Genomic DNA, 115,343 nt, shown 5'->3' on the forward strand with positions numbered 1-115,343 from the left:
ATAATGATGATATCATCCTTTTGTACTTTTCTTGCAGCCGGACCGTTCAAACAAACTTCACCAGATTTTCTTTTTCCTTTGATAACGTATGTATCAAAACGCTCTCCGTTATTTACATTTACGATATACACTCTTTCGCCCACTACCAATCCGGCAGCTTCTATAAGCTCTTCATCAATCGTAATACTTCCAATATAATTAAGGTCTGAAGCCGTAACTCTTACCCTGTGAATCTTAGACTTGAAAACTTCTATTAACATGGTGCAAATTTATTAATAAAAATTCAGAAAACAGCCTTTTAAAATGATTTTAAAACTAACAGATACACAGCAGTTTAATTTTAAAAAATATATTTTTTTTGAATTTTAATTAGCAAATATTCAAACATATTCTCAAAAACATTGAGAGTTTATCTTAAATTTAGGATTTAATAAATACATAAAATAAAATATCAATTTTGCTAAAGTCAATATACATAAGCAATTGGCATGATTTTAGTAACGGATAACGTAGATTTTTCGTGAAATGTTAAATTATGATATTTTAATCATTTTAATGGAAATTTGAAAAAATTACACAATATTTAATAAAAAAATTGCACAATTAGAAAATAGTATTATATTTGCTATAATAACGAACTAACTTTAATATTAAAAATTATGAACAAGTCTGAATTAATCGACGCAATCGCAAAAGATGCAGGAATTACTAAAGTTGCAGCAAAAGCTGCTTTAGAATCATTCATCGGTAATGTAACTTCTACTCTAAAGAAAAAAGACGGAAAAGTTTCTTTAGTAGGTTTCGGAACATTCTCTGTAGCTGAAAGAGCTGCTAGACAAGGTATCAACCCTGCAACTAAAAAACCAATCAAAATTGCGGCTAAAAAAGTTGCTAAGTTCAAAGCTGGAGCTGACTTATCTAACGCAGTTTCTGGTGCTAAGAAAAAATAATCATTCAGATTAAAAAATCAGAGGCTGTTTCTATTGAAACAGCCTTTCTTGTATGTATTGGGACGCTTCGCATTCGCTCAGCATGACATTGTTATATTAGTGTAATACTGAGCAAATGCGAAGCATCTTAATTATAATATTTACGGAGCCAGTCTTGCTATTTTCCAGTCCAAATCCTCCAAAGTATAAACAATCCTGTCGTGAAGTCGGTTGGGTCTTCCTTGCCAAAATTCTATTTCATAGGGTCTTGCAAGATATCCGCCCCAGTTTTCAGGTCTCGGAACTTCAGTATTTTCGTATTTTGCTTCTAAATCTTTCAATTTTTCTTCTAAAAACTCTCTATTTGGAATTTCCTGACTTTGTGGAGAAACTACAGCTCCAAGCTGGCTTCCCTTAGGTCTTGAATGAAAATATCCGTCACTTAGATTCTCGGCAATTTTTTCCAGTTCTGCTTTAATGATAATCTGTCTTTCCAACCCCGGCCAGAAAAAATGAAGACAAGCCTTATGAGTTCTTTCTATAGATTTTCCTTTTTTACTGTCGTAGTTCGTATAAAAAATGAATCCTTCATACGTATATGATTTAAGCAAAACCATTCTTGTACGAGGACATCCATCTTCTTCCACTGTAGAAATCGCCATAGCATTCGCTTCAGAAATAGTAGGAGTTTCACTTGCTTCCAAATACCAGTCTCTGAATTGCTCGATAGGATTTTGTTTAATCTCACTTTCAATAAGTTGGGATTTCTCGTATACTTTTCTCTTATGGTGCAGGTTTTCCATAAATATTTTTATTAAATTTGAGTATGAATTACTCTTACAAAGGTAAAATATTAATTTCCACACCCGATATTTCCGGCGACATTTTTTCAAGATCAGTAGTCCTTATTATTGACCATAACGAAAATGGGGCATTCGGTCTGATTCTGAACAAAAAGAACAGCCAGATGAGTGGTAAATTTAAAAATCTTTTTGATTTTCCGATTGAAGTTTATGACGGCGGTCCTGTTGAAAACGACAAAGTTTTCTTCATTGTAAAAGGAAAGAAAGTAACGGAGGCTTATTCTGAAATAACGGATGAATTTTATCTCACCGAAGATATTGAAAACATCATGACTGCCATCCTCAGCAATGAATTAAAGATAGAAGATATAAAAATATTTTCGGGATATTCGGGATGGACTGCTCAGCAATTAGATAATGAGGTTATTAAAAAACTTTGGACAGTAGTAGAGATTTATAACCTTGATTACACCCTGCCCAATGATCAAACGCTTTGGAAATCGATTATGCAAAATCTGGGAGGAGAATATCTTCTTTGGGCCAATTCGCCTGAAGACATCTCTTTAAATTAATCTTCTTTTTGTGATTTAACAATTAACAAACTTTAAGAATATTTTAACCAATTTTTAGGAAAGAATTGCCGTTATTTGATAAATCAAAAATCACAGTATGAAAGGAACCAAATTACTCATTGTATCTCTTTTTTCTACGGTATTTTTATCTTTTACTCCTGCCAATAAAAAATACATTGTTATAGATCCCGGGCACGGTGGAAATGATTTTGGATCAAATTTCAACGGACATTCTGAAAAAGACATCACCCTTGCTATTGCGAAGGAAATCAAAACTCTTGTTGATTCCCAGGATAAGTATGAGGTGGTTTTAACCAGAGACTCTGATACGGATAGCCAACTTAAGGAAAGAACTGATCTGATCAATAAGCTTCACCCTGAAATGGCTATTTCATTACATGTGAACAGCAGTCCTCAAAAAGAGTCTGCAAAATATGGACAGGAAATTTTTGTCCAAAACTCTGATTCTTCAAAAATATTAGCTGAGAGGATCTCTCAAAAATTCATTGATAGCAAAGTAATTGGAGAACGTGATCTTCACATTTTAAGAGAAAGCAAGTCTCCGACAGTATTGGTAGAGCTTGGATTCATTAATAACTCTAAAGACAGAGCTTATATAACCAGCAAAGAGGGACAAAAAGAAATCGCCCAAAAGTTTGTTGAGATCATCAACGAAAACTAGATAAAAAACAAATTCTGAGGTATTCAGAATAAAACCCGGTAAAGGACTTTGGAACTTTGTTGTTTACCGGGTTTGCCAATTTTTTAAAAACTTTCCTTCCAGCTTTCCACCCATTCTAAAAAACGGGAAACTTCAAAAGTCTTATTTCTTATTTTACCTACAGAAAATATGCCTTTTTCTTCGGAAATCATTAAAATTTCTTCTGCCTTCTGAGATTCAAACGCGATAATCTCGTGTTCCTGAATATCTGCAAGCTTATTTTTATGTAAAAATGTAACAAAATTTTCCATTAAAGGAGAAATGTAGGCACCTTCTGTCTGTTTCGGAACTTTAATAACATCACCCTCTAAAAACAAAAGATTTCCTGATGTAGTGCGCGCAATTCTTTTATTAGGATTTAGCAAAATGACATCATCCAGATCATTTTCCTGCGCATAAATTTCGCCATAGATATTTTCCGGAGAATGAACTCTGATATTGCTTAAAAGGTTATTATTAACATTAATTTCCTTAATTAAATCCAATTCAAGAGGTCTTTTATGAACCGCTAAGACATCATCTGTTTCTGTAACCTCGTAGAAGTACGATATGGTAGATTTAGAGAGTGTAAGTCCATCATTATTTCTGAACACCTGAAAGTTGATGATCCCGTTCTGTATTCCTTTCTGATCAATAATTTCTTTTTGAAAAAGAGACTGAAAAAACTCCAACGTATAGGTTAAAGGAATATTCATTCTCATCTTTCTCATGGATGCCATCAAGAAAAAATAACATTCTTCATCAATTATAAGTTTAGCATCTCTCACAAAGAAAGAAACCTTCACTGCATCTCCTGCAAGAAACGCTCTATTTTTCACCGGTACTTCTCCTGAAGTAAAATATTGATTTTCCAATTTTTATAGTGATTATGTTATAAAAAAATAATGAACGATAAATCGTTCATCAGTTTGTTATTTGGTTGAATGCTCCCTTACGCAGCACCCAATTTTATTCTTAGATTCTCTATTAGATTTTCCCAGTACATTGCGTTTTCATCTTCATCTCCATCTTCACAGAAGTCTGTAATATTTAGAGCCAGGTCTTCAGTAATATCATCAATTACGATCGTCATTTCAAAGAAGTTTTTGGTTCCTTCATCTTCTTCCCATCTGAAACGAACGAAACCTTCAGGCTTATATCTGATTAAAGTGGCTTTCTCAGCAGGACCTCCACCCCAGCTGAAAAAGAAATCATCACCCTTCTCTGTTACCTCATCCGCAAACCATTCAGATAATCCTTCTGCAGTTGCAAGATATTCATATAAAATCTCTGACAGACAATGCATTGGAAATTCATAATGGACTTTATGTTTCGCCATATAATCTTTGTTTTAATCGTCACGCAATATATAAATTAATTTTTTGATTACACAAAAATGTATTTACTTTTTTACATAATCTTCATGATATTTATCAGAGATTTTTAAATGGTTGTTTAAGTCTATTTTCATCAAAAAGCGCTTCAATTTTTGAAGCGTTTTTTATATTAATTTGTTTAAAATATTTGAAAATTTGGAATCTATTAAAACTTCTCCATAACACATCAATACTTGTTGTATAAAACGACTTGCAAATAAATTTTATTCTTACCAAATAAAAGTATCTTTTGAGTAAACTCATGATGTGAGGAAGCACACTATTTGTAAACCTAAAGTACACAAAAATCTACAAGAATCTTACAGGAACAAACCATAATAAAAGAGAAAATATAAATAAGATTCCAATAACAACTACAGCTCTCTTTTGAAGGTTATCTGAAAAAACGGTGTTTTTTTCTCTATCATAATAAAAATATTTATCATTACTGCTTCCAATTTTCAAATCATTTATTGGGAGAGAAATATTATTATAAATATGATTATTAAATTCTACTTTACATGAAGATCTACCTCTTCCACCATAAACATCGAGGATTTTGACCTTTATTGGTTTTTGTATGTTTATAATTTCCTGTTTTCTGCTTATGTCTTTATAGCCCATATATAGTAAATACAACAAGATACTATTAGAAACTATAAGCATCAGAATCTTAAACTGTTGTATTCCTTTATAGCCATTTATTAATCCCATTATTTTACTAATTAACATCTAAAATCCGCATATACAAAAAACTAAAATAGAAACTATGCTCTATTAATTTTCATTCAAAACATCTAAAATAATTTGGCATCCTTCTCTGATTTCATCCAGAGAAATCGTTAACGGTGGAGAAATTCTTAAATATTCGTTTCTGTACAACTGCCAGAAAACGATTAAACCTTTTTCCATACATTTCTTAGCAACATTTAGGGTATATTCCGGAGAGCCAAGATTTACCGCAAGCATTAGTCCTTTCCCGTTGATATTTTGAATTTTGGGATGAACCAACAATTCTCTGAATAGTTTTTCTTTTTCTTCTACTTCACTCATCAATCCACTTTCCAACACTTCTTTCAACGTGGCATAACTGGAAGCAGCGATCAAAGGATTCCCTCCAAACGTCGTAATATGTCCTAATTTTGGAGAATGAGCCAATGTTTCCATAATTTCTCTCGAACTCATAAACGCTCCTACAGGAACTCCTCCTCCCATTCCTTTTCCCATGACTAAAATATCAGGAACAATACCAAAATGTTCAAAAGAGAATAATTTTCCTGTTCTTCCGAATCCCGGCTGGATTTCATCGAGAATCAGTAAAGCTCCGACCTCTTCACATCTTTTTTTAAGTTTTCTTAAATAATTATCATTCGGAACCAAAAAACCAGCGGCTCCCTGAATAGTTTCCAAAATTACACAAGCCGTCTTCTCTGTAATTTTATCGAAATCATTTTCGTTATTAAACTCAATGAAAGAAACCATCGGTAACAAAGGACGAAATTCTCTCTTATGAGTTTCATTTCCTGAAACACTCAGCGCTCCATGTGTGTTTCCGTGATAGGAATTTTTAAAGGATACGATTTCCTCTCTTCCGGTATATCTTTTAGCAAGTTTAAGACTTCCGTCAATAGCTTCTGCTCCACTGTTGACCAAATAAGTAATCTCTAACGGATCAGGTGTTGCTTCTGCTAATAATTTACATAAAGCAACCGGCTTTTCCTGGGCATATTCTCCATATACCATCACATGAAGATATTTTTCAGCCTGTTCTTTGATCGCATCTACAACCTTCGGATGTGAATGGCCTAAAGTATTAGCCGAAACTCCTGCTACAAAGTCCAAATATTTTTTTCCGTCAGTACCATAAATATAGCTCCCTACTGCTTTTTCAACTTCAAAACCTGCCGCAAACCGTGTCGTCTGAGCCTGATATGTAAAAAACTCCTTTTGCATTTCCATTATAAGAAAAATTTTCAGCAAAGCTATAAAACATTCGTTAAACCCTGAAATTAATCCCATAAAAAAGACCAGCTTCTGTAAACTGGTCTTGATATTATTTTCTAACTCTTTTCGGCTTTTTAGCTTCTTCTTTTGCTCTTTCCGCATCTATAGCTTCCTGCGCCTTATTATAGAGCTCATTATCTGAAGTATATTTTATCTCTTCATAATTCGGAGTATCGACGAGAATATCCTGCCATTTCCTTATCCGGTCTTTTGTATTCCAGTTAAAGTCAGTAAATTTTCTCTTTGCAGGTTCTATTTTACTCATAGGATAGGTTTCCGAAGTCGCTCCGATACTACATGAAATAATCTGTAACTTGCTTTCTGAAAACAAAGTACTGATAATACCACAGGAGGACAAAGTAATTCCTATTCTTTCTGTTTTTTTAGTTTCCTTATTAGTATCGTCTGTATAAGCAATTGCCTGCGCATTACCTATTACCGAAGCTTCTTTAATCTCATTATTTTCATAATGAACCGTCATGAATTTTCCTTTCACCTGATTGAATTCATCTTTCAGAGTCAGAGAATCGACTTTACTGATCGCTAAAGCATTGCCTATTACTTTTAATGAATCAATATTTTCGTTCTGGGTATTAAAATAAGCTTCCACTTTATTTCCGGTTACCTGCTTCTCTCCACTCCAAAGGATAGGAGCTGTATACATATGCATCACACCGTCTGTCTCGTTAAAAGCGATAGAATCGGCTCTTCCTTGTGCATTTGATTTGTAAAATCTGGCTTTTTTAAATGCTCTTATAAAGCTTTTCTTTACTTTCGGATCTATGGAATCCGGCTTTTGATAAGAAATTATTTTTTCCGATGCGAAGTATAAAGAATCCTTTTGCATTGCTTTTACAGCATATGGATTTTTTGTCATCATTGCAGAATCTTTCTTCTCGAAAATTTCTCCGTATCCACCTTTTATCCATCTTCTTTCATTGGGATCATCCAATGTTACATTTCCGGTCGCTTTTCCAAAACCGGTAAGCTGATTGTAATACATTTCATCACCCGTAAGAATCTTATCATTATAATATACCCTTGAATTTTTCGTCAGAAAAGATTCTTTAGTATTCATATTATGAGTTCCTTTCTCAGTAATGATTCTGTTTTTAGGATTTTTATTATTGGTAATGGTAGTATACCCATTAATTGTAACAATATTGGTATTTTGATTCTGAACAACATTATCACCTTCCAATGTATAATCACGGTCTACGATCTTCACTCTCCCAGTAAGATCAATCGTACGAGTTGTTAAAAAGTAGGTTGCCGACTTGGAATAGGTTGTACTTTTACCGTCATTAATAGTACCTCCTGTATTATAATACGCCTGATTGGTCAGTCTGTCATAATACATGGTTTCCGTTTTGATAATAGTTCCTTTTGGATCTGTAAGCACAACATTTTGTTTGGCAACACCTTTCTGGGTGGTACCATTGTATTCCATTTCTTTTGCAGAAATGACGGAACCATCTGAATTAACAAGCTTTACATTTCCAAAAGCTTTTACAAGACTTTGCTCATTATAAAGAACTACTTCATCAGCAGTCAACACTGAACCCTGATGTTCAATCTGAACATGGCCAACCATATATTGATTTCCATCATATTTGGTATCTTTTTTAAATTCATCAGCATTGATAATCCTTACCTTGTCTTCAGGACGAACCGGTTGTTGTACAGTATTAGCTTTGGGCTGTATATAAGGATCCATTTGCACAGTTTTTTTTTCCTGCGCAAAAAAGAACGTAGAAACGAAAAGTAACAGAAAAAGAGTATATCTCATTGATTAGTCATTCTTTGTGCCATAAAAATATAGCGAATGAGAATCAATTTTTACGCCAAAAGCTTCTTCAATAGCTTCTTTAATTCCCTGAATTCTAGGATCGCAAAACTCGATAATTTCTTCAATCTCTTTATCCGAATCTTTCTTATAAATCACCAAATGATCATGTTGCTTATCAAAATAAGACTTTTCATAAGAAGAAGAAGTTAATGTCTTTTCACCAAACTGATGTTTACGAATCAGACCTGCATCAAGGAAAATCTCAATTGTATTGTAAATCGTTGCTTTAGATACATGATATTTTTTCTGAAGCATCAGTAAATACAGATCATCCACATTGAAATGGTGATCCATATTATAGATTTCTTCCAATATGGTATATCTTTCAGGCGTATTTCTGAAACCTTTCTCTAATAAATAGTTTCTTAAAACATCCTTAATTAAAGCTATATTTTTTTCTTTTTGTAAAGTATCCATCAAAAAAATTATCTACAAATTTATTGATTTTTATTTAATTAATATCAGAAGGAATTGTTAAAGAAGCCTAACCATTATGTCTCAAAAATCCAGCCTGTTCAATTTTATGATCGTACACTGTAAGTTCTGTAATCGGCGCAGATTCCACCACTACATTGTGCGAAGTGACTCCCCATGCTTTGAAATCATCACTTCCTATATACTTCACAAAGTTGTAAATATTCAGCGTAATCTTCTGTTTAACAGTCAAAAGTATATCGTTGATATAGGAGTTATCTATAATTACATATTTTAAATCCGGTGGGATATTATATGATCTTAAAGAAGGATGACTGCTTCGTGAAGGTATTGTTCCGTCTGCCATCAAATCTTTTAGAACCATACTAAAATAGTCATTGATTCTACGATCTACTTTAAATCCTAAAAGGAAATTGATTTTATAAATAGTACCCGGCAATATCTCGTCTACTGTATATTTAAAGGTAAACGGATCTTCCTGGTTCGTAATGGTCAGGATAAAATAATGATCTGCTCTCTTTGGCTGTTTTTTAATGATGGAATAAATAATTTTTGATTCTACTTCATCATTTCTTTTTGCACGGCTCAGATAAGCAAGATTGGTTGCATATTTAGGAATCGTTTCATCCAGCTTCATATCTTTGATAATCGGAGTATAATTTTCCAGTTTAACAAACTGAATAAACTGAGTCTTTATAGATCTTCCGTTGTACCATGCATACATACAAACACCAATAAAACCGCCTAAAACTACCGTGATCCAACCTCCTTCCAGGAATTTGATAACATTCGCACTGAAGAAACCTAGTTCGATAGACAGATAAACGATACCAAAAACAAGAATAAATAGCTTGTTCACTCTATGTTTCAGCAGCCAGAATCCCAGAAGTATTGTAGTCATCAACATCGTCACTGTAATAGAGAGACCATAAGCCGCTTCCATTTTTCCCGATTCTTTAAAGTGAAGTACTACAATTATACAGAATAATAAAAGTCCCCAATTGATTCTTGGAATATACATTTGTCCTTTTACTCCGGATGGATAGTCAATTTTTTGGTTAGGCCATAAATTAAGCGCCATCGCTTCGGAGAAAATTGTAAAAGATCCTGTAATCAATGCCTGACTGGCAATAATCGCTGCAGCTGTTGCTAAAATGACTCCCGGTAACACTGCCCATGGCGGCATAATTCCAAAGAAAGGATTTACTACAGAGAATCCCGGATTCTGATAATTTGATAATAACCAGGCACCTTGTCCAAGATAATTTAAAATCAACATGATTTTAACAAATCCCCAGCTTACTCTGATATTTTTCGCACCACAGTGTCCAAGATCCGAATATAGAGCTTCGGCTCCTGTTGTACACAGGAAAACCGCTCCCAAAATCACTATTGCACTCGGTGAGTTTACAATAAGTTTGTAAGCGTAATAAGGATTGAATGATCTTAGAATTTCAAAATTTTCTCTTAAATGAGATATTCCCAATCCTCCAAGCACCAGAAACCAAACTACCATAATGGGTCCGAAAAACTTACCGATAAAGCTGGTTCCGAATTGCTGTACGACAAATATGGCAATCAGAATTCCAATAGTGATAGGAACTACGGGAGTATGAGGATTATAAATCTCCAGACCTTCAATTGCAGACATTACCGTAAGGGAAGGAGTAATTACTCCATCTGCAATAAGTGCTGCTGCTCCAACAATAGCAATAAGATACAGCCAGCCTTTTTTAAGGTTTTTAACTAAAGAAAATAAAGCCAGAATTCCACCTTCCCCTTTGTTATCTGCACGAAGAGCAATGATAACGTATTTGATGGTCGTTTGTAGCGTTAAAGTCCAAATAATACACGAAAGTGCTCCTTCGATGTATTCGTTAAAAGGCATATTGCTTCCGCTATCTCTTGCGTTCACAATTGCTTTCATTACGTAAAGCGGTGAAGTACCAATATCTCCAAAAACAATTCCCAAAGAAACTAAAACTCCAATAAAGGAAAGCTTTTTAATGTCAAAATGATGACCGCCTTCTGTAACTTCTGTCATAGCAGATAATTTAATTTTAAACGCGCAAATTTAAACCAAAATTATAACCCCAAGAACTTTTCTTCATGAATATAATAAATGAAAAAACTTCCTTTCGGAAGTTTTTCTCTATTACTTAACGTACATTGCTTTTTTAATTTCCTCTTTTACTTTTTCAAGTTTCGGGAACCATTCTGCAAATAAAGCAGCTGAATATGGTGCTGGAGCATCAGGAGTCGTAATTCTCTTGATAGGAGCATCTAAATAATCAAATGCTTTTTGCTGTACCATATAGGTAATTTCTGAAGAAACGGATCCAAATGGCCAAGCTTCTTCCAAGATCACCAATCTATTGGTTTTCTTTACAGATTCTAAAACCGTATCAAAATCTAAAGGACGAACTGTTCTAAGATCTATAACTTCTACAGAAATTCCTTCTTTTTCCATATCTTCAGCAGCCTGAATAGCAAGCTTCATGATTTTTCCGAAAGAAACTAGGGTAACATCTGTACCTGCTTTTTTAATATCTGCTTTTCCGATCGGTAAGTAGTATTCTTCTTCAGGAATTTCCATTTTATCTCCGTACATCTGCTCAGATTCCATGAAAATTACCGGATCATTATCCTGAATAGCTGTTTTCAATAACCCTTTCGCATCATAAGGATTCGAAGGAACCACTACTTTAAGACCCGGAACGTTTGCAAACCAGTTTTCAAAAGCCTGAGAGTGTGTAGCTCCCAATTGTCCTGCAGACGCAGTAGGCCCTCTGAAAACGATAGGACAGTTCCACTGACCTCCGCTCATTTGACGGATCTTTGCCGCATTATTGATAATCTGATCAATACCTACCAATGAGAAATTGAATGTCATATACTCTACAATTGGTCTGTTACCATTCATCGCAGCACCTACAGCAATCCCTGTAAAACCAAGCTCAGCAATAGGTGTATCGATTACTCTCTTAGGACCAAATTCATCCAGCATTCCTTTTGAAGCCTTATATGCACCGTTATATTCTGCAACTTCCTCCCCCATTAAAAAGATGGATTCGTCTTTACGCATTTCCTCGCTCATTGCCTGTGCAATTACCTCACGAAAAGTATATTCTGCCATATCTATTTGAAAAATTTAGACTACAAAAGTAGTGTTTTTTTATTATACACCTCATAAAAAAGAGATCACATTCGCTAAGATTTTTGTATTAATTTTAATTTAAATTACATTTTCTTCTGCTTTATTTAATTCTTTATAATTTCTCAAAACAAAAGACGATATTCCTAAAGAAATACCGTCTTGCAATTCTATTTACACTTATTTTTAGTTCACTTTCTGCCAAGTTTGTGTTCTTCCGATTAAAGACAAACCGATATACCCTCTTACATTAAGCTGATCACCCTCTCTTGTAATGGTACATTTGTATGTTTTTCCGGTTTTAGGATCTGTAATGGTTCCTCCTGTGAATTCATTATCATCTTTTTTCAATCCTCGGATGATTTCCATTCCCAAAATGGGCTTCCCTTTTCTGTCGTCCTTACAGGCTGTACAATTTGGATCTGCAGGCTTAATTAATAGCTGAGAAACTTTGCCATAATATTTCCCGTCAGATTTTTTATAGATTTCTACAATGGATTTAGCCTGTTTTGTTTCATCATCTATTGTTTTCCACTTTCCTTCGATCTGCGCAAAAGACAATACTCCTAATAAGGAGAAAGCGGATGTTAATAATAATTTTTTCATATTTTTATAGTTTTAATTCTAATACGATAATTTAGTTGTCTATTTACTGTTAAAAATATAAATTAATTTCAAACAAACAAAAACTTTTATTATCCTAGGCATATATAACAAGAGATATACCAATTTTTAGAATTAAACATTTATTAAACGTTAGTCCATTTTTCTGTTGATCACCTTGTTCATATAATCCTGATACCATGCTTTGGCGATCAATTTTCCTTTTTCGACTTCGGGATTGTTTTTTAATTGGGTCATCAGATTTTTTTCTAATCCTAAATCCGATTTATCAAAAACCCCTACTATTTCTTTCCCATCAAATCGATAGATATAGTTCCCGATGATAAACTGCTCTACAGTACCATCGGAATTGGCTATAATCGGAGCATATTTTTTATCACTCACCAAGCTTCTTCCCCAGCTTCTTATTTTTTTGTCATAGCCTATTAAATCAGCCAAAGTAGGATAAATATCAATCTGTTGTGCGAATTCCTCGTTAACTCCTTTCAGATTATATTCCGGATTTGGGGAATAAAAAATCAGAGGAACTGCAAAACGGTTCATTATTTTTTCATATTCCGGATAATACACTTCATTGGTATGATCTCCTGTAAAGACAAAAATGGTATTATTATACCAAGGCTGTTTTTTGGCAGTTTCAAAATATTTTTTAATCGAATAGTCAGTATACTGTATGGGTTCATGCATCTGATTTTTCCCTTTTTTGAATTTACCGTTATATTTTTCAGGAATTTTGAAAGGATGATGAGAAGAAGCTGTAAAAACCGTCGCCATGAAAGGCTGTGTTTTCCCTACATTTTTAGCAAAATATTGAAGAAATGGCTCATCCCAGATTGCCCACATTCCATCGAAGTCACTATCGTTATTATATTCTGTTTTCCCATAATAATGTTTAAATCCAAGAATATTTCCAAAGCCTAAAAATCCCATCGAACCATTCGGTGCTCCATGATAAAAAGACGTGTCATAACCTAAGTCATTACAGATCGAAACAATAGACTGGATTTTCTGATTCGAGTAAGGCGAGCTTGTAAAAGCATCGGTTAAGCTCGGAATTCCAGCCAAAACCGAACTCATTCCATGAATAGACTGTCTTCCGTTCGCAAAAGTATTTGGAAATATTAAGCTTTGTCCCGCCAAACTATCTATAAACGGTGTATAAGAAACGTAATCTTTAATCTTTTTGTCTTTGTTGAATGCCCCGGAATATTCTCTCCCAAAAGATTCTACAATAAAAATAACAATATTAGGCTTATTAGCTACTTTTCTGTCGTACATTTTATAAGGTTGAATATTTTCATCAATAAATTTCTCATCTACAAAATGAACCTCTTTGAAATTATTCGTGTTCAATGTTCTGAAGAACGAAAATGTACTGTTCAGCACCATATTTCCCTGAGCAGGAAGCTTTACAAAACGATTCGCATCAACAAGGTTGATCGGTCTCGTACTGTGTTTAAAGTCTCCACGTATTCCTCCAACGGTTAAAACAGCAGTGATACAAAGCGTTAAAACCGATAAAATAAAATACGGAACCAGTTTCACAGGTTTACGTTCTGTAATTTTCACTTTCTTGTAAAGAAAAACCCAAAGCCACATTAAGGCTACAAACCATATTAAAATATAAGGATTCTGTGTAATGGAAGCCATGAATACTTTAAAAATATTATCCTCATGCTTCGCCACCTGAAAAGCAGCCGAAGTAAGCCTTGTCTGCGAGAATTTAAAATATACAATATCTCCGAAGTTCATGGCATAGGTAATTCCATTAGTGATAAAATATAACCAGAAAAGAATTTTCTGATACACTTTTTTAGTATTAATAACTATAGGAAGTAAGCTCAGCAAAATGAAAAGGGCATTTACATATAAAATAGCCGTGGTATCAAATGCAATTCCGTGAAATGACAGACTAAAATAATCTGAAACCGAATCTATTGTAATCAAACCTTTATTAAAATACCAAAATAAAAATCTGGCGATCTGATAGAAAAAATAAGCGAGAAAAATCCGGTACAACAATACCAGAACTTCCTGTTTTCTGAATTCTTTAAAAAATTTCATGACGCAAATTTACATCAAATTCAGATACAATGAATGGGACAATGTATCGCCGTTAAATTGATACAGCCTTACATTCATTTATTTGATATATTATTTTAATTTTGTGCCTATGAATTTTATTAAAAATAATCTTGCGAATGCGATCACTCTGGGAAATCTGTTTTCGGGGAGTGTCGGAGCTATCCATCTTATTCTTGGCGATTATCAGACAACAGCTATCTGCATCATTCTTTCTTTGGTTTTAGATTTTTTTGACGGTTTTGTTGCCCGGGCTTTAAAATCCAATTCCAACTTAGGGGTTCAGTTAGATTCTTTAGCGGATATGGTAAGTTTCGGACTGCTCCCGGGATTAGCAATGTTTAAAATGCTTGAACCTTTTGGAACTGATCTTTCGGGCTTTTCCTTACCTTTTGAAATCAAGTATTTTGGACTTCTGATTACTCTATTTTCATGTTTAAGGCTTGCCATTTTCAATTTAGATGAAGATCAGAAATATTATTTTAAAGGATTAAATACACCATCAAATACCATCTTGATTTTCGGATTATTTTACGCTAATAAAGAGGTGGGAAGCTTTGAATTTCTCTTTGAAAACCAAATATATCTTATTCTTCTTACAGCTATCTCATCCTGGCTTTTAATCAGTCCTATAAAAATGATTGCCATGAAATTCAAATCGATGAAACTACAGGATAATTATCCGAAAATAGCTTTATTAATAGGTTCAATTCTTATTTTAGCTATTTTTAAAACTGCCGGAATACCTTTGGTGATTATCTATTATATCTTTATTTCCATTATTTTTCAAAAACAACTTAATTAAGTCAGGAGTTTTGAGTGGTCAGTTCAAAAATACCGACTACATCTTAACTCATAATTCATAACTTTCAACTCATAACTTACAAAAAAATGAACTTAAAACTATATAAACCTCTTTGTATTTTTGATCTGGAAACTACAGGAACCAATATCGGGAAAGACCGGATTGTGGAAATCTGTATTTTAAAAGTAAATCCGGATGCATCACGAGAAAGCAAAACATGGAAGGTAAATCCTGAAATGCCTATTCCTGCAGAATCCAGCCAGATTCACGGAATATATGATGAAGACGTAAAAGATGCTCCTACTTTCAAACAAATTGCTTCAAAGGTTATGGAGATGATTTCCGGAGCCGATTTGGGTGGTTTTAATTCTAACAGATTTGATGTTCCTCTGTTGGCAGAAGAATTATTGAGAGCAGAAATAGATTTTGATCTTAATAAATTTAAATTGGTGGATGCACAGACTATTTTCCATAAAAAAGAGCCTAGAAATTTAGGTGCTGCTTATCAGTTCTATTGTGGAAAAACGTTGGAGAATGCCCATTCCGCAGAAGCTGACGTAATGGCAACATTTGAGGTTTTGGATGCACAGGTTGGGAAATATGAAGATGTTCCGAATGAAATTGCTGACCTGAGTGAATTTACTTTCCATAATAAAAATGCAGATTTAGCAGGATTTATCGGATACAACGAGAAAAACGAAGCGGTATTCAACTTCGGGAAATATAAAGGACAGGGAGTGAAAGCTGTTTTCCAGAAAGATCTGGGCTATTTCGGATGGCTTCAGAATGCTGATTTTCCTTTATATACAAAGAAAGTCTTCACGAAAATCCAGTTATCAAGTAAATTTTAACATATGAGCGGGCTGGTTAAATTCAAGTTTTACGAAAATGCTCTTCAGGCCAACAGAGACAAACAGATATTGGCTGAAAACGGCATTAACAGCTTTATTGCGAATGAACAGCTGATTCAGTCTGATTGGCTGCTTTCTCAGGCTGTTGGAGGAATCCAGCTACAGGTTTTTGAAGAAGATTTTGAAAAAGCAACCCAAACTTTACAGGATTACAATGACAATGAAGAATTTTCTTTGGAGGTGGAACACACTATTGAGAATCCTGAATTTGATTTTGTTTGTCCTAAATGTGGCTCCAATCATATTTACAGGGATGAAAAGCCGGGTGGTGTTTTTGGACTGAGCCTTTTATTTATAGGTATTCCCGTAAAAGTTCCTGCCAATTTATATCATTGTTATTATTGCGGAAACGAGTTTAGTCATTAAAAATCAATTGTCATTTTTTCATGAAAACGAAATGACAAAACTCAATAGATTTAAATTTAAAAATTATGAAAATAATCTGCATAGGAAGAAACTACAGCGAACACGCAAAAGAATTAGGAAACGAAATCCCTGAAAGACCTGTAATTTTCATGAAACCGGATACAGCCGTTTTAAAAGGAAATGATTTTTATATTCCTGAGTTTTCAGAGGATGTTCATTATGAACTGGAAGTGGTGGTTAAAATTTCAAAAGGAGGTAAGTATATCCAGAAAGAAACTGCTCACAAACACTATGAAGAAATTGGTTTGGGAATAGATTTTACGGCAAGAGATCTTCAGAGTGATCTTAAATCAAAAGGTTTACCCTGGGAACTGGCAAAAGGCTTTGATGGTTCGGCTGTAGTAAGTAATTTCTTCAAAAAAGAAAATTTCAATCTCGAATCGCTGAATTTTTCACTATTAAAAAACAAAGAAAAAGTACAGGATGGAGATACGAAAGATATGATGTTCAGCATTGATGATATTATCACTTTTGTTTCACAATACTTCACTTTAAGAGTCGGAGATCTTATTTTTACAGGAACACCAAAAGGAGTTGGAAAAGTAAACGAAAACGATATTCTTGAGGCTTATCTGGAAGGAGATAAAGTTTTAGATTTAAGAATATTGTAATTTTAAAATTTTTCATTTATCTAATTTTTTTATACCTTTAAGAGACAAAATATGAAAATATGATAAATATAGTATTACCCGTAGATTTTGGGGAAAAAACAGATCAGCTGATAGATGGAGCCGTAAAGTTTGCAAAACAGGTCAATGGAAAAATAAATCTGATACATGTTGCTCCTACTGATATAGGTTTTGCTATTGGCGATATGGGATACCAGTATTTTCCTGAGGTGGAAGAAAACGAAATCAGGGAAGAATTGGTACAGCTCAACAAACTTCATCAAAGGGTTCTTGCGCATGATATAGATTGTGAACATCTATTGAAACAAGGTATTGCAAAAGATATCATTTTAGATTATGCAAAAACCAAAAAAGCGGATTTTATCGTGATGGGATCCCATGGAAGAAGTGGGATTTATGACGTTTTTGTAGGAAGCTTAACGAAAGGGATTACCAAGAGCTCACCTATTCCGGTTTTGGTTTTGCCTATTCATGAATAAACATTTTAATCGTTAATAAAAAAACCGATCAAATAATATATTTGATCGGTTTTTTACTATATAACCAATTAATTAACCTTCTTTTTTGTAGATTTTTGGATCGTAATAAGGATGCTTTCCCTCTGTAGGAGAATAATATTCCTTGTCTTTATCTCCACCTAATTTTGCTACCAAAACGTAGCACCAGTAAGTAAACAAACTACAGCAAACGATAAATAGGATCCAGTTTAAAACGTTTCCAAACGCATCGTAAAAACCGAAAGACCATTTGAAAACTTTACTTAAGAATAGAAAGAAAGACGTCATTATTTTCCTTTTTTAAATTAACTTTGCACAAATTTATAAAAAATGTTTAAATTACTTTCAAAAGAAAGCAATATTTTTTCGATTCCGGTCTATATTGTTTTTCTTCTTTTTATAGTAATCATATTTAACATACTGAATTTCAATACTTATGAAGCAATTATTGCCGGAATTACATTCCTGGGAATTGCACTGGCTTATTTTTGTTTTCACTCGATCGCTCTTAATTACCAAACTCACCTTCCTTTATTTTTATATACATTTTTTATTTTCGGATTATATCCCGGTGGACTGGATATAGGAATTGCTGTAGCACTGCTTACGAATTCATTCCTTTTACTTCTTCTTACAAGCACGAATGAAGATGTAAGAAAAAAATCTTATGTACTGGTAGGTTCTATTGTAGCTCTTAATTTTATCTTTCTTCCCACCACTTGGCCTATGGCTATTTTTGTTCTGATACACGTTATCGCCACTTCAGAACGAGTGAGCTTAAATATTATCAGATTTTTTCTGGGAATCCTTCTTATCGTAATCAGTTATTTTTCTACGATGTACTTCTTAGATTTTACCACATGGAATCCTGATTATTTCCCTTTTGGAAAAATAAAGATCATTACCGATTATCATAATGTTTTTCCTTTGATCCCAATTGTATTGCTTCTCATTTATGCGATATATGACCATTTCAGCAATTACAATAAAAAAAGTCCGATAAGCAGATATAAATATACTTTTTTACTCGTTTTTTCATTAGCACAGCTGGTGACTATTATTCTTTATATGAATAAAAATTATGAGTATTTATTATTGTTGGCATTTCCATGCAGTATTATTTTAAGTAGAATGTTACGTTTCCTTCCGAAATACTGGATGCGGGAGGTGAGTTTGTGGCTTATTATTATAAGCCTGATTATGTTTAAAGCAGAAACATATTTTGATATATTTTAAAGATTATGATTCAGATAGACGATAAATTAATTTCAGAGGATATATTTTCCGAAGATTTTGTATGCAACCTTACCAAATGTAAGGGTGCCTGTTGTGTGGAGGGAGATGTAGGTGCTCCGCTAGATAAAGATGAGCTTGAAATATTAGACAGTATTTTTGATAAAATAAAACCTTATTTAACACAGGAAGGAATAAAAGCGCTAGAAGAACAGGGAACCTGGACCACAGATCCGTCTGACGGAATGTATGTAACTCCTATGGTTGAAGACCGTGAGTGTGCTTATGTAACCTTTGACGAAAAAGGAATTACCAAATGCGGGATTGAAAAAGCCTATGAAGACGGTGCCATAGATTGGCAAAAACCCATTTCATGTCACCTGTACCCGATCAGGATTACAGAATATTCTACATTCTCAGCTCTTAATTACCATGAATGGAGTGTATGCAGCGATGCCTGCGCCTTAGGAAAAGAATTGCAGGTTCCTGTTTATAAATTCTTAAAAACTCCGCTTACGAGAAAGTATGGTGAAGATTTCTACACGACTTTAAGTGAAGTTGCTGAAGAATGGAAGAACGAGTATGGCTCTTAATTGATTTTAAGAATTAAGTTAAAAAATAAAAACCGCAGAAAACTTCTGCGGTTTTTTATTAATGTATGTTTATTGTTTAGTTGGCTACGCTTGCTTTAATTGCTGCAGATTTTCCTTCTTCCTTTTTGGCATTTTCCCAACCGTCTTCCGGCATTAATGTAGCAATTACCCTGTTTTTCGTCAGATATTTTTTTGCAACATCCTGTAAATCTTTTACTGTAAGTGCTTTTACTTTTTCCTGATAGTTAAGGATGTCATATTTATCACTTCCATCCAGCTGATTTTTAGATAAAGCATTCACCCAATAATTATTGTCTTTTAAGTCCGTTTTGTAGTCATTCAGTTCTCCTTCTTTGTACTTATCCAGGTCTTTTTGTTCCGGGCCTTTATCAATAAGTTTCTGAACCTCTGCAATTGCACTTTTCGTCAGCTTATCGGCATTTTCAGGTCCACAAGGGAAGCTTACACTGAAGCTGTAATTGCTGTAAGGAACTTTATACATTCCGCCTCTTGCTCCACCACCGTAAATACCGCTCTCATCTTCTCTCAATTTTTCAATGACTTTAATAGTAGCCACTTCACCTAAAGCCGACAATGCCAAAGCTTCCTTCTCGTTGTAAGGAGTTTCTCCTGAATACACGATCTGAACCATACTCTTCGGATCTTTCCCTTTTTTATATACCTTTGTGTGATCTCCGGTAATGGATCTGTATCCTGTATCCTTGAAGTTTGTTGTTTTCCCTGTCGTCGGTAAACTTGCGATATATTGTAAAACTTCATTTTTAAATTTAGCTTCATCAATATTTCCTACAAAATAGAAATGGAAGTTTCCTGCGTTCGCAAATTTTTCTTTATAAATGTCATACGCTTTTTTATAATCTGTAGCTGCCCAGTCTTTTTCCAACGGAAGAATTCCTATGAATCTTGGATTTTTCTGGTTGGTAAATTTGGCATGTTCATTGGCAAAATAAGTCTGAGGATTAGACAACAGGTTATTCAGCATTGCAGACTGCTTCATCTTATAGGCATTAAATGCTTCAGGGCTGTAATTTAAACCTGTAAAATAAGCGTAGGTAAGTTCCATTGCCGTGCTTAAATCTTTTTGGTTTGTTCTACCATATATCCCTTCCAATGTACTGCTGATGTATGGAGTTACACTCACCTGCTTTCCGGCCAGATAATTCGTAAGATCCGCTTTAGATGCACCGTTTACTCCAGCTTCACTTAAAGCCTGATAAGCAAACTGTGTTTTATTGAAATCCGCATCAGGAATTAAAGAGTTTCCTCCCAAGCTTCTTGCCGAAAATATAATTTCATCATCTTTAAAATCTGTTTTCTTAAAGGTAACTTTTGCTCCGTTACTCAATGTCCAGGTTGTTGTTCCCAGCTTTGCATCGGTTTCAGTTTTTGCAATCTTACCTTCAGATTTAAATGGTTTTACCAGATTTTTAAGGGTTGCTTTTTCTTCATAAGGTTTAATATCTGCCATTTTTACAGATTCAAAAGCATTAAGAACCATAGCTTCCGTCGGCATTTTCACATTATCCTTTTTAGGACCGGTGATTACAATAACCCTGCTGTCATCTTTCACAAACTTCTTGATGATATCGTTGGTCTGTGCTAATGTAACACTTGGTAAAAACGATTTCGTATCTTCATATTCCCAGGTAATTCCCGGCATCGGTTCCTGCTCCAAAAAGTTTCTTACATACTCATCTACAAGCATATAACTCTCTGTCTTATCTCTGTTATTATAAGAATCTTCAACATTGGATAAAATCTGGGATTTTGCTCTATCAAGCTCAGATTGGGTAAATCCGAATTTCTTTGCTCTTTCCACTTCTGTCAAAAGCACTGTAAGTGCATTCAGCTGGTCTCCTTCTTTCGTCATAGCAAACCCCTGAAAAGCTTCTTTTGTTCTGGCATATGTTCCGCCGTGATAAACAGATCCAAACGTAAAAGGAGGATTATTCGAATTGATCAATTCTCTCAGTCTGTTATTCAGCATTGTCGTTGCAAGATTCTTAATCAGGCTCTGATTGTATTGTTCAATCGTTACATCCGGCGTATAAGCTTCCGAATCTTTCATGATAAACTGAACTCTGGAGCTTGTAGCATCCGGATCTGTTTCTACAGCTACTAATGTTTCTTTGTGATTTGGCAGATCAAAAACCTTTCTTTCTTTTGGTTTGGCCGGATTTTTATACTTGCTAAAATTATCTTTTATCTTTTTTTCAACTTCATCTACATTGATATCTCCTACCACTATAATCGCCATCAAATCCGGTCTGTACCAATCCTGATGGAATTTTCTGATCACATCCGGTTTAAAGTTTTCCAATACTTCTTTTTTTCCTATCGGAAGCCTGTTTGCATATTGGGAATTGTATAATAGTTTAGGCAAATATTTATCAGACATTCTTTTATCTGCGCCCAAACCTAATCTTAACTCTTCCAATACCACTCCTCTCTCTTTATTAATTTGTTCATCAGAAAGTGTAGCATTGAAAGCCCAGTCTTCCATCACTTTAAGACCAGAATCAAGATTACCCGGCTTATCTAAAGGAACAGGAAGCATATACACCGTTTCATCAAAACTTGTATAAGCATTAAGATGCTGTCCGAACTTCACTCCTATCGACTGTAAAAAATCAACCAGTTTATTATCCGGAAAGTTTTTAGTTCCATTAAAGTTCATGTGCTCCATAAAGTGCGCAAGACCTCTTTGATTTTCGTCTTCCAGGATAGATCCTGCGTTAATTGCCAGTCTGAAATCGACTTTCTTTTCCGGTAGATTATTTTTTTTGATGTAATACTTCATTCCGTTGGAAAGAGTTCCGATTCTCACAGAAGGATCTGCTGGAATATTCTGAGCAAAACCATTTGCAGATGCAAAAAAGATCACTGCAAATGAAAATAACATTTTCTTCATTGTATTAATTATTAATTTTTTTTTCGGGATAAAAATATCAATTATTCACAACGCGAGGAAATGTTTTATTCTTATTTAAAGTTAAAGTTGAGTTAAATAGAGTTAATTTTTAAGCCAACAAAAAAACCGGACAAACGCCCGGTTTTATTATGTTAAATAGAACTATTCTTATTTAAAATCAGCATCAGTAACTCCTGAATTCAGAACAACTTTCGTTGTTTTGATAGCTACTTTCTGACCTCCTCCTTCTGCTTCTATATCAGCAGGAAACTGAATTCCGTCAACAGTCATATAGCTTTTCACAAAAGCATTCCCTTCTTTGGTTTCAGACTTATACAATAAACCTGTAGCCGCATCAAAGTAAAATTTCCCTTTATCAGAGCTTAAAACATTATAATCCTTCCCGTCTATTTTCTCAACATTTACTGTTTTGAAATTGGAAGCATCATAAGCCAATGCATCAATTACTTTACTTTTTTTAAGCTCAGCAATTTTATCTGCCGGAATATCCATTTTCTGTCCCATCTGATCCATATATCCTTTCTCACCATCGAAAACCTGGATCATTTTTTGTCCCATCACCGACTGTTCAGATCTGAATTTATTCCCCATCTTTTTAGTGGTCATAGCAATTTCCATTCCTTGTACAGAAAGGGTATTGTCAGTAACCGAGCTTTTTACCGCTTCTAATTTCGCCTTTCCTCCTAAAGCTTTAATGTAATTATCAATCACCTGTTGAGAGCTCAATGAAGATTGTGTCGCAACTGCCGCCTTTACAGGAGCCGATTTTTGTTGAGCAGCTACTGAAGTAGAAAAAAGCACTGCACAGAAAAATGGAATTATAATCTTTTTCATATTTTAATTTTAAAGACGTAAATATAAGAATAATTGAATGAATACATTTATAATGATAGCAAATATTAAAAATGTTATTATTGTAATAACTTACAATAAAACATTCTTATCCCGAAAATGTCACAAAATCTTCAAATATGATAGCCATTTTCAATTATAGACATACATTGAGCACATGGTGGTTTACGGAAAACAGTAATGTCCTATTATTTTTTATTCGAATATTTGTAACGTTATAAAAAAATGATATATTTAACCTTGAAAAACACAATAGAATGAGGAACAAATTACTGGTGCGGCTTTGCCTGAACCTTATGGCAATTTTTATGATCTGCTCCTGCAGGACAGACCAGTTCTCCGAACATGAAACGTATAGCGACAGTCCCACATTTCATCTTACCACAAAAAGGATTTCATTAGATGCCAGTAAACACAAAACTAAGATCCTGCCAGAGCTGGAAAAGGCAAAGGCAGGAATCAGGGCTTTTTCTAAAGTAAATGTAAACGGAAAGATCATTAATTACGGAAACGGGGTTTCTATAGATACCGATGATGTCATCTATATTGAGAACGGCCCCAACTACCACACCTATACTTTCCACATCAAAAGAGATAATGCTCCCGAAGATGTTCCTTTGGAAAACCTTCTGTTGTCTCCGCTTCCTGATGGCAGCTACAGAGAATTGCTGATTACTTATACCCTTACTTCCACTGAAAAAGAACGGCTGAAAGCAGGTTTAATGGTTGATACAAAAGGAAAAACTCAGGTAACCGAACTGGCAAATGGAACATTTAACGGTAGCGGTCAACTGGCAAGACTGGTATGCACCACGAAAACAGAATCGTATTGGGCTCCCTGTAGCGGAACCCAGCAGCATAACGGTTCCAATTATGAAAGCTGCCCTATCTATAACGGGCTGGAACAAGGAACACCTCCTATATTGTATACCATTGTAACCACGACCTGCCTGGAACAAAATGATGATATCATTACTCCTATTGATCCGGGAACCGGAGGAGGCGGTGGAGGAAGCACGGGAGGAGGAGAAAATCCTCATGATCCGCCTTGTGATACTTCTATAATCCCAAGTAATCCGGAATCTGGTTTTACCGATGAAAACGGCTGTCCTATCGGGACACCTACCATCCCGAATTTGCCAGATCCTAAGACCGATCCCTGCAAAAGGACAAAAGCTGCTATGAGTAAAGCCAATGACATATTGAACAATGCTGAGGTAAAAACAAAAATGGATAATGTGTTGAAAGGAAAAATAACCGCACCGAATGAATGGGTTGTAGCCATTGGCCAAGCTCCTAACGGGTATGAAGTAACCCCTGCCGCAGAGCAAAATGCAACAAATGGAACTATCCCCAGTTCTCAACTTACAAATCCTTATATTGCAGACGGGCATTCGCATGCAGGATATTCCGGAGTACCATCGGGAGGAGATTTTTATAAAATGATAAAAGCTTTAACCGACAGCCCTGCTCTAAGATACCGTTACGTATATGGAAATTACGAAGGAACACCGGAAGTATATGCTCTAGTCATTGATGATCCTACATTGGCACAGGCTTTTATAGCCCAATTTCCGGAAAGTGAAAATTATGATCCATCTAACCGGTCTATAAAAGAGGAAAGTCCTTTAGGTAGAGAATTTTATAAAGCTCACAAGCATCATTTTGAAGGACGGAGTGATAATTCTTCTGGAGAAGTATATGACAGCCGTGCCATCGGATTTGCTTATATTTTTGAAAAACACAATGCAGGCATTAGTATTTCTAAAACAGATGCAAATGGCAATCTAAAAAAAATTAATGCCAATGTACAGGAAATCACAGTCCCAAATAGTGGTGGTATTGTGAAAGAAGGAGTTAAAGTTTCTAAATGTCCTTAAATTTTATATAAAAAAATATCAATTATGAAAAATATAATTTTAAAAATATGCCTGTCATTCACTTTGTTTTTATTATACAACTGCAAGGCACAGACTACAAGTGATTATATCACCTTTTATAATGGTGTCGTTCCTAAACTTAATACAATTGCAGCCAATAAAACCCAATATTATGGGCAAAATTTTTCTACTTTTTACAATGAATTATTAAATAAAAATATTCAGGTTGCAAGCCTATCTTGTGATTATAAAACTGATCCTGGTTCAAAATATTACGTTTTAAGATTATTTTTCGAAGATAATGATTTATGGTCTGTTGCGTCAGATCATGACTATCAATATCCTTGGGTATCCATAACCTTTGAAAATGAGATTCCCAAACAGATAGAGAATATGGTGAAGCAAACTTATGGAGTGTGGAACAATGATTTTGTTATTTATTTTTCTAATATGAAGATTGAGAAGATTAAGTTTGTTGGAGTAAACGGGTATAATAGTAACGACTGGTCGGGAAAGTAAAGGAGTGTTTTTAACAGAACAGATATGAAAAATATTATTTTTAAAATATGCCTGTCATTCAGCTTGTTTTTGTTATATAACTGCAAGGCACAGACTACAAGTGATTATATCACCTTTTATAATGGTGTACCTAAACTTAATACAATTGCCGCAAATAAAACACAATATTACGGGCAGAACTTTTCTAATTTTTACAATGAACTCCTATAAAAATATTACGGTTGCTAGCCTAACTTGCGGTTATAAAGAAGACCCAGCGTCAAAATACTATGTTTTAGATTTATTTCTTGAAGATGACGACTTATGGTCTGTTGCTACAGATCACAAGTATCAATATCTTAATATATCTATAACCTTCGAAAATGAGATTCCCAAGAAATAGAGAATATGGTGAAGCAAAGCTATGGAGTGTGGAACAATACTTTTATTCAGTTTTTTTCTAATATGAAGATTGAGAAGATTAAGTTTGTTGGAGTGAATGGGTATAATAGTAACGACTGGTCAGGCAAGTAAGATGATCTTTAAATATAAAAAATATAATTTTCAAAATATATGCTCATGCCTGATAATGAAAAACAAAGGTATATAATAATGATTTTTCAAATAAAAAGAAATATAATATCCCTCCAGAATCTCTCATGACGACCAAATAATAGAGTTTTTAAGTTTTTAAAAGATACGGAAGTAGAGCAGATCTATATGAAGGTGATTCTGAAACTATGGAGACTAGAAAAAACTTGAGTTAGTTGATAATGACAATGGAACATTTAATTATACACAATACTAAATTAAATAAACCACCAAGCAATTTTGGTGGTTTTAATTCTTTAAAGCATAATATGAAAAAACTATTTATATTAATATCAATACTTACCTTATTCACAAGTTGTAGTCTAATACAGAAGAAGAAAAGACATTATCTGGGAACTCTGGAAAATGTAAAAGTGATTATTTCTCATGAAGATTCCATAAAAATAGATAGTTCAAAAATAGCGTGGTCTAAACGTTATCACTGCACAGAAATGATAAACGGAGCTAACTTCAAAGGAAGCATTTCTACTTTTAGACAACTTATATATGATAAGTTTAAACCTTCAAAAAATGCCAAATCAGGTGAAAATCTCGTTCGTATTACAATAGGAAAATCCAACAATCTTGAAAAAGCGGAAATAATAAGTTACACTGATGAAGAAAGTAAAAGTTTGATTGAGAATATTTTTCGATCAGAAGAATTGGGTAAATGGACTTCGGCAAATCAATTTTTAATCCCTGTAAAACAACAATTTGAAATAAGTATTTTTATTGAGAAAAAATAATGATTATTTTATAAGCTGGTCTTTTTATTGAACTTTCCTGCATAAACATGTTTCTAAAACTTTATGATCTTATCTGTCAGATTATAAAAACATATTTTTCAACAATGCTCAAAACTTCAGTGTAGTAAGTAAAAATCCCCTCCAATAGAATGAAGGGGATTTAATTATTTATCTTAAAAAGAAATTATTTCTTAAGTTCTTCTAAAAACTCATCGTGAGAAATAGCAGTTTCTTTCTTTGTTGCTTTTTCAAGGATTACATCTTTCAACTTAGCCATTGCTACTTCAGAAGAAATTTGTCTTACCTGCTCCTGATCTTTCAACATCTCAACAGCATATTTCTGGATTTCCTCATCCCCTAAGTGGTGGATTCCGTAGATTGCTAATTGATTTCTTACCAATTGCTCTGCCTGTGCCAAAACATCAGCGTAGTCTAACTGAATTTCGTTATCTGTCATCAATTTTCCTTCGATGATTTGATATTTCAACTGGTTTTTCTCAGCTTCAAGGATTTCTTTAGCCTGCTCTTCAGACTGGATATTCTGATTAGAGAATTGTAACCATTTTACTAAGAACGTTTCAGGAAGTTTTACTTCTTCTTTTTCAGAAACCTGCTCCAATACTTTATTCACAAAGTGAACATCAGCATTTTGCTGGAAGTATTCATCCAATTCAGATTTTACTTTTTCTTTTAGTTCTTCTTCAGACTTGATGTTTCCTTCTCCGTATACTTTGTCAAAAAGTTCCTGGTTTAGTTCAGCTAAGTTAAGACCGTAGAAATCTTTTACTTTTACCTCAACTTCAGCATGGTGTAAGTGCTCAACTTCTTCTTTAGAGAATCCTAATTCTTTAGCCAATTCTTCATTTTCAGCAAGAGTTTCTTTAGAAACTTTTACTGAACCATCCATTTTCAAAGACTTTACCAATTTGAAAGCTTCTTTGTTTTCAGCGGTAATGGTAACGTTCTTTGGATGGTGGTGGTGTTCTCCTTCTGCATCTTCCTCAACAACCTGAGAAATTTCTAAAGCGATGTAAGAATCTTTATTGATTTTGTCTTGAGGAGCCTGCTCAGCAAAACGCTTCTGCATGTTCTCAATACTCTTGTTGATTTCTTTTTCAGAAGCTTCTACTTTGTAGTGAGGAGCTTCATATTTAGATAAGTCGATCGTGAATTCTGGCTCATATCCTACTTCAAAAGCAACTTCTAACTGATCAGCATTGTAATCGAATTCGTTTACTGGCTGAGGAACAGGCTGACCAACTAATCTTAGTTTGTTTTCGTTCACATACCCGTTCAAAGCATCAGAAACCTGCTTGTTGATTTCTTCAAAAGCAATCCCTGCTTCATATTGTTTTCTAACCATACTCAAAGGCACTTTTCCTTTTCTGAATCCAGGAACTTGTGCATTTTTAGCATAATTAATCAATTGTTTCTCAACTTTTTCCTTATAGTCAGATTTTTCCAATGTCACTGTAAGCAATGCACTTACATCATCATGGTTTTTTGCAGTAACCTTCATTATTGATTAAAATTTTAGGTTGCAAAAATATGAAAATTTTATGAAAATCACTCATTTAAAATCAACTTAAAAAGCCAAATAGTGTTAAATAAAAAACCACCGAAAAAATTCAGTGGTTTTCATAACAAGATTAAAGGATATATTAAAATAAAATTTTAATTCGTAATTGTATAGTTTGCCTGAGCATCTGTTTCTCCTCCCGTCTGCTTTCCGAAAATGATTCCATTTCCACTTGCTTCAGAATCTTCAGAAACTGTTGCTGGCTCATGATAAAGTGTAAAAATCAGCTGGCTTGTTGCAGATGGATTTTTAATCGCTTTGTTAACTACCCATTCGGTTTTTAGCCCTACACGTTTTCCGTCACCTCTTGTAGATTCAGGTCCATCTATACGAGTTAAAGCAATATCAGAATTAGGAAAATTAAAAACTAAAAAATGTTCATCTTTCGCATCTTCTATTTCTTTTGTAGCATCCTCATTTCCGTTTTTAAATGTAGCAGTCACTTCATAAGTTTTTCCATCAGTTAGTTGGATAGGTTGTGCCCCTCCTGCTCCCATGCTGTAATTATAGGTTTTCACATCACCTGTAGCTTTATCCTTAATATTCAAAATGATGTTTGTAAGATCCTCCTGCGGAAGGTCATCTTCAGCCGCCGAGCCGTTTCTCTGACAAGAAACAACAGTTACCGCAATAAGTAAAACAGCTAATAATTTGATTATATTTTTAGTATTGAATACTTTCATTTTTTTAAATTTTAAAATTGTAAATTTTGTTTAAGATAATTTGAGTCCTTTAGAACCTGTATCTAAAGTTTAAAATAAAATTTCGTCCGGCCTCATCGGCAAAGAATCTCATGCGATTCAGATAATCTCTGTACGAAACATTGAAAAGATTATTCACAATAAGACCTGCAGAAAGATTTTTACTGATATTGATTCCCGTTTGGATATTCCAAAGAGAATAACCACTTGGCGGAGTACTCAGATCAACTTCTTTCTGCACTTCTTCCCCGTTGATATAAATGGGAATAGTTGCATTATAAACAGGAAATCTATTTTGTGTCAGAAAGGTTTGATTTTCTAAATTAAAATAGAAATGATTCCAGCTTTCTTTATGAAACTGCAATGCATTGGAAAAATTCGGAGGCATCATCAAAATCAGCGGAACATGATGTGTATCGTCCTGTCCGTAAACATAACTTCCTTTTCCCACATAGGCGAGATTATCTGTAAGCTTGAAATTAACATCTAAATCTATCCCATACATTTTCGCATCGATTTGCTGATAAGACCACACGGGAAATACTCCTCTGATCGTATTTTGCACCCCGGTCGGAACTTCATTGATGAAATTTTTGGTAATAAAGAAGTAAGGATTCACGGAAATATTTAACCCTTTCAATACATTGAATTTAGAATCAACAGTAAGATTAAACTGATGTCCCTGCTCATTTTTTAATCCCATATCACCGATTTCGATCACGGAAGCAGAATGATGCAAACCGTCTGAAAATAATTCAGCGATATTCGGCGTTCTTCCCACTTTTGCATAATTAAATTTCAAATCGAAATTACCATTCGGACGGTATTCCAGCCCCGCATTGAACGAAAAATTCTGATAATTCAACTGAGGTCTCGTCAAAATTCTGTTTTGATCCGTTTTTACATAAAACTGCGGATAAGAATCTGCGTATCGATTTTCCCAATCGCTTTTATCATACCATTTCGTAACGTCATAACGGGTAAAATCATATCTCGCACCTGCTTCCATATTGAAATCATGCGAAATTTTATATTTAAAAACTGAATAAATTCCGGCAGCATATTTATCATAATTCGGAATTAAACGTCTCGCTTTGGTCGCAGGATCAGAATAATTGTTCTGAAAACTAGCATCAATCCCTGTTTCCAAAGAGAATTTACCTCTTTCCAATAGATCATTAAGATTAAATTGGTGCGTCATTAACTCCAGATCAAGCGAAGGCGTATCTTTCAGTTCTCCTCTTCTAATGTCATATTCCTGCCTGTGATTATACTGATAACTGTATGTTGCAGAAACTTTCCCGATATTTCCAAATCTTTTGAATGCAGAAACTTTCGCAATATGATGTTCAATCACCTGTCTCGGGTTATCAATATTATAACTGAAATTTCCTGTATAGACCGGAATTTTAGAAGTGATTGCATTATAAAAATCCTCATTATTCCCCACGTGAGAACCTCTGTAGATTCCGATATTCTGGTTGGTTAAATAATAATCAAATGAAATTCCTCTTTCATAGGTATTATTCTGAACTGTAAAATTAAAGGAAGAAAAATCCATTCCCGTATTCATCAAATTATAGTCAGGAGCGTGCTGATCTCCTAATTTTTTGATGCTTCCACCTGTTTTTACAGCCCAACCGTTTTTCCAGACTTTTGCAATATCTGCATCAACGCCGAGACCTTTTCCGTTAGAAATTCCGGAAAGGTTTACAGAACCTTTTATCGTATCTTTTTTAGGAAAAATTTCAGGTTCCATTACCACAACTCCACCAATGGCATCACTTCCGTACTTCAGTGCAGAAGCTCCCTTGATTACATCAATATGCTGAAAATTATTGATATCAACATTCGGAGCGTGCTCTACTCCCCACTCCTGTTCGGCAAGTTTTACCCCATTATTCAGAATAGAGATTCTGCTTCCGTAAAGCCCGTGGATAATAGGTTTTGAAATATTATTTCCCGTTTTTAAAGCACTTACTCCTGAAATTTTTGTCAGTAGATTCCCCAGGTTATCTGTAGAATTCCTTTCGATTTCAGATTTATCAAGTGTTTTTACGACCAAAGAACCATTGCTTTTGTGACTTCCATGAATGGTTACCGTTTCAATATCCTGAATATGGTGCTCAAGAGTAATTGTTAAATGCAGATCCTGAGTAAGTCCTATATTTTCAGTATAATCATTACAATCAGGATGTTTAGCAATGAGTATATATTTTCCTGCAGGAATTTTATTAAAAGAAAACCTGCCGTTTTTATCTGTTTGTGTAGAGAAGTTCCCGATTTTTACCACTGCATTTTCCAGCATTGTTTTATCATGAAAATCCTGAATGTTTCCTTCTACCTTATAATAAGTTTGTGCGTTTGCAATTGCAAATCCACAAAGGATCAGCATAAAGCTATAGATCAATTTCATTGTTAAATAGATTGATTACGTACGTTTTAAGTTGCTCATTATGAGTAATGATTAACTTAAAAATACATTTCGTTAAAATTTGAATTGGATTTTGTTAACTTAAAACTGTAAATCTATACGCTCAATTTTGAACCATTAAGATTTTTATTTAAGCATTTTAGAGTAATTAAGCTTTGCTTTGCTTTTAAGAGATACTAAAAAAATCTATATGATTTTTCTTAACAAACTTAACTCCTAAATTCACCTTAATGGTTTAAAAGCACTAAGTTAGTTTCATTAAAACACCTTATTTAAAGCAAATAAATCCGAAAAAGAATTTAAAAACTAAGAAATTGAGGGCGGACCGCGAAGCTGAAAAGTGAATTTGGTCTGAGACCATACTTTCTCCTGAATAGCAATGATCTGCTTTACCTCATGGGTATAATTTTCAAAAGAAAAACTGAAGTCTTCAGGAACCAGAGTATGTCCTGTAGCTAAGAAATGACAAGCCAAACAGTCTGCTGCTTTTTCCTTTGCTATATTTTTTGTAATTGTATTTTCTGACTTTTTGAAATTGAAGCTTTTAAAAACCTCTTCAGAGCTGTGATTGTGAAAGTTCTGAGAAAACAGTGCAAGAAAATAGATTCCAAACAACAATTTGGAAATAAAATTCTTTAGATTTCTGCTTTCTTTAAAAATCATATGCCAAAATTATAAAAATAATTTAAGTTTTTAGATTAAAGTTTTATTAAAATACTTTGAGTAATGAGTAGAAGACAGTGAAGTTTTGTTACAAACTTTGTTATTAATTTATTAGAGATGCTTCGACAGGCTCAGCATGACAACAATATATTTTTAATTCTTCGAGAATCTCAGCATGACATCACTACAAATTGACCGCTAATAAAACAGTTAGTATTAGAGAAATGTCATGCTGAGCGAAGCCGAAGCATCTTTATAATATGATGATTAATTCAAAAATTAATCCAGCTGAGTTCCCAAGTATTCCCATTCCTGCAAAGCAAGCTCAAGTTCTTCTTTAGTTTTGTTATATTTTTCTAAAGTTTCATCAGACGGGTTTTCCTTGGTAAAAGAAGCTTCAAATTCCTCTACTTTTGTTTCAAGATCAGAAATTTTTTCTTCTACTTTTTTAATTTTATTCTGGATATTCTTCTGCTCTTTGCTTAGAATCACATTCGACTGGCTGGCTGCAACAGGTTTTTCCTCCACCTTTTTTTCCTCAACCTTTGGTACTTCATTGTGAAGTTTTGCTTTTTCTGCAGAAATTTCTCTGATAGATTCTTTTTGTCTGAATTCAAGATATTCGTTAATGTCTCCTAAGAATTCTTTCATTTTACCATCGCGGAATTCGTAGATCTTATCACAAAGCCCCTGTAAGAATTCCCTGTCGTGCGAAATCACAATTAATGTACCTTCAAATTTCTGAAGAGCCAATTTGATAATTTCCTTAGACTGAATATCCAGGTGGTTTGTAGGTTCGTCCATGATCAGTGTGTTGAACGGACGTAACAACAATTTACAAAGTGCTAAACGGTTTCTTTCCCCTCCGGAAAGTACTTTCGTCTTTTTGTTTACAGCTTCACCCTGGAAAAGGAAAGATCCTAACAAATCCCTAACTCTCGGTCTTGTTTCTTCTGTTGCGGCATCTTCCGCCTCTTCCTGAACCGTTTTATTCGGTGTTAAAACTTCCTCCTGATTTTGAGCGAAGTAACCAATGTTTACATTATGTCCGAGATTCCAGGTTCCTGAATAATCTTTGATATCTCCTGCAAGAATTTTCGCCAAGGTCGTTTTTCCTTGTCCGTTTTGTCCAAGAAGCGCGATTCTGTCGCCTCTCTGAACAATAAAGTCAACGTCATCGAAGATTTGCTTTTCACCGTACGCTTTTCCTAAGTTTTCAGCTTCGAAAATAATTTTTCCTGGAACCTGTGACTGAACGAAACGAATATTGAATTTAGAAACGTCTTCATTATCTACTTCAATACGTTCAATTTTATCTAATTTTTTAATAAGCGACTGTGCAAAAGAAGCTTTGGTAGCACTTGCACGGAACTTATTAATATTATCTTCCATCTGCTTGATTTCCGCATCCTGATTCTTTTTAGCTTGAATCAGTTTTTCACGGCGGTCTTCACGCATGATCAGATATTTGGAATAATTGGCTTTATAATCATCCACTTTTCTGTTGTTCACATCAAAAGTTCGGTTACAGACTGCCGTCATAAACTGTTTATCGTGACTTACCAATAAGATAGCTCCGGGATAGTCTTTCAGGAAATTTTCAAGCCAGATGATGGATTCCATATCAAGGTGATTGGTGGGCTCATCGAGAAGCATTAAATCATTCTTTTGAAGAAGTAATTTTGCCAATTCAATTCTCATTCTCCAACCTCCGGAAAATTCGTCTGTAATTTTATGAAAATCGTCTGCTTTAAAACCTAAACCGAATAAAACTTTTTCGATATCACCTTCCAAATTGTAGGCATCGTGATGCATCAAAAGATCATTCAGATCGGTCATCCTATTAATCAAATCTGTGTAAGAATCACTTTCATAATCGGTTCTCACAGTCATTTGATGATTGATTTCTTCTAATTCTTCTTTCCATGCATTGATCTGTTCAAAAGCTTGCATGGTTTCATTCCAAACGGTTCTTCCTTTCACAAAATCCAAATCCTGTTTCAAAAATCCGATGGTGACATTTCCTTCTGGAATAACGTTCCCTTCGTAGAAAGTAATTTCTCCGGAAAGCATTTTCAATAAAGTGGATTTCCCCGCCCCATTTTTACCAACCAAACCAATTTTATCATCCTTTTTAATCGTGAAATTCACGTTTTGAAACAAATAGTTTCCTGAATGATGTAATCCTAGACCTTGAACCGAAAGCATGTTAAATAATGATTAATAGTGAATAATGAATTTTCGCGTGCAAAAATACGGAAAAAGAAATGAATTTAATGAATAGAAAATTTTAACGGAAATTTGCGCCGTCATTACCCATCATCAATAGTTTCTTACGGTAACATGAAAACAGCTTTGCTGCCTTTCTTTGATGTAATAGATCCTCCCCAAATCGTAATAATATTTCAAAACCTTTTCTAACGCCAATTCCATTTTAGGATTATATTTCAAAACATTATTAAATCGCACATAAGAAATATCGAAAGAATTACCGTAATTATGGGAACTGATTCCTAATGCAGCATTAGAATTCACTCTTCTCAGACGACACTGATCCTCTAATGTTCGTGTAATGGATGAAACCGTAAATGTATGCCCTTTTGTTTCTTTGCTAAAACGGGTTCCGATTTTTTCGAGCATTAATTTACCTTTTGAAACCATCCAGGCTCTGCTGTAATCTAATTTTTGCACTGTATATCCCTTTCCCGTCTTTTTTATTTTGTGAAATTTACCGTTATTGATATATTTCTGAACATCCTTAGAATCCTGAAGAAGTTTTATTCCAAAACTTTTAGAAGCATCCAAGTGTGGCTTATATAGAAATGTAGGTTCTACTTTCATTACCTGGCTCAAATCGTAACATGGTAGTGCTTTTTTTAAAGACTGAGCATGATAAGTATACCAATTAAAAGACAAAAAAAACAGACATACACATTTTTTCATTCAACTGATTTTTGAATTTATAAACAAAAATTACTACTTAATTTTACAGCATTCAAATTCCGTGCTACCATTCTTACAGCTTACTTTTAACGATTTTATTAAATTAAAAACATTATTTCAAATTACCTACAAATATTTTCTATAATTTATCTTAAAGTTTAATATTTTAATTATAAATTTGAGATAACATACAAAATTAACATATATGATAAAAAAACTTTTTGCTGAATTTTTCGGCACATTCTGGCTTGTTTTCGGAGGTTGTGGAAGTGCAATTTTCGCTTCTCAAATTGCTCCGGCATCTACTGGGCAAATGGGTATACTTCTTATAGGAGTTGCTTTAGCATTTGGACTTACTGTACTTACTATGGCCTATGCCGTAGGACACATTTCCGGAGGACATTTCAATCCCGCTGTTTCATTCGGTCTTCTAGCCGGAGGAAGGTTCCCTGCAAAAGATCTTATTTCTTACGTTGTTGCACAATGTTTAGGCGCTATCGCTGCAGCAGGAGCATTATATACTATTTTAAACGGTTCAGGAACCCCTGATTTTTCCGGTCCGGGAGCTTTTGCTACCAACTTTTACGGGGAAGCCGTCTATTTCGGAAAAAGCTATTCTATGGGAGCCGCTTTCCTGACAGAGTTTCTCTTAACTGCATTTTTCCTGATCATTATTATGGGAGCAACGGATAAGTATGCCAATGGAAAATTTGCAGGTATTGCTATTGGGTTGGCGTTGACGTTAATCCACTTGATTTCAATTCCTATCACGAATACTTCTGTAAACCCTGCAAGATCTCTTTCTCAGGCTGTATTTGTAGGAGGTAACGCATTATCCCAATTATGGTTATTCTGGGTTGCACCTATTTTAGGCGGTGTTGTTGGAGGATTGATTTATAAATTCCTGCTTCAGAATAATCAGGAGGAAGAACTTGCCCATTAAGAGATATAGCACAATCTATAAGATATTTATAAATAAAAATCCTGTTATTACTAACAGGATTTTTATTTTATTTTTTTATTTTCTAGGAAACAAGAAGGCTGCATCCGCGAATATCCGAGTGGTCAATCCTTCCCAATACCTGAAATTTATTTCCGATTATTTTACCCAAATCCTGTGTTGCAATAAATGAACACGAATGGATATTGGCTAAATCAATAATATTAATCGCGCCGGTTCTTCCTTCTTTTTCATAAGCAAAGGGGTCTTCGGCATTTCTAATCATCACTTTCATCCAATTAGGGCAATCATATTCGTTATTTCCTAAAGAATAAGCCTGGGAAAGAAGCTCTGTCATAGAATATTCTGAATAAATTTTATCTGTTCTAAAACCGTTTTTTAAGATTTCCAGCAGTTCATCTTTGGTCATTTCTTCTTTTCGTCCTTTCATTCCTCCGGTTTCAATAACAATGAGATTTTCAAGAATATTCAGAGATTCATCGCTGCGCTCGGAATGACAGTAGTCTAGGAAATCCAGTAAAGCAAAGGAAACTCCAAAAAGTATTACTTTTTTATCTTGCAGTGTATTTAATAATTCAAATAAGTCCGAGTGATTGTAAAGGAAATACCCGTTTTCAGGTTTGGCGGATTTCTTCATTAAATAATCTACCATATAAATCAATGAAGAATTTTGTCTTTCAAGATAACTTGGCAGCAATCCCAAAAATATGAAGTCTTCAGGTTTTCCGATAAACTGTTCGAAGCTTCTATAAATACTTTCCTGATAAATGTTTTCATCCGCGATGAAATGTTTTGACAAATTCATCTGAGTGGTTCCTGAACTCTGAAAAAAGAGATCTGTTGCTATATTGCTGTCAACAACTTTATGATTTTTAAACATTTCTATGGGAAGAAACGGAATTTTCTCAAGTGTTGTCACCTCATCAGGCTTTATATTAAGATAGCTGACAAAATTTCTATACACCTCTATATGATCATATTGGTAACGGAAAACTTTTAATGATTCAGCCAAAAAGTCTTGTTCTGTCTGTATGTCAAATATTGTACGCAATTTTCTAAAATTTATTATTAACTCAAAATGAGACACTTACATTTAAAAATGAAAAATTTTAATCATTTATTAATATTGAAAGTAAATTTTGGTAAAATTCTTGCAATTAATTCACCGGAATATGGATTAAAAACAGGATGAATTAATTTTCTATCCGAAGATTACCTCAGTATGAGGTAATTTTTTTTATTTTTTTTCGAAAGTTTTCAGTTCAAAATCTTTTTCAAAAACACCGTAAGTGAAATATGAAATCCAATCTCCCAAATTGATATACTTCGCCTTTCCTTGCAGATCCAAAACCATCGGAAGGTGGCGATGACCATAGATGAAGTAATCTATTTTTTCGGTTTCCAGCTTCTTTTTAGAATAGATAATTAAAAACTCTTTGTCTTCTCCCAGAAATTCCTTGTCTTCATCTCCTGAAATCATTTTGTTTTTCTGTGACATATACAATGCTATTTTCATTGCAATATCAGGATGAAGCCATTTGAAAAACCATTGAGCAACAGGATTGGTAAAGACTTTTTTCATTCTTTTATATCCTTTATCTCCCGGTCCCAAACCATCTCCATGGGCTAAAAGAAACTGCTTTCCACCCATTTCAAAGTATTGCTTTTTATAAAAAACCGTACATCCGATTTCTTCTTCCAGATAATCTTTCATCCACAGATCATGATTGCCAACAAAGAAATAAATATGAATTCCCTTATCTTTTAACTCTGCTATTTTTCCTAAAACACGCACATAGCCTTTTGGAATTACATGTTTCCATTCGTGCCAGAAATCAAAGAGATCTCCCATTAAAAATAAAACCTGAGCATCATGTTTAATTTCATCCATCCAACGGATAAAACGCTCTTCACGCACTTTGCTTTCCTTGGGATTAGGCGCACCAAAATGCTGATCTGAAGCGAAATATACTTTTTTTCCAGGTTCTAAATTGATGGTTGTTTTTAACACCGTTTTCGTTTTAAATTACTGATTATCTTCTGCAAACCACTCTCCGTAAGAGTTTTCCGTTTCATGAAGTTTAAGATAAGCCAGAGAAATTCCTTCCGGAAGTCTCGACTTTATTTTCGCGGCAATAGCGTATAACATATTTTCGCAGGTCGGCTGAAATGAACAATAAATCACTTTATGCCCCTGGTTTTCAAGACCTTCTCCTAATTCTTTATGAGGAGAAAGCGCATTGATCATCACTGCATGATCCCACACATCTACAATTTCAGATTTCACAATCGTTTTAATATCGCCAAAATCTACCACCATTCCATTTTTAGGGTTCTCCAAATCATTTATCGGTCTTCCTTTCACCGTTACGAATAGTTTATAGGAATGCCCATGCATATTTTTACATTTTCCGTCATAATTATACAGCACATGAGCTGTTTCGAATGTAAAAATTTTTGTAATACGTATCATGGTGCAAAGATAAGGAAATTCAATGTTTAAAAGAATGACCTTGTTCTGACTTTATATGTAGGAATCTATCTTGAAAATACAATAATCAGTAGCAAGATTGGAACTACTATAATCAGTATGGGCAAAATTAAATTCAGGATTGCTTTCCCAATAGAAAATTTTTGCACCACAGAAAGGCCAATGACTGTAAAAATTAACGTTACAATCGACAAGCTAAATTCACAAAATGCAGAAGTCCAAAAAACAACATTAACTAAAATTCCTTCAGAAGCATAGTCAATATCTTTAAATAGATTTCCTCCGTAAACAGCAATTTGCGGAATTAGAAAAACCAGAGAAACAACAGATGGAATCGTTGCATATACTATTATCCTGAATATTGATGATGTATCGCCCGAACCATTTAACCACTTTCCTGTCCAACTCAGTAATGCCGCATATATATAATAGGAAATCCAACCTAAAAGCCCACCCATTATAATACAAATGAGGACTATAGAAACAAGAGAAGAATTTTCTCCCATGTTTTTTGAAGAAGCACGATCAAAAGCACTTGATATACCGGCGAGAAACATTATAACATACAAATATTTCTCATATTTTGCCTCGTTAATAAATGTAAAAATTCGTTTGGGTTCTGTCCAAATTTTCGTGAAAATATCCTGATCTGAAAGAACATCATATTTTTCAAATTCGGCAAACTGATCTTCTGTGTTTTTTATTTCCATGGAGTTTTATTAAGTCACGAAAATAATCATATTTCCTAAAAAATCACAATTTATCCAGCCAATCACTTTCCAATCTTTTAATTCTCTGCGTTTCCACATCTACCAACACCCAAAGCGTACTTGAATCCACGACCAACTGATCATTGCAGTAAAATTCAACTTTTCTCGGCTGTCGAATTCCTTCAGGTGCCTTCGGATAAGTTTTTATGGTAATAACATCATTAAGATAGACCTGTTTTTTATATTGAATATGATGATCGAGAAGCATCCATGCGAATTCTGAAAACTCGGTTTTATGTTTTACAAAATCCCAATGCTCCCCGGCAATTTCTTCTACCCAATGAACATACTGTACATTGTTGACATGATTATTTCCATCAATATGTTCTTCCGTAACCTGTATCTGTTTTTCAAAAATCAAACTCATCTTCTCCAAATATTTACTCAAAAATAGAATATAAAAAGCAAAACCTCCCTAAAACAGAGAGGCTTTAACAACTAGAATTTATTTTAAAAATGGACTTTCTAATGAAATTGTGCCGTTTCTGTAGAATCTTTCATTGCCACCGTTGCAGAAGAACCATTGGTCACAATATTCTGTACCTCATCAAAATATCCGGTCCCAACAAAAGACTGGTGTTTCACTGCTCTGAAACCCTGTTTCTGTAAAGCAAATTCACGTTCCTGTAATTCAGAATAACCAGCCATTCCTTTTTCTTTATAAGCTAAAGCCAGTTCAAACATTGCTGTATTTAATGCATGGAAACCTGCCAATGTGATAAACTGGAATTTGTAACCCATTTTCGCCAATTCTTCCCGGAAGTTTAACATCTCATCAACACTTAATCTTGCTGCCCAGTTAAAAGATGGTGAACAATTATAAGCCAACATTTTACCCGGAAATTTAGCATGAATTCCTTCTGCAAAACGTCTTGCCTGCTCCAGATCGGGGTTTGAAGTTTCCATCCAGATCAGATCTGCGTACGGAGCGTAGGACAATCCTCTGTCGATTCCCTGCTCCACTCCATTTTTCACAACATAAAATCCTTCCGAAGTTCTTTCTCCCGTAACAAATTTTTTATCTCTGTCATCAATATCCGAAGTAAGCAGATCCGCTGCATCAGCATCCGTTCTTGCAATAATTAAAGTCGGAACCCCTAAAACATCTGCAGCCAAACGAGCTGAAATCAGTTTATTCACAGCTTCCTGAGTGGGAACCAAGACTTTCCCGCCTAAATGACCACATTTTTTCGCTGAAGACAGCTGATCTTCAAAATGTACCGCAGCTGCTCCTGCTTCAATCATCTGCTTCATGAGTTCATAAGCATTTAAATTACCACCAAAACCCGCTTCCGCATCTGCAATGATCGGAACCAGATATTCTTTTTCTCCACCACCGTTTACGGATTGGATCTGATCCGCTCTCAGCAAAGCATTATTTATTTTTTTCACTACAGAAGGTACTGAGTTTGCCGGATACAACGACTGATCAGGATACATTTCTCCAGATAAGTTTGCATCCGCAGCAACCTGCCATCCTGAAAGGTATATTGCTTCTAAACCAGCATCTACTTCCTGTACCGCCTGGTTTCCGGTTAAAGCACCTAATCCGGCAACAAAATCCTGAGTAGTTAGTTTGTTCCAGAATTTCTTGGACATTTCTGCTGCAATCGTGTATTCCAATTTATAAGAACCACGAAGTTTCAGCACATCTTCAGCTGTATACGGTCTTTTCACACCGTTCCATCTTGGATTTTCAAGCCAGTCTTTTTCTATTTCCTGGATTTGTTCCTGTGTTGTTTTCATATTATTTTGGGTTTAAAGTTTAAGATTGTTAGGTTCGAGCTACGAGGTTCAGGTTTTACCAATTCGTCAGTTCGAGTAAAAATTATTTGTAATGCAATGAAGAGTGATTTTGTATTGAGAACCTTTATTTTTAAGTCTTTTTAAATTTTTTATTAAAAACTTCTCGATACGATTTTTTCAAAATCTACTCGAAGTGACGTTGTGTAAAATATTTCGTCTTACCAACCTATATAAAAGGATAAGCTTTCAGAGTCAGAAATTCCGCAAAGTTTTCACAGAAAATCAGTTCATTAAAAAGTTCTTTTGCCAGACTGAATTTCCCGTTTTTAAATCGCTCTGAACCAACATATTTTTCAATACGTTCCAGTTCTTCGAATTCCCACTGAAGAATCATTTCTCTGGTTAAGGTTCTGTCATCATTCAGCACCGCTTCATTCTTCAGCCATTGCCATACCTGAGTTCTCGATATTTCTGCTGTTGCCGCATCTTCCATTAAATTATAAATTGCAGCTGCACCTACTCCCATTAACCAGGATTCGATGTAAAGAATTCCTACATTGATATTTTTCCGAACTCCTTTTTCCGTAATTTCTCCTTTTGGAATCTCAAGCAAATCACTTTCTGTGATGTGATAATCAAACTTTTTATCAATCTGATTTGGAGAAGGCATAAACTGATCGAAAATGCTTTTTGCTACCGAAACCAGCGCAGGATGTGCAACCCAGGTTCCGTCGTGTCCGTTTTTTACTTCTCTTTCCTTATCGCTTCTCACTTTTCCGAAAGCAATACTATTGGCTTCATAGTCGTTTTTTATCGGAATTTGTGCCGCCATTCCCCCAATTGCGTGAACATTTCTTTTATGACAAACCTCGATCACCCTTTTTGAATACGCACTCATGAAAGACGAAGTCATTGTCACCTGATCTCTATCCGGAACGATAAATTCAGGAAGGTTTCTGAATTTTTTGATGAATGAAAAAATATAATCCCAACGTCCGCAATTCAAACCAGAACTGTGTTCTTTTAATTCAAATAAAATTTCATCAATTTGAAACGAAGCGGTAATGGTTTCTATCAGAACTGTTGCTTTAATGGTCCCTTGTGGAATTCCCAGATAATTTTGAGAAAAGGCGAAAACGTCATTCCACCAACGGGCTTCTTTGTAATGCTCTAGTTTGGGAAGATAAAAATAAGGACCACTCCCATTTTGCAAAAGTTTTTCTGCGTTTCTGAAAAAATAGATTCCAAAATCAATTAACGACGCTGAAACCTGTTCACCATTAATTTCAATATGCTTTTCATTTAAATGCAGTCCACGTGGACGAACTAATAAAACCGCTGTTCTCTCATTCAAATGATATGATTTTCCCTGCTCATTTGTAAAATCAATTTTTCTACTGATTGCATCGGAAAGATTAAGCTGTCCTTCCATACAGTTTTTCCATGTGGGAGAATTACTGTCTTCAAAATCAGCCATAAAAGTTGAAGCTCCCGAATTCAGGGCGTTGATAATCATTTTACGATCAACAGGTCCTGTAATTTCCACTCGCCTGTCCAATAAATCTTCGGGAAGAGGAGCACAAACCCAATTTCCTGTTCGGATTTCTCTGGTTTCAGGTAAAAATCCAGGAAGAATTCTTTGATCAAATTCCTGCTGTGTCTTTTTTCTGTCTTCTAAAAGCTCCAATCTTTTCGGATTAAAATTCTGATGAAGCTCTACTAAAAAATCGATTAAATCATTGGTAAAAATTTCTTCAAACTGTTTCTCTGACTTTATTTTCAATTGAGTTTTAGTTTCCATAACGTACTGATTTTGTGATTTAACATTACAAACATAAATAAAAATTTTCACAAATAGCGAACGTTCGCTAAATTTATTTAAAAAATTATTATGCGAAAAATCGCTTTTAACTCTTATCTTTGAGTTATGAATTCAGACAGCGACTTTATTAAAACGGTTTTCGGGTTAAAACTCAAACAACAGAGACAGAAGAAAAACTGGTCTTTGCAGGGCCTTGCATTGAAAACAGGATTATCAAAATCCTATCTGAATGAAATTGAAAACGGAAAAAAATACCCGAAGCATGATAAAATCATCCAGCTTTCCGAAGCATTAAACTGTACTTTTGATGATCTGGTTTCTACAAAGCTTGATAAAAGCCTTGCCCCGTTTAATGAAATTCTGCAGTCTGATTTTTTTAAAGAAATTCCTTTGGAACTTTTCGGGATCAATAAAAACAATCTGATCAGCATTATCAGTGATGCGCCCAAAAAAGTGACCGCTTTCATCAATGCTTTAATTGAAATTTCACAGAATTATAATTTAGGAAAAGAAAGATTTTACTTTGCCGTATTACGGTCGTTTCAGGAATTATATGACAATTATTTTCCGGAAATTGAAGAAAAGGCATTGCTTTTTGCGGAAGAAAACCAATTAGAAATCAGTAAAAATTTACAGCCAGATATTTTAGAAAACATTTTGATTGAGAGATTTAATTACAGTATTCAATCTGAAAATTTCGAGCAATATGAAACTTTGGATAAACTCCGTTCTTTGTTTGTTCCTGAAAAGAAATTACTACTTTTAAACAGAAAATTAGAACAGGATCAGAAAACTTTTATTCTTGCTAAGGAAATAGGCTTCAATGTATTGGAACTTAAAATTCGCCCAAACACCTATTCATGGCTGGATTTTGGAAGTTTTGAAGAAATATTGAATAATTTTTACGCTTCTTATTTTGCAGGAGCATTATTGATTTCAAAAGAAGAAACTATCGAGAAAACTTCTGAATTCTTCCTGCAAAACGATTGGAATCCCTGTAATTTTGAAAATCTGATTGAAAGTTTCACCCATTCCCCTGAAACATTCTATTATCGGTTAACCAACGTACTTTCTTCCGGATTGGGAATTAAGGATCTGTTTTATTTATGTCTGGTCAAAAAGAAAAATTCAGATAAAATTCAGATTTTAAAAGAACTCCACTTAAATCACCAGCAAGCTCCACATGCGAATGCGACCAATGAACATTATTGCAGAAGATGGATTGCCGTAAAAAATCTTCATCATTTAAAGGAAAATGAAACATTAACAGATGCCCAGATTTCACATTACAAAGATCAGGGTTTCAGTTACCTGGTAATTTCCACTTCCCAGAAAAACCCTTTCTCCGACGGGAGCAACCGAAGCTATTGTTTAGGGATTTTATTGAATTCTCAAACCATTAAAAAAATTAATTTCATCAAATCTCCTACTTTGAAAACCATTAATGTGGGAGTAACCTGTGAATCCTGCAGTATCGCCGATTGTGAAGTAAGGCAAGCTCCACCAATCCGTTTAGAAAAGGAACACTTCAATTCCAGCATGAAGAATTCCATTGAAAAATTGAGGAAAGATATTTTGTAAATCTTTGTTCTGATGTTCTATCTAAAATTTATATTTTAGTGTATTAAAACACACAAATGATTTTAGATCTCTTATTCCCAAATCGTTGCATCCATTGCAACCGGATTATTGACGGCAATGTATTTGTCTGCAATCTTTGTTTTGAGCAAATCCACTTCACTCATTTTAATTATTTTGAAAACAATTACCTGAAGGAAAGATGCAAATTACTATTTCCTGTTGAGAACGCTTTTGCTTTGATGCAGTTTGAAAAAGAGAACTTAAGCAGAAAAATTGTGCATGAGCTGAAATATAAAAACAGAGAAAAGATCGGAAAAATTCTTGCAGACTGGACCGCTGAACGATTAGATTTTAACAATAAAAAACCCGATTTACTGATTTCCGTTCCGCTGCATTCCAAAAAACTGAAAGAGAGAGGGTATAATCAATTGCATTTATTTACCGAAACTTTATCTAAGTTTTATGAAATTCCTTTCAGTCATGATCTGATTAAAAGAAATCATTATTCAAAAGCTCAGGCTTTGAAAAATAAGCAACACCGCCTGGAAACTGAAAACACTTTTTCCATCACGCAAAATATTACAGGGAAACATATAGTATTAATTGATGATGTTTTCACCACAGGAAATACGTTATCAACCATTGCCTGGGAAATATTAAATGCAGGAGATAACCAAGTAAGCGTTCTTGTTATGGCGATTGATGCTTAAACCATGAGGTTCGGGTTTCGAGATTCGTGATCCGTGATTTGAGATTTGAGATTTGAGATTTGAGATTTGAGATTCTGGTTTAATTTGTGAGATATAAAATTTCAACTCTATTTTCTGAAATCTTTTTCTTAATTTTCCGGCAAACTAATGATAATGTCCAATCTTATTTTACTGCACGGAGCTTTAGGCCACACTGAAGTTTTTGAATCTTTTAAAGAAGAGCTTTCAAAATATTTTACTGTTTACACTCCTTTATTTTCAGGACACGGAGATGTTCAACTTCCCCAAAACGGGATCAGTATTGAAAAGTACACTCAGGAATTAAAGGAATTTATTGCTCAGAAAAATCTGAATGATGTCTATATTTTCGGACATAGTATGGGCGGTTACGTTGCACTTTGTTATGCAATGGAGAATTCTGCCTCAGTCAACTCCATTATGACATTGGGTACAAAATTCGACTGGACAGAAGAGCAGGCCTTGAAAGAAAGCAAAATGCTCAATCCTGAAGTCATTGCAGAAAAAATTCCAAAATATGCAGAATCATTAGAAAAACAACACGGTCCAAAATGGAAACAGTTACTTCCAGCTATTGCAGACATGATGGTTTCCTTAGGAAAAAATCCACCGTTGAAAAATAAGCTGTCAACCATTAATATCCCTGTTCAGATCATGGTTGGAGACAAAGACAATATGGTAACGTTGGAAGAAAGTATGGAAGTTTACAGAAGTCTTCCGAATGCAAAATTGGCCGTACTTCCCGACACAAAGCATCCGATGGATAAAGTAAGACCAAATTTATTATTAGATTTAATGAAAGATTTCTGGAGTCTTTCTTAAATTACCTTTGAAGTTTTTCTCCATAACTTAAATCTCCGGCATCTCCTAATCCCGGTGTGATATAGCCTTTTGAAGTTAAATTTTCATCAATTGCTCCTACCCATATTTTTGCATTAGGATATGCTTTTTCTATGGTTTCAACCCCTTGTCTTGAAGCAATAGCCGCAACAATATGAAGCTCGGTCGGATTTCCGTTGGTTAATAAATCTTTGATCGCTTCAATTAAAGATGCTCCAGTTGCCAACATCGGATCTGCTACAATTAAAGGTCTGCCTTCGATATTCGGACAGGTTAAATAATCCTGTTTAATAGAAAAATAATCATTAGCATCATGTTTCCTATAGGCCGCTACAAAACCGCAATCCGCTTTATCAAGATAATTTAAAATCCCTTCAAATAAAGGAACTCCTGCTCTTAATATGGTTGTAATGACTGGCTGAACTGCTATTTCTTTTACCTTTATTGTATCTAAAGGGGTCTGAATTTCAATTTCTTTCTGTTCTAAACTTTTACTGATTTCAAAAGCCGCAATTTCCCCGATTCTTTCCATATTTCTACGGAATCGCATTCGATCGTGCTGGATTTCAATATTTCTAAGTTCATTAATCCAGGAATTTACCAGAGAAAAATTTTGCGACAAAATAGTAAGCATGAATATTTAATTTTATTTTAAGGGAAATAATTACTTTAAATCACTGCAAAATTACAAATTTGATATTGAAATTTATCAGAAATAATTATATTTATAGGAGTTCCAGAACCATAGAAAACAAAATATTTAACAAAGATGAAAAGCCTTATCACGGGCAAAATAGTGCCTGAATTCATTAAAGATGAAACGCTTCCCCTACTTTTAACCCCTACTTTTAATCAGTATAAAGATAAAACTGCCTTCATTTTTGGGGGCAGAAAACTCACCTATCACGAATTGGATAACTGGAGCAACTCGATTGCCTTACAACTTCAGAATGCAGGCATAAAGCCTGGTGACTGTGTAGGAATATGGTATCCAAGAAGTCTTGAGCTTCCGGTTGCCATTCTCGGTATTTTAAAAGCCGGAGCCGCGTATGTTCCGCTTGACAGAGAAATGCCGGAAGATAGAATTAAAAAAGTTTTTACAGATATTAATGTTAAAACCTATTTTTCAGATACTGATGCCCATATCCACTGTCATCCTTTATCCATTGCACCTCAACCGGAGGCTCTTGTTGAAGCACCGTTAATAAGCAATTCACCGGACAATTGGGCTTATGTTTTATTTACTTCCGGAAGTACAGGAAACCCCAAAGGAATCCCTATTTCCCATCGAAATATATGTCACTTAATAAGATCTGAGGAAGATTTTATTCAAATAAAAGATACCGATATTGTATATCAAGGGTTTTCAGTTTCTTTTGACATGTGGTGTGAAGAAGTCTGGATCAGCCTTTTTTCAGGAGCAACGATCTGGATTGCCGATGCATTTACGGTGAAAGCCATTGATGAATTGAGTGATGTTTTAACTAAAAATAAAATCACGATTCTTCATGCTGTTCCGAGTATTTTGGCGATTATTGATGAAGTTCCATCCATTCGGTTGATCAATACCGGCGGAGAAGCCTGTACAAAACAGGTTCAGGAAAAATGGGCAAAACCCTACAGAACATTTATCAACAGCTATGGTCCGACGGAAACTACGGTTTCTTCCAACATGGCTATTTTAAACAGTCAGGAAGAATTAACAATTGGCGGACCTTTGCCCAATTATCACCTCGCTGTAGTGGATGAACAGATGAACATTGTACCGCGTGGTGAACGTGGTGAAATGATCATTTCCGGACCGGGAGTAAGTAAAGGATATTTCAATCTCCCTGAACTTACCGCACAAAAATTCTTACCCAATCCTTTTGAAGAGCTTCCCGGAGACACTATTTATAAGACCGGTGATGCTGTCATCATTCGGGAAAATGGCTTTATTGATTTCCAGGGGAGAATTGATGACCAGATCAAACTGAGAGGTTACAGAATTGAATTGGGAGAAATTGAATCAAGACTGAATCAACTGCCCAATGTTTCTTCTGCTGCCGTAGCTGTAAAAGAAGATTCGAACGGACAGGGTCAATTAGTTGGTTACACCGTAATGAATAATGAAAATTCTTTCAATGAAAGTGAAATGCGAAAAGAACTGGCAAAATTTTTAGCGCCTTATATGGTCCCAATCTCGATAGTAAAATTGAGAGAAATGCCAAGAATGCCGAGCGGAAAAATCGACAAAAAAAGACTTCCGATTCCGGAAAGCTTTATCGCTCATGAAAACAATGAAGAAATTACATTTGATAGTAATGCGTCTGTTGAGAACAAGCTTTTACAGGTATTACAATGGGTTTTCCCCGGTAAAGAAATCAATTTAAATCAGGATTTTTTTACAGATCTTGGCGGACATTCTTTGTTGGCAGCAACATTGGTTTCTCATTTAAGACAAAAAGCAGGCATTCCTTACGCTTCTTTGAAAGATATTTATGAAAACCGCCCAATTTCAGCCTATGCAGACTGTTTAAAAAACAGACATGAGCAAACGAAAGAGCAGGAACCTTTTCAAAGGGTTTCAACCTTACAGTATTATTTGTGTAACATTGCTCAGACAGTAAGTTTATTAGTTGTTTTTTCACTATTGAGTTTACAGATTTTCTTTCCTTATTTAAGTTATTATTATTTTCAGGATAACGGATACGGAACTTCTTTTGCTTTATTGAGTGCCATTCTTTTATATACTTTAATTCCACCAGTTTATTCAATCATTATTTTACTAACAAAATGGCTGGTAATCGGAAAAATCAAAGAAGGAGATTATCCGCTTTGGGGTTGGTATTATTTCAGATGGTGGCTTTGGAAAACGGTTAAAAGACTGATGCCGTCAGAATTTATTGTAGAAACGCCTTTGTATCCGAAATACCTAAAGTTACTGGGAGTAAAAGTTCACCCGAGTGCACAACTGAGCTTATTACCTATCGCTGCAGAAGATCTGGTAACCATCGATGAAAATGTAAATACAAGTTCAGGTTGCAGTATCGATAATGCTTCGGTGGAAAACGGAATTTTAAGAATAAGAAAAGTTCATATCAAAGCGCATGCTTATTTAGGTTCCTCTGCAATTGTCTGTGGTGATACGGTAATTGAGGAATTTGGAGAATTACAGGATTTAAGCTGTCTCAATGAAGGACAGAAAATTGGTTATGGAGAGATCTGGAACGGCAGTCCTGCTGAAAGGCTTAGAATGAAAGAAGGGAAAGAGCTCGAAGTTCCGAAACTAAGCTCTGCTTCAAAGAGAAATAGATACTCACTGATTTACCTTTGCTCACTTTTCTTTTTTCCTTTGCTGATCGTTTTACCATTAGCTCCGACTTTATATACTTTATATTATCTGGACGAACGTGCTTCGGACTATAATTTCTCGTATTTATGGCAGGCTCCGATTCTTGCAACGATATATATTTTATTATTTATTTTAATTGTAAGTATGATCTCCAGAGTTTTGCAATATAAAATGAAACCTGGAATTTATCCTGTTTACAGCTTCACTTACTATCGAAAATGGATGAAAGATCAGATTTTCAACCTTTCGCTAATTGTTGTCCATCCTCTTTTTGCCTCTATTTATATCAGTAAATTCTATAGAATGATGGGCTCCAAAGTGGGAAAAAACTCAGAAATATCAACAGCCAGCGATGTTTCACATCATTTACTGGAAATCGGAGAAGGATCTTTTATTGCGGATGCCGTGATTTTAGGAGAGCATGATGTAAGAAATGAAAAATTAATTTTAGCCAAAACCAAAATCGGCAACAACAGCTTCGTAGGAAACAGCGGACTGATTCCTCAAGGTTATGAATTGGGTGACAATATGCTGATTGGTGTTTTAAGTAAAGCTCCTACTGAAGAACAGCTTGAAAATTCAACAGAAAAAGACTGGTTCGGTTCTCCGCCTATCGGACTTCCGATAAGACAGAAATCTGATGTTTTTAAAGACAATTTAACCTTTAATCCATCCTTAAAATTGAGAATTGCGAGAGGTTTGGTTGAAGGGATCAGAATTATTCTTCCACAAACAGTAGTCATTATTTGCAGCGTCATCTACATTGCTTATACAAGTAATTACATGGAAGGAAGAATTCATCATTTGCTTTTATTTTCCCCATTTTATTATCTGGGAATTGTGGCGCTTCCTTCATTTTTCTTCACTGTTGTATTGAAATGGATTTTTATCGGAAAGTATAAAAAAACAGAAATGCCGATGTACAGCTTACAAGTCTGGCTAAGCGAAGGAATTACAACACTTTACGAAGCACTCCCTGTTCAGTTTTTTCTGGATTTTTTAAGAGGAACTATGTGGCTGCCTTTCTTTATGAGATTTTTAGGAGTGAAAATCGGTAAAAAAGTATGGCTAAATACTACAGATATTACGGAATTCGATATGGTAACCATTGGCGACGAATCCATGCTGAATGAAGATTGTGGCCCTCAAACGCATCTTTTTGAAGACAGAATTATGAAAATCGGAAGCGTTAAAATTGGGAAACAAACGACTATTAATTCAAGAACGATTATTTTATATGATACTGAAATTGGAGACCACGTGAATATTGACCCTCTTTCTCTGGTGATGAAAGGTGAAGTTTTATCTGATGAGACATCATGGCATGGAAGTCCAATCCGGGGAAAGTAGCTTACTATTAGATCCTTCGTGAATTTCGTTCGCAGATTTACAATCTGTGCTCAGGATGACATCGCTAATACTAACTTTTTAATTTTGAATAATTTGATATTAAGAATATACAGAATAATTGGCCGGTGTCATCGTGAGCTTGTCGAAGGATCTCATATTAACTATCAAATTATACATTTTAACTAAATAAACTTCGTCATGAATTACAATATTAGAAAAATAAAAATCTCAGAAAACCTCGCTATTGTCGATGAACTGGTAGGAGAACTTCATATTTCAGAAAAAGAAATGAATGAAAAAACTGCAGACTGGAGCTTAATTCGTGAAAATTATCTGCGTTTTATGTCTGATTGTGAAGAAGAAAACGACGGAACATTCCTTATCGCTGAAATCGAAGGAAAGGCAATCGGATTTATTTTTGGATATATTGATGAAAAAGATGACAGTAATTTTGAACTTGGCGATGCCAATGATTTGTATGTTTCGGAAGGTTACGTGAAGAAGGAATACAGGAAACATGGAATTTACTCCGCACTCAATCAGGCTTTTGAGGAAACTTACAAAGATTATAATATCCGGAAAATTTACCGTTATACTCTATGCAATAACCATACGATGCAAAGCTGGCTGGATAAGCAGGGATATCGACCGGTGAGAATTGTATATGAAAAATGGCTGTAACTAAAAAACGATTTCTTCTCTATTTAATTGGGTAATTTCCTGATCCGTTGCGATATAGGTGATTGAATTTTCGGAAATATCTAATTCTTTAGTAAAATATTTTCCATCATTAATCTGAACAACATTTTTGTGCGCATCAATCAATTGTAATTCGTAAGAAATTCCTAACCCCAAAGCTTTTAAAACAGCTTCTTTTTTAGTCCATATCTCATAAAAAGCAGTATGGGGACTTAGCTGCTGATTAATAAACTCCTTTTCATTTGCATGAAGAAAATCGTCATAAATATTGACATCTAAAGGCTTTATTAATTCAGAATCAATACCGCATTGTTTTTTTCTTGCAGCACAAACAATGGAAAAACTTTCATGGTGAGAAGAACTGAAATTAATTTCCAATCCTTTAAAATAAGGTCTAGAAAAAGAATCTTTCTGGTATAAATTCCAAAAAAAATTCTGGTCAGGAAGCATTTTCCTAACCAGAATTTCTAATAATAATTTTGAAATCATTCTTGATGATCTGTCATTCGTATCCTGATACTTATTGACGGATTTCACAAGATTTTCGGGAAGTTGTGAAAATAATTCTTCCAGTCTTTCTGAATTATTTTTATTCAGGAAACTGTAGGCTACCCAAACTTCCATGAATGATTTATTTTTGTCTGAAATACACCTCAATCGGAACTCCGGTAAACCCGAATTCTTTTCTCAATTGGTTTTCAGTAAATCTTTTATAAGGTTCTTTTACATACTGCGGAAGGTTACAGAAAAATACAAACTGCGGCGACGGCGTTGGAAGCTGTACACAATATTTGATTTTAATATATTTTCCTTTGTTTGCAGGAGGCGGAGTAGCCTCGAAAATCGGAAGCATTACCTCATTTAATTTTGAAGTTTTAATCTTCTTCTTACGATCTTCATAAACTTCCATTGCCAATTCTACTGCTTTCAAAATTCTCTGCTTCGTTAAAGCCGAAACGAATAAAATTGGAATATCTGAAAACTGACCGATTTTATCTCTGATTGATTTTTCAAAATCTCTGATGGTATTGGTATGCTTATCTTCAATAAGATCCCATTTGTTTACCAAAATTACAATTCCTTTTCTATTTTTCTGAGCCAGACCGAAGATATTCATATCCTGAGATTCCCATCCCTGCGTTGCATCAACCATGATGATCACCACATCAGAATATTCGATAGAACGAATCGAACGCATTACAGAATAGAATTCCAAATCTTCGCTAACCTTAGATTTCCTTCTCATTCCGGCAGTATCTACCAATACGAACTCATGCCCGAATTTATTGTAAAGGGTTTGAATACTGTCTCTCGTCGTTCCTGCAACATCAGTTACAATATTTCTTTCTGTATCAAGCAAAGCATTTGTAAGCGTAGACTTCCCTACATTCGGACGACCTGCAATCGTGATTTTCGGCAAACCTTCGAACGGATCTTTATATTCTGTAGTCGGAAAATCTTTTACAATATCATCCAGAATCTCTCCTGTCCCTGAACCAGTTGCTGAAGAAATAGTATAATATTTTTCAATTCCTAATTGGTAAAATTCTGTTGCATCAATCTCCTCTTTCGCAGAATCAACTTTATTGATAACAATATAAGTAGGCTTATTCGATCTTCTCAGCATTTCGTGGATTTCATAATCTGTATCTGTAAGACCTTCTTCTACATTCAACATAAAGATGATGGATGTAGCTTCATCAATAGCCAGCTGAACTTGTTTAGAAATTTCTCCCTGGAAAACATCATCATTATTTACATCATACCCTCCGGTATCAATTACTGTAAAGTCTACACCGTTCCAGTCAGATTTTCCGTAATGACGGTCTCTGGTAACTCCTGCAGTAGAATCTACAATAGCTTCTCTTCTTTCTAATAAACGGTTAAATAACGTGGATTTTCCTACGTTGGGACGCCCAACGATTGCGACAATATTCGACATAAAAATGTTTAATAATTTAATTATTAATGGGTTTCTCCAACTTTTGGAGCCCAATTTTTTTGCAAAGATAAGGTTTTTATTTTACTCGGTTGATTGAGTTCAGAAAGCAGAAATGGTAAATGTGCTAATTTGTTAATATATCAATCGTAATATTCATTTCTATCTTTAAAAATTTTTCTTAAAAATAATTCTTTGAATATCAATAAATAAAAACCTTTGTAAACATTTCCCATCAATTAATCTTTCAATATCATTTTTATTTTTGAAATAATTTCTATAATTTCGCGACATAGAAATACAGACCCATGGTGTAGCGGTAACACTACTGATTTTGGTTCAGTCATCTGGGGTTCGAATCCCTGTGGGTCTACTTGTTGGGACAAATCTTTCTTTTTTAGATTTGTCCCTTTTTTATTTCCTCGAATTTCCCTCTCTTTAGAATATATCAGCTGAACTGCCGAATTACCCTGCGGTGTTCGATGCCTTTCTCCGTCAAACACCAGATTTTCAGTAAACATCGAACTAGCAATATGCCTTTTTGCTCCATATCACCTTCTATATAGTATTTGTAAAGATTTATAATCTTTATAAGCTCACTTTTTAATAATCTACTAATCTCAGCATTCTGATCTGATAAATAGCCCAGATCAAACTCCAATCTTTTCAATTTTAGCGTTAATATTTTTTAAAGAGATCTTCAATATAATTGTCATTATAAATTTGTGACTTTTGAAATAATTTCTTTGATGTAATCTTTGTGCATATTATATAAACCTGATAGCTTGAAGATTGTAATATTTCTAATTGCTGCTTTTATTTTTTTATCATTCCAAGTACTCAATTCGTTTTTCTTAAATTTAACCCCATAAGCACTATTTTTACAATTCACGAAATCAATATTTTTTGGAGCTATAGAAAAAAGTATGTCTTCTGAAAACCCTTCTATCAATGGATGAATGTTATCATCCAACTTAAATATATTTGATCCTTTTAGATTTAAATTACATATATGGCAACTAGGTATTAAATTATAAAAACTTAGAGCCAGGTAAGGATAGGTGGCTTTATCAAAAAAATGATCAAACTCAAATCTGGTTCCTTATTTCAAATCACTTCCCAATAAAAATATATCGCTGCGATTACAATATTCACAAGTCCATTGATGGTCTCATATAAAACATTGATGAATTGATTATTAGTTCACATCGTCCCATTTCGGTTAAAATACTTGTTACTGCAATTACAGGATAGCGAGGTTAAAAAACTTTTATAAGGACCAAAAAACAATGAAATTTGCACTTTGAAGAATGTGAATAATCAATTGGAGTCAAAAAAATATACCAAGAAAATAGTATAGAAAAATGTAGTTGATTTAAAATAAAATTACAAAAAAACATTGCGAAAATATATGTTTTCTAAGCTGTAATCCTATTAATAATTCACTAATTGATACTTCGATAAAGAGGGCAGAAATCAATAATTGCTCAAAAAATAGAATTCTATTTAACTACAATAAGCCTATCAAGAATAGACTTTTCCCTCAAATTATCAATTTTATAAAAATTAATTTTCAATAATAATGAAAGTACCATTAAAAACAATATTTAGCTGGTTTCAAAAGGGTGAAATGCCCACAGAACATCAGTTTCAGCAGACCTTTTCTTCATTCCGTCATTTAGATGAAAATATCAAGATGGATGAGGTAACGGGTTTAAATGAAACTTTTCAAAAAACGGTATCCAGCACCACTTTTACAAATCATCTGCAAGATGAAAGCGCCCACGATTTAGTGCTCGCACGACTTAATGCATCTAATCTTACTGCTAGAAATGTAGAAGAGTGGAAAGAAAAATTAAAGATCAAATTAGCAGCCACTATAGATGATGGTGAAGAGACCGGAAATGTCTTTACAAAGGAGCAAATAGAGGAAATTGTAAATATACTTCAGGAGCAGATAGAATTGCTTAAAGGTTCAGGAGCAAATTCTTCCTTTGGAGGAATTTTAAGGCCTACTGATCATATTATTGTTAAACCTGGATCAGCAAAATGGTTTTGGGCAGGGAGTGGAGTTTACGAAAATGCCTCAGGAGTTAAGATTAAAAATTTCGGAATAATTTCCTTTGACGGTTTTGCTTGGTCTGTTCTGGAGGTTAATATGCCTGGAGGTGGAACAGATGGTTTTATTGATTTAACACAAGAAGATTAAAATGAGATATACAGGAAGAATTTATTTTACAAATTATGAAAGATCAGATAAAGAAGTTGCAGATAACTTCATTTATCCCGTGATGTTCTTCATTAAAAATGAAGAAGGAAAAATCATTAAACAGATTGCATATTCAGCTTTAGGAGAAAAGTCAGAAAGTGAATACGGAACTGGTGGGGGAACCGGAGGAGCCAATGGAATTGTTTTCCGTGCAAAATCTGAAATACCGGCATCGTTCGTAAAATCATTTGGAAGTGAAGTTAGATTAGTTTTTTCGTGGTCATCCATCGACAGCGTTGATGGTAGTGAGACTGGCGGAGGAACTGCGAGTATTTTAAAAGGAAACACAATCCTATTTAATAAAAACATTAATCAGGGAGCCAATGAAATAGATATTACGTCATATATTTTGGCAGGAGATAATACAATTACGCTTAGTATCACCGATAGTTATGGAAATAATAGGAAATTAAAATATGATATTCAAACAATAGCACTTGCTTTGAGTACTACATACGACAAGACCACTATTAATTCGGGGCCAATCATTTTCCGATATATTCCAACCGGAAATGTAGAGAAGACGATTCATTTCAAATTAAATGGATCAGATCTTCCCCCGGTAGTTACTTCAATTAATAACAAAGAGCTTCTTTATGAAATTCCTGCACAGCCGCACGGAGTTCATATTTTAGAGGTGTATATAACCGCTGATTTGTCAGGAGAGATCATTGAAAGCAATCACTTATTTACAGATATTATCAGTGTTGTTGCTGGTAATTTAACGCCTCTAGTTTCTTCAGCAAATAATGTTGTTGCTAATCAATATGCTCCAGCTTCGATTGAATATCTGGTGTATTCACCATCGTCAAATTATAGCGATGTTGAGATTTTGGTCGATGGAGTGAAGGTTTCTGAATTACTTGTAAATAGAAGTTTGCAGAAGTTCACCTATACATTTACGGACTCAGGTACGCATACTGTAACTTTTAAATGTAGCAATGTCACGAAGAATACTTCAGTAGTTGTAACTGCTTTCGATATTCAGGTTGAAGCCGAAACGTTAGGCTTGGAATTATTTTTAAGCAGTCGAAACAGAAGCAATTCAGAGATTAACAAAAATGAGTGGAAATACAAAAACCTGTCATGTACTCTTACGGATTTTGATTTCAGCACCAATGGATGGATTCAGGATTCAAAGGGTTCTGTGGCGCTTAAAGTGAGCGGAAATGCAAGGATTGAGATTCCTTTCAAGATTTTTGATAACGATTTTAAAACAGGTGGTAAAACATTAGAATTTGAATTTTCAACTTCAGATATAAAAAACAGTGACAGTACTATTTTTTCTTGTAAAAATGGAAATGTTGGATTTGTTGCTACCTCAAATTCATTTTCGTTCAGTTCTGAGCAGGACAGTACGTCCATATTTTTTAAGGAAGAGGAAAGGATTCGTGTAAGTGTAGTCGTTACAAAGGTTGCAGATCAAAGATTGGTATTTGTGTATATCAATGGAATTATATCTTCATTATATCAGTATAATTCATTAGACAGCTTTTTACAGCAAGCTCCTCAAAACATTAGCATTGGAAGCAGTGATTGTACTATTAATCTATATAATATCAGGGTTTATAATAATAATTTAAACGCCGATCAGATGTTGTCAAATTACATCGCTGACATGGATAACCTGGTTGAAAAAGTCAACATTTATGAGAGAAATAAATTGTACGATGCATTCGGAAATTTGTCCTACGATAAATGTTTACAATCAATTCCATGCTTAACCATTGTTGGAGAACTGCCAACTTATAAAGGCGATAAAAAAACGATTGTGGGAGAGTATGAAAATGCTCAAGATCCTACAAAATCGTTTTCTTATGTGAATGCGAGTATTGATGTTCAGGGTACTTCATCACAATATTATCCCCGAAAAAACTTTAAAATAAAATTTAATGGAGGTTTTAAAAATGGGGAAATAAATTCTTCAAAATACAAGCTTCGTGATAATTCATTGGCGGAAAAAACATTTACATTTAAAGCTGACTTCATGGAATCTTCAGGTTCTCACAACATTGGTTTGGCAAGGCTTGCACAGGATTCTTTGAATCAATTAGGTTATTTAGTTCCGCCGCAATTAATTGATCCTAATATCCGTACAACGATGGATGGCTTTCCAATGCTTATATTTCACAGAGCGACACCAGATTCGGAGCGTATTTTTCTCGGAAAATATAATTTCAATAATGATAAGTCGAATGAAGCAACGACAGGTTTTACAGGGGGACAGGAATGCTGGGAATTTTTAAACAATACGTCAGATAATACATTATTTATTGCTACAGATTTTCATAGTGTAGACGGAAATGGTAAGCATTTATGGAAAAATGATTTTGAGGGACGATACCCGGAAAATAATGAAGATACTTCAAATCTTGAAGCCTTGCATGCTTGGATCGTAAGCTGCAAAGGCAATCCAACTAAATTTAAAGCTGAAGCTAAAGATCATTTTAATATTCAGTTTTTACTGTTTTATTATGTATTTACTGAGTTTTTTGCAATGGTCGATCAGCGCGCTAAAAATCAAATGTTTGCGATGTATCCAGATGCGCAGGGAAACAAACGTTGGTATCTTATTTTTTATGATAATGACACTGTTTTAGGTCTTAATAACGAAGGACACAATGTGTATGATTATTGGGTGGAAGCTCATGACCAAGTAGGAAGTGGCTTTGTCTGGAATGGCGCGCTTTCAGAGCTTTGGAAATTGGTTGAAGTGGCTTTTGATACTGAAATTACAGCTTTGTATCAGAAAATGAGAACTTCAGGAATTCTGACTTATGATAAGTGCAACACTTACTTTAACACGTTAGAATCTGACAAATGGGCGGAAAGTATTTTCAATGAAGATGCAAAATATAAATATATAGATCCTTTGGTTATTGCCGGGAACGGAAGTTATTTATACACCGCACAAGGTTCAAGAAAATCGCACAGGAATTATTGGCTATTAAACAGATTCAGATATATGGATGGAAAGTATGATACATCTACTTTCTCATCTGATTATATCACGATGAGACTTTATACCCCTTCGGGCACGCCTGTAGTTGCTCCCAATGCTAATTTTTTACTAACTGCTCAAAAAGACGGATACACTAAAATTAAGTTTGGTTCTTATATCAACCGTGCGAGGCTTAGAAAAAATGTTGCATCTTTAGTTCAAGCTCCGGCTATTACTTTTAACGATACAGAAACCATTATCTATGGTGCATCTGCAATTAAAGATCTTGGAGATTTGTCAGGAAAGTATCTTGGTACTTTAGATGTTTCAAAAGCGACGAATTTGTCAAAATTACGAATAGGAAGTCAAGTGGTAGGGTATTCTAATCAAAATTTGAGAAACCTTTTTGTGGGAAATAATACGTTGTTGGAAGAGTTGGATATTTCGAATTGTCCTAATCTCAAGCAGGCTGTTGATTTATCAGGTTGTACAGCTATAAAGAACGTCTATGCGTCAGGAACAGGAATAACCTCTGTATTGTTACCTAAAGGCGGGTTGCTCTATTCTTTAATTTTGCCAAATACAGCAAATACTTTGATTTTGGATAATCAAAAATTTATTAAAAATTCTAATTTAACTTTTACGGCAAGTTCTATAACAACTCTTGTAATTAAGGATTGCCCTTTGATGAATGTTTATGATATTGCCACTTCGTTGAAAAATTTGGCTAGATTGAGAATTAATAATTTAAACGGGACTAGTACTTCTAGTGAAAATTTTTTCCCCCTTATCAATGCTAAAGGAATTGATGATTCGGGTAATACAACCCCACATTCTATCGTTGAAGGAAAATGGACTTTTACAAACATTTATGCAGAGGATAAAACTTTTATGGAAGCTAATTGGCCAGACTTTAAATTTACATTTTCAAATGTTGCCACTTTCATTCAAATTTCGAGTGCGACCAGAAAAGCTACATTATTAAATGTCTTTGATACCAACGGTGATGGAGAACTCAGTTTTGCGGAAGCAAGAGCTGTTATCAATATTCCTGCTGACACTTTCAACACAGATGTTAATACCTTGAGAAAGCTTTCTTACAGTTTTGATGAGTTTAGATTTTTCACGAATGTGGAGACAATTGGAGATAGAGCATTCAATTCATATGAAAATGAATTGGAAAGCATTATTTTTCCTCCCAATATAAAGAAGATAGGTTCTAATGCATTTTACTTTAAGTATAATGCTGTTGTAGTCGGAAATTTTGATAAACTAGAAGAACTTGGCGAAACTCCATTTAATGGAAAATACTTAGATATTAATTTATTTAAGAATGTTAAGATTTATACAACAAATTCATTTCAGTTCATGTATCCGAGAGCGGGGAAATATAACCTTCCTTATATCACGAGAATTTTCAAGAATATGCTTACTAATAATGTAAATAATTATCCTGTTGAAGAGCTTGTTTCCAATCTTGTTGATTTATCCGGGTGTACGAGCTTAGAAAGAATGGATTCGTATGGTTTGTATTTAAGACCTCTTAGGGGAGAGAATGAAGTTACTATTATTCTTCCGGCTTCCATTAACTACCTGGAAAACTACTGCATGCCTATGTACCCAGCTGCAGGCCAATTTGGCGTTACAAGAGTAATAATTAAAGTATTGGCAACGACACCTCCTATTTTGGTGGGACCTAACTTTGTTGCTGACGGGATAATAATAGATACAGTAGAAATTCATGTACCCGCAGCAAGCGTTTCTGCCTATAAAACGGCAACCAATTGGAGCTATTTTGCCGCAAAAATTTATCCGATAACATAATAATAAAAATATGACACAGACAGACAATATAATTAAAGCAGATCCTGGGAAATGCTTTAAAAGAAAAATAGATGGAGTTGTTTTTGGCGATGAAATCTATTTGGGAACAACTTATTATCTTGATGGAATAAGACTTCAAGAACCCATTCAGGAAAGCCCTGATGATTTTGAAGAAATTAATATTGAGGTTCAAACAGAAGAAATTAATTAAAAGATGATAAATTTTATTACTTATTTCCCGAACGGAAATTGATAACGAGTCCTGACAATATAATAAAGATCTGAGGACAAAAATAAATAATTAAAACGGAGCAGAAACTTTTTTGCTCCGGCTTTTGTTTTTATAGCTTTTGAATTTTATAACATCCCGTTTAATAATCAAAAATGCTAAAAGTATTCAATTCTTTTCATCAAGATTAGCTTCCATGAAAATGATTTTAGGGTCAAAAAAATCAAATAATATTTCAATTTTAATAAGAAAATACAGTAATCCCATAAAGAAAATTTTAGCTCTGATTTCTACTATACTCTCATTCATGTTATTCGCATTAGGTATTATTCTTTTATTGATATGCTTTTCAGAATATCCTTATTAAATATACGTCTATAAAAAACCATCCTCTATATAAGGATGGTTTTCATTTATATTGAGTCAGATATTATTAATTACACTAAATCAAATCGGTCCGCATTCATTACTTTCACCCAGGCAGAAACAAAATCATTCACAAATTTTTCTTTTGCATCAGAACTTGCATACACTTCAGCAATAGCTCTCAATTCAGAATTTGAACCGAAAACAAGATCTGCACGGGTAGCTGTCCATTTTTTCTCTCCGGTTTTACGATCCACCCCTTCATACAGCTCATTATCATTGGAAGCTGATTTCCACTGTGTATTCATATCCAAAAGATTTACGAAGAAATCATTATTTAAAACACCTGGATTTTGAGTTAAAATTCCATGAGAAGAACCGTCGAAGTTTGTATTCAAAGCTCTCATTCCTCCTACCAATACTGTTAATTCCGGAGCGGTAAGATTTAATAACTGTGCTTTATCAATCAATAATGATTCTGTAGAAACGGAGAATTTTTTCTTTAAATAATTTCTGAAACCGTCTGCTGCAGGTTCAAGGTATCCCATAGATTCCACATCGGTCTGTTCCTGAGAAGCATCCATTCTTCCCGGCGCAAAAGGTACAATCACATTGTGGCCTGCATTTTTAGCTGCTTTTTCAATTCCGGCACTTCCTGCAAGAACGATCAGATCTGCCAGGGAAACTTTTTTACCTCCTGTCTGATTTTCATTAAACTCCTTCCGAATATTTTCCAGAACTGACAAAACTTTCTGAAGCTGTGTTGGATTATTCACCGCCCAATATCTTTGCGGAGCCAAACGGATTCTCGCTCCATTTGCCCCTCCCCTTTTATCACTTCCTCTAAAGGTCGAAGCTGAAGCCCAGGCTGTAGAAACCAGTTCAGAAATACTTAATTCTGAATCTAAAATCTTTGATTTCAGTGCTTCAATATCAGAATTGTTAATTAACACATGGTCTACTTCCGGAATAGGATCCTGCCATATTAATTCCTCCGCCGGTACTTCCGGACCTAAATAACGAGCTTTTGGTCCCATGTCTCTATGAGTTAGTTTGAACCAGGCTCTGGCAAATGCATCTGCAAAAGCATCCGGATTTTCAAAGAATTTTCTTGAAATTTTCTCATAAACAGGATCAAACCTCAATGACAAATCCGTGGTAAGCATGGTTGGCCTGTGCTTTTTAGAAGGATCGAATGCATCAGGAATAATTTCTTCACCATTCTTGGCCACCCATTGATGAGCTCCTGCAGGACTTTTGGTTAGTTCCCATTCATTTTCAAAAAGATTTTTGAAGAAATAATTGCTCCATTGTGTCGGAGTTTCTGTCCAGGTGACTTCCAATCCGCTTGAAATGGCATCGGTACCTTTTCCAGATTTATAAGAACTGCTCCATCCTAATCCCTGAAGTTCAATTCCGGCCGCCTCAGGTTCTTTTCCTACATGATCTGCAGGTCCGGCTCCGTGGGTTTTTCCAAAAGTATGTCCTCCCGCAATCAAAGCTACGGTTTCTTCATCATTCATCGCCATTCTTCCGAAAGTATCTCTAATGTCTTTTGCAGCCGCAATAGGATCCGGATTTCCGTCCGGTCCTTCAGGATTTACATAAATCAACCCCATTTGTACCGCCGCTAAAGGTTTTTCTAAATTTCTTGAATGAATGTCTCCATCCGCATCATCATCTGTAGGCAGGACTCCGTGTTTTTCACCGACCCCTTCCGAACCATGAGCATAACGTAAATCTCCTCCTAACCAAGTTTTTTCTGACCCCCAGTATACATCCATATCCGGTTCCCAAACATCTTCACGACCTCCTGCAAAACCAAAGGTTTTAAAGCCCATAGATTCCAATGCCACATTTCCTGTAAGGATCATCAAATCTGCCCAGGAAATTTTATTTCCATATTTTTGTTTGATCGGCCATAGCAATCTTCTCGCTTTATCCAGGCTTACATTATCCGGCCAGCTATTAAGAGGAGCAAAACGTTGTTGCCCGGCTCCCGCACCGCCTCTACCATCACCCACACGGTAAGTTCCTGCACTGTGCCAAGCCATACGGATAAATAAAGGACCATAATGTCCAAAATCTGCCGGCCACCAATCTTGAGAATCAGTCATTAAAGCATGAAGATCCTTTTTTACCTCATCTAGATTGAGACTTTTAAATGCTTCGGCGTAATCAAAATCTTTATCCATTGGATTTGATAAAGATGAATGCTGACGAAGAATATCTACTCTTAACTGATCCGGCCACCAATCCAGATTTTTAGTACCTCCGCCTGCTACACTTTGTTTTTTCATTGTTCCGTTATGAAACGGACATTTACTGATGTCATTCAAATCGTTTTCCATTATCGTTTAATTTTTTATGTTGATTACCTTTAATTTTTCACTAATGAACAGAGCAAACTTACAATAGTTTTTAAAATAAATACAATCTATTGAAAATATTTACATGATAGTTAAAAACTATATATCATTTAAATTATTTTACATGAAATAGTATCCAGATAAATTATATTATCCTGCAATTAAGTTAGAAAAATTATGTCTTATTTTATTAATAAATGAAGTTTAATAAATCAATTTAGAATCATTCAAATTATTAAAAATGAAATCATTAGCCACGTATTAGAATTAATTTAAAATTCACTACCTTTATTCGTTAGAATTTTTTTAAACTGGATTATGCAAGAGGATATGCAACATAAACACATAGTTTTTTTCGACGGAGAGTGCGGAGTCTGTAATTTCTGGGTTCAGTGGATTTTGGAAAAGGATAAAAACGATGAATTTTTGTTTGCCTCACTTCAATCTGATTTTGGACAGAGATTTCTTACAGAACGTGGTCTTGAAAATAAACAATTCAACACCCTTTATCTCTGGAAACCTCAGCAGTATTATCTTATAAAGTCTAAAGCCGTCTTGAAGATTTCTGATATTTTAGGCGGGTTTTATAAATTAGTAAGTCTATTGGGTAAAGTATTTCCCACGTCTTTCAGTAATGCTATTTACGATATGGTTTCTAAAAACAGGATGAAACTTTCGTCTCAAAAGTGTTTTTTACCTGATGCCCATCAGAAGAAGAAATTCATAGAAGTATAAAAAACAGCTTCAAGATTTTTTTATTAAATAATCATAAAGAATTAAGTTTTTCGAAACCATTTTTCTTTTAATGCATATATTTGCAAACTATGGAATATAACACCCAAAAAACACAGCTTCATTTACCGGAATACGGTAGAATCATACAACAGTTGGTTGAGCGTTGCAAAGAGCTTCCTACAAAAGAGGAAAGAAGTGAAATGGCAATGGCAATCATCGATTTTATGGGTCAGAGAAACCCGCAGCTTCGCGACGAAGAAAACTATAAGCATAAACTTTGGGATCATCTTTTTATTCTAGCAAATTATGATTTGGATGTTGATTCTCCTTATCCGTTCCCTACAAGAGAACAGCTTGCCGAAAAACCTAAAAGGATGGAATATCCTAAACTGCAGGGAGACTTCAAATTTTACGGAAAGAGTATCCTTCAACTGATAGAAAAAGCAATTGAACTTGAAGCAGGAGACGAAAAAGAAGCTCTGATTGAAGTGATTGCCAACAATATGAAAAAGTCTTACAATGTTTACAATAAAGAGCATGTGACTGATGATGTTATTTTCCGCCATTTGAAAGAACTTTCTGAAAACAGATTAGACCTTACCGGAATTGAAACACTGGAGAAAAGTAAGATTTATTATACCGGAAACAACCGTAATAATAAAAGCGGCAACAACAATAACAACAATAATAAAAACCAGCCCAACAAGAGAAGACATAACAATAATCACAAGAACAGAAAATAATGAGTGGAACATTTCAAATAAGAGGAGGGAAAAGATTACAGGGTGAAATTACCCCACAAGGAGCAAAAAATGAAGCTTTACAAATTTTATGTGCTGTTCTGTTAACAGATGAAGAAGTAAGAATAAAAAATATTCCGGACATTCATGATGTCAACAGACTGATAGAAATTTTAGCTGATTTTGGTGTAAAAGTGACGAAAAACGGCCACGGTGATTACACGTTTAAGGCTGATTCTGTGAATTTTGATTATGTAAAATCTGAAGAATTTAAAAAAGACGGTGCTAAACTAAGAGGATCTATCATGCTGATGGGACCGATGCTTGCAAGATACGGAGAAGCCTATATGCCAACTCCGGGAGGAGACAAGATCGGAAGAAGAAGACTTGATACTCACTTCCAGGGATTGGTAGAACTGGGTGCAGAATTCAACTACGATGAAGAACAATATTTTTATTCTTTAAAAGCTAAAGAACTTAACGGAAAATTTATTCTTCTGGAAGAGGCTTCTGTAACCGGAACAGCCAATATTGTAATGGCAGCTGTTTTAGCCAAAGGAAAAACAAGAATTTATAACGCTGCATGTGAACCTTACCTGCAACAGCTTTGCAAAATGCTGAACAGAATGGGGGCAAATATTTCAGGAATTGGTTCCAATCTTTTAACTATTGAAGGGGTAACTCATCTTAGAGGTACAGAACACACCATGCTTCCAGATATGGTGGAAATCGGATCTTGGATCGGACTTGCTGCCATGACAAAATCTGAAATCACGATTAAAAATGTAAACTGGAATCAACTTGGAGTCATTCCCAATACTTTCAGAAAACTAGGAATCCAATTGGAGCAAAGCGGTGATGACATCTATATTCCATCTCAGGAAAATTATAAGATCCAGAAATTTATAGACGGTTCTATTCTTACGATTTCAGATGCTCCATGGCCTGGATTTACTCCGGATTTGCTTTCTATCATTTTAGTGGTTGCCACTCAGGCTAAAGGAAGTATTCTGGTACATCAGAAAATGTTTGAATCAAGATTATTCTTCGTTGATAAATTAATCGATATGGGTGCACAGATCATCTTATGTGATCCACACAGAGCAACTGTAATCGGTTTAAATCAGGAAACTCCGTTAAGAGGAACAACAATGGTTTCTCCAGACATTAGAGCCGGAAACGCGCTTCTTATTGCAGCGCTTTCTGCTGAAGGAAAATCAATCATCCATAATATCGAGCAGATCGACAGAGGATATGAGAACATTGATGGCAGGCTAAAAGCTATTGGTGCTGATATTGAAAGAATTTAATTGATTCTCATTAACCATATAAAAAAAGCGTTCAGAAATTCTGAACGCTTTTTTTATTAAGACATTGGAGCAATTTACCAACCGCCTCCACCTCCACCTCCGCCGCCTCCGCCGGAGAAACCACCACCTCCTGAACCAGAACCACTGCTGGAATTATTGGAAGGTTGTGTTGACGAAGACTGTATTGAACTTGTAAGACTCGAATTAAGTGAGCTTGCAAAGGCATACCGATTTAGAGTGGAACCAACATACCAGTTATTCTGATATTCGGTTGACATTTTCGAAAGCATTGCATCAAATTTTTGCCCCCAAATCTCGTCCACTCCTAATACCATTGCAAAAGGAAGGTATTTTTCAAAAACCTCGGGAGTCATTTCAGGTGGGTTATGAAATTTAAGCTGTTCATTTTCCGCTGCTCCCATATACATCTGAAAACCTTCAATAAGAGATTTTATCTTTAATTTCTCTTCCGAAGGCCTCTTGATTAAAAAAGCATAGATGATAAGTGAGGTAAACCCTAATACAATAAAAATATAACAGATATTAAAATTATTATCAATGGTAAAATCACTGCTTTTATGAATAAATACTCCGATAAGAATAAAAACAAAAACCGGAAATCCTAAAAATAATTTAAAGAGAGCCGGAAAATATTTGAATAATAATCCCGCAATAAAGAATGCAATAAACAGCCCTCCATATAAAAACATTCCCATTACAATTTTTTCAAATTCAGGGAACATTCTGAAGCTTAAAAATAAGCCTGCAAAATACACAAAGCTAATCAGCAAAAATGGCAGAATCAGTTTTTTTGTATTGTTTCCTTCATTTAAAAAAGCATCATGCTGAAATTTCAATGCTTCTTTACAATTTAAAACAGCCTGTTCTATTTTAGAATCATATTTCCCATCAAAATCAATGGTATCGCGATAGCTTGAAAAGAGATAATCCATCAGTTTTTTTTCTTCTTTAGGGAGATCTTCATCAGCTATTTTCAGTTTTTTAACAGTATAATATTTTGATTTAAAAAGTCCCAAAAGACCAGAACTATCTTTTTCAATAATCTGAACATAGCCTTTGATGGCAAGGTTGACCAATGCCGCCGTTACGTATTTATTCTTGAAACTTTCTGCTTTCAAATACCCTAAAGATGCCGGTGAAAGATTATCAGGAACGTTAAATTGAGGATAGACAATAGGTTTTTCAGGATCTACTCCATATTTTCTCCATGTTGAATAATAGTAATACAACAATCCTAAAAACACAAGAAAACCTCCGATCAATATCCCAAATCGCTCCAGAAAACTTGGAGGCGGAGGTGGAATCATGATTCCTTTTTTAAAACCTACAGCCACCGTAAGCCCATAATTAGCCTGAAAACCGGAAGCACGCCATTCTATGGAATGACCCGAAAGTAGCTTTGAGGCGCAATTCTGTTCCCGACTCCCAGCAATACCAGTATAACAGGAATTCTGTAAAATATTCGCTCCTATCGGAAGATGCACCACCGCAGAAATTGTATCTATGGGAAAATCCCAATAATTTCCATTAACGTTCCAGTACAGCTCATCATATTTGTCAAAAAAGCCAATTTGATTTTCTGTTTTATACTGAATCTCGTACTCGTAATTTCCAGGTTCGAGAATTACATCTTTGCTTCCAATATATATTTTAAGGAAACCGTCTTCTATTTCTTCATGGTAATCCTCCTCTATTCCGTTTTTCTTAATGGAAATAATATCATACTTTACCTTCTGCGTTCTGTTATTCAGATTTCTCGACAAAGGCAGTGTACGAAAAATCCCTCTTTGAATTTTATCTCCGAGACTATGAACCTTGATGTTCTCAGTAATATGAAGAGATGAGTGCGTATCTACATTGATATCCGAATGAAAAAGCAGAATTCTTTCTGTTCCGGACAAATTTTCGTTTAATGAGTTGTCGTCCTGGGCAAAACCAAGAATAAAGAACAGAAAAAATATAAATTTCAGAAATTTCTGCATTGTTAAAACTTTACCGTTGGAACTTCTCGCTCTGCAATATTATCCAGCTCGAAATAGGAAACCTTTTCAAACTTATACATATTGGCCACGATATTACTTGGAAAAGATTCTACCAGTGTATTGTTTTCACGAGCCGTTCCGTTATAGTATCTTCTCGACTTTTCAATATCATTTTCAATAGAAGTAAGTTCCGCCTGTAATTGTTGAAAATTAGCATTAGCTTTCAGATCGGGATACTGCTCTGCAACTGCAAAAAGATTCATCATTGCCTGGTTCAGTTTTTTTTCAGCAGCTTCTTTGGCTTCTAAAGAATTAGCTCCCACTGCCTGATTTCTTGCTCTCGTAACGCTTTCAAGAGTTTCTCTTTCGTGAGTGGCATATCCTTTTACCGTCTCTACAAGGTTAGGAATAAGATCATGACGTTTTTTCAGCATCACATCAATGCTGCTCCAAGCTTCCTGAACTAAATTTTTAAGTTTTACCAAGCGATTATAAATAGAAACCGCATACAGAAGAAAAATTGCTATGATACCGATAATAATAAGTGCAACCATAATTTTGTGATTTTTTTATTTGGATAAAAATAGTCTTTTTAACGGAAAGGAAATAAAAAAAGCGCTCAATAAATGAACGCTCCTCAAACTATATGGATCTACACAACTAAGAGTACTTTCTGCAGATATATTCTACAGTAGTATTCAAAAGTTTATTTTTATTCAGGAAAAATTCAAGCTGCTGAAAATCTTCTGAAGTGGCATTAAGATATAATTGAAATGATCCGAAATCATTTCCGTTGATATATTCCACATCTGCATTCAAAAGCTTATAACACATTCCCATTTGCTGATAGATAATATTGAGTAAATGATCAAATTTCATTTTCCCGTTCAATTCTATTTCTAGAATCAGCTCTTTCTTAATTAGGTTTACGTTATTAGGCCGTGATTGCAAATTTGTTATCATAACATCTCGTTTTTTAGTTAAAAAGTTATTTTCTGAAATACATACAATTATTTGTTATTAAATACAGGACAAAAATATAAAAAAATATTAGTCTACCAAATTTATAGACTAATATTTTTTAATTTATTTTCAAAATAAAAAAAGAAGCTATAATGCTTCTTTAGTGTATTATTTAAGTTGTTGTATTCTTTCTATTTTGGGCGATCCTGCTAAACCATTTGGATTACACCCTAATTCTCCTTCAGGAACTTTAAGATTTTTCTTCTGATAAAATTTTTCCCAGAACTCATTGGTTTTACCGGTTTGGGGATCAATAAAAGTCATGGGCTCTAAGGTGAAAATGTGATCTTTCCTGAAAATCCGCTCTATAAAATCCGAACAGTAATAGGAATCTTCATTTAATATATAGTTAAAATTATAGGGTTTTCCCAACATTGAATTTGCTTTAGCAATAGCATCAGGAATCGCATTTTGATATTCAGGTTTTAATCTATAAACAAAAATATCCTGTCCGTCTTTTTTTTGATCTTCTACAAAATCTTTAAGTTTCTGTTTGTCTGAACCTCTTTTTGGAGATGCATGAAGTACAAAATAATGGCCATCAACTTTTTCCAGAATCCCGATATGATCAAAAGAAGCATTTTTTTCCTTTTGCGTTACATTATTAATTGCTCCGGATAATCCCGAATCTTTTGCTGTAACAAAAAGCAAGTCCCCGTTTTTTAGTCCCAAAGTTTTAATTCCTGCGCATCCAGCAGCAATGAACAGAAGTATAAAAAAAGATAAAGCTGGGGTAAGAAATTTATTTTTTATAATTCTTTTCATAGGTCTCGATCCATTCATCTACAGTTATTTTCTTACTCAACTCTGCAATAAGCTCAATGGGAATATCATCAACTTTTTTAAAGCGGATACAAGATTTACCCATATCCAGGTTTCTTTTTGAATGTTTGGGAAATTCTTCCACGAACCAATTCAACAATTCGGGTTTTGCATATATTCCCATATGATACAATGCAATAAAATTTTTCTGAGAAGCTAAACTCATAAAAGGAAGTGGCGTATCAGGAGTGCAATGATAGCCAGGAGGATAAGTTTCCAGCGGAACTGCCCAGCCAATCATTCCGTAACTGATATTTTCTGAAAAACCTTTGGGCAGATTATTATTTACTGCATCAAAAATCTTCTTAAAAACTTCCTGCCTTTCTTCAGGAATCTTTGAGATATAATCATCTATTGAAATTGCAGGAATTTGCATCTTAGTATAATTTAATGGCTTAAAATTAACAAATTTAATATAAAACAAAAGCGACCTTACCAAAAGTAAGACCGCTCATAATATTTAATAATAATATAAGATGTTATTTTTTAATTGCTTTTATAGTCTGTTTAGAACCATCATTCATATTTAGAACCACCAAGTACACCCCTTGTTTCAAGTCTCCTAAGTGAAGAGTAGAAGAAGGACTTTCAATATTCTTAATTAATCTTCCTGCAATATCAACAATAGAAACAGATTTCACATTTTTGATATCAGAAATAGTCAATACATCTGTAAATGGATTTGGATACGCCTGAATGTCATTTTTATTTGCCACAACTTCAGATGTCGCCAAATTCGCATTGTTAATACTAATATCATCAACATATAAATAGTATTGATCTGCAGCCGAATAAGCATTAAACCCAAAATAATAAATTCCTGTTGTAGGTACTGTAAAATTAACAGTCACCGCATGAGCCGTTTTATCATTAATACTTGGATAGTCAGCTATAGCATTAACCATAGCAGCTGCGGTTGCCGAAGTACCAAAGGCTACTTTTAGCTTTTCTACAAATACAGTCGAATTATTCCCATACTTATAAGAAATTGCATACTGGGTTCCAGCTGTTAAATTCAATCCTTGAGTAAAGAACCAAGTATTAGCAGCATTTGAACTGTTATAAACATATCTTAATACTTTAGTCGATAATCCTGGACAATCCGTAGGAGGATCCGCTGTTGTCCAGCTATTTCCTGTTCCTGCATTCAAATTATATGTGCAGCTAGGAAGTGCAGGTGTTGTTACACTTTCAAAATCTAAAAGATAAGGAGCGCCTGTGCTTGTACATGCTGTAGTAAAATTATTTTCTGTACAAGATGATGAGGTCTGCCCTCCAGCATAAGCATTAACTGTATAATAATACTTTGTATTAAATGCTAAAGAAGTAGTAAACGGATAAGTAGTAACATTTCCTACATCTACATTATTCAAAATATTTGTTCCTCCTGACGTGGTGCCTACCGTCAATTTATATCCCGCAGCTCCAGCAACTGCATTCCAGGTAATTGATGGTGTTACAGAAACCCCTGTTGCTCCAGCTACAGGAGCTGTTATTGTTGGGCAAAATGATGGAGTGGTAAAAGAAATTGGACCTGTCCAAGTACTTTTACTTGTCGTACTACAACTTGATCTCACCCAAACATAATAAGTTGCATTAGACGCTAATGTTGTTAATTGAGCAGAAGTCGTAGTAGAAGCTGTAGAATTTGTACTATTTAAAACCGTACTTGAAGTAGGAGCGACATTAGATGTACTATAATATACATCATATCCACTTGCTGGTGCTGTTGCCGGAGCTGTCCAGCCTATTGTAGCCGAAAACGAAGCTACATTTGATGATGTAATAACTGTTGGCGCAAAGCAAGAAGGCAATGGCTCCCAATAAACATCATCCCAGTAATATGACTTACCATCTGCTGTATTCTGGATCGCTAACCTTGCATTAGCAGGAACGGTATTAGGAACTGTTACTGTATATTCAGAATTGGTGTAGGTTGTATTAGTTAAACTTAGAGACTGTAACAAAACAAAGGTAGAGGCATCTGTAGGGTTAGTTACATATCCCACTTTTAAAGTTCCGGTAGCCGTACTTACTCTCGCTTTTAATCTCAACCAATTCGTTCCGGCATTTATATTGGAAAACTCCGGCAATACAACTGTACTTGGAGTTCCCGTTGAGGCAACATATTGATAAATATTTCTTGTTCCGGAAGCTGGAGTAGTTGAAGAAATGGTCATACTTCCCGTACCTGCATTTCTTACCCAACAATCGGGAACAATATTTCCAGTAGCATAAGAATCAAAATTTTCAGCCATAGAAGTCACAGCACCGCAAGCTGTTTTAAATGTACCGCCAAAAGACCATGCACTCTGGCTTGTTCCCGTACTGCAATTCGATCTTACCCAATAATAATAAACCGTATTTGGGTTCAAGCCAGGAATAACTTTAGAAGTTCCTGTTTCTCCCGGAAAATTCGGAGTAGCAGTACTTGATGGAATTGTACTCGAGGTGCTATAGTAAATATCATAACTTGCCGGAGTAGATCCCGTAGGAGCCGTCCATGAAATTGCAGCAGAATTAGCCGTAATTGTACCAACTGCCTGCAATGTTGGAGGTGCACAGGTTGAATATGCATCTGCTGAAAAAGCAAAAATATTTGGCAGTCCAGTACCTGCTGTTTTTGTCACAGCAACACTTTGAATAAGCTTCGTTTGATTAGCAGTATTTATAACAAACTCATTCTGATATAATCTGGGATTAGTCCCGCCTTCTGGTGACGGAACATCATCACCTGCAACAGGAGTTCCAACAGGTTTTTTAATTCTGCCAAAACCTTGAACAGCAAAATTAGTTCCATTATACCAGTCGGCAATGCTGATGCCGGTAAACTGCTGATTTGTGCCATCTGAAAAATTTACAGTAACAGAAACAGTTGACGCCCCACTTCCACTCGTAGAAAGCATATACAACTTAGTAGCCGCTTTTGGTGTTGTAAACGTTAAAGTTCCGGTGTCGTTTACCGCAGCTAATCTCAAGGAATTGTTCGCACTTAAGCTTGCTAATTGATAGCTCAATCCAGGTGTTGTCGTCACTATTGAATTAATAATACCATCAACAGGAAGACCGTAAGTAATCGGTGTACTTGTTGATGTTAACAGAAAATCTTTAGCTACAAAAGCATAAGAAACTCCGTCTACATCATTATTGGTAGTCACAGCTGAGGAGCCTGTTCCATTTGCAACTACATCCGCCGTAAAACCTGATTGGACAGGCATTTGCTGATAGTTTTGTGCCAAAGCAAAAGAACTGGCAAATAGTCCTAATGCACCAAGCACAAGAGCTGGTTGATTTTTTCTCATAAAAATTTTTATTAGTCTGACGTAAAACTATGAATTAAATCTAAATCCGCAATAATTAATTTAAATATTTTTCAACATTTACATCAAAACTAGATAAATTAAACAATAAACAAACGTTTAATTTCAAAAAAAATACATGAAATAAAACAAATAACAAAATATATCATAATTATTATTCAAAACATAGGATATTGGATTTAATGCACTACATACCGTCCTTAGAAAAAATATTTTGCTATTTTTGTGCAATCAATTTTAGATAAAAAATAATGCCTAATATTTCAAACAGAGCACAACAGATGCCAGCTTCACCGGTAAGAAAACTGGTACCTTTTGCATTGAAAGCAAAACAAAAAGGAACTAAAGTATACCACCTCAATATCGGGCAACCGGATATTGAAACCCCAGAAACAGCACTGAATGCTTTAAAAAACATTGATTTAAAAGTATTGGAATATGCCCTTTCCGAAGGAAACATAGAATACAGAAAAGCTCTTACTGAATATTACCATTCTTTAGACTTCACAGATCTTACCCCTGATAATTTTATTGTGACTAACGGAGGCTCAGAAGCTTTAAATTTTGCCATTTCAACATTATGTGATGATGGAGACGAGGTAATCATTCCTGAGCCATACTATGCAAACTACAACGGATTTACAAGCACTTTTAATGTGCATGTAGTAGCAGTTCCGTCAACTATTGATACGGGATTTGCCCTTCCTCCGATTGAAGAATTTGAAAAGAAAATCACAGAAAAAACAAGAGCAATCGTTATCTGTAATCCGGGAAATCCGACAGGATACCTTTACACCCGTGAAGAATTGCAGAAATTGGCAGAAATTGCTTTAAAATATGATATTGTTGTTATTTCAGATGAAGTATACAGAGAATATGTATATGATGGAAAGCAACAGATTTCAATGCTTGCCTTCCCTGAACTAAGCGAAAACTGTATTATTATCGATTCAGAATCTAAGCGTTACTCTATGTGTGGCGTAAGAATTGGTTGTATGATCACCCGTTCTAAAAAAATTCACGATGCAGCCATGCTTTTTGCACAGGCAAGACTAAGCCCTGTTTTATTGGGACAAATTGCTGCAACTGCCGCTCACCAAAACGACGGAGCTTATATCAGAGCTGTAAGAGAAGAATATACTCACAGAAGAAATGTATTGGTAGATTTACTGAATGCCATTCCCGGAGTTATTTGCCCAAAACCAAAAGGAGCTTTCTATTGTGTCGCTGAACTTCCCGTGGATGACAGTGAAAAGTTTGCACAATGGCTATTAGAGAAATACTCCAATAACAACGAAACCATCATGGTTGCCCCTGCAGGAGGATTCTACAGCGATCCGGAATTGGGTAAAAAACAGGTCAGAATAGCTTATGTTCTTAAAGAACAGGATTTAAGAAGAAGCGCAGAAATCCTGAAAGACGCACTACAACAGTATAAATTAGAGTTCAAACTTTAATACAATACCATGTCAGCAATAAAATTCTTAGGTTTGAAAATATTCTTTTCAATAGTTTTATTGCTGACTTTTTTTTCCTGCAGCTCAAAAACAGAAAAAACAATCCCTAAAAATAACGAAATCACATTTATCAGTGTTTCTAATGTAAGTGGGAATTTAGACAATTACAGACTTATTAAAATTACCAGGGACTCTATTGTATCTGAGCAGGGAAATACTGCTAAACAAATTCATAAACAACGGGCTTTCGCTATACAGACCAAAACATGGAAAGAACTTACCCAGACTTTCAATCTGAAAACTCTGGATCACATTAAAAGTTCAGAAAGCATACAGGCTAAAGGCGGAACCGATGAAGTCTTCCAGATCAGAACTTCAAAAAAATCTCATGTTTATGTAAATTCTTATCATGATACCATTCATTATAAGCAATTCCAAAGATTCAAAACACAATTAGAAAAAATTCTATCAGAACATCCATAAACTTATGCAGGAAAATTTTTCATTAAAAGCTTACAATACTTTCGGAGTAGAAGCTAAAGCAAAATATTTCGTTGAAGTCACGACTGTAGAGGAATTAAAAGAAGCCATTATCTTCTCAAATTCTCAAACACCCAAAATTCCCATCCTGTTTCTTGGAGGCGGGAGCAATATTTTATTCACCAAAGACTTTGACGGACTTGCCATTAAGCTAAATCTGACAGGTATTTCAGAAGAAGTTATTAATGAAAATGAAGTATGGGTAACTGCTAAAGCAGGCGAAAACTGGCATAATTTCGTCATGTATTGTCTGGATAAAAACTATGGCGGCCTGGAAAACCTTTCTCTTATCCCCGGAAATGTAGGAACCTCTCCCATGCAAAATATCGGAGCCTACGGAACTGAAATAAAAGACGTTTTTGTAAACTGTAAAGTTTTGGATCTAGAGCGTCTGGAGCTTACAACATTCAATCTTGAAGAATGCAGATTTGGGTATAGAGATTCCATTTTTAAACAGGAGGGAAAAGGCAGATATGTGATTCTGGAAGTTACCTTTAAACTTACCACCAAAAATCATATCATTAAAACAGAATACGGAGCCATCAAATCTGAATTGGAAAATTTAGGCATTGAAAATCCGACAATCCAAGATGTTTCGAAAGCGGTGATCAATATCAGACAAAGTAAACTTCCGGACCCAAAAGAAACCGGAAATGCAGGAAGCTTTTTCAAAAACCCAACAATTCCTTTAGCCCAATTTGAAGCATTAAAAGAAAGGTTTGAAAATATCCAAGGTTATCCCAGTGGAAACTCCGTTAAAGTTCCGGCCGGATGGCTGATTGAGCAATCCGGATGGAAAGGAAAACAGATTGGCAATGTGGCATCTCACAAGCTTCAGGCATTAGTGATCATCAATGCAAAAGGAAATGCGACAGGGAAAGAAGTGTTTGATTTTTCTACCGAAATCATCAATTCTGTTAAAGAAAAATATGGAATTGAGCTGGAAAGAGAAGTGAATATTATTTAGAAAAAATTAATAAATATAGATGCTTCGACAGGCTCAGCATGACAACTCTAATACTAATCATATTATTAGTAATGAATTTGTAGCGGTGTCATGCTGAGCCTGTCGAAGCATCTCTAAACAATCAAACAAAAAAACATACAAATATGAAAATCGCCATTCTCGGAGCTGGAAACATGGGTTTATCTTTTTCAAAATCATTTCTGAAATATGAATTGATAAAGCCCGAAAACCTGCATTTAATTACAAGAAACGAATCCAAATTTTCTAAAATATCGGAAGAATTTCCAAAATCAAAAATCTCGACTTTTGATGAAGTGAAAGAATTGGATGCGGATTTAATTATCATCGCTGTAAAACCCCAGGATTTTCGACATGTAGCTGAAAATTTCAAGTTTCAGTTGAAAGAAAACCAGATGGTTTTATCGATCATGGCGGGAATCAAAATTGAAAAAATTCAAAAACTATTACATCACCCATTAGTAGTCAGAGCCATGCCGAACTCTCCTACTCTTTTAGGAATGGGGATTACGGGATATACAGCAGCAGAAGGAATTTCTTTCAGCCAATTAATCAATATCGAAAGATTATTAAACTCTACCGGAAGATCGGTTTATCTGGAAAATGAAGAATTACTGGATGGCGTTACAGCACTTTCGGGAAGCGGACCTGCCTATTTTTATTACATCGTTGATGCCATGATAAAAGCCGGAGTTGAAATGGGAATTGAGGAAAATCTTTCCAAGCTTTTTGTAAAACAAACCATGTTGGGAGCTTATCACCTGATGAATAATTCCGAAAAAAGTCTCGAAGAACTGATTCAGGATGTTGCCTCAAAAGGAGGAACCACAGAAGCGGCTTTAAAAACTTTCAACGAAAACAATTGTAAAGAAATTCTGAAAAAAGGAATTCTGAATGCAGAAAAGCGAGCCAAGGAACTGAACGGATGATTTTAAAGTAGTTAAACTTATACAAATTCTACCACTTACAACTCACGTAACCCAATATGTATATTTCTTTTCCATCAACCTTCTCATTAAGAAACCTAGAAACACTCCAAACGTATTCAAAATAATATCATCTACTTCAAAAATACCCATTCTTGTAAAATACTGAGTGGCCTCAACAATCGTAATAGCCGAAATAAAAGTAAAAAGAAGACTTTTTAATTCTGTAAGCTGTGGAAAAATCCAGCCAAGAAAGCCGAAAGGAATAAACATTACAACATTTCCGACAACGATGATTACTATATCTTTCCAGGAGATACAGCCTTTAATAAAATTTATCGTAGAAAATATCGGCTCGATGGTCAGTAAATTATCCTCCATCTAAGTTCTGCCCATCCCGAAAAACATCAGATAGAGTAAAAATAAAGTATAAGGAACAATAATAATTTTATAAAATTTCTTTAACATCGATTGCAAATTTATTCATTTCAAAAACATTAAATTTGTGTGTTAAATTAATTTAATGAAATACGTTTTACTTACGCTCATTTCAGCGATGCTTTTGTCCATTTCGTGGCCGACTTATGGAGTTCCGTTTTTTATATTTTTTGCACTGGTTCCTCTTTTAATGATGGAACACGGTGTTTCTAAATTTTCAGATTACCAAAGAAAAAGCTGGGTTGTTTTCGGACTTTCCTACTTATGCTTTATCATTTGGAATATTGTGACGACAGGCTGGTTGTATGGATCAAAAAATCCTGACGGAAGCCATTCTTTAATGGCGGTTGTATTTCCGGTTTTAGTTAATTCATTACTGTATTCATTAGTCTTCCAATGTTATCACTGGTACAAAAACGCACAAGGAACGTATTGGGGATTGGCATTTTTTGTAGCCATCTGGATGAGCTTTGAAAAATTCCATTTGAACTGGGAATTAACCTGGCCTTGGCTGAATCTTGGAAATTCATTTTCAGAATATCCGAAATTAGTACAATGGTATGATACACTAGGCGCTACAGGCGGAAGTTTCTGGATCTTACTGGTCAATGTTTTATTGTTTTATACCATAAGAACCTGGGAAGCCGGAAGAAAGAGAAAAGATCTGATTAAAAACTCTTTTATTGTTGCTGCTTTAATCATCATCCCGATGATTATTTCACTAATAAAATACAATAGCTTTAATGAAAAGCCAATCGGAACCGTTAATGTTCTAATGCTTCAGCCAGATCTTGATCCGTACGCAGAGAAATATTCAAAAGACAGTTTAACAATCGAACAGGATCTTTTAAATCTAGCCGAGAAAAATACAAAAGGAAAAATTGATTATTATATTGCTCCCGAAACCGCACTTCCCGGGAGAGGTTCCATTTCCGAAACTGCCTTTGAAAAAAGCATTATTTTAAATAATCTTAAAGAATTCCTTGCCAAACATCCCGGTTCTGTTTTTTCAACCGGAATTTCATCTCATAAATTTTACACCAGTTCCAAAGACCTTCCTACTGAAGCCTACCAAATCAATCAGGGACTTTGGGTGGAAAGTTTTAACTCAGCAATACAGGTTATACCCAATCATAAGGTAGAAGTTTACCACAAAGGCAAATTAGTTCCCGGAGTGGAAATTTTCCCTTATATGAACTATTTAAAGCCCCTTCTTGGCGATGCCATGATTAATCTGGGAGGAACTGTTGCTTCTTTAGGTTCGGATAAAGAAAGAGTTGCCTTTTCCAACCCTTACAACAAAGGTAAAATCGCTCCTATCATTTGCTACGAAAGCATCTATGGAGAATTTGTAACAGATTATGTAAAAAAAGGAGCCAACTTTCTGGGTATCATGACCAATGATTCCTGGTGGGGAGTTTCAGAAGGACATAAACAACTTCTTTCCTATGCTAAATTAAGAGCGATAGAAACCCGAAGAGAAATTGCACGCGCAGCAAACAGTGGGATTTCGGCTCATATCAATGCCAAAGGTGAAATTGTAGAAGATACTTTTTATGGAGACCAAACAGCTTTATTTGCCAAAATAAACTTATATGACCAACAAACGTTTTATATAAAAGCTGGAGATCTGTTAACAAGGTTCTCTATCTTTGCTTTAGGATTTTTATTATTTTATTTCCTGATAAAAAGGTTTCAGAAAAAGATCAATAAACAACAGGCTTAATGGTCGTATTTCTGAAAAAATATTATAACTAATTGAAAAATAAATTTTAAAACATTTGTCTATCTAAAAAATTCTTCGTTATTTTGCAACCTCAAATATTATACAAATAAGAACATCGAGATATGTCAAGAATTTGCCAAATAACAGGAAAGCGTGCAATGGTTGGTAACAACGTTTCTCACGCTAATAACAAAACGAAGCGTCGTTTTGAAATTAACTTATTGGAGAAGAAGTTTTACCTTCCGGAGCAAGATAAGCACGTAACACTGAAAGTATCAGCTCATGGATTGAGAGTGATTAACAAGATTGGAATCGAGGAAGCTATTGAAAGAGCTACTAGAAACGGATTGATTAAAAAGAATTAATAAATCATGGCAAAAAAGGGAAATAGAGTTCAAGTAATCCTTGAATGTACAGAGCATAAAGAAAGCGGAGTAGCAGGAATGTCTAGATACATCACTACTAAAAACAAAAAGAACACTACAGAAAGATTGGAGCTTAAGAAGTACAATCCGGTTCTTAAGAAAGTTACCGTTCACAAAGAAATTAAGTAATTTAGAAAATATAATTTACCATGGCAAAGAAAGTAGTAGCAACCCTACAAACTGGGTCTAAAAAAATGACTAAAGTTGTGAAAATGGTTAAGTCATCTAAGTCAGGTGCTTACGTTTTCGAAGAAAAAGTAATGAATGCAGACGAGGTAGACGGTTATTTGAAAAAATAATCTACACTTTATTTACAATATAAAAAACTACTCAGCTTTTGGGTAGTTTTTTTGTTATCTTTGCTCTAAAGACAGATAACACAACATCTTATATTATAAAATTCTATGAGTTGGTTTAAAAATATTTTTAAAAAAGAAGAAAAAGAAACTTTAGATAAAGGATTGGAAAAATCCAGCCAGGGATTCTTTGAAAAAATGACGAAAGCCGTAGTCGGCAAAAGCAAAGTAGACGATGAAGTCCTGGATGATCTTGAAGAAGTACTTATCGCATCCGATGTGGGTGCCTCTACAACCATCAAAATCATAGAAAGAATCGAAGAACGTGTTGCCCGCGACAAATACGTTAGCGTAAATGAACTGGATAAAATTCTTCGTGAAGAAATCTCTGGTCTTTTGCTTGAAAACCCTCATGCAGGAACAGGAAATATCGACGCTTCTAAAAAGCCATATGTTATTATGGTTGTGGGAGTAAACGGAGTCGGAAAAACGACAACAATCGGAAAACTAGCCCATCAGTTTACTACTGAAGGAAAAAAAGTAGTTCTAGGAGCTGCAGATACCTTCAGAGCAGCCGCTGTAGATCAGCTAGTGATCTGGAGCCAGAGAGTCGGAGTTCCTATCGTAAAACAGGAAATGGGATCAGACCCTGCTTCTGTAGCTTTCGATACTGTACAAAGTGCCGTTGCTCAAAATGCAGATGTTGTCATCATTGATACAGCAGGAAGGCTTCATAATAAAATCAATTTAATGAATGAGCTTTCCAAAATCAAAAGGGTAATGCAAAAGGTTATTCCCGATGCTCCTCACGAGATTTTATTGGTTCTTGACGGATCTACCGGACAAAATGCTTTTGAACAGGCTAAACAATTTACCGCTGCAACAGAAGTGAACGCCTTAGCTGTAACAAAGCTTGACGGCACCGCAAAAGGCGGAGTTGTGATTGGTATTTCCGATCAATTCCAAATTCCGGTAAAATATATTGGAGTGGGCGAGAAAATGCAGGACCTCCAATTATTCAATGGTACGGAATTTGTTGATTCGTTCTTCAAGAAAAGATGATATTTATCATGTTTTCCCTTAAATTAGCAAAATTCAATTTCATAAATATTAACAATTAAAAAATTTGCAACTATGGGAATTTTAACATGGATTTTATTCGGACTTATTGCTGGAGCAATCGCAAAAATGATCATGCCGGGAACTCAAGGAGGAGGATGGCTGATTACAATTATTTTAGGAATAGTAGGAGCTTTCGTGGGAGGAGCTATTGGAGTGTATATTTTACATTGGGGTGATGTCACTTCTTTCTGGAATCCAAGAAGCTGGATTTTAGCAATCGGAGGAGCACTCATCGTACTCTGGATATACGGAATGGCAACGAAGAAAAGCAGCTGAAAAAATTAGTATAAAAAAAATAAAGCGGCGGATTTGAAATTCAAATCCGCCGCTTCTGTACAATATATAATTTAGTTAATTTTAATCTGATAGGGCATCTCCATTTTCACTTCAGACTTCAGCTTTTCGTTAGTAATCTGCTCAAGAATTTCATAATTGGCCTTCCCTATTTTATTTTTAATCAATCTTGCAGAAATATCATCTTCATTCATATCATCAAAAATCTGCTCAAATGTTGTTTTTTTCTTCGGATAAGATATTACTCCATAAGATTTCAATCCGGCCTTTTGCGCCGCAAATTTCACCGCATCATCCAATGTCCCTAAATCATCTACCAAACCAATTTGTTTAGCTCGTACTCCACTCCAAACTCTTCCTCCTCCTACATTATCAATCTGCTCAAAAGTCTGCTTTCTGTTTTGTGTCACAAAATGAACAAATCTTTTATAAGTTCCTTCAACACTTCTGGTAACCTGTGCAACACCATAAGGTGTCAATCCATTCAAAGCAGAGTAATAAGCAGAATTCGCATTCGTAGCTACAATATCGGAACGTATCCCATTTTTATTTGCGATCTCTTTATAGTAAGGCATTACTCCAAAAACACCAATCGAGCCCGTAAGCGTATTTGGTTCAGAATAAATTTTATCAGCAGACATAGCAATGTAATATCCTCCCGAAGCTGCATAATCTCCAAATGATACTACTACCGGTTTTACTTTTTTAAGTTGTTGAAGTTCATGTAAAATTTCATCTGAAGCATTTGCACTTCCTCCCGGAGAATTAATTCTGAAAACGACAGCTTTTACCTTATCATCATTTTTAAGCTCCTGGATATATTTTACATATTTTTCCGAATAAATATCCCCGTATTTATCTCCATTATTGATAGAACCCGAAGCGTAAAGTATAGCGACTCCATCACCTGATTTGTCTTTGTCAGAATATGAATTAATGTAGTTGGTAATAGACACTTTATTCAGCTTATCCTCTTTGGAAGAGCCAATCTTGGATTTGATAAAATCATCATATTCTGATTTCTGAATTAATTTATCTACCAATTTATATTTTAAACTCTGCTCCGGGATCATTCCGTAAAGACTATCCACTGCAGTTTTAAACTGATTAGCATCTATTTTTCTGGAAGCCGATATTTTGGCAGCTGTATTGCTCCAAATATCATTAAGCAAAGTACTTAACTGTTCTCTGTTTTCATCGGAAATATCATTTCTAATAAAAGGTTCTACAGCAGATTTAAATTTACCATGTCTGATTACCTCTATTCCGATCCCGTACTTATCAGCAAACTCTTTAAAGAAAGTAACCTCAGTAGAAAGACCTTTCAAATCGATCATTCCCGAAGGATTTAGAAAATACTGATCCGCCACAGATCCTAAATAATAGGTAGATTGAGAAACTCCATTTCCATAAGCGTATACAAATTTTCCGCTTTTCTTAAAATCCTCTATGGCAGCTCTGATATCATCAAGCTGAGTAATTCCTGCATGTAAGTTATCTGTCTCAATACTGATCCCTTTAATATTATCATCAGTTTTAGCTTTCTTAATAGCCTCTAAAACATCATACAACAATATACTTTTATTCTTATCTCCTACATTAAATATACTGGTTTGCTCTTCTGTAGGACTATCTAAAATATCTGTTTTTAAATTAATTGTTAAAACTGAATTCTTTTTTACCACTACAGATTTTTCTCCACTCATCGCACTGAAGAAAACAACGACTATAAAAAAGAAAAAAAACACGGCACATAGTATTACAAATGCAACTATATTTGCCAATACATTTTTAAAGAAACTCTTCATAAAATTTATATTTAAACAATATGTCGCAACATACTGCCATTTTGTTACTCGGAAGTAATCTTGGTGATACAAAAAAAAATATTGAGCATGCTATTGATAAACTCAATCAGGAAGTTGGAAATGTAACAAATTTAAGCGAATTTTTAATTACTGAACCCGTAGAATTTGTTAGTTCTAATATTTTTTGTAATATTGCATTAGTAATATGCACACATTTTTCACCAATTCAATTACTTAAACATATCAAAAGGATTGAAAATGAGATGGGAAGAGTACATGATTCTAGCACTCTTGGAATATATACAGACAGAGTAATAGATATTGATATCGTAAAGTTTGACAACCTGAAATTTGTGTCAGAAAAGCTAGAAATCCCTCATCAGAAACATCTTTTTGAAAGGGAATTCTCTAAGATAATCTTAAAAGACTTTATCTAAAACATAAAACATATTGTATGAAATTAGGTTTATTATTATTGGCTGCATTGCCTATTGCAACATATGCACAGGACAGTATTGCTGTTAGTTCCTACGATCAATACCCTAATACGTTCTCTTCTGGTTCTGCCAATGTACAGCCTTTCAACAACAAAGCAAGAAAATTCAACGACTGGTCTATTTCAGTCGGTGGAGGTGCTGCTTTCATGGTTCACGCTGATTTGAAATCTTTTTATGATAAAAAGGTGAACTGGGGATATAATTCTTATGTGAGTATCGACAAACAGATTACTCATGTTGTAGGAGTTAGCCTTATTTATCAGCGAGGTGAAACAAAACAGAAAGCTCAGCTAGAAGGAGCTACTGGTATTGCCGCAGGAGTTGCGGAAGCTAATACAAAATTTAATCAGATTGCCTTAATGGGAGATGTTAACTTTTCAAATCTTTTGAGAAGAGTTGACAACCTTTCTCCTTACAGATGGGCTTTCCATGGTTATGCCGGTATTGGATTGATGAGTTATAATACATCTTTACATGATAATAATGAATTCAGATGGAGCACCACTCCAGCTAGAGTTCCTTTGTTCATTAAGCAGAAAATGGATCTTAATTCAATCTATTACCAGATGGGTATCGGATTGAAATATAACGTTTCTAAGCTTATTGATATAGAGGCAAGAACAATGTATATTATCAGTGGGGATGATGAATTTGATGGTGGAGGAAACGCAGGACCAGCCGATTACGATCCAACGTCTAAAGTTTCCAAATACAACATGATCAACAAAAGAAGATCTGATAATGCTTGGACTGTTAACTTAGGAGTATCTTTCAAACTAGGAAAACATCTGACTCATTTAGCTTGGTACGATCCGTTGCAAGACACCTATTCTAGAATTCACACTTTAGAAAATACCAATGTAGACTTTGTTGTTTGTGAAAAAGGAGACAAAGACAATGACGGAGTTTGTGATGATTGGGACAGACAGCTCGACACTCCTGCAGGAGCAAGAGTTGACGGAGCCGGAGTTGCTCTTGATATGGATCTTGACGGTGTGATTGATCTTTACGATAAATGCGTAACTGTACCAGGACCGGTTGAAAATGCTGGTTGCCCTAAATAAATAATCATTTAATTAACTAAATAATAAAAATACACTATGAAAATAAGTTTAGCAATTGTAGCATTAGCACTGGCTGTTCCTGCCATAAGCTTTGCACAAGATTCAACAGCAGTTTCGGGTGCAGAAAAATATCCTAATACTTTTTCATCAGGCTCAGCAAATGTTTCCCCCTTCACAAATAAATCTAAAAGATTTAATGATTGGGCTATTTCAGCAGGGGTCGGTGTACCATTAGTTCAATCGGCAGATTTAACATCAATAAAAAATGGTAATGGTAAAAACCTTTTCGGATATTCTGCATATGTAAGTATTGATAAAGCTATTACCCATGCTTTTGGTATTAACTTACAATACGACAGAGGAGAAACTAGACAAGGATGGTTCAATACTAAAAATGCTGCGCCTGCAAATGCATCTGCTTATCAGCAGGTGGGAGCAAGAACTCAATATGATGCAATCTCTTTATTGGGAGATGTTAATATTTCAAACCTATTAAGAAGAGTTGATAACAAATCTCCATACAGATGGGCTTTACATGCTTATGGAGGTGTTGGTACATTAGCCTACAGAGCTTATCAGAAAGATGAGACCGGACAGAGATTGATGACAGAAATTAAACCTTTTAAATTAGGTTCGTTATTTGCCCAAGCTGGTGCCGGTGTTAAATTCAAAGTTAACAGAAGAATTGATATTGAAGGTAGAGTAATGTATGTTATCACTGGTGATGATGCATTTGATGGAGGAGGTGCACCATACAGCGCTATCAACCAACGTGAAGAGCAAGTTTCTGACAACTTCTTTAACGCTACTTTAGGGGTAAGCTTAAAATTAGGGAAACATGAATCTCACTTAATGTGGCATGACCCTCTTCAGGAAGTATACTACAAATTAGATGTTTTGGCTAATAGAAATCAAGATATTGAAGTTTGTAAAAAAGGTGATTTAGATAACGATGGTGTTTGTGACGATTGGGACAGACAGCTTGACACTCCTGCTGGTGCAAGAGTTGACGGAGCCGGAGTTGCACTGGATACAGACTTAGACGGAGTAATTGACCTTTACGATAAGTGTGTGACTGTACCTGGACCTGTTGAAAATGCTGGTTGCCCAGTGGCTCCTGCAACAACCGGACCTGTAACAGATGATACAAGAACTCTGGAAGGAATTGAATTTGATCTGAACTCAGACAGAATCTTACCATCTAACACGCCTATTCTTAACAACGCTGTAAATTATATCAACTCATCAACTGGTACTTATACAGTGGTAGGAGCTACGGATACAAGAGGTACTGATGCTTACAACCAGAAATTATCCGAAAGAAGAGCAAATAATGTGAAAAATTATTTAATCAAAAACGGAGTTGAGTCTGGAAAATTAAATGCAATTGGTAAGGGTAAAAAAGATCTGAAATATCCTGAATGTGACCCTGCTACAAAATGTCCTGAATGGAAAAACAGAGCCAACAGAAGAGTATATTTCGAAGCTAAATAGTAAACTTTCTATTATATTTAAAAGTCACGCATAACGCGTGACTTTTTTTGTTTCAATACTTTCCTTATTTTTACCTTATGATTTCTCCACAAGACCTACAAAAATTAAAATTTGATACTCTGAAATATTTTTGGAGCTATGATACTTTCAGGGATTCTCAGGAAGAAATTATAGACTCCATACTTCATTCAAAAGATACATTGGCCTTATTGCCTACAGGTGCCGGAAAATCGCTGTGCTATCAATTACCCGCCCTTCTACGTGAAGGAGTTTGTCTGGTTATTTCACCGTTACTTGCTCTTATGAAGGATCAGGTCAATCAACTGAAAAGCCGGCAGATTGAAGCAGAATACTTATCTTCCGAGCTCGATGAATTTGATGCAGAAGTTATTTATAACAGATGTAAGGATGGCCTCACAAAGTTATTATATGTCTCTCCCGAAAGATTGACGAATACTCAGTTTTTACAACACATTGAAGAAATACAGCTGTCATTCATTGCTGTTGATGAAGCACACTGTATTTCGGAATGGGGACAAGATTTCAGACCAAGTTATCAAAACATCAAAGAATTTCGAAGAAACAATCCCGAAATTGCCTGTCTAGCTTTAACAGCAACAGCGACACCAAAAGTTTTGGATGAAATTAAATCTAAACTTGAATTAAAAAATCCTACTGTATTTCAAAAAAGCTTCAGAAGAGATAATATCAAAATATTTTCAGAAGAGGTTTCAGATAAATATCAAAGAGTTTTGGACATCTTAAAATATGCTACAAAGTCAGGGATTGTATATGTAAGAACAAGAAAAGATGCGGAACAGCTTACTGAATTCCTCCATAAAAACCAGTTGAAAAATGTTGATTTTTTCCATGCAGGACTTACAACAAAAGAAAAAAATACTAGACAGAACATTTGGAATAACAGCGACCAGCATGTTTTAATATCAACTAATGCCTTCGGAATGGGAATTGACAAAGATAATGTCCGTTTCGTCATTCACTTCTCCCCTTCTCCTTCTATTGAAAATTATTATCAGGAAATAGGAAGAACGGGAAGAGATGGTAAAAAAAGTTTTGCCTTCTTGCTTTGGGATAAGCAGGAACTTTCAAATTTTGATCAGATTTTAAAAAATCAGATACCCAATAAAGCTGAATTTTTAAAAATAATCTCTTATCTCTACTCCATATTTCAGGTGGCTGAATATGAGCTCCCAGAAAAAGTATTTCAATTGAACACGGCCGGAATTCAGAATTTCACAAGATTATCAAAGGCAAAAATTAATAATGTATTAGGTTTTCTTCATAATCAGGAAATTATATATTTTAACAATAATAAAAGTCTTTCCTCACTGGAATTGCTGATGAAGCCCGATGAAATTGATCAGCTCCCTCAAAAAGACGCTTATTTTATTGAACTGTTGCTAAGAACCGTTTCAGGAATTGCCACGCACAAAGTCATGTTCAGTGAGCAGCAGGTAAGCAATAAAATTAATGTAAGCGTTCATTTAATAAAGGAAAGATTAAAAGAACTTCAACAAAAAAATTATATTGAATATGTTGACGGTGCTCTTTCCAGCATTAAATTTTTAAAACCAAGAGACGAAAGAGTTATCAACAGCTCCTACTGGAAGCTTTTTGAACACATTCAAAAAAATAAAATTCAGAAATGGGAGGAAATGAAGTTCTATCTTGAAGACAGTCAATACTGCAAAATGAAGCTGATTCTTTCCTATTTTGGAGAAAAGGATGCTAAAAACTGTAGTAACTGCTCCGTCTGCGAAAAAAAGAAACGTTCAGTTTTCGGACAGAATATTTCTCTGGAAATTATTAATATTTTAGCTAAAAAACCAGCCACGATAGAAGAACTATCCATACAACTGACCTATCATCCCAAAGATAATCTTCTGGAAAATCTTATTTATCTTTTAGATTCCGGAAAGGTAAAGATGCTGAATTTCAGAACATATATGTTAGCTTAAAAATTTTTTCTCATCTGATAGAGTAAAAAAATCTTTTCTATTTAAATTGAATTCTTCACTCACCACGTTTCAATCGAAATGGCAGAAGTAATTTTTAATTTTTAAATCTTTTAATCCTTTAATAAAGAACTTATCTTTGCAATATGAAATCATTGAAAGTAGTTTTTTTAGGCACTCCGGAATTTGCAAAGACTTCCTTAGAAGCCATTCATCAATCCCATCATGAAGTTGTAGGTGTTGTAACAGTTGCAGATAAAGCCAGCGGACGCGGACAGAAAATCAATCAATCTCCTGTAAAAGTTTATGCTGTAGAAAATAATCTTCCTGTTTTTCAGCCTGAAAAATTAAGAAATCCTGAATTTTTAGAGGAACTGAGAAAACTTGATGCAGATGTTTTTGTGGTAGTAGCCTTCAGAATGATGCCAAAAGTTCTTTTTGAAATGCCAAAAATGGGAACTTTCAACCTTCATGCTTCCCTTCTGCCCGATTACAGAGGCGCTGCCCCGATCAATTACGCGGTTATTAACGGTGAAGAAAAAACCGGAGCAACTACATTTTTTATCAATGAAAAAATTGATGAAGGAAATATATTATTACAGGAAGAATTAGCTATTTTACCTGATGAAACTGCAGGAAGTCTTCATGACCGATTAATGGAAATGGGTTCAAAATTAGTGGTGAAGACATTGGATGGATTAGCAGAAAATTCAATTATAGAAAAACCTCAACCTAATGTAGAGCATCCCAAAAATGCTTATAAAATCTTCAAGGAAAACACTAAAATCGACTGGACAAAAACATCAAAAGAAGTTCATCAGTTTATTTTGGGAATGTCACCTTATCCGGCTGCTTTTACAACATTGAAAATCGGAGAGGAAGAAAAAGGACTAAAAGTATTCAGCGGAAAATTCGAACTTTCCAATCATAATAAAACTGCAGGAAGTTTAGATATTTCGAAAAACGAATTTAAAATCTATACAAGTGACGGTATATATTTCCCTTTAGAATTACAACTGGAAGGAAAGAAAAGAATGAACGTGAAAGATTTTCTGAACGGTTTCAGAAACTTCGACGAAATAAAAATGGCTTGATTTTATCAAGCCACTTTCTTTTTTATAATTGAACCATCTCCGTTACCTCAACATCATATCCTCCAACCTGAGGCTTGATATTAGGATTCTGAGTGATTACTTTAAACTTGTTAATTCCAAGATTCTTTAAAATCTGAGTTCCAATTCCGTAATCTCTGTAATTGTAAGCTAGCGTAGGATGCTGTTCCTGACCATCCTGATAATTTAAGAACTGTTGTAGCTTTCTTAATGTATTTTCAGAATTCGAAACATTATTAATGAAAATAATAGCTCCTTTCCCTGCTTCATTTACCATATTGGTTACTTTTTCCAATAAAGGTTTTTCACCGTTATTCAATCTTGTCAGTACATCAAAATAAGAATCGGAAGACTGAACTCTTACCAAAACAGGTTCATCAACAGTCCAAGAACCTTTCGTCAAAGCAAAATGAATCTGATCATTTGAAGTTTCTCTAAAAGCAAAGAAATCAAAGTCTCCGTAAGCTGTTTTCACTTTTCTTTCTTCCAATCTCTCGATCAGGTTTCCTTTTTTAAGCTGATAATGAATTAAATCTTCAATAGAAATGATCTTCATATCATGCTTTTGAGCAAAAACGTGCAAATCAGGTAAACGAGACATAGATCCGTCTTCATTCATAATCTCACAGATTACACCACCCTCTTTTAATCCGGCTAAATGCGTAAGATCGATTGCTGCTTCTGTATGCCCTGCTCTCTTCAGAACTCCTCCTTTTCTTGCACGAAGCGGGAAAATATGGCCGGGTCTCATGAAATCTGTCGGCTTAGATTTTTCATCCATTAAAGCTAAAATAGTTTTCGCTCTATCACCTGCAGAAATTCCTGTAGAAGTTCCATTTCCAAGAAGGTCAACTGATACGGTAAAAGCTGTTTCTTTAGGATCGCTGCTTCTGCTTACCATTACTTCTAATCCTAGTTCATCACATCTTTTTTCAGGAAGCGGCATACAAATTAATCCTCTTCCATGAAGTGCCATGAAATTTATGATTTCCGGTGTTGTTAATTCAGCTGCACAAAGAAAATCACCTTCGTTTTCTCTGTCTTCATCATCTACTACTATGATTATTTTACCATTTTTAAGGTCTTCAATAGCCTCTGGAATAGTATTTAATTTAATATCAGACATTTTTACTTTTTAAATTTATGCAAAGATACTCATAAAAAAAGGCATCTTGCAATTAATCTTATGCTTTGAATATTGAGTTTTTAGCATTTCTAAAAATATGATAAGACTCCAATCTTTTCTGATGATCGTAAATATGAGAATTGATCATTAATTCATCCACATTGAACTTTTCCTGAAAGCTTTTCAGCTTTTCTTCGATCTCATCCTGATCTCCGATTAAAGTATATTTTAACTTCTGCAACACCATTGTTTTTTCCATAGATGACCAAATTTCATCCATATCTTCAACAGGCGGAGCAAAAGGCTTTCTGTCATTTCTTATAATATTAATAAAAGCCTGAAATAAAGTAGTAGAAATCTTGTGTGCTTCCTCGGAAGTTTCAGCTGCAATTCCATTGACACAGGCAATGATGTAAGGCTGATCTAAATAGTTTGACGGTTCAAAATTCTGCTTGTAAATATTAAATGCCATTTCCATTTGTTCAGGAGCAAAATGTCCTGCAAATGCATACGGAAGTCCTAATTCTGCAGCCAGGAAAGCACTGTCTGTACTTGATCCTAAAATATACAACGGAATGTCCAATCCTTCTCCCGGAATTGCACGAACTAAGGCATCCCGATTTTCCTTTGAAAAATATTTTTGTAGCTCCAGAATTTGTCTCGGAAACTGCTGGTTGATAATTGCAGGGTTTCTTCCCAATGCCTGAGCAGTCAATCCGTCTGTTCCGGGAGCTCTTCCCAGTCCCAGATCAATTCTTCCCGGAAAAAGTGACTCTAATGTTCCGAACTGTTCTGCAATCACTAATGAACTATGGTTCGGAAGCATGATTCCACCCGATCCAACTCTTATTTTTTTGGTTCCGTTCGCAATAAAACCAATGAGAACAGAAGTGGCAGAACTGGCAATGCTTTCCATATTGTGATGTTCGGCAAGCCAGAATCTTTTATAATCTAAATTTTCAGTATAATTGGCTAAAGACAAACTGTCCTGAAAGGTATCGTGAATACTTTTCTCCTGCTTCACGGGTGCAAGATCAAGTACCGATATTTCAAAATTTTTCATATTGAGATATTTATTTTTAAAGGAAACATGGAATTTCCTTCGTCGATTTTCATATTTTAAATTTTAGGTATAAAACCAAGCAAATTTAAAACTAATAAATTGCATTAGTTACTTTTTGTAATTGATAGGATGGATTGGTCTGTTCAGGAAAAAACTATTGGAAATTAATATCTATATCAAACTTTTAGTTATAATTTTTTAATTTTAGTCAGTGTTAATTTTCGTATTTATTTTTAATTATGAATTTTTTCTCTAAAAAGACTATTGCTGTTATTCTCTGTGTCGGAATTTTTTCAAATTTCACAGATGATAAAACCTCATCTCAAAATACGACGATCGAGATTTATTCCTTGACGGAAAATATTAATTTAAAAAAATGGAAAAATACAGAATTTCAATACCATTTAGTTTTTGGACTTACAAATCATAATGAAATTAATGAGGAATTTATTCCTAAATTAAAAAAAGCCGGATACAAAATATCTCATATTTCTGATCAGAAAAGTTCAGCAATAGATAGTTTTTTAGCTTCCAAAAAAATGGCTACAATAAATACGAAACTGGATGCAAAAAAATTTTTAGAAACATTATTGTTTTTAAATATCAAAATGAAATAATTAAGATAATTAAACTTGATACAAGTTGCTATGCAAATTCTATAATAAGTAAAAATTCAGAAACAGAAATATTATTGAGTTTTGAAGAGTATGACCAACTTAACCAGCAATTAAAAGAATAAAATGATAATCTGTTTCTTCCAATTTTATTTATTAATATTGCTCTACTAATTTTCAAATCCATGAAATTAAAAATAGCTTATTTATTGATCACATCATTTCTTCTACTAAGCTGTAATTTTAATCAGATTTATAAAGATCGAGAATCTGACAAAGCAGACGGAGAAAAAATTCCGCAAAAATTTTACTGTGAACTTCAATATGGAACCAATCAGGATAATACCTACAAATTATTTGGCGAAAAATTTTTTGAGGTAACAGATAAAGAGAAACTTGATGAGCTACTTAGCGTTGTTACTAAAATCGGACCTGTAGAGACCTATAATCTTTCAAAATGGGAAACTTTGGTTGTAAAAGGAACCAATCCTAAAAGCGAATATCTTTTCACTTATGATGTAAAAAGAGGGAATGAAACAACGCATGAAACTTTTACTTTACAAAAAGACAAAGAAGGTAACATTAAAATTGTAGGATACCACATCAACCAGGATTTATTAAATAAATAGACATAAAAAGGTTTTAATAATCAATGAATTATTAAAACCTTTTTATTTATTTTCCTTTCTCCTTCAAATAAGTAAAATGATTGATCAGAATCCTGATTTCATTAAACTCAAAATCACTTGGTAATGCATTCTTCCACTCGGTTAAGGTTTCTTTTGGATCTTTATAGAAAACATTTTCAAAAGCCTTTATTTTGTCTGATGTAATCACTCTTGAAATATCCAATAAGCCCTGTTCTGCAAACTTCGCCAGATGACCGATCACTGTTTCTTTCACCAATCCTCTTTCCAGCGCGATTTCTGAAATTGTTTTCCCTTGCTCAAATAATTGGAAAGTAAGAACCTGAGACGGAACTTTAGCAATTTTCATACTGATTTCCTTATCATTTTTTTCATCCAGCAATTTCGTCTCCAACAAATGGATCTCTTTTAAACTGTTCAGATATTCTTCCACATCTTCCAGCCAGTTTTTAAATTCCTCATTGTATTGTTTTAACCCTTTTACCCCTTTTATTTCGGCATAGAATTCTTTTAGAGGATTAAAAACTTTATCTCTGATCTCTGTAAAGAAGAAATTAACCGCACCTTTTGTTTTATTTTCAATTTCAGACCATTCCTCCTTCTGTTCAATAAAATTATTGACCTTCTGAGAAATCACTCTTTCTAATTTTTCGAAGATCTTTCCAAGGTTGACAATCTCATGTTTGAGCTGAAGGTACAGCCGATTTGTCTTCACTTTATCAATACTTTTTGCTGTGATGGATAATTTATTCCATTCTTCAACTTCATTCAGCAGCCATTGAGAATCTACCGTACGAAGAACTTTCCTGATACTGTAATCATATTTTTCCTGATTGAGAATGGCTTCTACATTATCATTGGCATGCGTTTCACCCTGAAATTTCAGAATCCTGTTATCCTTAAAAATAACTTCAGGGGTAATTTTCGATTTTAAAACAATTCCTTCCAACGTTCGGCAACGTGACAATGCCACATACACCTGTCCTGCCGTAAAACTTTTCCCTGCGTCAATAATTACTTTATCAAACGTCAAGCCCTGACTTTTATGGATCGTAACTGCCCAAGCGAGCTTTATTGGAAACTGCTCGAAGCTTCCCAAAACTTCTTCTTTGATATTCTTATCGGTGTCCAGGAAATATTTTTTCTGTTCCCAAACTTCTCTTTTTACGGTAATTTCTCTTTCACTTCCTTCTAAAACAACTTTAATTTCGTTTTCATCCAATCCGGAAATCTCACCTAATTTTCCGTTGAAATATTTCTTTTCTCCCGAAATATCATTACGGATAAACATGATCTGAGCTCCTATTTTTAGTTCTAAAAACTGTTCATTAGGAAACTGATTTTCTTTGAATTCTCCAAAAAGTTTAGCTTCATAGGTTTTAGTATCAACTTTTATTTCCGTCAGTTTTTCCTGATTGATTTCATCCGCCATTTTATTGTGTGAACACAGGTAAACGTAGGATTCTTTTCCCATATCAAAATCAGGATCGTATCTTTCATTCAAATGACCAAAATCGATATTGGCAACATCTCCATCACGGATTGCATTTAAGATCGCCAAAAATTCTTCGTCGGATTGACGGTAAACTTTTGTTAATTCAATGGTAATTAATGGAATTTCTTTGATGGCTAAACTGTCAAAAAAGAAAGGAGAATTGTAATATAATTTTAAGATATGCTCATCTCTCACTACCGGCGGAAGCTGATACAAATCTCCGATGAACAGCATCTGAACTCCACCAAAACGTTGATTATTTCTTCGGATAAACCGTAATGAAAAATCCATCATATCCATCACATCCGCACGAAGCATTGACACTTCATCAATAATAATAACCTCAACTTCTCTTAGCAATTTAAGTTTATCTTTACGGTATTTAAAATGAGGCATCAGATCGGCAATATTATTTGCCAGGCTTGTATCAATCCTTTCGGTGGTTGGTAAAAAAGTCCTCAGTGGCAGTCCGAACATCGAATGAATGGTAACTCCACCTGCATTAATTGCAGCAATTCCCGTAGGAGCCACTACAATATGCTTTTTACGTGTACGCCTCACAAAATCATTAAGGAAAGTCGTCTTTCCTGTTCCCGCCTTCCCTGTTAAAAATACACTTCGGTTGGTATGCTCTATTAAGTCAAAAAAATGATTGTTCATCGCTGTCAAAATTACGGAAAATGTCGTTAAGGCATAAACTTTGATTCTTGTTAAAAAAAATTTATGAAAAATAAGCTGCTAAAAATATCTTCCGTCTTGTTTTGCCTATCTCTTTTTGCTGTATCATGCAAAACAGTGGTTAAGGATGATTCTACTTTACCAAAAGACATTTCTGAAAGACCTGTTGACGAAAACAGCCAAAAATACGATCAGGCCAGATTAGAAAAAATAAAATCGACTATTGAAGAAGAAATCGCAAAAGAAGAATGCACAAATGCTGCAGACTGGGCGTTTTCACCCCTCGGATCAAAAGCCTGTGGCGGACCTGTTTCCTACATTGCCTATCCTAAAAAAATGGAAAGTGACATCCTTCCTAAAATTAAAAGCTACACCAACATCATGTCTGAATACAATAAAAAATACAATATTACTTCAGATTGTATGATGCCTGCAGAACCTACCGGAGTGAAATGTGAAAACGGAAAAGCAGTTTTAATCTATCAATAAAGTATCACTTAAAATAAAAAAACTCTCCCGATTTAGTAACCCGGGAGAGTTTTTTTATTATTTTTTTAATTCATTGTAATTATCCCTCAACGTGCTTCACATTTTCTTTATACCATGAAGAGTATTTTACATAATTATCAGCAATTCTGTTGACTTCTCCTTCCAGCAGCTGCGCATTAATATCCTTGATTTTTCTAGCAGGAACACCACCCCAGACTTCTCCGGATTTAATATGAGTTCCCTGCGTTACCACAGAACCCGCCCCCACAATAGAATTCTCTTCTACCAGGCAGTCATCCATTACAATCGCTCCCATTCCAATCAAAACGTTATCATGAATCGTACATCCATGAACAATTGCATTATGACCAATCGAAACATTGTTTCCTATATTTAAGGGATGTTTTTGATAGGTACAATGTAACATTGCATTATCCTGAACATTTACCTTATTTCCCATTTTAATGTAATGAACATCACCTCGAATTACTGCATTATACCAGATACTACAGTCTTGTCCCATCGTAACATCACCAATAATAGTAGCCGTTTCCGCCAAAAAAGTATTTTCTCCTATTTGTGGTGCTTTGCCTAAAAGTTCTTTTATAAGTGCCATATTTTTAATTTGATAATTTGATAATGAGCTGATTTGAAAATTAAATTTGATCTCTCATCAATTTAAAATGATAGCGATAGCGAAAATCTAACTTCCAGCTTCTGACTTCTAATTTCTAATTCCGTATTTTTGTATCTCAAATTTAACGAAAAAATGCATACTATCCTTATAGAACCAACCGAAAACCCGAAAGTGATTAAATTTGTAGCGGATTACAATTTGATTCCCGGATCTTTAGAGTTGGACAGAGATTCAGATATTTCAGAAATTCCTTTAGCTCAGGAGCTTTTCAACTATCCGTTTGTAGAAAGAATTTTCATTACAGCTAATTTCGTAGCGGTAGCAAAACAAGACACCGTAGAATGGGAGCACGTAGCTGAAAGCCTTAAAAACGTAGTAGAAGACGAATTGTTAGCTAACCCGAGAATTTACCTTCAGAAGAAAAAAGAAATGTATCAGATCTATGCTGAAATGACACCGAATCCGAATGTAATGAAGTTTGTTTCTAATAAACTTTTACTTGAAGGTTTTGTAGAAGTAAAATCAAGAGATCAGGCAGAAGGAGTTCCTTTGGCTCAGGGAATTTTCACAGAGTTCGATTTTGCTACAGAAGTTTTTATTTCTGACAATTTCGTTGCAGTAACGAGAGACAATTCTGTAGAATGGCATCAGGTGATGATGGCTGTCCGCGGTTTCATTGCTGAATATCTTCAAAGCGGAGGTGAGATTGCTACTATTGAAGCCCAGAAACACGAAAATCCTGTAGAAAAAATCATCAACAGAGAATATACAGATGATGAGCAGAAAATTTCTGATATTTTAAATGAATATGTTGCCCCTGCAGTAGAAAATGATGGTGGAAAAATTTCTTTGATGGAATACGATAAAGAACATAAAACAGCCAAAATGCTTCTACAAGGTGCTTGTTCTGGTTGTCCAAGTTCAACAGCTACATTAAAAGGTGGAATTGAAAATATCTTAAAACAATTCGTTCCTGATTTGGTAGAAAGAGTGGAAGCTGTAAACGGATAATTTTCTGTAAAAATGTCTGACAGAAAGAAGATAATCATCATTATTGGAAGCGCTACAAAAAATTCCAGCAATTTAAAATTAATGGAAAAAGCATTGGAAACAAAAACCAATGTTGATTTCATAATATATGATGACCTTTCTATTCTCCCGCATTTTGATACAAAACTTACATATAATAATACACCTGCTGAAGTATTGAAAATCCGTGAAGATATCGATACTTCGGCAGGTGTACTTTTTTCTACGCCGGAATATATTTTCAGTATTCCGAGTAGGGTAAAAAATTTATTGGAATGGTGTGTTTCCACTACTATTTTTAGTGAAAAACTTGTCGGAGTTGTTACCGCTTCTGCGAATGGAGAAAAAGGACACGAAGAATTATTATTAATTCTGAAAACTCTTGGCGCAAAAGTTGATGACCACCAACTGCTGATAAAAGGTATAAAGGGCAGATTTGATAAAAACGGCTCGATAGAAAACGATACCTTTACCGAAATTTCAAAGTTTATGACAAATTTTGAAAAGTCTATTGATAATTAAAATTAAAAATTTTGGCTAAAAAAGGAATTTTACTCGTAAATCTTGGTTCACCAAAATCTACAGCGGTAAATGACGTAAAAGAATATCTGGATGAATTCCTGATGGATGAAAGAGTGATTGACTATCGATGGATTTTCCGCGCACTTTTGGTTCGTGGAATTATCTTAAATACCAGACCTGCAAAATCTGCAGAAGCTTACAAAACAGTCTGGACGGATGAAGGATCACCTTTGATTGTCATCACCGAAAAAATTCAGAAAAAACTTCAAAAGCTTGTAGATGTTCCGGTAGAAATAGGAATGCGATATGCTGAACCAAGCATTGAAACAGGAATCAGAAAATTAACCGAGCAGGGCGTTTCCGAAATCGTTCTTTTCCCTTTGTACCCGCAATATGCAATGAGTACGACGGAAACTGTAATCGAAAAAGCAGAAGAAGTAAGAAAAGCTAAATTTCCGAATGTAAAGATTAATTATATTCAGCCTTTTTACGACAGAGATATCTATATAAATTGTCTGGCAGAAAGCATCAAGGAGAAACTTCCTCAAAACTTCGATGCTCTTCAGTTTTCCTATCATGGGGTTCCGGAAAGACATATTTATAAAACCGATCCCACAAAAACATGTAATCTAAATGATTGTTGCTCAAGAGAAAGTAATCCGAGTCATAAATTCTGCTACCGTCACCAATGTTTTACAACTACGAATCTGGTGATTGAAAAGCTCAATTTACCAAAGGAGAAAACAATCGTCTCTTTCCAGTCCAGACTAGGGAAAGATAAATGGATCGAGCCTTATACAGATGAAACACTTGAAACTATTCCGAAAAAAGGAGTAAAAAACCTGGCCATTGTTTGTCCGGCTTTCGTTTCAGACTGCCTGGAAACATTAGAAGAAATTTCTGTAGAAGGCAAAGAACAATTTCTACACGGTGGAGGAGAAAATTTCCATTATATCCCATGTCTGAATGATGAAGACCGGTGGATTGAAGTGGTAAAAACACTGTGTGAGGAAAAGCTCAATGAATTTTATTTAGTTTAAAATAGTAACCTTCGGAAACGGAGGTTATTTTTTTACAAAAACTAATTCTCCAAACAATACCCCCTCATTTTTAAGTGAAATTTCAAAATAAACACAATTTCAACACAAACACCCCTATTATTTTAAAATAAAATTATAATATTTAATTATTTTTACTACCTTTACCCCATCAAAAGAACATCATTAACCTTAAAAATTAAAAATGATGAATGCAACTGCCGAAATTTTAAAAACAAAGATCGAAAACTTCAGTCCGGAAACCCTGGAAGCATTTGCTAAGCTGGTAGAAAATTTTGAAATAAACAACAGACCTGCAATCCCACAATTTCAATTGGATGAAGTCCTGTATAGAATTCAGTTTCATAACGAGAATCCCACTACAAAATTAGATTTTTACGAAAATATTTCTGAGCTGAAAAAGAATTGTGCATAAAATGAACGTTCTCCTCTCCTCCATTGCAAAAAATGACATAAGACTTCTTATGCGGGTATTTAATGCAGAAAAAGAAAATAAAGGAATGGACTTTCTTGAAGATTTGAAAGTAACTATTGGCGAGATCCTACAAAAAAACAAAAACCATGAAACAAGACATAAGGAAATCACCGTGAATGCCATGCAGAACTTCCCTGTGAATATTCATTATATATTTGAAGATCATGAAAATCTACTGGTAACTGCTATTTTTAAAATATAAAAAGAATTTCCTAAACTATTATTATATGTAAACCCTTACAGAAATATCTATAAGGGTTTTTATTTTACACATTATGTATATACATCTATCGTATCGGTGTTCTAAATTCTCCATACCCCATCAAACCGTCATAATTTCTGCCAAAAGGAGCATAATATAAGAAACCCTGATAAAGATTTTCTGTCTGCCAGAAATTACCATTAATCTCTCCTAAATTTAAAATTCCATTAGCATCTTTCGTTGCCAGGATATAATTGTAAAAACCTTGCTTCAGATATATTTTTGCCACATATTTTTTAGTAGCTTCATCGTATTGCATCTGATATTCTTTAGAAGGTTTAAAATCATTAAAACCGCCTAAAACATATAATTCCTTATCCATAGGATCCGAATCTATTGAAAAATATACCCACGAATAATCTGCTTCTCGCTCTGCATTTCTTTCAATTCCCAAATCACTTCTCCTGTAATACCATGCTCCGTTTACATCAGGTTGATATTGGTAATTCAAAGGATAGGCCCATACCGAATGAAGATAAGTATTATTTACGCCATCTTTCAATTCCGTTGCGCGAACCATATCTGCCGCCATATTCATATTCTTATTATCAAAATAATAAAATTCATTATTCCCGGGAAAAGCAAGACCTAACTGTTGAAAAAGCAGTTTATTACCCAATGTTGTACTGGGTTTTAAATTCTTAATAACCATATTAGGATTATTATTCTGCATCACATTCAGGCTCATTGAATTGACATTGGAAGTAAGATCTCCTCCTTTTGAAACCACCTGCACCTCTACCCTTTGGTTGAGATTCGGATTTTTATCTACAAATCTTGAAACATCCAAAGCTACACTGGCATTATCTTCCACCATATAAAACCTTCTTTTGAAAAGAGGTTTGTCAGCAGAATCCTTGTAAACGATTAATTCAAAATTACCTGAAATTTTAGGCTGAATTTTATCATTGGGAAATACTAATTTGTAATGAGTATAGGCCTGTAACGTATTAAATGAATATTGAAAATTATCCAAAAGCCCATTTAAACTTCCATTCGCAAATTCAGTAAAGAAAAGATTGTCATCTTCCCAGTTTCTGTCATAATGTTTAATAGTGTATCTGTAAATCTGATTGCTATTGGAAAGATCATCAAAACTTAAAACCAGCGTCTCATTCATTTTGATTACAGGTGTCTCATCGTTGGTTTGAGGATTAAAAAGCTGAATACTCTGGATATTTTGTCCAAACATCAGTCCGCTCAAAGAAAATAAAAGTAATTGCAAAGTTTTCATTATGACGAAGATAACGAAAAATACCCATTTTCTACATAATATCGTATTTTTGAAAAAAATTTCAATTATGCTTCATATTCAGAGATTCGTATTCAATTTTGCCAGCGAAAATACTTATATCCTTTATAACGATAATAAAAATGCATGGATTATTGATCCTGGAAATATGAATGAGCAGGAGACTTATGTCATTAGTAACTTTATCGCTGAAAATAATTTAAACATTCAAAAAATTCTTTTAACGCATGCTCATATTGACCATGTTTTAGGATTACAATGGGCTTTCGACACTTATAAAGTTCCTGTTACTTTACACCAGGATGATCAGGAAGTATTGGATATGCTTTCTGCAAGCGGTGCAAGATTCGGGTTTCAGGTTTCCCCGGTTAAAGTAGAAACCACTTATATCAATGAAGGTGATGAACTTGATCTTGATGGAGAAAAATTCAAAATATACCATGTTCCGGGACATTCTCCGGGAAGTGTAGTTTACCACAATGATGAAAGAAAATTCATGATTTCCGGTGATGTTCTTTTTGAAGGAAGCATTGGAAGAACAGATCTATATAAAGGAAATTACGATCAGTTAATTAATGGCATCAAAACGAAACTTTTCATTCTTGATAATGAAACTCAGGTTTTTTCCGGCCACGGAAATTCCACAACAATCGGATTTGAAAAACAATACAATCCTTTTTTAAAGTAAGGTCTAGATTTTATAGAAATATTGAGATGCTTCGGCTTTGCTCAGCATGACAATTCTAGAGACTAGTTTGTTTATTTTAAAAATGATTACTTGCAATGCCATACTGAGCGAAGCAAAGTATCTATAATAAAAAAGCTGTCTTAAAAGACAGCTTTGTATTTTGAAAATGGATAAAAATTATTTCCATTTAATATTACATCCCATACTTGGTCTCTGAATTTCTTCCTGAGATTCGCCCAATAAAAGATTTTCAAAAGCAATAATTAAATCTTCACCCGTTACATCCTTATGATTTCCCGGTCTTGAATCATCCATTTGCCCTCTGTAGATAAGATCCAGTTTTTCATCAAAGAAAAAGAAATCTGGTGTACAAGCTGCATCATAAGCTTTTGCAATCGCCTGGCTTTCGTCATATAAATAAGGGAAATCAAATTTTCTCTCGATCTGGAATTCGATCATTTTTTCCGGAGAATCAGCAGGATATTTTTCTACATCATTAGAGTTAATCGCGATAAACTCAATCCCTCTCTCATTATAGTCTTCATACAATTCATTTAATTTATCAATCACATGAAGAACAAACGGGCAATGGTTGCACATAAAGATCACCAACGTCCCTTTTTCTCCTTTCAGATCATCCAGCGATTGGATTTCGTTACTTTTTGAAGGGTTCGGAAGCTCAAAAAAAGGTGCTTTTGTACCCAAAGCGATCATATTTGAAGGCGTATTCATAACTTTTTTATTTGATCACAAAGATAAAAATTTCTTTTAGTATACAGCCAAAACATGCTATAATTGAATGAGGCTATTGAATTCATTAATTTTTACAATAATTCCAAATTTAAAGTATAGAAACTATCTCCCAGCTCCCATGTTTCCAAGATTCAATTAATTTTTAAAATCTCTTTTAAAGCTTTCAAAAAAATTAAATTTAAAAATTTGTTTGGAAGATATATTCAAAAGTTAGTAGTTTTGCTAACACTGTTAGTAATAAAAAATCATGGGTCTACATGAACGTCGACAAAGAGAAAAAGAAAACATACGTACCAGCATTTTGGACGCGGCTTTCTCTTTGGCTAAAACCGAAGGTTGGGCTTCACTTTCCATGAGAAAAATTGCCGATGCCATAGAATACAGTGCACCGGTGGTTTATGATTATTTTGAAAACAAAGAGGCTATTCTGTACGAAATCTCGTTGAATGGTTTCAATTGTTTGCACATAGAATTGTTAAAAGCCCAGAGAGAACACGACACTCCGGATGAACAATTGAAAGCTATTGTAGATGCTTACTGGAAGTTTGCATTTAAGAACAAAGAGTACTATCAATTGATGTTCGGATTGGGGATGCAGTGCAGCGGAAGGGGAATGATGAAAGAAGAATTTTCATCTTTTCAGGACATGCTTTACGACTGCACCTATGAAATTATCAAGAAAAACGGATCAAAAATTGAAAATGCCTGCCACATGTCTCACGCCCTTTTTTCGGCAGTGCACGGATTGATCTCTATCATGATGATGAGAAATGATGATATTCCTTCTACGATGAACAAGACTACATTGGATGAAACAGTTTCTGCTTTCATTAAGTCTTTGTAAATTTTTTTTGAATTAAAAATTAACACCGTTAGGAAAAGTATCATCAATAATTTTTTTTCACATTTATAACTTAAAATTTTTTAAAATGAAATATGATTTTATAACCATGCTTATGGCAATTTTTTTTCCTTACCATTAACACTGTTAGGTAATTTAACAGGTGATTTTAGTAATCTTTAGTCTTAAAAACCAATAGTGCCATGTAAATACAAGCTTAACTTTCAATTTTTAATTAAATAAAATGTTAGCAAAATAGCACCCATTGACACCTCATCTTTATTATACTTAAAACAACATTAAAACCATTTTTCAATTATGAAAACAACGATTTAACCATCGAGTATTAAGAATTCTGTAATTTTTTTTGAACTAAAAATTAACACCGTTAGTAAAAATAACAGAATTCAACTTTAAAACATTATTATTTAATCTAACACTTCATTAAAAACTTAAACTCAAAATGAAAATACCTGGAAAAATAAGGTTCATCGTACTTATCTCAAGTATTATCCTTTTACAAAACTGCACCAAAGCTGCTGAAGGATCAAATGCTGCTCCTCCAGCTCCCGAACTGCCTGTTTATACTGTCATTACGTCACCTGCTACTACCTATCAGGAATTCCCAACCGCTCTGGAAGGAAAAAACAATGTGGAAATCAGATCGCAGGTAGACGGTTATTTAGATAAAATTTATGTGGAAGAAGGCGCTTATGTAAGAGCCGGACAGCCTTTATTCAAAATAGATTCAAGAGCATACGGAGAACAAATGAATATGGCTTCTGCTAATCTTCAGGTTGCCAATGCCAACATTCAAAAAGCAAAAGTGGAAGTTGATCGACTTGAACCTCTTGTTGCCGCAAAAGTAGTTTCTGATGTACAATTGAGAACGGCAAAAGCAAATTACGCAGCCGCTGTTGCAGCCGCTTCACAGGCGAAAGCTTCTGTTGGTGGTGCAAAAATCAACATTGGATTTACAACCATTACAGCGCCGGTAAGCGGATATATCGGAAGAATTCCTTACAAAAAAGGAAGTCTGATTTCAAGAACAGACCCAAATCCATTGACTTTATTATCAGATATCAGTGAGATTTACGCGTACTTCTCTTTAAGCGAACTTGATTTCATTGCTTTCCAAAATAAATATGAAGGAGCAACTTTAGAGCAAAAGCTAAAAAATATGCCGATGGTAGATTTAGTGATTGCAGACAACACCATTTATCCACAAAAAGGAAAAATGAGCATTGTTGACGGACAATTCGATAAAACAACCGGGGCCATCAGCGTTCGTGCTGTATTCCCAAATGCTAACGGAGCTTTGAGAACCGGAAACACAGGACGTGTTCGTATGCCGCAATTATTTTCGAATGCAGTAGTCATTCCACAGGAGTCTACTTTTGAAATTCAGGACAAAACATATGTTTACGTAGTTGGAAAAGACCAGAAAGTAACCAGCAAGCCTGTAAAGATCTCAGGAAAAACAGAAAACTATTACTTTATTTCTGAAGGAATACAGCCTGGAGAAAAAATCGTATTCACAGGAATCGGAATGTTAAAAGATGGTGTTTCTATCAAGCCGAAAGCTATTTCTTCTGATAGCTTGTTGAAAGCAAAACCATTGTAACAGTTTAAACTTAAATTTTTATCGCGGCTATTCATTAAAAAGTGCTTCAAAAATTTACAAGAACAAGTTTAAACACCATTAAAAAATAAACTTCTTATGTTAAAACAATTTATAGAAAGACCGGTACTCTCTACCGTGATCTCCATAATACTTTTATTATTGGGGGCTCTGTCCCTCTTTAATTTACCCATTGCCCTCTTTCCGGATATCGCTCCTCCAAGCGTTCAGGTGACGGCATTTTATCCGGGAGCAAACGCGGAGGTGGTAGCACGTTCTGTGGCAACACCTATCGAAGAAGCCGTGAACGGGGTGGAAAACATGACCTACATGACTTCCAACTCCAGTAACGACGGTACCATGACATTGAACGTCTTCTTCAAGCAGGGTTCTGACGCGGACAATGCTGCGGTAAACGTACAAAACCGTGTATCCAAAGCGATGAGCCAGCTTCCTCAAGAGGTTGTTCAGGCAGGGGTTTCTACTCAGAAAGTACAGAACAGTATGATCATGTTCATGGGATTAACAAGTAATGATCCTAAACAATACGACGAACTGTTTTTACAGAATTATTTAAAAATCAATATTATTCCGCAAATTCAACGTATTCCAGGGGTTGCTCAGGCACAAGTTTTCGGAACGAGAGATTATTCCATGAGACTTTGGCTGAAACCGGACAGATTAGCCGCAAACGGACTTTCGCCTCAGGAAGTTTTGAATGCAGTGAAAGATCACAACTTAGAAGCCGCTCCGGGTCGTTTGGGACAGGGAAGTAAGGAAACTTACGAATATATCTTAAAATATAAGGGTAAATTAAACAAGAACGAAGACTACGAAAATATTGCCATCAAAGCGAACAGCGACGGTTCATTCCTAAGATTGAAAGATGTTGCAAGAGTAGAATTCGGATCTTATACCTATACAGCAGCTAACAGAGTTGACGGGAAACCAGTAGCCGGATTTGCCATCATGCAGACTGCCGGTTCGAACGCCAACGAGATCTTAACAGAAATTGAAAAACAGGTTGACCAGTTCAAAACAACCCTTCCAAAAGGCGTAGAACCGATCATCATGTACAACTCTAAAGATTTTTTAGACGCGTCTATTCATCAGGTTGTTGAGACATTGGTAATTGCATTTATTCTGGTATTTATTGTAGTATATATTTTCCTTCAGGATTTCAGATCTACATTAATTCCTGCAATTGCCGTTCCGGTTGCGATTATCGGTACCTTCTTCTTCTTGCAGTTATTTGGTTTCAGTATCAACATGTTGACGTTGTTTGCATTGGTACTCGCCATTGGTATTGTGGTAGATGACGCAATCGTTGTGGTAGAAGCCATTCACTCCAAGATGGAACATACAGGAATGCCTGTGGAACAAGCCACAACAAGTTCGATGAGTGAAATTTCCGGAGCGATTATTTCCATTACATTGGTGATGTGTGCCGTGTTTATTCCGGTTGGTTTCATGCAGGGTCCTGCGGGAGTTTTCTACAGACAGTTTGCCTTTACATTGGCGATTGCGATTTTAATTTCTGCGGTGAATGCCTTAACATTAAGTCCGGCTCTTTGTGCTTTATTATTAAATGATCCTCAAGGTGAGCACGGTGAACATGGCAAAAAAACTGGTTTCGGCGCGAAATTTTTCAATGCTTTCAATACAAGCTTTAATAATTTAACTAAAAAATACATTTACAGCCTTAAATTTTTAATTAAAAACAAATGGGTTGCGGTTGGCGGATTAGTTCTTATTACTGCGGTAAGTGTTTTCTTAATTAAAAAAGCACCATCAGGATTTATTCCTACAGAAGATCAGGGGTTCATCTTGTATGCGGTAAACACGCCTCCGGGAAGTTCATTGGACAGAACGCACAATGCAACCGAACAAATCGATAAAATCATAGACGGTGAAAAAGCGAAAAACCACCTTTGGGTTGCAGACGGTCTGAACTTCATCAGTAATGCGAATGCTTCTCCATACTCTGCAGGTTTTATCAAATTAAAAGATCATGATCAGCGAGGTGAAATCACCGATCCGGATCAGATTGCAGCAGGATTAACAGGGAAAGTTTCCCAGGTGAAAGATGCAAGTGCATTCTTCTTCAACTTCCCTACAGTTCAGGGATTTGGTAACGTTTCCGGTTTTGAATTTATGCTTCAGGACAGAACGAACGGTTCTTTAGAACAATTGGGAACAAATACTCAGGCTTTCATTGGAGAATTGATGAAACGTCCGGAAATTGCATTCGCTTTCACAACGTATGCAGCAGGAAATCCACAATTCACCATTGAGGTTGATAATGATAAAGCCAATCAGCTTGGCGTTTCTATCACAGAATTGATGCAGACGATGCAGATTTATTACGGAAGTAGCTTCGTTTCAGATTTCAACAGATTCGGAAAATACTATAGAGTAATGGCTCAGGCGGATATTCCTTATCGTACCGACGCGAATTCTCTGGAAGGAATTTATGTTAAAAATAAATCAGGCGAAATGGTTCCTGTAAAAACATTGGTAACCTTAAAAAGAAGCTTCGGACCTGAAACAGTGACAAGAAACAACCTATTCAATGCGGTTACAATTAACGGAACTCCCAAACCTGGCTACAGTACCGGAGACGCGATCAAGGCTGTAGAAGAAGTTGCGCAGAAATCACTTCCAAGAGGTTACGGTTACGAATGGACGGGAATCACTCGTGAAGAAATCAAAACAAGCGGACAGACAGCATTTATCTTTATGCTAAGTATTTTGTTTGTGTATTTCTTGTTGGCAGCTCAGTATGAAAGTTATATTCTACCGTTTGCCGTTATTTTAACGATTCCAACGGGTATTTTCGGAGTATTTGCTTTTACAGGATTGGCTGGAATTGATAACAACATTTACGTTCAGGTTGGATTGATCATGTTGGTCGGATTATTGGCGAAAAACGCGATCCTGATTGTAGAATTCGCAGTGCAAAGAAGAAATGCGGGAAGATCATTACTGGAATCTGCGCTTCAGGCTTCAAGGCTACGTTTAAGACCGATCTTAATGACCTCATTTGCCTTCATCATCGGTATGCTTCCATTGGTTTGGACTCAGGGAGCTTCCGCAAAAGGAAACCACTCGATCGGTATGAGTACAGTGGGTGGAATGTTTACAGGTGTTGTATTCGGAGTCTTCATTATTCCTGTAATGTTTGTGATTTTCCAATACTTACACGAAAAAATGCCGAGCAGAAAAAAGAAAAGACTTCAAAAACAAAAATTGGAGCAAGAACTTTTAACTCCGGCTCACTAATATAATGATTGACAAAACTTTGAGAATATTTCAAATATATTTTGAACCATTAAGATTTTAATTAAGAAGCTTAGAATATTAAGTTTAGCTACGCTTTTAAAATAATGTTTATTAAAAATCAATTTGATTTTTTCTTAATTAAGCTTAATTCCTTAACTATTCTTAATGGTTCAAATAAAATAAAAATAGAGAAGAAACTATTCAAACTAATATCATAAAAGAGCAAAGCATTTTCTCCTACTAAAGACTTCTTTGCACTCATAACTTCTCAAAGTTTTGTAATCAATTAAAAAATTATGAAATCGCAAGATTACATAAGACCTTTTAATAAAAATAAATATTTACTTATGAAAAGAATATTAAATATCATCATCGCTTTTGGACTGGCTCTAGGTTCGGTCTCCTGCGTGTCGAAACTGGCATTCAAGGAGCCTGAGCTTGAGCTTCCCGAAACGTTCAAATATACTGCAACTGCCGATACAGCAAGCGTTGCCAACTTAGAATGGAAACAGTTTTTCAACGATCCGATATTGCAAAACCTGATTGAAAAAGGAATTAAAAACAATTACGATTTACAGATTGCTTTAAAACAGGTTGCTTCTTCACAGGAAAAATTAAAACAGGCAAAATATCTTCAGTATCCTGATGTAGGTTTTGGTGTTACTGCACAAATTTCAAAACCTTCCAAAAACAGCATGAACGGGCAAAGCTTAAATTTATTTTTAGGAAAAAGCTATGTTGAGGATTACAATGCAGCATTCAATTTATCTTGGGAAGCCGATATTTGGGGAAAAATTAAAAATCAGCAGGAAGTTTCTAAAATGCAGTATCTGCAGACTTATGAAGCAACAAAAGCAATTCAGACACAAGTTGTGGCAGCCATTGCTCAAGGATATTATAATTTATTGATGCTCGACAAACAATTGCAGATTGCCAACTCAAATTTAGAATTGAGCAAAAACACGCTTTCTTTAACAGAAAAATTATGGAAAAGCGGGGATACAACTTCTCTGGGAGTTCAGCAGGCAACAGCTCAAAAGCAATCTACAGAACTTCTGATTACACAATTGGAACAAAATATTGCCATCCAGGAAAATGCATTAAGTATTTTAGTTGGGGAAAATCCGGGAAAAATCAGCAGAACGATTGAAATGTCAGATACCTCTTTGCCACAAGATATTTCTGCGGGGCTTCCTGCAGCGATGGTAAGCCGTCGTCCAGATGTTCGTCAACAGGAATTGGTATTGTTGGAATCCAATTCAATGGTGGGAATTGCTCAGGCAAACATGTATCCTTCATTGAAAATTACAGCAAATGGTGGAGTAAATTCATTTAAAATTGATAACTGGTTTCAGATTCCGGCTTCATTATTCGGTTCTGTTTTAGGAGGATTGACTCAACCCATTTTCCAGAAAAGACAATTGAAAACAGATTTAAATGTTGCTAAAATCCAGAGAGAGAAAAACGTATTGGCTTTCCGTCAATCAGTTTTAAATGCGGTAGGTGAAGTTTCTGATGCCTTGGTTTCAAATGAAAGTTTAAAAGTTCAGGAACAAAAAGCAACAGAACAGGTTGCAACGTTAAAAGACGGAATTAAGAGTGCCGAAATGCTTTACAAAGGCGGGATGGCAAATTATTTAGAAGTAATAACAGCTCAAGGAAATTCTCTACAGGCAGAGCTAAATTTGGCGTCCGTAAAAAGACAGAGATTAAGCAGTATTGTAGACTTGTACCGAGCTTTAGGAGGCGGTTGGAAGTAGTAAATTAAAATTATATTGTTAATGGAATGCGGTCTTTCGGGGCTGCATTTTTTTGTTTAACTAAACTTTTTTAACCACTCTCACTGTCATTCTGAACGAAACAAAGTGAAGTGAAGAATCTAAATTGTTAACAAAGATTCTTCCTTCGTCAGAATGACAATGTGTGAAAGTTTAAAACCATTAAGAGCATTTAAGTTGTTAAGTTTAATTAAGAAAAATCAAATAGATTTTTATAAACATTATTTTAAAAGCGTAGCTAAACTTAATATTCTAAACTTCTTAATCAAATCTTAATGGTTAAAATTATGTCTAATATTTTTCAAAAAAATGTGGAAATCTCTGGAAAATAAAATTATTTCAAAGTCTCTTTATTGATATACTCAATCAACTGATCAAAATCCTCCTTCGAATATCCCAACTGCAAATAATGAATATCATCCGCTTTTCGATACCAGGTCAATTGGCGTTTTGCATATCTCCGGCTGTTTTTCTTAATTTCAGAAACGGCAAAATCCAAATCCCATTCCCCATCAAAATATTTGAATAATTCAGAATATCCAACGGTTTTCAAAGCAGTCAGATCTTTAAATTCTTCCAGACTTTTTGCCTCTTCCAACAAGCCTTTTTCCATCATGATATCCACTCTCTTATTGATTCGATCGTACAATTCTTCTCTCGGTGCTTCAATTCCAATTCGAATTGTAATAAAATCTCTTGAATCTTGTGAAACAGCAATTTGTTCCGAATACTTTTTATTCGTCTGCCAAATGACATCAATTGCCCGTAAAAGTCTCCTGTGATTATGAAAATCAACCACTTCAAAATATTCGGGATCCAATTTTTTTAGAATTTCCTGAAGTTTTTCGATGCCTTCGTTTTCGAGAATATCATGTAATTTTTTCTGATTTTCCTCGTCAGCTTCGGGTAAATCATTCAACCCTTCAATTACAGCTTTTTCGTACATCATACTTCCTCCCACCAAAATGACGGTATCATGATCTTTAAAAAGTTCGTTGAGTTTTTTTAAGGCATCTTCTTCATATTGCCCAATGGAATAGTATTCCTGAACTGAAAGATTTCCAATAAAATGATGAGGTGCTTCTGACAATTCTTCTGCAGAAGGTGCGGCAGTACCAATTTCCATTCCTTTGAAAAACTGGCGGGAATCACAGGAAATAATTTCCGTATTGAAATGTTTTGCCAGATCAATTGCCAATCTCGTTTTACCAATTCCGGTAGGTCCTACAACAGAAATCAAATTTTTCTTTTTCACATCGCTAATTTACGAAAATTTGATTTTTTTGTTTTAATCTCAAAGTCACAAAAAAATTGTGTCTTAATTTTGAACCATTAAGAATTTGGTTAAGAATAAATCTAATAGATTTTTCTCAAGCATTATTTTAAAGCAAAGTTCATCTTAATATTCTAAATTTCTTAATCAAAATCTTAATGGTTAAAATCGAACTTGATCTTAACGTTAAAGTTTCATCTTGTCACACTATAGACTTAAATGTTTATCTTTGTACGACAATAAAAAACTATGATTTTATCAATGACAGGCTTTGGTAGAGCCGAAGACGTTTTTGAAGGAAAAAAAATTACAATAGATATTAAATCACTGAACAGCAAAAGCTTTGATTTGAATATTAAAATTCCTTTGCGTTACAAAGAAAAAGAATTTGAAATCAGAAAAATTCTTAACGATAGACTCATCCGTGGAAAAGTAGACTGCTACGTTAATATAGAGAATCTAGAAGAGACAAACGACGTAAAAATCAATAAAGGATTAATTGATTCTTACATTAATGAACTTCGAAACATTGCCTCCGATGGACCGGATTTTGAATATCTGAAAATGGCGGTAAGACTTCCGGACGCTATTACTTCCAGACCCGATGACTTGTCTGAAGGAGAATGGGAAGCTTTAGCAAAAATTGTAAATGCTGCGATTGACCGTTTCGAAGAGTTCAGAAAAACAGAAGGCAAAATCCTGCATGAAGAACTGGAAAGAAATATTCAGAATATTGATAAATATCTAGGTGAAGTTATTCCTTTTGAAGAAGAAAGAATCATCGCTGTAAGAGAGCGTTATCAGAAAACTTTAAAGGAATTCGAAAACGTGGATGAAACCCGTTTCTATCAGGAAATGGCCTATTTCACAGAAAAACTGGATATTTCTGAAGAAAAAGTAAGATTAGCCCAGCATTTGAAATATTACAAAGAAGTAATGGACAATGAGGATTTCAACGGAAAAAAACTTGGTTTTATTTCTCAGGAAATCGGCCGTGAAATCAATACTTTAGGTTCAAAAGCCAATCATGCACAAATTCAGAAACTGGTGGTGATGATGAAAGATGATTTGGAAAAAATTAAAGAACAGACATTAAACGTACTATAACTTAGTTGATAGTTATTAGTTGATGGTTGTTGGGTTTTTACAGCTGTCAACTAAAAATTATCAACCAACAACAATATGAATAAAGTTATCATATTTTCAGCACCGTCCGGAAGCGGAAAAACGACATTAGTAAAACATTCTCTGGAAGTTTTTGATGAACTGCAGTTCTCAATTTCCTGTACTACAAGACAACCGAGAGGAAGCGAAGTTCATGCGGTAGACTACCATTTTTTAACACCGGATGAATTCAGACAGAAAATTTCGGAAGATGCGTTTGTAGAATTTGAAGAGGTTTATACAGATAAATATTACGGAACTTTAAAATCTGAAGTTGAAAAGATCTGGAATCGGGGAAAAGTCGTAATTTTCGATGTTGATGTAAAAGGCGGAATTTCCCTAAAGAAATATTTTGGAGAAAAGGCATTGTCAATTTTCATTGAACCACCTTCCATCGAAGAGTTGGAACGAAGATTGATTTCAAGAAATACAGATGATGCAGAAACCATTAAAACCCGTGTAGCAAAAGCAGAAGAGGAAATGTCTTATGCCGATGAATTTGACAAAATCGTCATTAATACGGATTTGGATGAAGCAAAAAAAGAAATAGAAAGTTTAATAAAAAATTTCATTGAAGAAACTGGAAATTAGAAATCAGATGTTAGTAAAAAAATCTAACCCCTAATTTCTAAAGTCTAACTTCTATAATTAAAAACATTGAGGTTGATATGAGTACCGAAACACTAGAAAAAGCTAAATCTACAATTCCCGTAAAAGGATTTCTGGACATTAAAGATTTAGTGATTCCTCAAGGAGAAGAGCTTGTAAAAGCAATTCTTAAATTGAAAGAAGAAAAAAATGCGGTAATCTTAGCGCATTATTACCAGCCTGGAGAAATTCAGGATATTGCCGATTTTTTAGGAGATTCACTACAGTTGGCAAGACAGGCAAAAGATACCAATGCCGATATGATCGTATTCTGCGGAGTTCACTTCATGGCGGAAGCAGCAAAAATCCTGAACCCAACTAAAAAAGTTGTTCTTCCGGATACAATGGCAGGATGTTCTTTAGCAGACGGTTGTTCTGGAGAAGGATTAAGAAAAATGCGTGAACAGCACCCAAATGCTTTGGTAGCGACCTACATCAACTGTAATGCTGAAACAAAAGCAGAGAGTGATATTATCGTAACAAGTTCAAATGCTGAAACGGTAATTGAAGCCCTTCCAAAAGACAGACCTATTATTTTTGCACCTGATAAAAACTTAGGAAGATATCTATCCCAAAAAACAGGACGCGATATGATTCTTTGGGACGGAAGCTGCATCGTTCACGAAGCATTTTCCATGGAGAGAATTGCAAAACAATTAGCAGATAATCCGGACGCAAAATTAATTGCTCACCCGGAAAGCGAGGAAGCTGTTCTAAAACTGGCTCATTTTATAGGCTCTACTTCTGCATTGTTGGATTATGTACAAAAAGACGATTGTCAGAAATTTATCATTGCTACAGAAGAAGGGATTTTACACGAAATGAAAAAACGTGCTCCCCATAAGGAATTGATTCCGGCTTTGGTTTTTGATGAAACCTGCAACTGTTCGGAGTGTTTTTATATGAAGCGTAATACAATGGAAAAATTGTATTTATGTATGAAATATGAACTTCCTGAAATTCTGATCGACGAAGAATTAAGATTAAAAGCATTAAAACCGATCGAGGCAATGCTTGATCTTTCAAAAAGTATCAAATAAATCAAAAGCACTGTTTTTACAGTGCTTTTTTTCTTTAGAATTAATTTTCAAAACAATCTGCGCTCACGTCTAAACACATTCGACACTTTGGGGATAATGCAAAATATTGTACGCAAGTAAAGCGCATCTTGGGAGTTTTCCGTATGTGCTAATTTATTATGGACAAGTATGAGTTACAGGATCATATGAAAACATTATACAAACTCTTCTTCCCAAAAACAAAGAACAAGTAGCACAACCCGGTATTGGGCTGCAGTCAGAATCAAAATTACACTCATGATTGACCCCACCCAAAATCTTTTTCAGGTTTTCTCTTTTAATTTTTTTTAAATTTTTCATAGTAAATAGTTTTAATGGTTAAATGTAACCTTAATCAAGAGAACATTCATAGCTTAACAACACTTTAGGTTTACAACATTCCGGCAAAGCATCATAGTCTGCACAAGATTTTGGAAAACCGGGACCATAAGGCCCGGGAGGACAAGTATAATTACAGGTTCCTGCTCCGTTAATTGTTTTTAAATTTTGTCTGTCTAATTTTTTTAGGTTTTTCATGGTATTTTATTTTTCTTGATTCAGGTGATTTAAAAATAGATATTAAATTAATAAATCACTAAATATTGATAAATATTATTTTATGTTAAATTCTATTCAGTAAATAATATTTGATGCAAACTTTTATTCGTGCTTCAAAATAATTTGTACATTTGTTCAAGTAACAATGAATTATTTAAGAAACATATCTGATATTTCTATTCCGGATTTCTCTATTTCGGAAGGAAATTTTGTTTCCATTATTGCTACAACAACTACCACTACCCCATAACGGGGTAAATTTTCACATATCATTCACTAGCGTGTACTCTTTTTCTGAAGAGTAAAATTTCATTTTTCCATAACTCAAAATAAAACATCATGAAAGTTTTAAAATTTGGCGGAACTTCTGTCGCCAATGCCCAAAATATACTAAAGGTAAAAGATATCATAAAGAAAGAATCTCTGAAAAACAGAGTCGTAATTGTAGTTTCTGCACTTCAAGGTGTGACAGATCAATTGATAAAAGCAGCAGAATCA

Annotated in this window: 106 protein-coding genes and 1 tRNA gene (2 of these 107 only partly in view); 58 read left to right on the forward strand and 49 right to left on the reverse strand. The window is 34.8% G+C overall.

The window, feature by feature from the left end; all coding sequences use genetic code 11:
- Positions 1–260, reverse strand: partial view of an aspartate 1-decarboxylase gene (locus P0Y62_09500; protein ID WEK68109.1) — the 5' portion only. 91 nt of this gene lie to the left of the window's left edge; only the first 260 of its 351 coding nucleotides appear in the window; its start codon is at positions 258–260; its stop codon lies off the left edge, out of view.
- Between the two features lie 399 nt (positions 261–659).
- On the opposite strand from P0Y62_09500, the gene P0Y62_09505 reads away from it, so the two are divergent.
- On the forward strand, positions 660–950 hold the full coding sequence (locus tag P0Y62_09505) for an HU family DNA-binding protein (GenBank protein ID WEK68110.1): 291 nt from the start codon (positions 660–662) through the stop codon (positions 948–950).
- Positions 951–1,090: 140 nt separating this feature from the next.
- Here the strand turns inward: P0Y62_09505 and pdxH are convergent, their stop codons facing one another.
- Positions 1,091–1,732 (reverse strand): pyridoxamine 5'-phosphate oxidase, encoded by a 642-nt coding sequence (pdxH, locus tag P0Y62_09510; GenBank protein ID WEK68111.1) that lies wholly within the window; start codon positions 1,730–1,732, stop codon positions 1,091–1,093.
- Between the two features lie 23 nt (positions 1,733–1,755).
- Between pdxH and P0Y62_09515 the strand changes: the two genes are divergently transcribed.
- Both P0Y62_09515 and P0Y62_09520 read left to right on the forward strand, forming a co-directional pair.
- Positions 1,756–2,304, forward strand: a complete 549-nt coding sequence (locus P0Y62_09515) for a YqgE/AlgH family protein (GenBank protein ID WEK68112.1) — start codon at positions 1,756–1,758, stop codon at positions 2,302–2,304.
- 97 nt (positions 2,305–2,401) lie between these two features.
- Positions 2,402–2,986, forward strand: coding sequence for an N-acetylmuramoyl-L-alanine amidase (locus P0Y62_09520; GenBank protein WEK68113.1), 585 nt, complete (start codon positions 2,402–2,404; stop codon positions 2,984–2,986).
- An 83-nt stretch (positions 2,987–3,069) separates the two neighbouring features.
- Here P0Y62_09520 and P0Y62_09525 read toward each other — a convergent pair whose 3' ends face one another.
- From P0Y62_09525 to P0Y62_09570, 10 genes are all read right to left on the reverse strand, one after another.
- Positions 3,070–3,879 (reverse strand): aminotransferase class IV, encoded by an 810-nt coding sequence (locus tag P0Y62_09525; GenBank protein ID WEK68114.1) that lies wholly within the window; start codon positions 3,877–3,879, stop codon positions 3,070–3,072.
- Positions 3,880–3,956: 77 nt separating this feature from the next.
- Positions 3,957–4,343: an START-like domain-containing protein gene (locus P0Y62_09530; protein ID WEK68115.1), complete on the reverse strand. Its 387-nt coding sequence runs from the start codon at positions 4,341–4,343 to the stop codon at positions 3,957–3,959.
- 346 nt (positions 4,344–4,689) lie between these two features.
- Complete coding sequence (locus P0Y62_09535; protein ID WEK68116.1) at positions 4,690–5,094, reverse strand: hypothetical protein; 405 nt, start codon at positions 5,092–5,094, stop codon at positions 4,690–4,692.
- A gap of 63 nt (positions 5,095–5,157) precedes the next feature.
- Complete coding sequence (locus tag P0Y62_09540; GenBank protein ID WEK71792.1) at positions 5,158–6,333, reverse strand: aspartate aminotransferase family protein; 1,176 nt, start codon at positions 6,331–6,333, stop codon at positions 5,158–5,160.
- Between the two features lie 100 nt (positions 6,334–6,433).
- Positions 6,434–8,173 carry an OstA-like protein gene (locus P0Y62_09545; GenBank protein ID WEK68117.1) on the reverse strand — a complete coding sequence of 580 codons (1,740 nt, stop codon included), beginning with the start codon at positions 8,171–8,173 and terminating at the stop codon, positions 6,434–6,436.
- Positions 8,174–8,176: 3 nt separating this feature from the next.
- Positions 8,177–8,650, reverse strand: coding sequence for a transcriptional repressor (locus P0Y62_09550; GenBank protein ID WEK68118.1), 474 nt, complete (start codon positions 8,648–8,650; stop codon positions 8,177–8,179).
- A gap of 67 nt (positions 8,651–8,717) precedes the next feature.
- Positions 8,718–10,712, reverse strand: coding sequence for a KUP/HAK/KT family potassium transporter (locus P0Y62_09555; GenBank protein WEK68119.1), 1,995 nt, complete (start codon positions 10,710–10,712; stop codon positions 8,718–8,720).
- A 111-nt stretch (positions 10,713–10,823) separates the two neighbouring features.
- Complete coding sequence (locus P0Y62_09560; protein ID WEK68120.1) at positions 10,824–11,804, reverse strand: pyruvate dehydrogenase complex E1 component subunit beta; 981 nt, start codon at positions 11,802–11,804, stop codon at positions 10,824–10,826.
- Between the two features lie 204 nt (positions 11,805–12,008).
- Complete coding sequence (locus P0Y62_09565; GenBank protein WEK68121.1) at positions 12,009–12,428, reverse strand: DUF2147 domain-containing protein; 420 nt, start codon at positions 12,426–12,428, stop codon at positions 12,009–12,011.
- Between the two features lie 150 nt (positions 12,429–12,578).
- On the reverse strand, positions 12,579–14,510 hold the full coding sequence (locus tag P0Y62_09570; GenBank protein ID WEK68122.1) for a sulfatase-like hydrolase/transferase: 1,932 nt from the start codon (positions 14,508–14,510) through the stop codon (positions 12,579–12,581).
- Between the two features lie 109 nt (positions 14,511–14,619).
- Here P0Y62_09570 and P0Y62_09575 point away from each other — a divergent pair, with 109 nt between their 5' ends.
- The 5 genes from P0Y62_09575 (at position 14,620) to P0Y62_09595 (ending at position 17,778) form a co-directional block, all read left to right on the forward strand.
- Positions 14,620–15,333: a CDP-alcohol phosphatidyltransferase family protein gene (locus P0Y62_09575; protein WEK68123.1), complete on the forward strand. Its 714-nt coding sequence runs from the start codon at positions 14,620–14,622 to the stop codon at positions 15,331–15,333.
- Positions 15,334–15,419: 86 nt separating this feature from the next.
- The gene (locus P0Y62_09580; protein ID WEK68124.1) at positions 15,420–16,184 is read left to right on the forward strand and encodes an exonuclease domain-containing protein; all 765 of its coding nucleotides are present in this window, start codon (positions 15,420–15,422) and stop codon (positions 16,182–16,184) included.
- Between the two features lie 3 nt (positions 16,185–16,187).
- Positions 16,188–16,610 carry a DUF2007 domain-containing protein gene (locus P0Y62_09585; protein ID WEK68125.1) on the forward strand — a complete coding sequence of 141 codons (423 nt, stop codon included), beginning with the start codon at positions 16,188–16,190 and terminating at the stop codon, positions 16,608–16,610.
- Between the two features lie 65 nt (positions 16,611–16,675).
- Complete coding sequence (locus tag P0Y62_09590; protein WEK68126.1) at positions 16,676–17,281, forward strand: fumarylacetoacetate hydrolase family protein; 606 nt, start codon at positions 16,676–16,678, stop codon at positions 17,279–17,281.
- A gap of 59 nt (positions 17,282–17,340) precedes the next feature.
- Positions 17,341–17,778 carry a universal stress protein gene (locus tag P0Y62_09595; protein WEK68127.1) on the forward strand — a complete coding sequence of 146 codons (438 nt, stop codon included), beginning with the start codon at positions 17,341–17,343 and terminating at the stop codon, positions 17,776–17,778.
- Positions 17,779–17,850: 72 nt separating this feature from the next.
- Here P0Y62_09595 and P0Y62_09600 read toward each other — a convergent pair whose 3' ends face one another.
- Positions 17,851–18,084: a hypothetical protein gene (locus P0Y62_09600; GenBank protein ID WEK68128.1), complete on the reverse strand. Its 234-nt coding sequence runs from the start codon at positions 18,082–18,084 to the stop codon at positions 17,851–17,853.
- 42 nt (positions 18,085–18,126) lie between these two features.
- Here P0Y62_09600 and P0Y62_09605 point away from each other — a divergent pair, with 42 nt between their 5' ends.
- Both P0Y62_09605 and P0Y62_09610 read left to right on the forward strand, forming a co-directional pair.
- Complete coding sequence (locus P0Y62_09605) at positions 18,127–19,032, forward strand: DUF6427 family protein (GenBank protein ID WEK68129.1); 906 nt, start codon at positions 18,127–18,129, stop codon at positions 19,030–19,032.
- Between the two features lie 5 nt (positions 19,033–19,037).
- Positions 19,038–19,622, forward strand: coding sequence for a DUF3109 family protein (locus tag P0Y62_09610; protein WEK68130.1), 585 nt, complete (start codon positions 19,038–19,040; stop codon positions 19,620–19,622).
- Between the two features lie 76 nt (positions 19,623–19,698).
- On the opposite strand, the gene P0Y62_09615 is transcribed toward P0Y62_09610, so the two are convergent.
- Both P0Y62_09615 and P0Y62_09620 read right to left on the reverse strand, forming a co-directional pair.
- Complete coding sequence (locus P0Y62_09615; GenBank protein WEK68131.1) at positions 19,699–22,554, reverse strand: insulinase family protein; 2,856 nt, start codon at positions 22,552–22,554, stop codon at positions 19,699–19,701.
- A gap of 168 nt (positions 22,555–22,722) precedes the next feature.
- Positions 22,723–23,409: a hypothetical protein gene (locus tag P0Y62_09620; protein ID WEK68132.1), complete on the reverse strand. Its 687-nt coding sequence runs from the start codon at positions 23,407–23,409 to the stop codon at positions 22,723–22,725.
- Between the two features lie 275 nt (positions 23,410–23,684).
- Here P0Y62_09620 and P0Y62_09625 point away from each other — a divergent pair, with 275 nt between their 5' ends.
- The 3 genes from P0Y62_09625 to P0Y62_09635 all read left to right on the forward strand — a co-directional run bounded on the left by P0Y62_09625 (position 23,685) and on the right by P0Y62_09635 (position 27,142).
- Complete coding sequence (locus tag P0Y62_09625) at positions 23,685–25,307, forward strand: hypothetical protein (GenBank protein ID WEK68133.1); 1,623 nt, start codon at positions 23,685–23,687, stop codon at positions 25,305–25,307.
- A gap of 24 nt (positions 25,308–25,331) precedes the next feature.
- Complete coding sequence (locus P0Y62_09630; protein ID WEK68134.1) at positions 25,332–25,826, forward strand: hypothetical protein; 495 nt, start codon at positions 25,332–25,334, stop codon at positions 25,824–25,826.
- A gap of 758 nt (positions 25,827–26,584) precedes the next feature.
- Positions 26,585–27,142: a hypothetical protein gene (locus P0Y62_09635; GenBank protein ID WEK68135.1), complete on the forward strand. Its 558-nt coding sequence runs from the start codon at positions 26,585–26,587 to the stop codon at positions 27,140–27,142.
- A 184-nt stretch (positions 27,143–27,326) separates the two neighbouring features.
- Here P0Y62_09635 and P0Y62_09640 read toward each other — a convergent pair whose 3' ends face one another.
- The 6 genes from P0Y62_09640 to P0Y62_09665 form a co-directional block, all read right to left on the reverse strand.
- On the reverse strand, positions 27,327–28,661 hold the full coding sequence (locus P0Y62_09640) for a trigger factor (GenBank protein ID WEK68136.1): 1,335 nt from the start codon (positions 28,659–28,661) through the stop codon (positions 27,327–27,329).
- Positions 28,662–28,816: 155 nt separating this feature from the next.
- On the reverse strand, positions 28,817–29,404 hold the full coding sequence (locus P0Y62_09645; GenBank protein ID WEK68137.1) for a hypothetical protein: 588 nt from the start codon (positions 29,402–29,404) through the stop codon (positions 28,817–28,819).
- Between the two features lie 49 nt (positions 29,405–29,453).
- Positions 29,454–31,838, reverse strand: a complete 2,385-nt coding sequence (locus P0Y62_09650; protein ID WEK68138.1) for a TonB-dependent receptor — start codon at positions 31,836–31,838, stop codon at positions 29,454–29,456.
- A gap of 324 nt (positions 31,839–32,162) precedes the next feature.
- Positions 32,163–32,519, reverse strand: a complete 357-nt coding sequence (locus P0Y62_09655; GenBank protein WEK68139.1) for a hypothetical protein — start codon at positions 32,517–32,519, stop codon at positions 32,163–32,165.
- Positions 32,520–32,798: 279 nt separating this feature from the next.
- A complete protein-coding gene (locus tag P0Y62_09660) occupies positions 32,799–34,727 on the reverse strand; it encodes an ABC-F family ATP-binding cassette domain-containing protein (protein ID WEK68140.1) in 1,929 nt (642 codons plus the stop codon).
- A 114-nt stretch (positions 34,728–34,841) separates the two neighbouring features.
- Positions 34,842–35,462, reverse strand: coding sequence for a DUF5715 family protein (locus P0Y62_09665; GenBank protein WEK68141.1), 621 nt, complete (start codon positions 35,460–35,462; stop codon positions 34,842–34,844).
- 208 nt (positions 35,463–35,670) lie between these two features.
- Here P0Y62_09665 and aqpZ point away from each other — a divergent pair, with 208 nt between their 5' ends.
- A complete protein-coding gene (gene aqpZ, locus P0Y62_09670) occupies positions 35,671–36,405 on the forward strand; it encodes an aquaporin Z (GenBank protein ID WEK71793.1) in 735 nt (244 codons plus the stop codon).
- An 82-nt stretch (positions 36,406–36,487) separates the two neighbouring features.
- Here aqpZ and P0Y62_09675 read toward each other — a convergent pair whose 3' ends face one another.
- The 7 genes from P0Y62_09675 to aceB form a co-directional block, all read right to left on the reverse strand.
- Entirely contained in the window at positions 36,488–37,474 is a 987-nt protein-coding gene (locus tag P0Y62_09675; GenBank protein WEK68142.1) for an acyl transferase, read from the reverse strand.
- A 186-nt stretch (positions 37,475–37,660) separates the two neighbouring features.
- On the reverse strand, positions 37,661–38,434 hold the full coding sequence (locus tag P0Y62_09680; protein ID WEK68143.1) for a UDP-2,3-diacylglucosamine diphosphatase: 774 nt from the start codon (positions 38,432–38,434) through the stop codon (positions 37,661–37,663).
- 15 nt (positions 38,435–38,449) lie between these two features.
- A complete protein-coding gene (locus P0Y62_09685; protein ID WEK68144.1) occupies positions 38,450–38,896 on the reverse strand; it encodes a 6-carboxytetrahydropterin synthase in 447 nt (148 codons plus the stop codon).
- Between the two features lie 65 nt (positions 38,897–38,961).
- Positions 38,962–39,624, reverse strand: coding sequence for a Yip1 family protein (locus P0Y62_09690; GenBank protein WEK68145.1), 663 nt, complete (start codon positions 39,622–39,624; stop codon positions 38,962–38,964).
- 43 nt (positions 39,625–39,667) lie between these two features.
- Positions 39,668–40,051, reverse strand: coding sequence for a thioesterase family protein (locus P0Y62_09695; protein ID WEK68146.1), 384 nt, complete (start codon positions 40,049–40,051; stop codon positions 39,668–39,670).
- Between the two features lie 98 nt (positions 40,052–40,149).
- The gene (gene aceA / locus P0Y62_09700; GenBank protein ID WEK68147.1) at positions 40,150–41,430 is read right to left on the reverse strand and encodes an isocitrate lyase; all 1,281 of its coding nucleotides are present in this window, start codon (positions 41,428–41,430) and stop codon (positions 40,150–40,152) included.
- 226 nt (positions 41,431–41,656) lie between these two features.
- Complete coding sequence (aceB, locus tag P0Y62_09705) at positions 41,657–43,231, reverse strand: malate synthase A (GenBank protein ID WEK68148.1); 1,575 nt, start codon at positions 43,229–43,231, stop codon at positions 41,657–41,659.
- A 126-nt stretch (positions 43,232–43,357) separates the two neighbouring features.
- Here aceB and P0Y62_09710 point away from each other — a divergent pair, with 126 nt between their 5' ends.
- The 3 genes from P0Y62_09710 (at position 43,358) to P0Y62_09720 (ending at position 46,383) form a co-directional block, all read left to right on the forward strand.
- The gene (locus P0Y62_09710) at positions 43,358–44,833 is read left to right on the forward strand and encodes a helix-turn-helix transcriptional regulator (GenBank protein WEK68149.1); all 1,476 of its coding nucleotides are present in this window, start codon (positions 43,358–43,360) and stop codon (positions 44,831–44,833) included.
- Between the two features lie 56 nt (positions 44,834–44,889).
- A complete protein-coding gene (locus P0Y62_09715; GenBank protein ID WEK68150.1) occupies positions 44,890–45,543 on the forward strand; it encodes a phosphoribosyltransferase family protein in 654 nt (217 codons plus the stop codon).
- Between the two features lie 153 nt (positions 45,544–45,696).
- Positions 45,697–46,383, forward strand: coding sequence for an alpha/beta hydrolase (locus P0Y62_09720; protein WEK68151.1), 687 nt, complete (start codon positions 45,697–45,699; stop codon positions 46,381–46,383).
- Between the two features lies 1 nt (position 46,384).
- Here the strand turns inward: P0Y62_09720 and upp are convergent, their stop codons facing one another.
- Complete coding sequence (gene upp / locus P0Y62_09725; protein WEK68152.1) at positions 46,385–47,035, reverse strand: uracil phosphoribosyltransferase; 651 nt, start codon at positions 47,033–47,035, stop codon at positions 46,385–46,387.
- Between the two features lie 135 nt (positions 47,036–47,170).
- On the opposite strand from upp, the gene P0Y62_09730 reads away from it, so the two are divergent.
- Positions 47,171–51,085: an amino acid adenylation domain-containing protein gene (locus P0Y62_09730; protein ID WEK68153.1), complete on the forward strand. Its 3,915-nt coding sequence runs from the start codon at positions 47,171–47,173 to the stop codon at positions 51,083–51,085.
- A gap of 198 nt (positions 51,086–51,283) precedes the next feature.
- A complete protein-coding gene (locus tag P0Y62_09735) occupies positions 51,284–51,766 on the forward strand; it encodes a GNAT family N-acetyltransferase (protein ID WEK68154.1) in 483 nt (160 codons plus the stop codon).
- Here the strand turns inward: P0Y62_09735 and P0Y62_09740 are convergent, their stop codons facing one another.
- Both P0Y62_09740 and der read right to left on the reverse strand, forming a co-directional pair.
- On the reverse strand, positions 51,767–52,408 hold the full coding sequence (locus P0Y62_09740) for a 4'-phosphopantetheinyl transferase superfamily protein (protein WEK68155.1): 642 nt from the start codon (positions 52,406–52,408) through the stop codon (positions 51,767–51,769). It lies immediately after the preceding gene.
- A gap of 7 nt (positions 52,409–52,415) precedes the next feature.
- Positions 52,416–53,726, reverse strand: coding sequence for a ribosome biogenesis GTPase Der (der, locus tag P0Y62_09745; protein ID WEK68156.1), 1,311 nt, complete (start codon positions 53,724–53,726; stop codon positions 52,416–52,418).
- Positions 53,727–54,025: 299 nt separating this feature from the next.
- On the opposite strand from der, the gene P0Y62_09750 reads away from it, so the two are divergent.
- Positions 54,026–54,096 (forward strand) — tRNA-Gln (locus P0Y62_09750).
- 342 nt (positions 54,097–54,438) lie between these two features.
- Here the strand turns inward: P0Y62_09750 and P0Y62_09755 are convergent.
- Positions 54,439–54,696 carry a hypothetical protein gene (locus tag P0Y62_09755; protein ID WEK68157.1) on the reverse strand — a complete coding sequence of 86 codons (258 nt, stop codon included), beginning with the start codon at positions 54,694–54,696 and terminating at the stop codon, positions 54,439–54,441.
- Between the two features lie 657 nt (positions 54,697–55,353).
- Between P0Y62_09755 and P0Y62_09760 the strand changes: the two genes are divergently transcribed.
- From P0Y62_09760 to P0Y62_09770, 3 genes are read left to right on the forward strand one after another with little or no spacing between them, the layout of a single operon-like run.
- Positions 55,354–55,932: a hypothetical protein gene (locus P0Y62_09760; protein WEK68158.1), complete on the forward strand. Its 579-nt coding sequence runs from the start codon at positions 55,354–55,356 to the stop codon at positions 55,930–55,932.
- A 1-nt stretch (position 55,933) separates the two neighbouring features.
- The gene (locus tag P0Y62_09765; protein ID WEK68159.1) at positions 55,934–60,757 is read left to right on the forward strand and encodes a leucine-rich repeat protein; all 4,824 of its coding nucleotides are present in this window, start codon (positions 55,934–55,936) and stop codon (positions 60,755–60,757) included.
- 10 nt (positions 60,758–60,767) lie between these two features.
- The gene (locus P0Y62_09770; GenBank protein WEK68160.1) at positions 60,768–60,968 is read left to right on the forward strand and encodes a hypothetical protein; all 201 of its coding nucleotides are present in this window, start codon (positions 60,768–60,770) and stop codon (positions 60,966–60,968) included.
- 455 nt (positions 60,969–61,423) lie between these two features.
- Here the strand turns inward: P0Y62_09770 and katG are convergent, their stop codons facing one another.
- Complete coding sequence (gene katG / locus P0Y62_09775; GenBank protein WEK68161.1) at positions 61,424–63,703, reverse strand: catalase/peroxidase HPI; 2,280 nt, start codon at positions 63,701–63,703, stop codon at positions 61,424–61,426.
- A 348-nt stretch (positions 63,704–64,051) separates the two neighbouring features.
- Here katG and P0Y62_09780 point away from each other — a divergent pair, with 348 nt between their 5' ends.
- From P0Y62_09780 to murA, 3 genes are all read left to right on the forward strand, one after another.
- Positions 64,052–64,456 (forward strand): DUF393 domain-containing protein, encoded by a 405-nt coding sequence (locus P0Y62_09780; protein WEK68162.1) that lies wholly within the window; start codon positions 64,052–64,054, stop codon positions 64,454–64,456.
- Positions 64,457–64,545: 89 nt separating this feature from the next.
- Positions 64,546–65,199: a DUF4290 domain-containing protein gene (locus tag P0Y62_09785; protein WEK68163.1), complete on the forward strand. Its 654-nt coding sequence runs from the start codon at positions 64,546–64,548 to the stop codon at positions 65,197–65,199.
- The gene (gene murA, locus P0Y62_09790) at positions 65,199–66,506 is read left to right on the forward strand and encodes a UDP-N-acetylglucosamine 1-carboxyvinyltransferase (GenBank protein ID WEK68164.1); all 1,308 of its coding nucleotides are present in this window, start codon (positions 65,199–65,201) and stop codon (positions 66,504–66,506) included. The genes P0Y62_09785 and murA overlap by 1 nt, the downstream gene beginning before the upstream one ends.
- A 74-nt stretch (positions 66,507–66,580) precedes the next feature.
- Here the strand turns inward: murA and P0Y62_09795 are convergent, their stop codons facing one another.
- The 6 genes from P0Y62_09795 to P0Y62_09820 form a co-directional block, all read right to left on the reverse strand.
- Positions 66,581–68,509 carry a DUF2207 domain-containing protein gene (locus tag P0Y62_09795; GenBank protein ID WEK68165.1) on the reverse strand — a complete coding sequence of 643 codons (1,929 nt, stop codon included), beginning with the start codon at positions 68,507–68,509 and terminating at the stop codon, positions 66,581–66,583.
- Positions 68,510–68,511: 2 nt separating this feature from the next.
- Positions 68,512–69,063, reverse strand: coding sequence for a LemA family protein (locus tag P0Y62_09800; protein WEK68166.1), 552 nt, complete (start codon positions 69,061–69,063; stop codon positions 68,512–68,514).
- Between the two features lie 106 nt (positions 69,064–69,169).
- Positions 69,170–69,472, reverse strand: a complete 303-nt coding sequence (locus tag P0Y62_09805) for a cysteine methyltransferase (GenBank protein ID WEK68167.1) — start codon at positions 69,470–69,472, stop codon at positions 69,170–69,172.
- 168 nt (positions 69,473–69,640) lie between these two features.
- On the reverse strand, positions 69,641–70,297 hold the full coding sequence (locus tag P0Y62_09810) for a YiiX/YebB-like N1pC/P60 family cysteine hydrolase (GenBank protein ID WEK68168.1): 657 nt from the start codon (positions 70,295–70,297) through the stop codon (positions 69,641–69,643).
- Positions 70,275–70,730, reverse strand: coding sequence for a DUF1801 domain-containing protein (locus P0Y62_09815; protein ID WEK68169.1), 456 nt, complete (start codon positions 70,728–70,730; stop codon positions 70,275–70,277). The genes P0Y62_09810 and P0Y62_09815 overlap by 23 nt, the downstream gene beginning before the upstream one ends.
- A 103-nt stretch (positions 70,731–70,833) precedes the next feature.
- The gene (locus tag P0Y62_09820) at positions 70,834–73,656 is read right to left on the reverse strand and encodes a fibronectin type III domain-containing protein (protein ID WEK68170.1); all 2,823 of its coding nucleotides are present in this window, start codon (positions 73,654–73,656) and stop codon (positions 70,834–70,836) included.
- A gap of 269 nt (positions 73,657–73,925) precedes the next feature.
- On the opposite strand from P0Y62_09820, the gene P0Y62_09825 reads away from it, so the two are divergent.
- The 4 genes from P0Y62_09825 to proC all read left to right on the forward strand — a co-directional run bounded on the left by P0Y62_09825 (position 73,926) and on the right by proC (position 77,585).
- Entirely contained in the window at positions 73,926–75,131 is a 1,206-nt protein-coding gene (locus tag P0Y62_09825; GenBank protein ID WEK68171.1) for a pyridoxal phosphate-dependent aminotransferase, read from the forward strand.
- Between the two features lie 9 nt (positions 75,132–75,140).
- Entirely contained in the window at positions 75,141–75,614 is a 474-nt protein-coding gene (locus tag P0Y62_09830) for a hypothetical protein (GenBank protein ID WEK68172.1), read from the forward strand.
- Between the two features lie 4 nt (positions 75,615–75,618).
- Positions 75,619–76,638, forward strand: coding sequence for a UDP-N-acetylmuramate dehydrogenase (murB, locus tag P0Y62_09835; protein WEK68173.1), 1,020 nt, complete (start codon positions 75,619–75,621; stop codon positions 76,636–76,638).
- A 143-nt stretch (positions 76,639–76,781) separates the two neighbouring features.
- Positions 76,782–77,585, forward strand: a complete 804-nt coding sequence (gene proC / locus P0Y62_09840; protein ID WEK68174.1) for a pyrroline-5-carboxylate reductase — start codon at positions 76,782–76,784, stop codon at positions 77,583–77,585.
- Between the two features lie 42 nt (positions 77,586–77,627).
- On the opposite strand, the gene P0Y62_09845 is transcribed toward proC, so the two are convergent.
- Positions 77,628–77,963 (reverse strand): VanZ family protein, encoded by a 336-nt coding sequence (locus P0Y62_09845; GenBank protein ID WEK68175.1) that lies wholly within the window; start codon positions 77,961–77,963, stop codon positions 77,628–77,630.
- A gap of 142 nt (positions 77,964–78,105) precedes the next feature.
- On the opposite strand from P0Y62_09845, the gene lnt reads away from it, so the two are divergent.
- The 6 genes from lnt (at position 78,106) to P0Y62_09875 (ending at position 81,865) form a co-directional block, all read left to right on the forward strand.
- Positions 78,106–79,746, forward strand: coding sequence for an apolipoprotein N-acyltransferase (gene lnt, locus P0Y62_09850; protein ID WEK68176.1), 1,641 nt, complete (start codon positions 78,106–78,108; stop codon positions 79,744–79,746).
- A gap of 122 nt (positions 79,747–79,868) precedes the next feature.
- Positions 79,869–80,111 carry a 50S ribosomal protein L28 gene (gene rpmB, locus P0Y62_09855; protein WEK68177.1) on the forward strand — a complete coding sequence of 81 codons (243 nt, stop codon included), beginning with the start codon at positions 79,869–79,871 and terminating at the stop codon, positions 80,109–80,111.
- Positions 80,112–80,117: 6 nt separating this feature from the next.
- Positions 80,118–80,300, forward strand: coding sequence for a 50S ribosomal protein L33 (gene rpmG, locus P0Y62_09860; protein ID WEK68178.1), 183 nt, complete (start codon positions 80,118–80,120; stop codon positions 80,298–80,300).
- A 20-nt stretch (positions 80,301–80,320) separates the two neighbouring features.
- The gene (locus tag P0Y62_09865; GenBank protein ID WEK68179.1) at positions 80,321–80,470 is read left to right on the forward strand and encodes a DUF4295 family protein; all 150 of its coding nucleotides are present in this window, start codon (positions 80,321–80,323) and stop codon (positions 80,468–80,470) included.
- A gap of 105 nt (positions 80,471–80,575) precedes the next feature.
- Positions 80,576–81,529, forward strand: coding sequence for a signal recognition particle-docking protein FtsY (gene ftsY / locus P0Y62_09870; GenBank protein ID WEK68180.1), 954 nt, complete (start codon positions 80,576–80,578; stop codon positions 81,527–81,529).
- 72 nt (positions 81,530–81,601) lie between these two features.
- Positions 81,602–81,865: a GlsB/YeaQ/YmgE family stress response membrane protein gene (locus tag P0Y62_09875; protein WEK68181.1), complete on the forward strand. Its 264-nt coding sequence runs from the start codon at positions 81,602–81,604 to the stop codon at positions 81,863–81,865.
- Between the two features lie 71 nt (positions 81,866–81,936).
- Here the strand turns inward: P0Y62_09875 and sppA are convergent, their stop codons facing one another.
- Positions 81,937–83,691 carry a signal peptide peptidase SppA gene (gene sppA / locus P0Y62_09880; GenBank protein ID WEK68182.1) on the reverse strand — a complete coding sequence of 585 codons (1,755 nt, stop codon included), beginning with the start codon at positions 83,689–83,691 and terminating at the stop codon, positions 81,937–81,939.
- A 20-nt stretch (positions 83,692–83,711) separates the two neighbouring features.
- On the opposite strand from sppA, the gene folK reads away from it, so the two are divergent.
- The 5 genes from folK (at position 83,712) to fmt (ending at position 89,816) form a co-directional block, all read left to right on the forward strand.
- Positions 83,712–84,128, forward strand: a complete 417-nt coding sequence (gene folK, locus P0Y62_09885; protein WEK68183.1) for a 2-amino-4-hydroxy-6-hydroxymethyldihydropteridine diphosphokinase — start codon at positions 83,712–83,714, stop codon at positions 84,126–84,128.
- A gap of 17 nt (positions 84,129–84,145) precedes the next feature.
- Positions 84,146–85,252: an OmpA family protein gene (locus tag P0Y62_09890; GenBank protein WEK68184.1), complete on the forward strand. Its 1,107-nt coding sequence runs from the start codon at positions 84,146–84,148 to the stop codon at positions 85,250–85,252.
- A 36-nt stretch (positions 85,253–85,288) separates the two neighbouring features.
- Complete coding sequence (locus P0Y62_09895; GenBank protein ID WEK68185.1) at positions 85,289–86,746, forward strand: OmpA family protein; 1,458 nt, start codon at positions 85,289–85,291, stop codon at positions 86,744–86,746.
- Between the two features lie 77 nt (positions 86,747–86,823).
- A complete protein-coding gene (locus tag P0Y62_09900; GenBank protein WEK68186.1) occupies positions 86,824–88,725 on the forward strand; it encodes a RecQ family ATP-dependent DNA helicase in 1,902 nt (633 codons plus the stop codon).
- A gap of 143 nt (positions 88,726–88,868) precedes the next feature.
- A complete protein-coding gene (gene fmt / locus P0Y62_09905; protein WEK68187.1) occupies positions 88,869–89,816 on the forward strand; it encodes a methionyl-tRNA formyltransferase in 948 nt (315 codons plus the stop codon).
- Positions 89,817–89,838: 22 nt separating this feature from the next.
- On the opposite strand, the gene ribB is transcribed toward fmt, so the two are convergent.
- Positions 89,839–90,960, reverse strand: coding sequence for a 3,4-dihydroxy-2-butanone-4-phosphate synthase (ribB, locus tag P0Y62_09910; protein ID WEK68188.1), 1,122 nt, complete (start codon positions 90,958–90,960; stop codon positions 89,839–89,841).
- Positions 90,961–91,018: 58 nt separating this feature from the next.
- Positions 91,019–92,023 (reverse strand): LLM class flavin-dependent oxidoreductase, encoded by a 1,005-nt coding sequence (locus P0Y62_09915; GenBank protein ID WEK68189.1) that lies wholly within the window; start codon positions 92,021–92,023, stop codon positions 91,019–91,021.
- Between the two features lie 239 nt (positions 92,024–92,262).
- On the opposite strand from P0Y62_09915, the gene P0Y62_09920 reads away from it, so the two are divergent.
- Both P0Y62_09920 and P0Y62_09925 read left to right on the forward strand, forming a co-directional pair.
- Positions 92,263–92,640, forward strand: a complete 378-nt coding sequence (locus tag P0Y62_09920; GenBank protein WEK68190.1) for a hypothetical protein — start codon at positions 92,263–92,265, stop codon at positions 92,638–92,640.
- A 182-nt stretch (positions 92,641–92,822) separates the two neighbouring features.
- The gene (locus P0Y62_09925) at positions 92,823–93,266 is read left to right on the forward strand and encodes a hypothetical protein (protein ID WEK68191.1); all 444 of its coding nucleotides are present in this window, start codon (positions 92,823–92,825) and stop codon (positions 93,264–93,266) included.
- Between the two features lie 46 nt (positions 93,267–93,312).
- On the opposite strand, the gene P0Y62_09930 is transcribed toward P0Y62_09925, so the two are convergent.
- Positions 93,313–95,439, reverse strand: coding sequence for a helix-turn-helix domain-containing protein (locus P0Y62_09930; protein ID WEK68192.1), 2,127 nt, complete (start codon positions 95,437–95,439; stop codon positions 93,313–93,315).
- 63 nt (positions 95,440–95,502) lie between these two features.
- Here P0Y62_09930 and P0Y62_09935 point away from each other — a divergent pair, with 63 nt between their 5' ends.
- Positions 95,503–95,946: a hypothetical protein gene (locus P0Y62_09935; GenBank protein WEK68193.1), complete on the forward strand. Its 444-nt coding sequence runs from the start codon at positions 95,503–95,505 to the stop codon at positions 95,944–95,946.
- Positions 95,947–96,025: 79 nt separating this feature from the next.
- On the opposite strand, the gene P0Y62_09940 is transcribed toward P0Y62_09935, so the two are convergent.
- Positions 96,026–96,562: a gamma carbonic anhydrase family protein gene (locus P0Y62_09940; GenBank protein WEK68194.1), complete on the reverse strand. Its 537-nt coding sequence runs from the start codon at positions 96,560–96,562 to the stop codon at positions 96,026–96,028.
- A 153-nt stretch (positions 96,563–96,715) separates the two neighbouring features.
- On the opposite strand from P0Y62_09940, the gene P0Y62_09945 reads away from it, so the two are divergent.
- From P0Y62_09945 to P0Y62_09965, 5 genes are all read left to right on the forward strand, one after another.
- Entirely contained in the window at positions 96,716–97,594 is an 879-nt protein-coding gene (locus P0Y62_09945; GenBank protein WEK68195.1) for a NifU family protein, read from the forward strand.
- 12 nt (positions 97,595–97,606) lie between these two features.
- Positions 97,607–98,134 (forward strand): NAD(P)H-dependent oxidoreductase, encoded by a 528-nt coding sequence (locus P0Y62_09950; GenBank protein ID WEK68196.1) that lies wholly within the window; start codon positions 97,607–97,609, stop codon positions 98,132–98,134.
- Positions 98,135–98,145: 11 nt separating this feature from the next.
- On the forward strand, positions 98,146–99,174 hold the full coding sequence (hemH, locus tag P0Y62_09955) for a ferrochelatase (protein WEK68197.1): 1,029 nt from the start codon (positions 98,146–98,148) through the stop codon (positions 99,172–99,174).
- A 202-nt stretch (positions 99,175–99,376) separates the two neighbouring features.
- Positions 99,377–99,607 (forward strand): hypothetical protein, encoded by a 231-nt coding sequence (locus tag P0Y62_09960; protein ID WEK68198.1) that lies wholly within the window; start codon positions 99,377–99,379, stop codon positions 99,605–99,607.
- A gap of 1 nt (position 99,608) precedes the next feature.
- Positions 99,609–99,869 (forward strand): hypothetical protein, encoded by a 261-nt coding sequence (locus P0Y62_09965; protein ID WEK68199.1) that lies wholly within the window; start codon positions 99,609–99,611, stop codon positions 99,867–99,869.
- Between the two features lie 85 nt (positions 99,870–99,954).
- Here the strand turns inward: P0Y62_09965 and P0Y62_09970 are convergent, their stop codons facing one another.
- Positions 99,955–101,163, reverse strand: coding sequence for a DUF5103 domain-containing protein (locus P0Y62_09970; GenBank protein WEK68200.1), 1,209 nt, complete (start codon positions 101,161–101,163; stop codon positions 99,955–99,957).
- A gap of 67 nt (positions 101,164–101,230) precedes the next feature.
- On the opposite strand from P0Y62_09970, the gene P0Y62_09975 reads away from it, so the two are divergent.
- The gene (locus P0Y62_09975; protein ID WEK71794.1) at positions 101,231–101,869 is read left to right on the forward strand and encodes an MBL fold metallo-hydrolase; all 639 of its coding nucleotides are present in this window, start codon (positions 101,231–101,233) and stop codon (positions 101,867–101,869) included.
- 177 nt (positions 101,870–102,046) lie between these two features.
- Here the strand turns inward: P0Y62_09975 and P0Y62_09980 are convergent, their stop codons facing one another.
- The gene (locus P0Y62_09980) at positions 102,047–102,601 is read right to left on the reverse strand and encodes a thioredoxin family protein (GenBank protein ID WEK68201.1); all 555 of its coding nucleotides are present in this window, start codon (positions 102,599–102,601) and stop codon (positions 102,047–102,049) included.
- Positions 102,602–102,869: 268 nt separating this feature from the next.
- Between P0Y62_09980 and P0Y62_09985 the strand changes: the two genes are divergently transcribed.
- From P0Y62_09985 to P0Y62_10000, 4 genes are all read left to right on the forward strand, one after another.
- A complete protein-coding gene (locus P0Y62_09985; GenBank protein WEK68202.1) occupies positions 102,870–103,466 on the forward strand; it encodes a TetR/AcrR family transcriptional regulator in 597 nt (198 codons plus the stop codon).
- 460 nt (positions 103,467–103,926) lie between these two features.
- Entirely contained in the window at positions 103,927–105,087 is a 1,161-nt protein-coding gene (locus tag P0Y62_09990) for an efflux RND transporter periplasmic adaptor subunit (GenBank protein ID WEK68203.1), read from the forward strand.
- A 96-nt stretch (positions 105,088–105,183) separates the two neighbouring features.
- Positions 105,184–108,366: an efflux RND transporter permease subunit gene (locus tag P0Y62_09995; GenBank protein WEK68204.1), complete on the forward strand. Its 3,183-nt coding sequence runs from the start codon at positions 105,184–105,186 to the stop codon at positions 108,364–108,366.
- A 347-nt stretch (positions 108,367–108,713) separates the two neighbouring features.
- Positions 108,714–110,126 (forward strand): efflux transporter outer membrane subunit, encoded by a 1,413-nt coding sequence (locus tag P0Y62_10000; GenBank protein WEK68205.1) that lies wholly within the window; start codon positions 108,714–108,716, stop codon positions 110,124–110,126.
- A 352-nt stretch (positions 110,127–110,478) separates the two neighbouring features.
- Here P0Y62_10000 and miaA read toward each other — a convergent pair whose 3' ends face one another.
- Entirely contained in the window at positions 110,479–111,399 is a 921-nt protein-coding gene (miaA, locus tag P0Y62_10005) for a tRNA (adenosine(37)-N6)-dimethylallyltransferase MiaA (protein ID WEK68206.1), read from the reverse strand.
- A gap of 267 nt (positions 111,400–111,666) precedes the next feature.
- Between miaA and P0Y62_10010 the strand changes: the two genes are divergently transcribed.
- The 3 genes from P0Y62_10010 (at position 111,667) to nadA (ending at position 114,269) form a co-directional block, all read left to right on the forward strand.
- The gene (locus P0Y62_10010; protein ID WEK68207.1) at positions 111,667–112,524 is read left to right on the forward strand and encodes a YicC family protein; all 858 of its coding nucleotides are present in this window, start codon (positions 111,667–111,669) and stop codon (positions 112,522–112,524) included.
- Between the two features lie 75 nt (positions 112,525–112,599).
- The gene (gene gmk / locus P0Y62_10015; protein ID WEK68208.1) at positions 112,600–113,172 is read left to right on the forward strand and encodes a guanylate kinase; all 573 of its coding nucleotides are present in this window, start codon (positions 112,600–112,602) and stop codon (positions 113,170–113,172) included.
- A 77-nt stretch (positions 113,173–113,249) separates the two neighbouring features.
- On the forward strand, positions 113,250–114,269 hold the full coding sequence (gene nadA, locus P0Y62_10020; GenBank protein WEK68209.1) for a quinolinate synthase NadA: 1,020 nt from the start codon (positions 113,250–113,252) through the stop codon (positions 114,267–114,269).
- Positions 114,270–114,638: 369 nt separating this feature from the next.
- Here the strand turns inward: nadA and P0Y62_10025 are convergent, their stop codons facing one another.
- Positions 114,639–114,824, reverse strand: a complete 186-nt coding sequence (locus tag P0Y62_10025; protein WEK68210.1) for a hypothetical protein — start codon at positions 114,822–114,824, stop codon at positions 114,639–114,641.
- A 360-nt stretch (positions 114,825–115,184) separates the two neighbouring features.
- Between P0Y62_10025 and thrA the strand changes: the two genes are divergently transcribed.
- Positions 115,185–115,343 carry the start of a bifunctional aspartate kinase/homoserine dehydrogenase I gene (thrA, locus tag P0Y62_10030; GenBank protein WEK68211.1) on the forward strand. 2,292 nt of this gene lie beyond the right edge of the window, so the window shows 159 of its 2,451 coding nt (coding positions 1–159); its start codon is at positions 115,185–115,187; the stop codon falls past the right edge of the window.

Origin of the sequence: Candidatus Chryseobacterium colombiense, assembly GCA_029203185.1 — a bacterium.
Lineage (GTDB): Bacteria > Bacteroidota > Bacteroidia > Flavobacteriales > Weeksellaceae > Chryseobacterium > Chryseobacterium colombiense.

Coding starts and splice junctions, on each gene's coding strand:
- P0Y62_09505 (WEK68110.1), top strand. CDS start 660: ATGAACAAGTCTGAATTAATCGACGCAATCGCAAAAGATGCAGGAATT.
- pdxH (WEK68111.1), bottom strand. CDS start 1,732: ATGGAAAACCTGCACCATAAGAGAAAAGTATACGAGAAATCCCAACTT.
- P0Y62_09515 (WEK68112.1), top strand. CDS start 1,756: ATGAATTACTCTTACAAAGGTAAAATATTAATTTCCACACCCGATATT.
- P0Y62_09520 (WEK68113.1), top strand. CDS start 2,402: ATGAAAGGAACCAAATTACTCATTGTATCTCTTTTTTCTACGGTATTT.
- P0Y62_09530 (WEK68115.1), bottom strand. CDS start 4,343: ATGGCGAAACATAAAGTCCATTATGAATTTCCAATGCATTGTCTGTCA.
- P0Y62_09535 (WEK68116.1), bottom strand. CDS start 5,094: ATGGGATTAATAAATGGCTATAAAGGAATACAACAGTTTAAGATTCTG.
- P0Y62_09540 (WEK71792.1), bottom strand. CDS start 6,333: ATGCAAAAGGAGTTTTTTACATATCAGGCTCAGACGACACGGTTTGCG.
- P0Y62_09545 (WEK68117.1), bottom strand. CDS start 8,173: ATGAGATATACTCTTTTTCTGTTACTTTTCGTTTCTACGTTCTTTTTT.
- P0Y62_09550 (WEK68118.1), bottom strand. CDS start 8,650: ATGGATACTTTACAAAAAGAAAAAAATATAGCTTTAATTAAGGATGTT.
- P0Y62_09555 (WEK68119.1), bottom strand. CDS start 10,712: ATGACAGAAGTTACAGAAGGCGGTCATCATTTTGACATTAAAAAGCTT.
- P0Y62_09560 (WEK68120.1), bottom strand. CDS start 11,804: ATGGCAGAATATACTTTTCGTGAGGTAATTGCACAGGCAATGAGCGAG.
- P0Y62_09565 (WEK68121.1), bottom strand. CDS start 12,428: ATGAAAAAATTATTATTAACATCCGCTTTCTCCTTATTAGGAGTATTG.
- P0Y62_09570 (WEK68122.1), bottom strand. CDS start 14,510: ATGAAATTTTTTAAAGAATTCAGAAAACAGGAAGTTCTGGTATTGTTG.
- P0Y62_09575 (WEK68123.1), top strand. CDS start 14,620: ATGAATTTTATTAAAAATAATCTTGCGAATGCGATCACTCTGGGAAAT.
- P0Y62_09580 (WEK68124.1), top strand. CDS start 15,420: ATGAACTTAAAACTATATAAACCTCTTTGTATTTTTGATCTGGAAACT.
- P0Y62_09585 (WEK68125.1), top strand. CDS start 16,188: ATGAGCGGGCTGGTTAAATTCAAGTTTTACGAAAATGCTCTTCAGGCC.
- P0Y62_09590 (WEK68126.1), top strand. CDS start 16,676: ATGAAAATAATCTGCATAGGAAGAAACTACAGCGAACACGCAAAAGAA.
- P0Y62_09595 (WEK68127.1), top strand. CDS start 17,341: ATGATAAATATAGTATTACCCGTAGATTTTGGGGAAAAAACAGATCAG.
- P0Y62_09600 (WEK68128.1), bottom strand. CDS start 18,084: ATGACGTCTTTCTTTCTATTCTTAAGTAAAGTTTTCAAATGGTCTTTC.
- P0Y62_09605 (WEK68129.1), top strand. CDS start 18,127: ATGTTTAAATTACTTTCAAAAGAAAGCAATATTTTTTCGATTCCGGTC.
- P0Y62_09610 (WEK68130.1), top strand. CDS start 19,038: ATGATTCAGATAGACGATAAATTAATTTCAGAGGATATATTTTCCGAA.
- P0Y62_09615 (WEK68131.1), bottom strand. CDS start 22,554: ATGAAGAAAATGTTATTTTCATTTGCAGTGATCTTTTTTGCATCTGCA.
- P0Y62_09620 (WEK68132.1), bottom strand. CDS start 23,409: ATGAAAAAGATTATAATTCCATTTTTCTGTGCAGTGCTTTTTTCTACT.
- P0Y62_09625 (WEK68133.1), top strand. CDS start 23,685: ATGAGGAACAAATTACTGGTGCGGCTTTGCCTGAACCTTATGGCAATT.
- P0Y62_09630 (WEK68134.1), top strand. CDS start 25,332: ATGAAAAATATAATTTTAAAAATATGCCTGTCATTCACTTTGTTTTTA.
- P0Y62_09635 (WEK68135.1), top strand. CDS start 26,585: ATGGAACATTTAATTATACACAATACTAAATTAAATAAACCACCAAGC.
- P0Y62_09640 (WEK68136.1), bottom strand. CDS start 28,661: ATGAAGGTTACTGCAAAAAACCATGATGATGTAAGTGCATTGCTTACA.
- P0Y62_09645 (WEK68137.1), bottom strand. CDS start 29,404: ATGAAAGTATTCAATACTAAAAATATAATCAAATTATTAGCTGTTTTA.
- P0Y62_09650 (WEK68138.1), bottom strand. CDS start 31,838: ATGAAATTGATCTATAGCTTTATGCTGATCCTTTGTGGATTTGCAATT.
- P0Y62_09655 (WEK68139.1), bottom strand. CDS start 32,519: ATGATTTTTAAAGAAAGCAGAAATCTAAAGAATTTTATTTCCAAATTG.
- P0Y62_09660 (WEK68140.1), bottom strand. CDS start 34,727: ATGCTTTCGGTTCAAGGTCTAGGATTACATCATTCAGGAAACTATTTG.
- P0Y62_09665 (WEK68141.1), bottom strand. CDS start 35,462: ATGAAAAAATGTGTATGTCTGTTTTTTTTGTCTTTTAATTGGTATACT.
- P0Y62_09685 (WEK68144.1), bottom strand. CDS start 38,896: ATGATACGTATTACAAAAATTTTTACATTCGAAACAGCTCATGTGCTG.
- P0Y62_09690 (WEK68145.1), bottom strand. CDS start 39,624: ATGGAAATAAAAAACACAGAAGATCAGTTTGCCGAATTTGAAAAATAT.
- P0Y62_09695 (WEK68146.1), bottom strand. CDS start 40,051: ATGAGTTTGATTTTTGAAAAACAGATACAGGTTACGGAAGAACATATT.
- aceA (WEK68147.1), bottom strand. CDS start 41,430: ATGAAAACAACACAGGAACAAATCCAGGAAATAGAAAAAGACTGGCTT.
- aceB (WEK68148.1), bottom strand. CDS start 43,231: ATGGAAACTAAAACTCAATTGAAAATAAAGTCAGAGAAACAGTTTGAA.
- P0Y62_09710 (WEK68149.1), top strand. CDS start 43,358: ATGAATTCAGACAGCGACTTTATTAAAACGGTTTTCGGGTTAAAACTC.
- P0Y62_09715 (WEK68150.1), top strand. CDS start 44,890: ATGATTTTAGATCTCTTATTCCCAAATCGTTGCATCCATTGCAACCGG.
- P0Y62_09720 (WEK68151.1), top strand. CDS start 45,697: ATGTCCAATCTTATTTTACTGCACGGAGCTTTAGGCCACACTGAAGTT.
- upp (WEK68152.1), bottom strand. CDS start 47,035: ATGCTTACTATTTTGTCGCAAAATTTTTCTCTGGTAAATTCCTGGATT.
- P0Y62_09730 (WEK68153.1), top strand. CDS start 47,171: ATGAAAAGCCTTATCACGGGCAAAATAGTGCCTGAATTCATTAAAGAT.
- P0Y62_09735 (WEK68154.1), top strand. CDS start 51,284: ATGAATTACAATATTAGAAAAATAAAAATCTCAGAAAACCTCGCTATT.
- P0Y62_09740 (WEK68155.1), bottom strand. CDS start 52,408: ATGGAAGTTTGGGTAGCCTACAGTTTCCTGAATAAAAATAATTCAGAA.
- der (WEK68156.1), bottom strand. CDS start 53,726: ATGTCGAATATTGTCGCAATCGTTGGGCGTCCCAACGTAGGAAAATCC.
- P0Y62_09760 (WEK68158.1), top strand. CDS start 55,354: ATGCCCACAGAACATCAGTTTCAGCAGACCTTTTCTTCATTCCGTCAT.
- P0Y62_09765 (WEK68159.1), top strand. CDS start 55,934: ATGAGATATACAGGAAGAATTTATTTTACAAATTATGAAAGATCAGAT.
- P0Y62_09770 (WEK68160.1), top strand. CDS start 60,768: ATGACACAGACAGACAATATAATTAAAGCAGATCCTGGGAAATGCTTT.
- katG (WEK68161.1), bottom strand. CDS start 63,703: ATGGAAAACGATTTGAATGACATCAGTAAATGTCCGTTTCATAACGGA.
- P0Y62_09780 (WEK68162.1), top strand. CDS start 64,052: ATGCAACATAAACACATAGTTTTTTTCGACGGAGAGTGCGGAGTCTGT.
- P0Y62_09785 (WEK68163.1), top strand. CDS start 64,546: ATGGAATATAACACCCAAAAAACACAGCTTCATTTACCGGAATACGGT.
- murA (WEK68164.1), top strand. CDS start 65,199: ATGAGTGGAACATTTCAAATAAGAGGAGGGAAAAGATTACAGGGTGAA.
- P0Y62_09795 (WEK68165.1), bottom strand. CDS start 68,509: ATGCAGAAATTTCTGAAATTTATATTTTTTCTGTTCTTTATTCTTGGT.
- P0Y62_09800 (WEK68166.1), bottom strand. CDS start 69,063: ATGGTTGCACTTATTATTATCGGTATCATAGCAATTTTTCTTCTGTAT.
- P0Y62_09805 (WEK68167.1), bottom strand. CDS start 69,472: ATGATAACAAATTTGCAATCACGGCCTAATAACGTAAACCTAATTAAG.
- P0Y62_09810 (WEK68168.1), bottom strand. CDS start 70,297: ATGAAAAGAATTATAAAAAATAAATTTCTTACCCCAGCTTTATCTTTT.
- P0Y62_09815 (WEK68169.1), bottom strand. CDS start 70,730: ATGCAAATTCCTGCAATTTCAATAGATGATTATATCTCAAAGATTCCT.
- P0Y62_09820 (WEK68170.1), bottom strand. CDS start 73,656: ATGAGAAAAAATCAACCAGCTCTTGTGCTTGGTGCATTAGGACTATTT.
- P0Y62_09825 (WEK68171.1), top strand. CDS start 73,926: ATGCCTAATATTTCAAACAGAGCACAACAGATGCCAGCTTCACCGGTA.
- P0Y62_09830 (WEK68172.1), top strand. CDS start 75,141: ATGTCAGCAATAAAATTCTTAGGTTTGAAAATATTCTTTTCAATAGTT.
- murB (WEK68173.1), top strand. CDS start 75,619: ATGCAGGAAAATTTTTCATTAAAAGCTTACAATACTTTCGGAGTAGAA.
- proC (WEK68174.1), top strand. CDS start 76,782: ATGAAAATCGCCATTCTCGGAGCTGGAAACATGGGTTTATCTTTTTCA.
- P0Y62_09845 (WEK68175.1), bottom strand. CDS start 77,963: ATGGAGGATAATTTACTGACCATCGAGCCGATATTTTCTACGATAAAT.
- lnt (WEK68176.1), top strand. CDS start 78,106: ATGAAATACGTTTTACTTACGCTCATTTCAGCGATGCTTTTGTCCATT.
- rpmB (WEK68177.1), top strand. CDS start 79,869: ATGTCAAGAATTTGCCAAATAACAGGAAAGCGTGCAATGGTTGGTAAC.
- rpmG (WEK68178.1), top strand. CDS start 80,118: ATGGCAAAAAAGGGAAATAGAGTTCAAGTAATCCTTGAATGTACAGAG.
- P0Y62_09865 (WEK68179.1), top strand. CDS start 80,321: ATGGCAAAGAAAGTAGTAGCAACCCTACAAACTGGGTCTAAAAAAATG.
- ftsY (WEK68180.1), top strand. CDS start 80,576: ATGAGTTGGTTTAAAAATATTTTTAAAAAAGAAGAAAAAGAAACTTTA.
- P0Y62_09875 (WEK68181.1), top strand. CDS start 81,602: ATGGGAATTTTAACATGGATTTTATTCGGACTTATTGCTGGAGCAATC.
- sppA (WEK68182.1), bottom strand. CDS start 83,691: ATGAAGAGTTTCTTTAAAAATGTATTGGCAAATATAGTTGCATTTGTA.
- folK (WEK68183.1), top strand. CDS start 83,712: ATGTCGCAACATACTGCCATTTTGTTACTCGGAAGTAATCTTGGTGAT.
- P0Y62_09890 (WEK68184.1), top strand. CDS start 84,146: ATGAAATTAGGTTTATTATTATTGGCTGCATTGCCTATTGCAACATAT.
- P0Y62_09895 (WEK68185.1), top strand. CDS start 85,289: ATGAAAATAAGTTTAGCAATTGTAGCATTAGCACTGGCTGTTCCTGCC.
- P0Y62_09900 (WEK68186.1), top strand. CDS start 86,824: ATGATTTCTCCACAAGACCTACAAAAATTAAAATTTGATACTCTGAAA.
- fmt (WEK68187.1), top strand. CDS start 88,869: ATGAAATCATTGAAAGTAGTTTTTTTAGGCACTCCGGAATTTGCAAAG.
- ribB (WEK68188.1), bottom strand. CDS start 90,960: ATGTCTGATATTAAATTAAATACTATTCCAGAGGCTATTGAAGACCTT.
- P0Y62_09915 (WEK68189.1), bottom strand. CDS start 92,023: ATGAAAAATTTTGAAATATCGGTACTTGATCTTGCACCCGTGAAGCAG.
- P0Y62_09920 (WEK68190.1), top strand. CDS start 92,263: ATGAATTTTTTCTCTAAAAAGACTATTGCTGTTATTCTCTGTGTCGGA.
- P0Y62_09925 (WEK68191.1), top strand. CDS start 92,823: ATGAAATTAAAAATAGCTTATTTATTGATCACATCATTTCTTCTACTA.
- P0Y62_09930 (WEK68192.1), bottom strand. CDS start 95,439: ATGAACAATCATTTTTTTGACTTAATAGAGCATACCAACCGAAGTGTA.
- P0Y62_09935 (WEK68193.1), top strand. CDS start 95,503: ATGAAAAATAAGCTGCTAAAAATATCTTCCGTCTTGTTTTGCCTATCT.
- P0Y62_09940 (WEK68194.1), bottom strand. CDS start 96,562: ATGGCACTTATAAAAGAACTTTTAGGCAAAGCACCACAAATAGGAGAA.
- P0Y62_09945 (WEK68195.1), top strand. CDS start 96,716: ATGCATACTATCCTTATAGAACCAACCGAAAACCCGAAAGTGATTAAA.
- P0Y62_09950 (WEK68196.1), top strand. CDS start 97,607: ATGTCTGACAGAAAGAAGATAATCATCATTATTGGAAGCGCTACAAAA.
- P0Y62_09960 (WEK68198.1), top strand. CDS start 99,377: ATGATGAATGCAACTGCCGAAATTTTAAAAACAAAGATCGAAAACTTC.
- P0Y62_09965 (WEK68199.1), top strand. CDS start 99,609: ATGAACGTTCTCCTCTCCTCCATTGCAAAAAATGACATAAGACTTCTT.
- P0Y62_09970 (WEK68200.1), bottom strand. CDS start 101,163: ATGAAAACTTTGCAATTACTTTTATTTTCTTTGAGCGGACTGATGTTT.
- P0Y62_09975 (WEK71794.1), top strand. CDS start 101,231: ATGCTTCATATTCAGAGATTCGTATTCAATTTTGCCAGCGAAAATACT.
- P0Y62_09980 (WEK68201.1), bottom strand. CDS start 102,601: ATGAATACGCCTTCAAATATGATCGCTTTGGGTACAAAAGCACCTTTT.
- P0Y62_09985 (WEK68202.1), top strand. CDS start 102,870: ATGGGTCTACATGAACGTCGACAAAGAGAAAAAGAAAACATACGTACC.
- P0Y62_09990 (WEK68203.1), top strand. CDS start 103,927: ATGAAAATACCTGGAAAAATAAGGTTCATCGTACTTATCTCAAGTATT.
- P0Y62_09995 (WEK68204.1), top strand. CDS start 105,184: ATGTTAAAACAATTTATAGAAAGACCGGTACTCTCTACCGTGATCTCC.
- P0Y62_10000 (WEK68205.1), top strand. CDS start 108,714: ATGAAAAGAATATTAAATATCATCATCGCTTTTGGACTGGCTCTAGGT.
- P0Y62_10010 (WEK68207.1), top strand. CDS start 111,667: ATGATTTTATCAATGACAGGCTTTGGTAGAGCCGAAGACGTTTTTGAA.
- gmk (WEK68208.1), top strand. CDS start 112,600: ATGAATAAAGTTATCATATTTTCAGCACCGTCCGGAAGCGGAAAAACG.
- nadA (WEK68209.1), top strand. CDS start 113,250: ATGAGTACCGAAACACTAGAAAAAGCTAAATCTACAATTCCCGTAAAA.
- P0Y62_10025 (WEK68210.1), bottom strand. CDS start 114,824: ATGAAAAACCTAAAAAAATTAGACAGACAAAATTTAAAAACAATTAAC.